The organism is Mycobacterium sp. E1747, from assembly GCF_001667775.1.
GTDB lineage: Bacteria > Actinomycetota > Actinomycetes > Mycobacteriales > Mycobacteriaceae > Mycobacterium.
This window is the reverse complement of sequence record NZ_LZJI01000203.1, coordinates 57672-173014: the sequence shown is the minus strand read 5'-3', so window position 1 is coordinate 173014 and position 115343 is coordinate 57672. Positions and strand designations below refer to the sequence as shown.

The 115343-nt window shown below is 64.1% G+C and carries 111 protein-coding genes, 4 tRNA genes and 1 pseudogene (2 of these 116 cut by a window edge); 55 read left to right on the top strand and 61 right to left on the bottom strand.

Translation table 11 applies throughout. The features are described 5' to 3' along the window. On the top strand, positions 1-177 hold the 3' portion of the coding sequence (locus A5695_RS21590) for a DUF4286 family protein (protein WP_068087101.1). Its footprint begins 138 nt before the window's first position; only the last 177 of its 315 coding nucleotides appear in the window; its start codon lies beyond the left edge, outside the window; its stop codon occupies positions 175-177. Positions 178-279: 102 nt separating this feature from the next. Here A5695_RS21590 and A5695_RS21585 read toward each other — a convergent pair whose 3' ends face one another. Both A5695_RS21585 and A5695_RS21580 read right to left on the bottom strand, forming a co-directional pair. Then, positions 280-1173, bottom strand: coding sequence for an LLM class flavin-dependent oxidoreductase (locus A5695_RS21585; protein ID WP_068087098.1), 894 nt, complete (start codon positions 1171-1173; stop codon positions 280-282). An 8-nt stretch (positions 1174-1181) separates the two neighbouring features. Continuing rightward, entirely contained in the window at positions 1182-2075 is an 894-nt protein-coding gene (locus tag A5695_RS21580; protein WP_068086936.1) for an SDR family oxidoreductase, read from the bottom strand. Positions 2076-2240: 165 nt separating this feature from the next. Between A5695_RS21580 and A5695_RS21575 the strand changes: the two genes are divergently transcribed. Continuing rightward, the gene (locus tag A5695_RS21575) at positions 2241-3143 is read left to right on the top strand and encodes a LysR family transcriptional regulator (RefSeq protein WP_068086930.1); all 903 of its coding nucleotides are present in this window, start codon (positions 2241-2243) and stop codon (positions 3141-3143) included. A gap of 41 nt (positions 3144-3184) precedes the next feature. Here A5695_RS21575 and A5695_RS28760 read toward each other — a convergent pair. The 4 genes and pseudogenes from A5695_RS28760 to A5695_RS21555 form a co-directional block, all read right to left on the bottom strand. Next, positions 3185-3331: pseudogene (locus tag A5695_RS28760) on the bottom strand (CoA transferase); the annotation flags it as partial. A gap of 139 nt (positions 3332-3470) precedes the next feature. Next, positions 3471-4283 (bottom strand): class I SAM-dependent methyltransferase, encoded by an 813-nt coding sequence (locus A5695_RS21565; protein WP_068086926.1) that lies wholly within the window; start codon positions 4281-4283, stop codon positions 3471-3473. Positions 4284-4338: 55 nt separating this feature from the next. Further along, positions 4339-5031: a M15 family metallopeptidase gene (locus A5695_RS21560; RefSeq protein WP_068086924.1), complete on the bottom strand. Its 693-nt coding sequence runs from the start codon at positions 5029-5031 to the stop codon at positions 4339-4341. Between the two features lie 42 nt (positions 5032-5073). Beyond that, entirely contained in the window at positions 5074-5673 is a 600-nt protein-coding gene (locus A5695_RS21555) for a TetR family transcriptional regulator (RefSeq protein ID WP_068086922.1), read from the bottom strand. 60 nt (positions 5674-5733) lie between these two features. Here A5695_RS21555 and A5695_RS21550 point away from each other — a divergent pair, with 60 nt between their 5' ends. The 4 genes from A5695_RS21550 to A5695_RS21535 all read left to right on the top strand — a co-directional run bounded on the left by A5695_RS21550 (position 5734) and on the right by A5695_RS21535 (position 12128). Next, a complete protein-coding gene (locus A5695_RS21550) occupies positions 5734-7443 on the top strand; it encodes a CocE/NonD family hydrolase (protein ID WP_068086920.1) in 1710 nt (569 codons plus the stop codon). 423 nt (positions 7444-7866) lie between these two features. Continuing rightward, the gene (locus A5695_RS21545; RefSeq protein WP_068086919.1) at positions 7867-8511 is read left to right on the top strand and encodes a hypothetical protein; all 645 of its coding nucleotides are present in this window, start codon (positions 7867-7869) and stop codon (positions 8509-8511) included. Between the two features lie 522 nt (positions 8512-9033). Continuing rightward, a complete protein-coding gene (locus tag A5695_RS21540) occupies positions 9034-11193 on the top strand; it encodes a molybdopterin-dependent oxidoreductase (RefSeq protein ID WP_082946237.1) in 2160 nt (719 codons plus the stop codon). Positions 11194-11342: 149 nt separating this feature from the next. After that, the gene (locus tag A5695_RS21535; protein ID WP_068086911.1) at positions 11343-12128 is read left to right on the top strand and encodes an SDR family NAD(P)-dependent oxidoreductase; all 786 of its coding nucleotides are present in this window, start codon (positions 11343-11345) and stop codon (positions 12126-12128) included. Positions 12129-12334: 206 nt separating this feature from the next. Here A5695_RS21535 and A5695_RS21530 read toward each other — a convergent pair whose 3' ends face one another. Together A5695_RS21530 and A5695_RS21525 are read right to left on the bottom strand one after the other, a co-directional pair. After that, the gene (locus tag A5695_RS21530; protein WP_068086909.1) at positions 12335-13477 is read right to left on the bottom strand and encodes a Rieske 2Fe-2S domain-containing protein; all 1143 of its coding nucleotides are present in this window, start codon (positions 13475-13477) and stop codon (positions 12335-12337) included. A 55-nt stretch (positions 13478-13532) separates the two neighbouring features. Continuing rightward, positions 13533-14690 (bottom strand): Rieske (2Fe-2S) protein, encoded by a 1158-nt coding sequence (locus A5695_RS21525; RefSeq protein WP_082946236.1) that lies wholly within the window; start codon positions 14688-14690, stop codon positions 13533-13535. Positions 14691-14920: 230 nt separating this feature from the next. On the opposite strand from A5695_RS21525, the gene A5695_RS21520 reads away from it, so the two are divergent. The 5 genes from A5695_RS21520 to A5695_RS27925 all read left to right on the top strand — a co-directional run bounded on the left by A5695_RS21520 (position 14921) and on the right by A5695_RS27925 (position 20937). Then, positions 14921-17560, top strand: a complete 2640-nt coding sequence (locus A5695_RS21520; protein WP_197515579.1) for a LuxR family transcriptional regulator — start codon at positions 14921-14923, stop codon at positions 17558-17560. Positions 17561-17811: 251 nt separating this feature from the next. Then, positions 17812-18450, top strand: coding sequence for a hypothetical protein (locus A5695_RS21515; RefSeq protein WP_156749790.1), 639 nt, complete (start codon positions 17812-17814; stop codon positions 18448-18450). A gap of 201 nt (positions 18451-18651) precedes the next feature. Further along, positions 18652-19647 (top strand): trans-acting enoyl reductase family protein, encoded by a 996-nt coding sequence (locus A5695_RS21510; protein WP_068086902.1) that lies wholly within the window; start codon positions 18652-18654, stop codon positions 19645-19647. 43 nt (positions 19648-19690) lie between these two features. After that, positions 19691-20467: a tyrosine-protein phosphatase gene (locus A5695_RS21505; protein ID WP_197515578.1), complete on the top strand. Its 777-nt coding sequence runs from the start codon at positions 19691-19693 to the stop codon at positions 20465-20467. Positions 20468-20592: 125 nt separating this feature from the next. After that, positions 20593-20937, top strand: a complete 345-nt coding sequence (locus tag A5695_RS27925) for a helix-turn-helix transcriptional regulator (protein ID WP_082946234.1) — start codon at positions 20593-20595, stop codon at positions 20935-20937. A gap of 53 nt (positions 20938-20990) precedes the next feature. Here A5695_RS27925 and A5695_RS21500 read toward each other — a convergent pair whose 3' ends face one another. The 13 genes from A5695_RS21500 to A5695_RS21440 all read right to left on the bottom strand — a co-directional run bounded on the left by A5695_RS21500 (position 20991) and on the right by A5695_RS21440 (position 35821). Continuing rightward, a complete protein-coding gene (locus A5695_RS21500; RefSeq protein WP_082946233.1) occupies positions 20991-22166 on the bottom strand; it encodes an LLM class flavin-dependent oxidoreductase in 1176 nt (391 codons plus the stop codon). A 28-nt stretch (positions 22167-22194) separates the two neighbouring features. After that, positions 22195-23262: an LLM class flavin-dependent oxidoreductase gene (locus A5695_RS21495; protein ID WP_068086895.1), complete on the bottom strand. Its 1068-nt coding sequence runs from the start codon at positions 23260-23262 to the stop codon at positions 22195-22197. Positions 23263-23305: 43 nt separating this feature from the next. Then, the gene (locus tag A5695_RS21490) at positions 23306-24406 is read right to left on the bottom strand and encodes a phosphotransferase family protein (RefSeq protein ID WP_082946231.1); all 1101 of its coding nucleotides are present in this window, start codon (positions 24404-24406) and stop codon (positions 23306-23308) included. Between the two features lie 61 nt (positions 24407-24467). After that, complete coding sequence (locus A5695_RS21485; RefSeq protein WP_156749789.1) at positions 24468-25496, bottom strand: hypothetical protein; 1029 nt, start codon at positions 25494-25496, stop codon at positions 24468-24470. A 378-nt stretch (positions 25497-25874) separates the two neighbouring features. Continuing rightward, positions 25875-26597: a hypothetical protein gene (locus tag A5695_RS21480; RefSeq protein WP_068086890.1), complete on the bottom strand. Its 723-nt coding sequence runs from the start codon at positions 26595-26597 to the stop codon at positions 25875-25877. Positions 26598-26655: 58 nt separating this feature from the next. Then, positions 26656-27588 (bottom strand): oxidoreductase, encoded by a 933-nt coding sequence (locus A5695_RS21475; RefSeq protein ID WP_068086888.1) that lies wholly within the window; start codon positions 27586-27588, stop codon positions 26656-26658. Between the two features lie 27 nt (positions 27589-27615). After that, positions 27616-28590, bottom strand: a complete 975-nt coding sequence (locus tag A5695_RS21470; RefSeq protein ID WP_197515577.1) for a phosphotransferase — start codon at positions 28588-28590, stop codon at positions 27616-27618. Between the two features lie 95 nt (positions 28591-28685). Further along, positions 28686-29792: a TIGR03857 family LLM class F420-dependent oxidoreductase gene (locus A5695_RS21465; protein WP_068086882.1), complete on the bottom strand. Its 1107-nt coding sequence runs from the start codon at positions 29790-29792 to the stop codon at positions 28686-28688. 74 nt (positions 29793-29866) lie between these two features. Then, positions 29867-31243, bottom strand: coding sequence for an acyl-CoA reductase (locus A5695_RS21460; RefSeq protein ID WP_068086879.1), 1377 nt, complete (start codon positions 31241-31243; stop codon positions 29867-29869). Positions 31244-31253: 10 nt separating this feature from the next. Then, positions 31254-32618 carry a hypothetical protein gene (locus A5695_RS21455; protein WP_068086872.1) on the bottom strand — a complete coding sequence of 455 codons (1365 nt, stop codon included), beginning with the start codon at positions 32616-32618 and terminating at the stop codon, positions 31254-31256. A 269-nt stretch (positions 32619-32887) separates the two neighbouring features. After that, positions 32888-33700, bottom strand: a complete 813-nt coding sequence (locus A5695_RS21450) for a mycofactocin-coupled SDR family oxidoreductase (RefSeq protein WP_068086869.1) — start codon at positions 33698-33700, stop codon at positions 32888-32890. Between the two features lie 19 nt (positions 33701-33719). Continuing rightward, positions 33720-34688: an acyl-CoA dehydrogenase family protein gene (locus A5695_RS21445; RefSeq protein ID WP_068086859.1), complete on the bottom strand. Its 969-nt coding sequence runs from the start codon at positions 34686-34688 to the stop codon at positions 33720-33722. After that, a complete protein-coding gene (locus A5695_RS21440; RefSeq protein ID WP_068086856.1) occupies positions 34685-35821 on the bottom strand; it encodes an acyl-CoA dehydrogenase family protein in 1137 nt (378 codons plus the stop codon). Before A5695_RS21440 ends, A5695_RS21445 begins: the two co-directional genes overlap by 4 nt. Positions 35822-35930: 109 nt before the next feature. Here A5695_RS21440 and A5695_RS21435 point away from each other — a divergent pair, with 109 nt between their 5' ends. The 14 genes from A5695_RS21435 to A5695_RS21370 all read left to right on the top strand — a co-directional run bounded on the left by A5695_RS21435 (position 35931) and on the right by A5695_RS21370 (position 50772). Then, the gene (locus A5695_RS21435; RefSeq protein ID WP_068086853.1) at positions 35931-37148 is read left to right on the top strand and encodes an amidohydrolase family protein; all 1218 of its coding nucleotides are present in this window, start codon (positions 35931-35933) and stop codon (positions 37146-37148) included. Positions 37149-37247: 99 nt separating this feature from the next. Next, positions 37248-38072 (top strand): SDR family NAD(P)-dependent oxidoreductase, encoded by an 825-nt coding sequence (locus tag A5695_RS21430; protein ID WP_068086850.1) that lies wholly within the window; start codon positions 37248-37250, stop codon positions 38070-38072. Positions 38073-38097: 25 nt separating this feature from the next. Further along, on the top strand, positions 38098-38928 hold the full coding sequence (locus tag A5695_RS21425; RefSeq protein ID WP_231974927.1) for a MaoC/PaaZ C-terminal domain-containing protein: 831 nt from the start codon (positions 38098-38100) through the stop codon (positions 38926-38928). A 70-nt stretch (positions 38929-38998) separates the two neighbouring features. Continuing rightward, positions 38999-40132, top strand: a complete 1134-nt coding sequence (locus tag A5695_RS21420; protein WP_231974926.1) for a CaiB/BaiF CoA-transferase family protein — start codon at positions 38999-39001, stop codon at positions 40130-40132. Positions 40133-40226: 94 nt separating this feature from the next. Beyond that, the gene (locus A5695_RS21415) at positions 40227-41054 is read left to right on the top strand and encodes an acyl-CoA thioesterase II (RefSeq protein WP_068086844.1); all 828 of its coding nucleotides are present in this window, start codon (positions 40227-40229) and stop codon (positions 41052-41054) included. 124 nt (positions 41055-41178) lie between these two features. Beyond that, positions 41179-41943, top strand: coding sequence for an SDR family NAD(P)-dependent oxidoreductase (locus tag A5695_RS21410; RefSeq protein ID WP_068086841.1), 765 nt, complete (start codon positions 41179-41181; stop codon positions 41941-41943). Positions 41944-42020: 77 nt separating this feature from the next. After that, the gene (locus tag A5695_RS21405) at positions 42021-43625 is read left to right on the top strand and encodes a FadD3 family acyl-CoA ligase (protein ID WP_068086838.1); all 1605 of its coding nucleotides are present in this window, start codon (positions 42021-42023) and stop codon (positions 43623-43625) included. A 199-nt stretch (positions 43626-43824) separates the two neighbouring features. Beyond that, positions 43825-44688: a VOC family protein gene (locus A5695_RS21400; RefSeq protein ID WP_068086835.1), complete on the top strand. Its 864-nt coding sequence runs from the start codon at positions 43825-43827 to the stop codon at positions 44686-44688. Positions 44689-44731: 43 nt separating this feature from the next. Then, on the top strand, positions 44732-45505 hold the full coding sequence (locus tag A5695_RS21395; protein WP_068086832.1) for an enoyl-CoA hydratase/isomerase family protein: 774 nt from the start codon (positions 44732-44734) through the stop codon (positions 45503-45505). After that, positions 45502-46263: an enoyl-CoA hydratase/isomerase family protein gene (locus A5695_RS21390; protein WP_068086824.1), complete on the top strand. Its 762-nt coding sequence runs from the start codon at positions 45502-45504 to the stop codon at positions 46261-46263. The genes A5695_RS21395 and A5695_RS21390 overlap by 4 nt, the downstream gene beginning before the upstream one ends. A gap of 62 nt (positions 46264-46325) precedes the next feature. Further along, on the top strand, positions 46326-47858 hold the full coding sequence (locus tag A5695_RS21385; protein WP_068086822.1) for a class I adenylate-forming enzyme family protein: 1533 nt from the start codon (positions 46326-46328) through the stop codon (positions 47856-47858). A 44-nt stretch (positions 47859-47902) separates the two neighbouring features. Further along, positions 47903-48823, top strand: a complete 921-nt coding sequence (locus tag A5695_RS21380) for an enoyl-CoA hydratase (protein ID WP_068086820.1) — start codon at positions 47903-47905, stop codon at positions 48821-48823. A gap of 99 nt (positions 48824-48922) precedes the next feature. After that, positions 48923-49486: a MarR family winged helix-turn-helix transcriptional regulator gene (locus tag A5695_RS21375; RefSeq protein ID WP_156749788.1), complete on the top strand. Its 564-nt coding sequence runs from the start codon at positions 48923-48925 to the stop codon at positions 49484-49486. 131 nt (positions 49487-49617) lie between these two features. Further along, positions 49618-50772: an acyl-CoA dehydrogenase family protein gene (locus A5695_RS21370; RefSeq protein WP_068086817.1), complete on the top strand. Its 1155-nt coding sequence runs from the start codon at positions 49618-49620 to the stop codon at positions 50770-50772. A 97-nt stretch (positions 50773-50869) separates the two neighbouring features. Here the strand turns inward: A5695_RS21370 and A5695_RS21365 are convergent, their stop codons facing one another. The 4 genes from A5695_RS21365 to A5695_RS21350 all read right to left on the bottom strand — a co-directional run bounded on the left by A5695_RS21365 (position 50870) and on the right by A5695_RS21350 (position 54195). Continuing rightward, positions 50870-52072, bottom strand: a complete 1203-nt coding sequence (locus A5695_RS21365; RefSeq protein ID WP_068086813.1) for a thiolase family protein — start codon at positions 52070-52072, stop codon at positions 50870-50872. Positions 52073-52126: 54 nt separating this feature from the next. Next, positions 52127-52522: a Zn-ribbon domain-containing OB-fold protein gene (locus A5695_RS21360; protein WP_068086812.1), complete on the bottom strand. Its 396-nt coding sequence runs from the start codon at positions 52520-52522 to the stop codon at positions 52127-52129. Positions 52523-52730: 208 nt separating this feature from the next. Then, entirely contained in the window at positions 52731-53507 is a 777-nt protein-coding gene (locus A5695_RS21355) for a hypothetical protein (protein WP_068086810.1), read from the bottom strand. Between the two features lie 37 nt (positions 53508-53544). Continuing rightward, positions 53545-54195: a flavin reductase family protein gene (locus A5695_RS21350; protein WP_304442351.1), complete on the bottom strand. Its 651-nt coding sequence runs from the start codon at positions 54193-54195 to the stop codon at positions 53545-53547. A gap of 260 nt (positions 54196-54455) precedes the next feature. On the opposite strand from A5695_RS21350, the gene A5695_RS21345 reads away from it, so the two are divergent. Next, entirely contained in the window at positions 54456-55637 is a 1182-nt protein-coding gene (locus tag A5695_RS21345) for an acyl-CoA dehydrogenase family protein (RefSeq protein WP_068086809.1), read from the top strand. Here A5695_RS21345 and A5695_RS21340 read toward each other — a convergent pair. The 3 genes from A5695_RS21340 to A5695_RS21330 all read right to left on the bottom strand — a co-directional run bounded on the left by A5695_RS21340 (position 55627) and on the right by A5695_RS21330 (position 59216). After that, entirely contained in the window at positions 55627-56847 is a 1221-nt protein-coding gene (locus A5695_RS21340) for a helix-turn-helix transcriptional regulator (protein WP_068087084.1), read from the bottom strand. The two genes, A5695_RS21345 and A5695_RS21340, sit on opposite strands and share 11 nt — an antisense overlap. Next, positions 56844-57668 (bottom strand): LuxR C-terminal-related transcriptional regulator, encoded by an 825-nt coding sequence (locus A5695_RS29820; protein WP_156749787.1) that lies wholly within the window; start codon positions 57666-57668, stop codon positions 56844-56846. Before A5695_RS29820 ends, A5695_RS21340 begins: the two co-directional genes overlap by 4 nt. A gap of 543 nt (positions 57669-58211) precedes the next feature. After that, on the bottom strand, positions 58212-59216 hold the full coding sequence (locus A5695_RS21330; protein WP_156749786.1) for an SDR family NAD(P)-dependent oxidoreductase: 1005 nt from the start codon (positions 59214-59216) through the stop codon (positions 58212-58214). A 487-nt stretch (positions 59217-59703) separates the two neighbouring features. Here A5695_RS21330 and A5695_RS29215 point away from each other — a divergent pair, with 487 nt between their 5' ends. From A5695_RS29215 to A5695_RS21315, 3 genes are all read left to right on the top strand, one after another. After that, entirely contained in the window at positions 59704-60948 is a 1245-nt protein-coding gene (locus A5695_RS29215) for a hypothetical protein (protein ID WP_068086791.1), read from the top strand. Between the two features lie 34 nt (positions 60949-60982). After that, a complete protein-coding gene (locus A5695_RS21320) occupies positions 60983-61918 on the top strand; it encodes a TIGR03619 family F420-dependent LLM class oxidoreductase (protein ID WP_068086789.1) in 936 nt (311 codons plus the stop codon). A 102-nt stretch (positions 61919-62020) separates the two neighbouring features. After that, positions 62021-63151 (top strand): sulfotransferase, encoded by a 1131-nt coding sequence (locus A5695_RS21315; protein WP_068086787.1) that lies wholly within the window; start codon positions 62021-62023, stop codon positions 63149-63151. A 42-nt stretch (positions 63152-63193) separates the two neighbouring features. On the opposite strand, the gene A5695_RS27915 is transcribed toward A5695_RS21315, so the two are convergent. From A5695_RS27915 to A5695_RS21295, 4 genes are all read right to left on the bottom strand, one after another. Further along, positions 63194-64384 (bottom strand): LuxR C-terminal-related transcriptional regulator, encoded by a 1191-nt coding sequence (locus tag A5695_RS27915; protein WP_082946223.1) that lies wholly within the window; start codon positions 64382-64384, stop codon positions 63194-63196. Further along, positions 64384-65460, bottom strand: coding sequence for a LuxR C-terminal-related transcriptional regulator (locus A5695_RS29815; RefSeq protein ID WP_082946222.1), 1077 nt, complete (start codon positions 65458-65460; stop codon positions 64384-64386). The genes A5695_RS27915 and A5695_RS29815 overlap by 1 nt, the downstream gene beginning before the upstream one ends. 516 nt (positions 65461-65976) lie before the next feature. Continuing rightward, positions 65977-66252, bottom strand: a complete 276-nt coding sequence (locus tag A5695_RS21300; RefSeq protein ID WP_082946221.1) for a cytochrome C oxidase subunit IV family protein — start codon at positions 66250-66252, stop codon at positions 65977-65979. 2 nt (positions 66253-66254) lie between these two features. Beyond that, positions 66255-66869 carry a cytochrome c oxidase subunit 3 gene (locus tag A5695_RS21295; RefSeq protein WP_068086777.1) on the bottom strand — a complete coding sequence of 205 codons (615 nt, stop codon included), beginning with the start codon at positions 66867-66869 and terminating at the stop codon, positions 66255-66257. A gap of 202 nt (positions 66870-67071) precedes the next feature. On the opposite strand from A5695_RS21295, the gene A5695_RS30385 reads away from it, so the two are divergent. From A5695_RS30385 to A5695_RS21285, 4 genes are all read left to right on the top strand, one after another. After that, entirely contained in the window at positions 67072-67263 is a 192-nt protein-coding gene (locus A5695_RS30385; protein ID WP_369830223.1) for a CoA transferase, read from the top strand. Then, complete coding sequence (locus A5695_RS30380; RefSeq protein WP_369830222.1) at positions 67260-67748, top strand: CoA transferase; 489 nt, start codon at positions 67260-67262, stop codon at positions 67746-67748. The genes A5695_RS30385 and A5695_RS30380 overlap by 4 nt, the downstream gene beginning before the upstream one ends. Before the next feature lie 192 nt (positions 67749-67940). Next, positions 67941-68183: a CoA transferase gene (locus A5695_RS30375; protein WP_231974925.1), complete on the top strand. Its 243-nt coding sequence runs from the start codon at positions 67941-67943 to the stop codon at positions 68181-68183. Positions 68184-68798: 615 nt separating this feature from the next. Continuing rightward, complete coding sequence (locus A5695_RS21285; RefSeq protein ID WP_156749785.1) at positions 68799-69116, top strand: hypothetical protein; 318 nt, start codon at positions 68799-68801, stop codon at positions 69114-69116. Between the two features lie 277 nt (positions 69117-69393). Here the strand turns inward: A5695_RS21285 and A5695_RS21280 are convergent, their stop codons facing one another. Beyond that, positions 69394-69918 carry a hypothetical protein gene (locus A5695_RS21280; protein ID WP_068087079.1) on the bottom strand — a complete coding sequence of 175 codons (525 nt, stop codon included), beginning with the start codon at positions 69916-69918 and terminating at the stop codon, positions 69394-69396. Positions 69919-70004: 86 nt separating this feature from the next. Further along, positions 70005-70631, bottom strand: a complete 627-nt coding sequence (locus A5695_RS21275) for a hypothetical protein (protein WP_369830225.1) — start codon at positions 70629-70631, stop codon at positions 70005-70007. Positions 70632-71273: 642 nt separating this feature from the next. Here A5695_RS21275 and A5695_RS21270 point away from each other — a divergent pair. Next, positions 71274-72449, top strand: coding sequence for a phosphotransferase (locus tag A5695_RS21270; protein WP_068086770.1), 1176 nt, complete (start codon positions 71274-71276; stop codon positions 72447-72449). A 29-nt stretch (positions 72450-72478) separates the two neighbouring features. Here A5695_RS21270 and A5695_RS21265 read toward each other — a convergent pair whose 3' ends face one another. From A5695_RS21265 to A5695_RS21215, 11 genes are all read right to left on the bottom strand, one after another. Then, the gene (locus A5695_RS21265) at positions 72479-73189 is read right to left on the bottom strand and encodes an esterase (protein WP_068086768.1); all 711 of its coding nucleotides are present in this window, start codon (positions 73187-73189) and stop codon (positions 72479-72481) included. 149 nt (positions 73190-73338) lie between these two features. Next, entirely contained in the window at positions 73339-73887 is a 549-nt protein-coding gene (locus tag A5695_RS21260; RefSeq protein ID WP_156749784.1) for a hypothetical protein, read from the bottom strand. Between the two features lie 21 nt (positions 73888-73908). Further along, entirely contained in the window at positions 73909-74592 is a 684-nt protein-coding gene (locus A5695_RS21255) for a hypothetical protein (protein WP_082946220.1), read from the bottom strand. A gap of 10 nt (positions 74593-74602) precedes the next feature. Further along, entirely contained in the window at positions 74603-75568 is a 966-nt protein-coding gene (locus A5695_RS21250; protein ID WP_068086763.1) for an MlaD family protein, read from the bottom strand. Beyond that, positions 75565-76569, bottom strand: a complete 1005-nt coding sequence (locus tag A5695_RS21245; protein WP_082946219.1) for an MlaD family protein — start codon at positions 76567-76569, stop codon at positions 75565-75567. Before A5695_RS21245 ends, A5695_RS21250 begins: the two co-directional genes overlap by 4 nt. Further along, complete coding sequence (locus tag A5695_RS21240; protein ID WP_231974923.1) at positions 76566-77666, bottom strand: MlaD family protein; 1101 nt, start codon at positions 77664-77666, stop codon at positions 76566-76568. Before A5695_RS21240 ends, A5695_RS21245 begins: the two co-directional genes overlap by 4 nt. Beyond that, the gene (locus A5695_RS21235) at positions 77660-78634 is read right to left on the bottom strand and encodes an MlaD family protein (protein ID WP_197515583.1); all 975 of its coding nucleotides are present in this window, start codon (positions 78632-78634) and stop codon (positions 77660-77662) included. The genes A5695_RS21240 and A5695_RS21235 overlap by 7 nt, the downstream gene beginning before the upstream one ends. After that, the gene (locus A5695_RS21230) at positions 78622-79635 is read right to left on the bottom strand and encodes an MlaD family protein (protein WP_068086757.1); all 1014 of its coding nucleotides are present in this window, start codon (positions 79633-79635) and stop codon (positions 78622-78624) included. The genes A5695_RS21235 and A5695_RS21230 overlap by 13 nt, the downstream gene beginning before the upstream one ends. Beyond that, positions 79632-80780: an MlaD family protein gene (locus A5695_RS21225; RefSeq protein WP_068086755.1), complete on the bottom strand. Its 1149-nt coding sequence runs from the start codon at positions 80778-80780 to the stop codon at positions 79632-79634. The genes A5695_RS21230 and A5695_RS21225 overlap by 4 nt, the downstream gene beginning before the upstream one ends. 3 nt (positions 80781-80783) lie before the next feature. Next, positions 80784-81644 carry an MlaE family ABC transporter permease gene (locus A5695_RS21220; protein ID WP_369830221.1) on the bottom strand — a complete coding sequence of 287 codons (861 nt, stop codon included), beginning with the start codon at positions 81642-81644 and terminating at the stop codon, positions 80784-80786. A gap of 16 nt (positions 81645-81660) precedes the next feature. Further along, on the bottom strand, positions 81661-82629 hold the full coding sequence (locus tag A5695_RS21215) for an ABC transporter permease (protein WP_082946218.1): 969 nt from the start codon (positions 82627-82629) through the stop codon (positions 81661-81663). Between the two features lie 1195 nt (positions 82630-83824). On the opposite strand from A5695_RS21215, the gene A5695_RS21210 reads away from it, so the two are divergent. Then, entirely contained in the window at positions 83825-84184 is a 360-nt protein-coding gene (locus A5695_RS21210; RefSeq protein WP_156749783.1) for a DUF732 domain-containing protein, read from the top strand. A 1261-nt stretch (positions 84185-85445) separates the two neighbouring features. After that, the gene (locus tag A5695_RS21205; protein WP_068086750.1) at positions 85446-85946 is read left to right on the top strand and encodes a nitroreductase family deazaflavin-dependent oxidoreductase; all 501 of its coding nucleotides are present in this window, start codon (positions 85446-85448) and stop codon (positions 85944-85946) included. Between the two features lie 67 nt (positions 85947-86013). Here A5695_RS21205 and A5695_RS21200 read toward each other — a convergent pair whose 3' ends face one another. The 5 genes from A5695_RS21200 to A5695_RS21185 form a co-directional block, all read right to left on the bottom strand. Then, positions 86014-86853 carry an SDR family NAD(P)-dependent oxidoreductase gene (locus A5695_RS21200; protein WP_068086747.1) on the bottom strand — a complete coding sequence of 280 codons (840 nt, stop codon included), beginning with the start codon at positions 86851-86853 and terminating at the stop codon, positions 86014-86016. Between the two features lie 463 nt (positions 86854-87316). After that, positions 87317-87475: a hypothetical protein gene (locus A5695_RS28755; protein ID WP_156749782.1), complete on the bottom strand. Its 159-nt coding sequence runs from the start codon at positions 87473-87475 to the stop codon at positions 87317-87319. A 113-nt stretch (positions 87476-87588) separates the two neighbouring features. After that, positions 87589-87665 (bottom strand) — tRNA-Phe (locus A5695_RS21195). A 26-nt stretch (positions 87666-87691) separates the two neighbouring features. After that, positions 87692-87768 (bottom strand) — tRNA-Asp (locus A5695_RS21190). A 29-nt stretch (positions 87769-87797) separates the two neighbouring features. Beyond that, a tRNA-Glu gene (locus tag A5695_RS21185) sits at positions 87798-87870 on the bottom strand. Between the two features lie 124 nt (positions 87871-87994). On the opposite strand from A5695_RS21185, the gene A5695_RS21180 reads away from it, so the two are divergent. Then, positions 87995-88070, top strand: a tRNA-Lys gene (locus A5695_RS21180). Between the two features lie 23 nt (positions 88071-88093). Here the strand turns inward: A5695_RS21180 and A5695_RS21175 are convergent. Further along, a complete protein-coding gene (locus A5695_RS21175) occupies positions 88094-88990 on the bottom strand; it encodes an SAM-dependent methyltransferase (protein ID WP_068086744.1) in 897 nt (298 codons plus the stop codon). An 85-nt stretch (positions 88991-89075) separates the two neighbouring features. On the opposite strand from A5695_RS21175, the gene A5695_RS21170 reads away from it, so the two are divergent. Genes A5695_RS21170 through A5695_RS27905 form a run of 3 tightly spaced genes read left to right on the top strand, consistent with a single transcriptional unit; the run spans position 89076 to position 90268 of the window. Continuing rightward, positions 89076-89576: a nucleoside deaminase gene (locus A5695_RS21170; protein WP_068086739.1), complete on the top strand. Its 501-nt coding sequence runs from the start codon at positions 89076-89078 to the stop codon at positions 89574-89576. 45 nt (positions 89577-89621) lie between these two features. After that, entirely contained in the window at positions 89622-90032 is a 411-nt protein-coding gene (locus tag A5695_RS21165; protein WP_068086736.1) for a metalloregulator ArsR/SmtB family transcription factor, read from the top strand. Positions 90033-90064: 32 nt separating this feature from the next. Continuing rightward, on the top strand, positions 90065-90268 hold the full coding sequence (locus tag A5695_RS27905) for a zinc transporter Slc39a7 (RefSeq protein WP_082946217.1): 204 nt from the start codon (positions 90065-90067) through the stop codon (positions 90266-90268). A 14-nt stretch (positions 90269-90282) separates the two neighbouring features. On the opposite strand, the gene A5695_RS21155 is transcribed toward A5695_RS27905, so the two are convergent. Beyond that, positions 90283-91302: an oxygenase MpaB family protein gene (locus A5695_RS21155; RefSeq protein WP_068086728.1), complete on the bottom strand. Its 1020-nt coding sequence runs from the start codon at positions 91300-91302 to the stop codon at positions 90283-90285. A gap of 66 nt (positions 91303-91368) precedes the next feature. Here A5695_RS21155 and A5695_RS21150 point away from each other — a divergent pair, with 66 nt between their 5' ends. The 5 genes from A5695_RS21150 to phoU all read left to right on the top strand — a co-directional run bounded on the left by A5695_RS21150 (position 91369) and on the right by phoU (position 97282). Beyond that, on the top strand, positions 91369-91974 hold the full coding sequence (locus A5695_RS21150) for a TetR/AcrR family transcriptional regulator (protein ID WP_068086726.1): 606 nt from the start codon (positions 91369-91371) through the stop codon (positions 91972-91974). Between the two features lie 172 nt (positions 91975-92146). Further along, a complete protein-coding gene (locus A5695_RS21145) occupies positions 92147-93169 on the top strand; it encodes an acyl-ACP desaturase (protein ID WP_068086724.1) in 1023 nt (340 codons plus the stop codon). 7 nt (positions 93170-93176) lie between these two features. Then, positions 93177-94310, top strand: coding sequence for a tRNA dihydrouridine synthase DusB (gene dusB, locus A5695_RS21140; RefSeq protein WP_068086722.1), 1134 nt, complete (start codon positions 93177-93179; stop codon positions 94308-94310). 222 nt (positions 94311-94532) lie between these two features. Then, on the top strand, positions 94533-96557 hold the full coding sequence (locus tag A5695_RS21135) for an LCP family protein (RefSeq protein ID WP_068086719.1): 2025 nt from the start codon (positions 94533-94535) through the stop codon (positions 96555-96557). A gap of 56 nt (positions 96558-96613) precedes the next feature. Then, a complete protein-coding gene (gene phoU, locus A5695_RS21130) occupies positions 96614-97282 on the top strand; it encodes a phosphate signaling complex protein PhoU (protein WP_068086716.1) in 669 nt (222 codons plus the stop codon). A 9-nt stretch (positions 97283-97291) separates the two neighbouring features. Here phoU and pstB read toward each other — a convergent pair whose 3' ends face one another. The 6 genes from pstB to A5695_RS21100 form a co-directional block, all read right to left on the bottom strand. Then, positions 97292-98068, bottom strand: a complete 777-nt coding sequence (gene pstB / locus A5695_RS21125; protein WP_068086713.1) for a phosphate ABC transporter ATP-binding protein PstB — start codon at positions 98066-98068, stop codon at positions 97292-97294. 13 nt (positions 98069-98081) lie between these two features. After that, positions 98082-98996, bottom strand: a complete 915-nt coding sequence (pstA, locus tag A5695_RS21120) for a phosphate ABC transporter permease PstA (protein ID WP_068087059.1) — start codon at positions 98994-98996, stop codon at positions 98082-98084. Beyond that, positions 98993-100024 carry a phosphate ABC transporter permease subunit PstC gene (gene pstC / locus A5695_RS21115; protein ID WP_369830220.1) on the bottom strand — a complete coding sequence of 344 codons (1032 nt, stop codon included), beginning with the start codon at positions 100022-100024 and terminating at the stop codon, positions 98993-98995. Before pstC ends, pstA begins: the two co-directional genes overlap by 4 nt. A 48-nt stretch (positions 100025-100072) precedes the next feature. Then, positions 100073-101200: a phosphate ABC transporter substrate-binding protein PstS gene (pstS, locus tag A5695_RS21110; RefSeq protein WP_068086707.1), complete on the bottom strand. Its 1128-nt coding sequence runs from the start codon at positions 101198-101200 to the stop codon at positions 100073-100075. Between the two features lie 160 nt (positions 101201-101360). Continuing rightward, positions 101361-102278 carry a mycothiol synthase gene (gene mshD, locus A5695_RS21105; protein ID WP_068086704.1) on the bottom strand — a complete coding sequence of 306 codons (918 nt, stop codon included), beginning with the start codon at positions 102276-102278 and terminating at the stop codon, positions 101361-101363. Further along, entirely contained in the window at positions 102275-103051 is a 777-nt protein-coding gene (locus A5695_RS21100) for a response regulator transcription factor (RefSeq protein WP_067752184.1), read from the bottom strand. The genes mshD and A5695_RS21100 overlap by 4 nt, the downstream gene beginning before the upstream one ends. Positions 103052-103226: 175 nt before the next feature. Here A5695_RS21100 and lmeA point away from each other — a divergent pair, with 175 nt between their 5' ends. From lmeA to A5695_RS21065, 8 genes are all read left to right on the top strand, one after another. After that, complete coding sequence (lmeA, locus tag A5695_RS21095) at positions 103227-104039, top strand: mannan chain length control protein LmeA (protein ID WP_068086701.1); 813 nt, start codon at positions 103227-103229, stop codon at positions 104037-104039. Between the two features lie 25 nt (positions 104040-104064). Beyond that, the gene (locus A5695_RS30370; protein WP_369830219.1) at positions 104065-104211 is read left to right on the top strand and encodes an Ms5788A family Cys-rich leader peptide; all 147 of its coding nucleotides are present in this window, start codon (positions 104065-104067) and stop codon (positions 104209-104211) included. Positions 104212-104319: 108 nt separating this feature from the next. Continuing rightward, the gene (locus tag A5695_RS21090) at positions 104320-104790 is read left to right on the top strand and encodes a DUF4395 domain-containing protein (RefSeq protein ID WP_068086699.1); all 471 of its coding nucleotides are present in this window, start codon (positions 104320-104322) and stop codon (positions 104788-104790) included. A 34-nt stretch (positions 104791-104824) separates the two neighbouring features. Continuing rightward, the gene (locus A5695_RS21085; protein ID WP_068086698.1) at positions 104825-105658 is read left to right on the top strand and encodes a sulfurtransferase; all 834 of its coding nucleotides are present in this window, start codon (positions 104825-104827) and stop codon (positions 105656-105658) included. Position 105659: 1 nt separating this feature from the next. Beyond that, a complete protein-coding gene (locus A5695_RS21080; RefSeq protein WP_067269500.1) occupies positions 105660-105962 on the top strand; it encodes a DUF1416 domain-containing protein in 303 nt (100 codons plus the stop codon). 236 nt (positions 105963-106198) lie between these two features. Then, on the top strand, positions 106199-106837 hold the full coding sequence (locus tag A5695_RS21075) for an FABP family protein (protein ID WP_068087058.1): 639 nt from the start codon (positions 106199-106201) through the stop codon (positions 106835-106837). Between the two features lie 129 nt (positions 106838-106966). Continuing rightward, on the top strand, positions 106967-109342 hold the full coding sequence (locus A5695_RS21070) for a hypothetical protein (protein WP_068086695.1): 2376 nt from the start codon (positions 106967-106969) through the stop codon (positions 109340-109342). 118 nt (positions 109343-109460) lie between these two features. Continuing rightward, positions 109461-110978: a sensor domain-containing protein gene (locus A5695_RS21065; protein WP_068086692.1), complete on the top strand. Its 1518-nt coding sequence runs from the start codon at positions 109461-109463 to the stop codon at positions 110976-110978. A 241-nt stretch (positions 110979-111219) separates the two neighbouring features. Here A5695_RS21065 and A5695_RS21060 read toward each other — a convergent pair whose 3' ends face one another. Beyond that, positions 111220-112080 (bottom strand): aminodeoxychorismate lyase, encoded by an 861-nt coding sequence (locus A5695_RS21060; RefSeq protein ID WP_156749793.1) that lies wholly within the window; start codon positions 112078-112080, stop codon positions 111220-111222. 126 nt (positions 112081-112206) lie between these two features. Here A5695_RS21060 and A5695_RS21055 point away from each other — a divergent pair, with 126 nt between their 5' ends. Together A5695_RS21055 and A5695_RS21050 are read left to right on the top strand one after the other, a co-directional pair. Continuing rightward, positions 112207-113289, top strand: coding sequence for a folate-binding protein YgfZ (locus A5695_RS21055; protein WP_068086680.1), 1083 nt, complete (start codon positions 112207-112209; stop codon positions 113287-113289). Positions 113290-113433: 144 nt separating this feature from the next. After that, a complete protein-coding gene (locus tag A5695_RS21050; RefSeq protein WP_068086675.1) occupies positions 113434-113619 on the top strand; it encodes a DUF3073 domain-containing protein in 186 nt (61 codons plus the stop codon). A 56-nt stretch (positions 113620-113675) separates the two neighbouring features. Here A5695_RS21050 and purM read toward each other — a convergent pair whose 3' ends face one another. Both purM and purF read right to left on the bottom strand, forming a co-directional pair. Next, on the bottom strand, positions 113676-114770 hold the full coding sequence (purM, locus tag A5695_RS21045; protein ID WP_068086673.1) for a phosphoribosylformylglycinamidine cyclo-ligase: 1095 nt from the start codon (positions 114768-114770) through the stop codon (positions 113676-113678). 71 nt (positions 114771-114841) lie between these two features. Further along, a protein-coding gene (purF, locus tag A5695_RS21040; protein ID WP_068086672.1) for an amidophosphoribosyltransferase crosses the window boundary here: on the bottom strand, positions 114842-115343 show its 3' end. It continues 1025 nt past the right edge of the window; only the last 502 of its 1527 coding nucleotides appear in the window; its start codon lies off the right edge, out of view; it ends in the stop codon at positions 114842-114844.

Here is a 115343-nt window from a genome sequence, read left to right as displayed (position 1 = left end):
CCGATCGACGGGCAGGGCCCGTATGTCGCCATTTACGAACTCGAAGGCGATGATCTGCAGGCCATCTTGGACAACATGATCGCCAACGCCGAGCAGCTGAACATGTCCGATGCATTGCTGTTGGATCCCGCGCCCATCCCTCGATTGCTCGAGACGACGAGCGAGCGGAACCGCTGAGCCTGATGAACGTCGGCGACAAGGGCGTCGACCAGTGGATGTACCAGGGCAGGTCGCAGGGTGGTCGTGTCGGCCGTGGTGCCCGCCGGTGACCCCTCGCAGCTAGAGTTCGGCCAGCGCGGGGCCCAACTGTTCGAGTTGCTCGACGCTCGCGGCGAATTCGCCGCCGATGGGCGGCAGCAGCGTGACGTGGTCCGCCCCGGCGGCCAGGTGTTCGGCCACCTTGGCCGCGATATCCGCCGAATCACCGTGCGCGGCAATCGCATTGACGAGTCGGTCGCTCACCTCGCCGATATCGCCGGCCGAGAACCCCAACTCCGCCAGCCGGGCCGAGTAGGACGCAACGGTGAGCCGCGTGGACACCGCCTCGCGCGCCGCCTGGATGTCGCGGACCACCGAGAGTCCGACGACCAGGAGCTTGTCCGGGCCCAGAAGAAGTCGTGCCTGGGCGGTGAACTCCGGTGGCAGCCCGGCCGGGAACGCCCCGTCCGCGAGATCGCGTGCCAGCGCCAGCATTTTCGGCCCGTTGGCAGCGACGATCCGGGCATACGCCGCGTCGGGTGCCGGCGGCCAGGTCGGGTCGTCCATCAGGTCCAGGTAGTCGCGCATCGTCGCCAGCGGGCTGCCGAATTCCCGACCGACACTGGCCGCCTGCTCCGGGTAACCGACACCGAGGCCGAGCACGATCCGGCCCGGATATGCTTGCGCCAGTTGGGCTGCCGCGGCATGCATGGTTTGCGCCGGGCGGGCCCAGATGTTGGCGATGCAGGTTCCGAACACCAGTTGCTCGCTGTGGCCGAGCAGCATGGCGAGTTGCACCAGGGCGTCTTTGCCGATGACCTCATTGGTCCATGCGCCGCGATAACCTGCCCTTTCCAGCCGGACCACCGCCTGCCGCTGCTGGCGCGCCGACGGTGGAGCTGTGAAGGAGACGGGCAGGCATACTCCCACCCGCCCCAGCGCCTCCCGGGCCGCTTCAACCGCGGCACCGGCCATGGTGCCGTTCACTCGCCGAAGTAATGGCCGGCGTCGAGATCCTCGAGCAGGCCGGCCCGTTCGGGATTCCAGTCGAGTTCTTTCTTGGTCAGCGCGTTCGATGTCGGATTGTCCAACGCCGCAAAGAGCGCCAGGAAGCCAAAATGGCCGGCCTCGTCCACGGGAATTCCGCGTACCGGCACTTCGAGGTGGCGGCCAATGACGGTGGCGATGTCACGGAACGGCACGCCCTCGTCGGCGACCCCGTGCAAACGGGTTCCCGGCGGCGCCTTTTCGAGCGCCAGCAGATACAGGCGCGCGGCGTCCAGCGTGTGCACAGCGGGCCAGCGGTTCGCGCCGTCGCCGAGGTAGGCGGAGACGCCTGTCGAGCGGGCGGTGCCGATCAGATGCGACATGAAACCGTGGTGATCCAGGTTGCTGTGCACCAAGGGCGACAACCGGATAACCGACGATCGCACCCCCCGTTCGGCCAACGCGATGACGGCGTTCTCCGAATCGACCCGAGGCCCGCCGGGCAGCGTGTCGTGCTCGGTTCCCAGTCCGCCCTGACCCAAGAGCGAAAGCAGGAGGGTTCCCGAGGTGCTGACGAAGGGCCGGCCGGAGCCGACGAGCGCCTCCCCGATGGCGTTGACGGCCCGCAAATCCGATTCGGCCGCGGCCACGAAGTTGTCGAAATCGTGTTTGAAAGCCAGGTGGATGACACCGTCGGACGCGGCGGCGGCGGACTGCAACCCGTCGAGGTCGTCGAGGTCGCCTCGGTGCACACTCACACCCTTCGCCGCCAGCGCGGCGGCCGACGCGTCGGAGCGGGCCAGGCCGGTGACGTGATGCCCCGCCCGCGTGAGCTCGTCGACGACGGCCGAACCGATGTGTCCGCTCGCGCCCGTGACAAAGACATGCATGGAATTCCCTTTCGCTTAGGCGGTATTCGCGGGTTCCAGTCAATGACCCGGGCGGGCCGGTTGTCCAAGGCCCGTTTCAGATGGCGCGATACTGAATCGACATCACCGCACGTCATTCAGCTTTAGGCACAGGCAAGCTGATGCACGTGCCGTTACACTAACCGCATGACCGATTCGGCGTTGCCCGTGATCGACCTCGATCTGCGGTTGGTCGGATACTTCGTCGCGGTGGCTGAGCACCGGCACTTCGGCCGCGCCGCGACCGCGCTGCGGGTAGCGCAGCCGTCGTTGAGCCGGCAGATCCGCCGGCTCGAGCAACAGCTGGGCGCTCGACTGCTGGATCGCACGCCGCAAGGCACCCGGCTGACGGAGGCGGGGGAGGTCTTCCTGCCGCGGGCGAAAGCGCTGCTGCGTTCGGCCACGCAAGCGGCGGCCCAGGCCCGGGCCGCCGCACAGCCCAGCCGGATCACCATCGGATACACGACTGGGATGATCATCACCCCCGCGGTGCGCGAGATGCGCCGCGAACACCCGGACGCCGAAGTGCAAGTCACGCATCTGCATTGGGGCCAGGCTCTGGACGCGTTGCTCGGACATCGGGTGGACGCGGTGGTGACCCGGCTGCCGTTCCCGACCGACGGCCTGCACGTAACCATCCTCTACGACGAGCCTCGGGTGCTGGCGATGTCGGTCGACCATCGCCTCGCGGGCCGAGATTTCGTCACGCTGGATGACATCGCCGACGAACCGATGCCCCGGGTCCGTGACTCCGATCCGGCGTGGAGTGCCTTCTGGCGCATCGATCCGCGGCCCGACGGTCGCCGCGCGCCCGATGGACCGTTCATCGACGCGCTCGAGGACAAATTCGAAGTCATCGCCTCCGGGCAGGCGGTGGCCATCGCTGCTGGGTTCCATGGCAACGCCCTGCGGCCCGACATCACCACCGTCCCGCTGCAAGGCGTCGAGCCCTGTCACGTGGTGTTGGCGACGCGCGCCGGGGACCGCAGTCGGTTGGTGGCGGCCTTCCGCAAGCTCGCCGAGGCGCACCTCAGGGGGCCGGCGTCCTGACGCCGAATGTGAAACTACCGTCACGCTCGCGGCGGTGGGCGCTACGCCTCGGGCAGCTCGGGCGGCGGGCGGTAGTCGGGGTCGTAGCCCGAGACGTGGATCGGGCTACCGACGAGCCGGAAATCGCCGGCGGTGATGATGATCTCGGGCGTCGCTTCGAGCGCTTCGGGCAGCGAACGGACGGCGGTGCCCACCATGCAGGCAGCGGCGATGCGCCGCGGGGACGCGGCGGGCGCGGCAGGATTGCAGCCTTCGGCCTCCGAAGCGGTCTTCCGGCCGCGCACCGGCCGATGCTACAAACCGTCGCGGTCGCCCGCAGCCGATGAGCTACCCCCGGCAGAGGACTTCGCCGTGTGGAATGGCGATCCAGCCGTCGGGGGCGGCCGCCCAGGCGCGCCACGCGGCGGAGATCTCCTCGAGCTGCGCGGTCGTGGCCAGACCCAGATCCAGCAGGTCGCTTGCGATCCGCGAGTGCAGGATCCGGTCGGCCCACATGCCGCCCCACCATTCGCGCATTGACGGCGTCGCGTAGCACCACACACTTCCCGATGGCGTGATGTCGGCGAAACCCGCCTGCCGTGCCCAGGACAACAGGCGCCGGCCCGCGTCCGGCTCGCCGCCGTTGGCACGAGCGGCCCGCTCGTAGAGATCGCGCCACAGGTCGAGCGCCGGCAATTGCGGGAACCAGATGAACCCCGCGTAGTCGGCGTCGCGCGCGGCCACGACACCGCCGGGCGCGCAGACCCGTTTCATCTCCCGTAGGGCCCCCACCGGATCGGCGACGTGCTGCAGCACCTGGTGCGCGTGCACAACGTCGAATGTGCCGTCGGCAAAGTCGAGCCGGTGCGCGTCGGCGGTGGCGAAGGAAACATTCGACAGGCCGCGTCGCTCGACCTCGGCACGGGCCACGCCAAGCACGTCGGCCACCTGGTCGACGGCTGTGACGGGCCCGGGCGCGACGAGGTCGCCGAGATCGGCGGTGATCGTCCCGGGTCCGCAGCCGATGTCCAGCACGGACAAGCCGGGCTTCAGGCGGGGCAGCAAATAGGCGGCCGAGTCCTGGACGGTGCGCCGCTGGTGGCTGCGGAGCACCGACTCGTGGTGGCCGTGGGTGTACGTGACTCCGCGCTCGTCGCTCATTCTCCGAGCGTACCGGTCAATTCATATTATGAAACCATCATCTCAACATATGAGATTAATCGACGGGCACGTTCAGGATCGGCCGGTCGACAGCGGCGCCCGGGCCGTCGAAGTGCCACCACTCCCCGGAGTACGGCGCCAAACCCCCGTACTTCATGGCGTTTCGCAGCGCGGCCCGGTTCGCTTGGGCGTCGGCGCTGACGCCCTCGGTAGCGAAGGCGTTTGCGCGCGAAGAGAAGTCGTCGAAGTCGGTGCCCATGTCCGCCAGGCAGAGCCCCTCCGCGTGCAGCCCGGATGCGCACGGCTGCTGCGCGGTCGTGAACGTCATGTCCACCGAGCGCCCCGACTCGTGGCTGTGCGCGTACTGGCCGGGACGCGCGACCCAAGCCGGATTGGGGACAACGTTGAACATCTGGACCTGCACATCGTGAGGCCGATAGCAGTCCCAGAACACCAGGAGGTGTCCCTGGGGCCGTAGTGCCGTCGCCGCCGTCGCCAGTCCGGACGCCATCGACTGGTGCACCAGGCAACGGGCGTCGGCGGGATACAGCTGCGTGTGCGTGAAGTTGTTGGTCGTGGCGTAGCGCAGGTCGATGACGGCGTCGGGGACCACACTTCGGACGTCGACGAATCCGGCCGCGTGGGCCGCCTCGCTCACCGGCGGTACGTCGGGACTGGCCTGGGCGGTCCCGACACCCACCAGACCTGCGGCGACCGCCAGTGCAAGGTTGGGGCGCAAAAGACGCATCCGGTCATTGTCGCCGTTGCTCGGGCTCAGTCGCGTTAGCTCCTAGGAGATGTCGCCTTCGACGTAGCGCTGCAGGTTCGGTGCCACCGCCGCCACCACCTGATCCTCGGGCATGGATGCGATCGGCTCGATCTTCCAGACGTAGCGCAACAACGCGAAGCCGATCAACTGGGTGGCGATCAGCCCGCTGCGCCGCAGTCGTTCGTCCTCGTCGGCGCCGAGGGTGGAACCGCCGATGAGGCCGCGCTCAACGATGAGCCGCAGCTTCTCTCGGGTCTTGTCCTCGTGGGCGGCCGTCAGCACCACGGCGCGCAGGATGGGACCGACCTCCTCGTCGGTCCAGGTGTCCAAGACGGTGCGGATCAATTGCCGACCCAGGTCGGCTTTGGGCGTCGCCCAGGTCGCCGCCACCGCGTCGAGCCACTTCTGCGGTGGCGTGGTGGCGGCGTCGAGCAGGCCCTCCTTCGAGCCGAAGTAGTGATAAATCAGCGCCGGATCCACGTCCGCCGCCCGGGCGACGGCACGAATCGCCGTGCCGGCCCAGCCATGTTGGGCGAACTCGTCGCGAGCGGCGGCCAGAATGCGCGCCGCCAGCACGCCGCGCTCGTCGCGCGGACCGGGGGTGCTCGATCGCTTGGGCACGACGCCACCCTACCGAAGTCTCATCTTGCGTTGAAACTATTCTCAACGTAGCGTGAAACTGTGACGACGCTCAACGGCCCCCAGACCACGGGCCGCGAATACCGGAACCTCAGTGAGCCGCGGTACCCGGCGCGCACCGACGTCAACACCGCGATCGGGGTGCGGGACGGCACAACGCTTTTGGCTGACGTTCACCGGCCGGACGCCGAAGGCCGCTTCCCGGCGCTGCTGGCCGCGTCGCCGTATCCGCGCCAGATGCAGGACCTGGGCGCACCGGCGGGGTTCATCGAGGCCGGCAGGACGGACTTCTGGGTGCCGCGCGGCTACGCGCACGTCATCGCCAACCTGCGCGGTACCTGTGGCTCCGAGGGCACGTTCAACTTCTTCGACGCGCAGGAGCGCCGCGATGTGCACGACCTCGTCGAGTGGGTCGCGGCCCAGCCGTGGTGCGACGGCAACGTCGGCATGATCGGCATCAGCTACTTCGCCATGACCCAACTCGAGGCGGCCGTCGAGCGACCGCCGCACCTCAAAGCGATCTTTCCCCTTGCCGTGACGAGCGACCTCTACGAGGGTGCCAGCCACCACGGGCTGCTGAGTTCGTCATTCATCACCCCGTTTCTCGCGATGATGGGCCTGACGTCCGACCGCAGCGACAAGCTGTGGCGCAGCAAGCCGATCGGTTTGGCGCGGCGCGTATTGAACAGTCCGGGTGTGCACAAGAGATTCGAGACCATGAATGGCGAGGCGGCGGTCACCATGCTGCGCCAGCTGCTCAGGCTGCCACACAATCCCCAGCCGTGGGACGAACTATGGCAGGAGGCGGCGGTCAAGCACCCCACGCGCGACGAATGGTGGGAGGAGCGAAACCTGTTGCCGTTGCTTGAGAAAATCGACATCCCGGTCTACCTGGGGTGCGACTGGCAGAACGTGCCGTTGCACCTGCCCTCGACGTTCGCCACGTGGAACGGGCTGTCGCACAACGCACACGTGCGGATGGGCATGCTTGGCGAGTTCGGGCTGACCTGGCCCTGGGAAAGCATGCACACCGAGGCGCTGGCCTGGTACGACCATTGGCTGAAAGGCCGCGACACCGGCGTGATCGAGGGGCCCCCGATCCGCTACTTCTTGCCCGGCGCCGACGAGTGGCGAACCGCCGACTGCTGGCCGCCGTCAGCGGCCACGCATCGCGAACTGGCCCTCCGCGCCGACGGCGGGTTGGACACCGACGAGGGTGAGCCCGGCGGACGCGAATTCATGGTGCTGGGCTCGGGCCTGGGCCGCGTCAAGGCTAGCCCGCTCGACCCGCCGTCGATGCTGGCCTGGACCAGCGTGCCGCTGACCCGGGACGTCGACGTGGTCGGAGACATCGAGCTGCGGCTGGTCGCCTCGGCAACGGCGATCGATACCGCATGGATGGCGATGCTGCATGACGTGGCCCCCGACGGGGCGACGACCGCCGTCACCGCGGGCTGGTTGCGCGCCAGCTTGCGCGAGGTCGACGAAGCTGCCAGCCTCCCCGGCGCGCCGGTGCTGCCTTGCCGTCGGCCGGAAGCGGTACCGCCGGGCGAGGACGTCGAATATCGAATACCCCTGGTTCCCAATGCCCGCCGGTTCGCGGCGGGCCACCGCATTCGCCTGACCATCACCAGCGACGACCAGGACCTGTCGACGCCGGCGATCATGAACTTCCGGCACGCCGGCGTCGGCACCTCGAGCCTGAACACCGTGCGGTCGTCGTCGCGCTTGTTGCTGCCGGTGCTCGGGTAACGGTTAGCCGTAAGACCCATAAGGAATTGAGTAACCGAGTCAATGGCGAGCAACCCACCCAGATGGGCGCAAGTCGCTAAGTAACGAACCGACGCCGCCGAGCCATGGCGGTGGCTTTCGTCATCAGGACCGTTTCACTTTGGTCACCCCGGGACACGGATTGCTAAGAGCTACGACTGTGTCTTGAGCTGGGTTTCGCCTCACTGGCCTCGCCGACCAGGGGCACGACTCAAGCCCGCGGCGAGGCAGGCAATCCATCTCGGGACTGAATAGGCCGCGGTTTCAAGGGTCTTTGGACTCCTCGTCACGGTCCGCATTGTCTATGCGCCGGAGCCTTACGCCCCTCGTCGGTGATCGTGCCGAACTGAAAACATCTCAACCACCTGCTGAACTATCCGCCGGGTTAATCAAAGGAGTCGTTTCATGGCCATCACCAGCGATCGCCCGGGGCGGATGAACACGTGCCCGCAGCAAGGCGCCGGCGCACCGGACAAGATCGCGAGATTCCAACACTGCGACCTCATCGCCGCTGCGGCCGGTGCCGCTTTGTTGGTGGTCATTGGGGTGCTGTCCGGGTGGGCCCATTACAGCTTGTCGACGGCGCACCGGGCCTCACCGAACACCGCTGCCCCACCGGCGAGCACTTCGCAGCCGCCCGTCACACCCCAGCGCATGAGCGCGCAGCTGCGCGCTTGGCTCGCCGAGGCCCAGCCCTCAATTGAGGCGCTTGTCGCCGCACGACACGAAATCGCCTCTGCCGCCGCTGATGACGATCTGGCCCGTACGGGTGCGACCTGCCAGAACGCCGACGGCGCAGTCACAAGCTTGGAGCGATATCTGCCGAGCCCCGACCCGGCGCTCAACACCGTTTTGCAACAGGCCACAAACAGCTACCACGTCGGGCTGCGCTACTGCATCTCGGGAGTCCAAAAATACGACGGCAACGACATCATGCAGGCGGTGACTTATATCAATCAGGGAACCGCCGACTTGCAGAGAGCAACAGACACGCTCCAACACGACCCCGCCAATCTCGAACCGCACGACCCGAATGTGATGACCGTATAGCTCAAGCCGGATTTCGCGTCACTGCCGACCAACGTGCTTCCCTTTCGGCCAGGGCGTTGCTAAATCGATCGCCGCCGGCTCGGCGACGCGGCTGTCGTACCGCAGCTTCAGCAGAACGCAGCCACGAACCACTCTGACGCCTCTGCGACAACCGTGCTCGAATCCCCCCGAGGCCACCATGCGCCGCGTCGCAACAGAGGCCTTCCTGACCGTCGTCCGTTTATCCCGTGTACGAGTTCCTAGGACGGGCTCATCGCGACGTCTCCACGGCCACGCCACGGTTAAGAACGCAAGGTCCGGTCTCCGCCCTGAGCGTCGGCCACGACCCTGCTTCGCGCCAAGACGACCGGTTCGCGGTTGGTTCTCCCCCGCCCCGCGGCAATACATCCCAATCCGGTTAGGGGTCGTGAAATCGCACCACTGAGATCGCATTTCGATTCTCGCTGATCGGGCCCACTACCGACGTGTACTACGCAATACTGTATGACAAACAACAAATATCCCCTTCCGGCCTAGAGGGAAGTGACCTTGACGAGCAAGACAGTGCGGTCCGTCTGCCGAATCTGCTTTGGGCTCTGTGGCGTAGTGGTCGAGGTCGATGACGATGACCGCATCGCGGGCATCCGAGGAGATCGGGACCATGTGCTCAGCCAGGGCTACACCTGCCTCAAGGGTCGCCAAGCAGCGGAGCAAGCCAACAGCTCCAGTCGCCTGCTTCATCCGCTGAAACGGCAACCCGACGGGACGTTCATCCAGATCCCGTTAACCCAGGCGCTGGACGAGATCGCCGAACGAATGCGCCACGTCCGCGACCGTCACGGCCCGAGCGCCATCGCCGGCTACCGGGGCACGGCCATGGCGATCGCAACCACAAACGGGCCATTCATCTCGGATTGGCTGACGTCGCTGGGGTCGGGCTCGTTCTACACCACGAACACAATTGACCAAGTCGCGAAGTTCATTATGCCCGACATCCTTGGCCGCTGGGAAGCCGGTCGACCGCACATGTACGACGCGGACGCGATGCTGCTGGCGGGAGTCAATCCCATCGTATCGGCAACCGCGGTGGGATTCGTTACGTTTCATCCCGTCCACCGAATACGAGAAGCCCGGCAACGGGGTATGAAGCTCATCGTGGTCGATCCGCGCCGCACAGAAACGGCTCAGTACGCAGATGTCCACCTGCAGCCGTATCCCGGCGAGGATCCCACAGTCGCGGCCGGGCTGATTCGCGAAATCCTGCTCAACGGGTGGGAAGACGCAACCTTCTGTGCCGATCACGTCGAGCAGTCGCAGTTCGCATCCCTCAAAGACGCGGTTCAGCCATTCACCCCACAAATGGTCGAACGCCGCGCTGGCGTACCAGCCGATGACTTGAGAGCGGCGGCCCAGATCTGGGGTTCCGCAGACCGCCCCATCGCGCTGACCGGGACCGGTTCGAGCATGGCTTACCGGAGCAATTTGTCCGAGTTGCTCTACCAGGTGCTCGAGGTGTTGCGCGGGTCGGTGTTGCGGGAGGGAGAATCGATTACCAACCCCGGTGTCATCACACCCTCGATACCCATGCGCGCCCAGGTGATTCCACCCACCCGGCCCTGGGACGACTTGCCGCCCGGACGAATTCGTGGTGCAAGCAGCGTCATCGGCGAGAAGCCTTCCGGCACACTGGCGGACGAAATACTCACCCCGGGAGAGGGGCAGGTGCGCGCATTCTTCTGCTTTGGCGGCAATCCCGCTGCCACCTTCCCGGATCGTAAGAAGATCAACAAGGCGCTCAAATCGCTGGACTTACTGGTGGTGGTCGACCCGTTCCTCACCGATACGGCGCGACTAGCGGATTATGTGCTGCCGCCGGCTATCCCGTACGAGCGACCAGACATGCTGGCGCCCGACTGGCTCGAACGCATACTGATTCCAGGCCCGTTTCAGCAGTACGTTCCCGCGGTAACGACACCCGCACCCGGATCGGATGTCTTAGAGGACTGGCGCATCATGTGGGAATTGGCCCGGCGCCTCGGGGTCCAGGTGACGTTCCAGGGCGTGGCACTCGACATGGAAACCCCTCCTACCTCGGACGCGCTCATCGAAGTCGTCACACGTCACGGGCAGGTGCCGCTCGAGGTAATCAAGAACTCCCCTGGCGGCGCCTTCTTCCCGATCGAGCAAATCGTCGCGCCCCCCGACCCCGAGGCGGCGGGACGGTTCCATGTGATGCCTGACGACTTTGCCACCGAACTACAGAATGTTGCTGCTGAACCTGCAGAGCCCCAGAATCATTGGCGCGATGGCCAACCCTACAAGTTCACGCTTGCGTCACGACGCCTACGCGAGGTGTACAACACCTACGGGTTCCAGATATCGGAGCTTCACCGGCGCCGGCCGTACAACCCGGCATATTTGCACCCCGACGACCTTGCCGAACTAGGTCTCAGCCCGGGCGACTACGTGACGGTCGAATCTCAGCACGGCAACATCATCGCAATCGTCGACAGCGATCCAGCCGTCAAGCGCGGCGTCGTCTCGATGTCACACGGCTGGGGCCACAACTCAGATACACCAAACGACGTGCGGCAGTATGGATCTAGCACCGGGCTGCTAATCGCCGACGACCGCCTGTACGACTCGATCCACTGCCATCCTCGGATGTCCGGTATCCCAGTCAACGTCGTTGCAATGAGCTGAGCTCAAACCATAGCTCGGCTTGCCGCTCCGAAGTCACCGATGGGCGATCGGCATCAAGCAATCGACCACTGAATCAGGCAGACCAGCACCACCTCGACCCGCTGACCTCGAGATCGCCCCCGAAGCGACACGGATGCAAAGGCCCAATCATGACTGTGCCCAACGAGTTCCCGCTACCACGCGACTCCGTGGATCTGACTGGACAGGTTGCGATGGTGACGGGTGCCACCGCGGGACTTGGCCGGAGATTCGCGATGGTGCTCGCGGAGGCCGGAGCATCGGTCCTGGTCACAGGCCGCAGGGTAGAACTTCTCGATGAGCTGGCCCAGGAAATCGTCGACCGCGGACACCGATGTTCAGCAGTACCGATGGACGTCTCGCAGGCAGCAGACCTGCCCGAAGTGCTCGATCGGGCAGAGACTCCTTACGGAACCATCACGATCTTGGTCAACAACGCCGGGACGCCGGACGCACAGCGGGCCCACCGAATGTCGCTCGAAGTGATCAACAAAGTCATCGACACCAACCTACGTGGACCGTTCGTACTCGCCTGTGAAGTGGCGCGTCGCCTCATCGCCAAAAAGCAACCGGGACGGATCATCAACCTGTCATCGATGGCGGCCTACCATTACGAGGGTGACGCGGCCGCGCTCTACTCGATCACGAAGGCAGCGATCAGCAGGATGACCGAGGTTCTCGCCGTAGAGTGGGTCCGCTATGGAATCAACGTCAACGCGATCGCACCTGGAGCATTCCTCTCGGAGATGGTGCAACACCATATCGAACGGGCAGGAGACTTCACCGATCGATTGCCGCGCAAGCGGATTGGAGACCCCGACCGCCTCGACAGCACTCTGCTCTACCTCGCCGCACCAGCGTCGGAATACGTCACCGGAACGATTATCAAAGTCGACGACGGCCAATACCCGCGCTGAAGCAGCAGCTCGGCACATTCGCCGACCAGCCCAAAGTCACCACACCGGGGTCTTGCGAGGGTCGGCTGCACGTGCAGCGTTCCACTGCGAGATGCCGCGCGCTTTCGCGATCTTCTTCGACCGTAGCGCTACGTCGCGAACACGCCAGCGGCGATACCGAAGGTAACCGACACCCAACGCGAGCAATGCGCCGAACCTGACGGGGGTCATACCGGAGCCTCGACATCGGTATGTTCGGCGCCGACGTGACGGTGCGTCCATTTGATTCCAGCACGACGGCCGTTGGAGTGTAGGTTGTCGCCAGCTTCGAGTGTTCGATCGGGCAGTCGGCGGTCCCAAAACTTGCGGTAGGCGACGAGAGCGCGGTCCAGACGGTTGTAGCGCGGTCCCTCCGGTTCGTCACGGTGCACCATCACCGGGTAGTCCTGCCGGATCGCCACCCAGCCGCGCGCCCGAGCCCCCGCTGCCACGAGACCGTCGAGCAGACCGCCGATCACGGGCACATCGAATCGCGGGGTGAAGGTGATGAGCATGATCAGCAGCGTGTCCACATCAACTGGTGCCAATCCGTTGATTTGGCGAGTCGCCTGCACTGCCTTGCCAATCGGCCCCGTGAGGCTGAATCTAGGCGCATCGACGTCCGGCGGCTCCACCCACAGGTTGCTGATTCCACTGCCGTAGACCTCGAATACGACATCGCCGGAAAACTCGATGATATCCGTGAGGTCGTCACGTCTGTAGAGGCGGGCGAATTCCTTTGGTGTCAAGCCTCTTTTGCCATATATCCGGCCGGTCACACTCATCGCCGACTCGGTTTCGTCGGTGACCCAGCAGTCACCCCAGTCGCCCGTATTGTGCAGAAACGCGAAATGCGCCATGTCTGGCTCGTTTTCGATCAGCCACTTCACCGGGTAGGGCAACATGAAGCGCGAGTAGCTGATCTTGACGTCGTCCTCGGTCAGTCCCATCTGCCCGAGGATGTCAGGTAGATCGTGATCCGCAGGAAGCTCGCCGCTCCAGACGAAGACGCCGCCGTAACGCTCTTTGACGAGATATTCTTGGGCGCCGTCGAAGGCATCGGCGTGGTTCTCGCAGACCGCGACGCCGTCCCTCTCGCTCCAGCGATCCCCGATTCGGCCTAGACGCTGAGTGCATGCGTGGTCCTGACAGTGCAGCGTGCCGTCGGCGTCGCGCCATAAGACCAGATCGCGTTCTAGGCGCCGCATCGGAACAGCTTCGCCGGCGCGAACGTCCTTGGAGAACGCGATCAGCCAATATGACGCGGGGTACTTGCCATTGAGGACACCAAGCCGACCAGACCGGCTGTCAGGTGATGTGTCGGTTTTCATGACTGGCTCCTATCGGGATCAGTAGCGCAGGCCGGGAAAAGGCGGGTGGTGGACGTCATCCGAGCGCTTCGGAAGTCGGTTCGCGCCCCAACAGCGGCACCCACTCGTCGGGGAGGTTGATATCGGTCGCCGGCGAAACCTGCACTACCAATCGCGCGGTGTCCAGCGCTGTGGCGAGGCGCCTGAGCCGACGTCCGACCAGACCCATCAACACCGCGTCGGCGGCGGGGACAGCCCATCGTGCGGATCGGCGGGAGGGATAGACGCCAACGCAGGTCACTGCGAGGGTCTGATCGTTGATCTGGGTGATAGAGCACAGCAACCTGCTCGCCCCCAGGGTTCGTCGAATCATCCGCTCATGCCGGCGGCGGGGCTTGCTGTTCGTCAGCGCCGGCGGGCGGACGTGGATGCGCGCGACCTGGACGCCACCGCCGATCGTGCAGCTCTCTAAAGTCGGATCAGTAACCACTTGGAGGAACTGAACCGTCGGTGCAGCACTGTGAGTTCCGTTGACCGCCGACAAAGGACCGGCACACCCTTCCACTCGGGCGGTCGGCTGAATCGACGTCCATCGAGGGTCCGAGGTCGCGATGACGCGCTCTCCCGCGCGGCCGCTCAGCAGCCACTCGAAGACTGCCCGACTGTTCGGCCAAGACCATCCATCGGAACCGGGGTCGGCGACTAGGTTCTTGGACGTAGGTAGTGTCAGGGCCCACCGTAGGGGCCTGCCCGTTACGATCTCCCCTTCGCGCGCTTCGCCGTCGCCGACCATTTCTCGCAGCGTCGAGCAAAAGGCCTGCGCCCGAGTGCCTTCCACGTTTCTGTCGGCGGACAGGAATACCAAACCGTGAACTTCGGCGACCCCGTAACTCGGAAGGCAGATGTTCGACCGCCGCGACGGATCTGCTTCGATGCCCGGCTGGTCGACATTGTTGCCGTCAGCATCGTAGGCCCAGCCGTGGAACGGGCACACGAGCCGATTCTCGACGACCTCACCGCCGTAGCCGAGGTGGGCGCCCAAGTGTCGGCACACTCCGTCTAGACATCTCAGCGCGCCGGACTGCTCTCGCCAGATAACCAGGTGCCGGCCCCCGACAGTGGTAGGCAGGACCTTGCCCGGCTTGAGTTCGTCACTCTTGCCCCACAAGACCCAGCGGCCGTCGGCCGGACCAGCGTCCGGATCAGCGCCATTGGTTGCCGACTGCCGCACCATACACTTCGCTCCACTTCGCTGGGGTTCCCACTGCCGCGTCGAGGCCGACGGGCGGAAGGCCTGAAAAAAGCGAATCACAAGGCCTTTCCGCCGTAAAGGCACGCCACTACCCGAATCCCTCGCCGCCACTACGCGCCGCCGAAGATGGCACCACACGGTCCGCGTCACCGGTGCGCATCAAGCGTTCGAAAACCAACCTGCGAGACAGTGTGGTGAGATACTTTCCTTGGGTGGAGGATGAGTGGCCACTGGTCGAGCGGGCCGCTGAACTCGACGAACTGTGGAGTTCGCTGGGCGGCGAAGACACGGCGGTCGTCCTCGTCGGCGCGCCAGGGGTCGGCAAGACCCGGCTCGCACGCGAATGCCTCCGCAGCGCTCGGCGTCAAGGCTTCGGTACCGCCAGCGCCACGGCCACGCACTCGTCCCGCAGTATCCCATTCGGAGCAGTTGCCGGGTTGCCGTCGTCCATCCACCAAACTGGTCCGCCCGTCGAGGATATGGCTGGGTGGATCAGGAGGTCGCTCTCGGCCATTGCCGAGCAGCAGGCCCGAGGGCACCGGTTCCTTTTGGTGGTAGACGACGCGCACCTGCTCGACGATGAATCGGCAAGCCTGGTACACCACATCGTGACCGCCGGAGTCGCGGCCGTACTCGTCACACTGCACGACGGCGAGCCGGCGCCAGAGGCGATCGTCGCACTGTGGAAAGACCGGGTGGCAAAGCGGCAAGACCTGGCAAAGCTGGGCACGGACGCGGTCGGCAGACTGCTGTGCTCGGCCCTGGGCAACCCGGTCGACCCCGCCGCCGTGGCCGATTTGGCGCGACGCTGCGACGGCAACATTCTGTTCCTGCGCGAACTGGTTCTGGGCGGGATCGCCGACGGCGAGCTACGCGACGACGGTGGGATCTGGCGCCTCATGGGCGAACTCACGCCATCGACCAGGCTCGTCGAACTGATCGAGACCCGATTGGCCCACCTTCAGCCCGCCGAACGCGAACTGTTGGAGCTAGTGGCGTATGGCGAGCCCGTGTCTTCGGCCGAGCTGGATGTCGTAGGCGTGCTGGATCTAGCGGTGCAGCTCGAGCGGAAGAAGCTGTTGACCAGTCGGCTCATTGACCACCGGCTGGAAGTACGGCTGACCAATCCGCTTGACGCGGAAGTGCTTCGGGCGCGCCTACCTGCGCTCCGCAGAGGAACGATCGCCCGCACACTCATCGCTGCTTCAGAAGCCGTCGGCACGAGAGGCAGTGGCCACACCCTGCGCCTGGCGACCTGGAGTCTGGACGCATGCCAGAGCTCTCCCGACCTGTTTCTGGCCGGCGCCGCCGCAGCGCGCTGGGACTATGATTTCCTCCTCGCCGAACGGCTCGCCCGAGCCGCCGTCGATACCGGGGCCGGGTTCGAAGCCGCGCTCATGGCCGCTCAATTGGCTCGTCTCAATGGACGGGCTGAGCAGGCCGCCGCCGAACTCGCCGACCTGGCGGTGCAGGCGGTCGATGACACCCAACGTGGTCGGGTGGCCGCCACCCGCCTCGGCCACCTTGGCTTCTTCCTGGGCGAGGCGGGCGAGGCGCAGCGGCTGGCCGACGAGGCCGAGGCTGCGATCGCCGACCCCGTATGGCGCGCCGACATACTTGCCCGGCGTTCGGCCCTGCTCCTCGGCAGAGACGGGCCGAGAGCGGCCGCCGACGCCGCGTTGCCGCTGTTGGAATACGTGAAAGGGCCCGCCTACGTATGGGCTTCTCAGGTTGCTTCGCTCTCGTTGGGCCGGTTGGGACGGGTGCGCGCTGCGCTCGACATAGCGGAGCGGGGCTACCTTGCCCACACCGCACTGGATGAACCGGTGGAGTCCTACCCATGGGCACATATCTTCATGCGATGTGAGGCGCTCGCTTGGTCCGGACAGCTCGGCGAAGCCGAGCGAATCGCCGTGGAGCAGTACCAGCAGTCCCTCGCTGACCGGTCGCCGGAAGCGCAAGCGTGGTTCGCCTGGCATCTGGCCAAGTTCGCCGGCGAGCGCGGAAACTTGCGCATGGCAGAGGTACACGGCCGAGAAGCGGTGGCCCTGTTCCGGCAGCTGAGCGAACCGCAGTTCGTGTGCTGGTGCCTGATCGATCTGGCTTTGATTCTTGCCCTGTCCGGTAATGCCGAGGGTGCCGCTGACGCGCTAGCGACAGTGGACGGTCTAGGCGTGCAACCAGGGTATTTCATGGGAGTCGACCCGTTGCATGCGCGCGGATGGCGCGCGGTAGCGGAGAACAATCTCGTTGAGGCACAACGTATGTTCGAGGAGGCCGCCGATGTCGGATCGGCGATCGGTGACGCCATGGGCGAGGCGTCCGCCCTGCACGCGCAGGCCCGTCTCGGCGGTGCGGCGGTTGTCTCCTCCCGGTTGTCGGTGCTTGCCACACAGACGGAAAGCGAGCTCGTAGCAGTACGGGCACGGCACACCACCGCGCTGATCCGCAACGACGCTCGTTCGCTGGCATCAGCTTCCGTTGAATTCGAAACCATGGGCGCCACTCTGCTGGCCGCCGAGGCATCTGCTGATGCGGTGGCTGCGTGGCTCGATAGTGATCGGCCGCAGGAGGCTGCCGACGAGGCCCGGCGGGCCCGCACTCTGGTAGCGCTCACCGAGGGCGCCCGTACGCCGGCGTTGAGTCGGCTCGAAGAGCCCGTCCGGTTGACCCCTGCCGAGCGAGAAGCCGCGGTACTCGCCGCCAACGGCGAATCCAACAAGGAAATCGCGGACAAGCTCGGCGTCTCGGTGCGTACCGTCGAAGGCCGCCTACAGCGCGTTTACAACAAACTTGGCATCGAGAAGAGATCTCAGCTGGCAGTTGGAGTGGATCCTCTCGTGGCCACCTGACGGGAGTCGCCGGGACCCTGCGCATCTCCGCGGGGCGCTCGAGTCTCGCTGAATGTTGTATGCTCCTGAACAGTGTGCTTGTGAAGTAAGGAGCGATGTGATGGTCATCGTTCCCATCCGTCGCGCTATCCCGCCCCTTCGGGCCGACAGTCAGGCTCGGCGGCGACCACAGTGTCGCCCAATCGGGCTGGCTGCAACGTCCACTTGTGGGCGCCCAAACCAGCGATTAGGGGAGCAGGGAACTAAAGAACATGCGAACCAGCGCAATCGCGGTAAAGACCGACATGGTGGACCGACGCGTGCCATCGGCTGACGGCAGCGCGGCGCGCGATTCCCCTGCCCCGCATGCACCTCATGTCGCAGTCTGGATCGACCGATCCGGTCCAGGGAGCACGACGGCGAACTGGACCATCGTGTCAGATCCAATTGCCTCGAGCCCCAGCATGGTCCGCATACAAGCCATCGATCTGCGAGAGGCACAACGCAAGACGGCGAAGACACGCGCCGAAGTGGCCGCACGCGGAGGCGACGCAACGTCTGTGATGGTGCTTGTCGACGTCGATGTGATGATCGCGTCTGACCCGCGCACGGCGCACACAGAGTGGAGTCGACTCGCTGGAGACACGAACCACCCCACCGACTCGTTGGTATATGTCGGCACGGCAAAAGGGCTCGCTGGATTGATCGCCGACATCCACGCAGCCCAGGTGGCCGACGGCGTCACGCTCGTGCCCCGCACTCCCGACGTACTGGACCGGATCCTTGACGAGGGGTTGGCTCACCTCGAGGAGGCAGGCCTCGAAGTATCACAGTCACAACTAGCGTTCGTCTCCCGATGCCGCGACAACACGCGAACTGTCAACAGATCGACAGAAGACCACCTCGGCTGAGTGGCGTGCGCCGAAGGCGTACCGGCAGGGTGTCGAACGACCCGGCGCGCCGCAACCGTGGCGAGATCGCCACCGCCGCATTACCCGCAGTTCGCCAAAACCACACTCACCAATGCCATTCGGCGCCAACCTGTTGTATGGCCAGATACTGTCTTGATATAAACTTGTTGAAGCGACGAAGCAGAGGCGGAGTACGAGGCGATGGGCGCACACAAGTCCCTCATGATCTACGGTGCCACCGGCTACACTGGCAAGCTCTTGTCAGCGGAGGCTGTCCGGCGCGGACTCGTTCCCATCCTCGCGGGACGAGACAACGTCCGCCTGCAGGAGGTGGCGAACAGCTTGGGCCTCAAAGAGACTCGCGCCTTCGCACTGGACGACCCGACAGCGGTACGCCGAGGGTTGGACGGCATCGACTGCGTTCTTCACGCGGCCGGCCCATTTGCCACCACTGCGCGGCCGATGATGGAGGCGTGCCTCGACACGTCCACGCACTATCTGGACATCACGGGCGAATTGTCAACCTTCGAACTTGCCGAGGCACTTGACGAAAGGGCCGTAGCGGCAGGCATCATGCTGATGCCGGGCGTCGGCTGGGACGTCATTCCAAGTGACGCCATCGGGTTTCACACCGCCCAGCGCGTGCAACGGCCGCAGTCCGTGAAATTCTTCCTCAAGCACTTTGGAGGTGTCTCCCGCGGATCCATCAAGAGCAGCGGATACATCTTCGCCGAGGGAGCCAAGGTCCGCCGGGCCGGCGAAATCGTTCTCAATGACGACCCGCAGTTGCTCAAGGTCGACTTCGGCGCGGGCCCGGAGACGATGGCGCCGATGGCGATGGGCGACCTCGTCACCGCCTGGAAGTCCTTCGGCGTCCCCGATATCGACGTTTTCTTGGTCGCACCGGACGGGGACCTGGCCGCCGTCAATATCGACGACTTACCCGAAGGGCCGTCCGCCGATGAGCGTGACGCCGGAACGGCGAAGGTCATCGCCGAGGTGACCGGGGCCGACGGGAGCGTCGCGCGCTCGATGATCGAGACACCGTCGGCTTACTCGTACACCAGCAAGTCCGGCATCGAAGTCGCCGCGCGCGTACTTGCCGGCGATCTCAAAACCGGGTTTCAGTCACCCGTCTCGGCATACGGGCCGGATCTCGCGCTGAGTGTCGCCAATTCCACCATCGTCGATTTGTAGTTTGGGGGCTGCGTCCGGAATGTCCGGTTACGGCGAGTGCGCGATGGCGCCAGGTGTATGGAACTTTCGAGATGCGGCGGCGGGCGCTGCACTGCGACCGGGGTTGTTCTTCCGCTCCAGCGAGTTGAACCGCTTGGACGAAGCCGGCTGGGAGAGCATCCAGCGGCTTGGCGTTGCCGACATCGCCGACCTGCGATCGCAGCGGGAGATCGAGCGTGCCGGCAGCTGCCTCTTACCTGTCGGTGTCGCCGTTCACCATCTGCCCTTTCCGGCCACGGCCGTCAACGGCGGCGAGGCTCCACACGAGGCGTCTTTTCAGCGTGTGATGCAAGAATCCAACGGCGACGACGTCGCCCTCCTGGCCCAGCGATTCATGACCGAGGAGTACCAGCGGTTCGCGACGTTGCCAGGCGCGCGACGCGCGGTGCGACAAGTGATCTCGCTATTGGCTGACGAGCGACCGGTGATCGTCCACTGTTTCGCGGGCAAGGACCGTACCGGGTTCGTCGTGGCGCTGGTGTTGGAGACGGCTGGGGTAGATCCCGAGGCGATCGTCGCCGACTTCATGCGCAGCAACGACTCGTTGACCGAGTTGCGTGGGCACGTCCTGGAATCGGTGCGTGAGCGGGCCGCTGACTATCCCGAGCTTGCCGACTCGGCGACGTGGCTCAGTGAGGACATCCTCGGAGTGCGTGAGGAGTATCTCGACGCTGCCAGGCGCGCCGTCGACAGCCACTACGGGTCGCTGGACAAGTTTCTGGCCGCCGCGGACGTAACTCCCGACGACATCGAGCGCCTGCGCGCAGCCCTGCTCCGATAGGGATCCTTTCCGATTCGATCGGAGGCCGCCGATCCCGAAACTTGCGGTAAGCGAGCAGGCCCCGCCGCTGAGCCTCGCAGACACTGTCCGCACTTGACGATCTCGGCTTGAGTCCTGGCCACTTCATGGGCGATCGACCCGCGACAAGCTCGGGCCTGGACCGCAGTAGCGGCTGGCGACTCCGACACTGTTGCCCACAAGAGGCAGCCGATGAGGCTCGGCGAGCGCACAGTCTGGCGGCCCGCTGCGGTGGGGCTCAGACTCCCGCGCTGCGCCGGCTGGGCGATCAGGTCGGTCTCACCTCCGCTGAACATGAAGCCGCGCGACTGGCAACCAGTGGCCGATCCAACAAGGAAATCGCCGAGAATCTCTGCGTTTCCGTGCGTAGCGTTGAAGGCCGCCTACAACGCGTCTGCACGAAACTCGGAATCTCGAAACGCTCCCAATTGGTCGTCGGGGTTGATCCCTAGCCTCTTCGCTTCGATTCGTGCTCTGTTTGACAGTGCAACCGCCGCAAGGCGACTCAGCTGTCGGCGCGCAGGCCCGCGCTACGCATCATCGGCAGCACCTGCTTGTCGAATCGGTCGAGGGCGTCGTCATAATCGATCATTGCCACCGTTACACCGTTGATTCCAGCGTCCGACAACTTTTGATATTTCTCGACGACCTGTTCGACGGATCCGACGATCGGAACGGCGTTGCCTGTCCTGAGGACGCTCAGCAGCATCTGGTTCTGTTTGAAATCGGCGAAGCTTCGCACGTCGCCGCCGCCGAGCGTCTTGACCATGGTGGCCGCGGAGTCGAAGTCGCCCTTCTCTTCCCAGACGTACTTGGCGTAGTCGAGCGCCTCCTTCTCGGTGTCGCGACAGATGACGTGCGTCATCGTCCACAGCGCCAGATCCTCACGCCCGGCGCGGTCGGCGTCTGCCCGCAGCTCGGAGGTGACCGCGGCGGCGTCGTCGACATCCTGGACGCCGAGGAACAGCAGATCGGCGTGCTCGAAGGCAAAGTGGCGACCAGCAGGACTGGTACCCGCGCTCATGATGACCGGGTAGGGACTTTGCACCGGCTTGGGAGCCGATTCTGCTCCCGCCAGCTTGTAGTATTCGCCGTCGAAGTCGAACTCGTACTCATCCTCTTCGGTCCACAGCCGTTTCAGGATACGAATCCATTCGTCGGCAACCAGGTAGCGTTCGTCGTGCTCGCGAAGCGGCGTCCCAAACATCGCGTGCTCGGTCGGATGGTAGCCGGCGACGATGTTCAACCCCATCCGCCCGCCACTGATGTGGTCGACGGTCGCCATCAGTTTGGCCGCCAACACGGGGTGGTAGAACGGCACGTGAGTGGTCGAGAAAATCTGGATCCGTTCGGTGGCCTCAGCCAGTCCCGCTGCCCACGTGAACGTCTCGTATAGCCGGTCCCAGTGGCGCCCCGGCCCGGCGACCCCTTTCCAGCGAGCGATCGGGATGAACGCCTCGATCCCCAGGCTATCTGCCTTTTTCGCGATGTCGCGGACTTCGGACCAGTGGCCCAGTTGAATCTGGTTCTCCGCAAACGTCATCGAACCGTTTCCGCCAGAGGCGTTCGCTCCGAAGATGCCGAGCTTCAACTTGTTCGGACCCGACAGGACCGGGCGCTGGCTACGCTCGACGGTGTGATCAGCGGTGACGCGGTGATCAAAGTAATGGTCAGTGCTCATGGTCGAATCTCCTTCAGGGCAGCGGTCATCAGGCCACGAGACCTGCTTTCTGGTCTTCGGACTTCACACGACCGATGAAGGACTTCATGGGTTCGAGGAAGGCGGGCAGCACGATGTGGCCCGTGATGTCCAACTCGCTGCGGAGGTCGTTGAGGTGCGCCACCATGTCGTCTTCGGTGCCGACGAGGAAGTACGGGCTCTGCATCATCTCCTCGACAGACAGGGTGAAGCCGATTTCGGGTCCATAGGATCCGCGGTACATGGCATCCATCTGCTGCAGCGCGATGCGCGCACCCTCTTCGCGGCTGTCCGCCGGGACAAACAGGAATGAGGCAGTACTGAAGCTGATCTGACTGGCTCGGTCCCCCGCAGTCTCCTTGACGAATTCGATCTTCTTGGCGACGCGTTCGCGGGTGAATTCTTGCGGATCCTTGGGCAGGCTCTGCGAATTCAACCCGGCGGTCATGACGTCCACGATGTCGGCGAACTCGGCGGCAATACTCATCATCCGCTTGGCGCCGCCGCCGATGCGGAAGGGAATGTGCTCTTGGGCCGGCCGTGGTAGACCCAGCAAACCATCGACCTCGTAGTACTCACCCTTGAAGGTCACCGGCTCGGCGGTGTCCAGCAGGGGCCGGATGATCTGGAGCGCTTCGCGCAGGCGCGCGGCCCGCACGGCAGGTGGCTCGAAATGGTAGCCCGCCTGCCGGTACTCGTTGGGGTTGAAGCCGGCGCCGATACCCATTTCGGCCCGGCCACCGCTGAACAGGTCGATCGACGCGATCATCTTGGCTGTCAGTGCCGGATTCCGGAAGTCGTTGACCAACACCGCCTGGGTCACCGTGATGCGTTTGGTTGCCGCCGCGCAGGCCATGGAGTCGATCAAGGCATCCGGCGAGTCGTAGAAGTGGTCGCCGGTGCTGAAACCGTCGAGACCATACTCCTCTGCCCTGCGCGGAGGGTCGAGCAATGCATTCGCGCGAGCTTCAGGAGTCTCCTTCTCCTCTAGATGGCGCGTGGTGCCCCAGGTATCTCCGGGAACCGTGATGTCGCGCTGCAGGACGAAGTTGAACGGCTTCGTCTGTCCCGCTACCACTATGTGCCTCCAAATACTTCGGTTCGTTGATGTTTTGACGGGACTATGACTGCGTCACCGGGAGCTCAAAGGGTTCCGGAAGCAGCTTGAGCAGATAGCGGTTGTAGTAGTTCATGGCCGGTGTCGGATCAGTGAGCAGGTCTTGCCGCTCCGAACGAGCGAAACTGACTACACCGCAGGCCATTTGGAAAGCGGCTTTTGTGACGAAGTAGTTCAGATTCTCGAGGGCGACCCCGCAAGCCTCCTGGTACCAGGCCGCACGCTGCTCGATAGAGGGCAGTGCGATGTCCAGACCACTGAAGAAGCGGGCAGAGACATCGTCCAAGACGTGCTGCCACGCCAGATCGCTCTCGCGCGCGCCGATACGCGAGAACTCGAAGTCGAGAATGCCGACGAGGTCGTCATCGCCCCACAACACATTGCTGCTCTGAAAGTCACCGTGGATGAGCACTGGCTGCGGACAGGCGGGGGCGTTCTCATGAAGCCAACGTCGCACCCGATCGTAGAGCGGCACCAATTCGGGCGACGGCACGACCATTTCGAACCACTCGTCGACCTCGTCTTCGATCGGGCGGCAGTCATCGATTCGTTTGGCCAGAGAGGGGACGTCGCGGGGATCGGTCTTGGCGTGGAAGGCTGCCAGGTGGCCGACCATCGTGCGAAGACGAGCGAACCGGGTCTGGTCATCGAGATCGGCCAGCGACCCCCCGGGCCCGAAGTAGGCCGCCGTCGACGCCCGGCCGGGAACAAAGTCCATGACGTAGCCGGGCCGGCCGAGCCACTCGCCGTGGGCGTCGATCCACAGCGCGTTGGGGACCGGCAGCCCGACGCTGTGCAAGTAGCGCTGGATTTCGAACTGTTGCGGTAGGTCGTACCGGACGAAGAAGGGCGTCTCGGGCATCAGCCGTGCGACGTAGCGCGATACCGGAGCGGCGGGATCGTCGGCCGCACGGGCCGAAAACAAGATGCTCGTCGACGACGAGCCCGCGTCTGGGCGGATGACGTCGCTGACCACCGCCGGCGTGCCCTGACTGGCCAGCAGCGCACCGAGTCGCTGCTCCCAGTCGGCCTCGGTGTAGGTGGTGTGGCCGGCGCGAATGCCGCCGACCATTTCGTCGAGTCGATCGTCACTGTGTGTACTCATGGCTCCGCAGTATGTCGTTGTTGGCGAGGGGGTGTCGCGATTTCGGGCAGAAGTGGATGATTCAGGAACCGGGCCGCCGGCTCAGTCCTTGACCGACGTAGGCGCGCAGGGCACTCAGTGCGCGCTCTTCGCCCCCGTGTGGGTTGTTGGCGGTCTGGATGTCGATGACGACGCGGCGGCCGTCGAATGTCCCCATCGTGGGGCTGACGGTCGCCATCCACGGGCCCTGTTCGATGATCGAGCCGTCCCACGTCGGTTCGGTCTCGAATTCGATGATCTGCCCGTCGCCCAGCTCGGCCCAGCCCTTGCCGCTGGTCCACGACAACCCGTCCATATCGATGCTGACCGAGACGTCGAAGTTCTTCGCCACCAGCAATTCCCCATCGCGGTGAATCCAGCCGTGGCGCATTGCGACACCCTTTTGGGTGGCGGCAAATGACAGACAAAACGACAGGTCGGTCCCGTTGGTGCCGACAACCCAGCGGCATGAGCGGGTGGTGCTCAGGTCACGGATGCCGCCCCAGGAGTGATCGCGAAACCCGAGCCCGTTGACCGCGTAGCGCTGGCCACCGACGGTGACCTCACCGGTCACCCGGCAGCCAGCCTCGACGTGTCCGGCGTAGAGCAGATCGCTTTCGAAGATCGTCGCCTCGGATTCGTCTCCCCGAGACAAACCGGCGGTCTCCGCCGAGATCGCCGCAGATATCGCCACGACTTTCGCGGCATGCACCGGTTCGTGAACGTCCTCGAAGCGAAGTTCAGCACTGCAGTCGTCGTTCTGGTACGACATCAACTTGGCTCCGTCGTCGAACCGGAACTGCAGTCCTTCGACACGCCAGCTGTCGTCGGTGCGGTGCGCGTTCTGCGCGTAGGACACGCTTGCGGAGCGCCGAAATCGGGTGCCTTCGTGGGTCAGCACGTGGCTGTGAATCTCGGCGACGTCGTTGTTGGGCATCTGGCCTATGCGCTGCCACCCGGAGATGCCCGCGGCTTCGTCGTACCACCACACCAACATCGACTCATTCCAGAGGCGAGCGTCCCCGATTGGAATGGGCGTCAAGGGTTCGACCAGGGCTTGAGATTTCGACACTTAGCTCCTCTTCAAGATGAGCGCCGTCCGCATGTCATAGTCAGACCGGGGCGCACGCCGCCGAGTGTGACGTACTTGCACCGATTCATGGTTTGTGTGTCACATCACTGTATGCCACAGTACAAACTTTTACCAGCCCTTCGATCGACCGTCAACATCCTTCCGGTCGCTCGCATTTCGATGCCGATGTCGCTCGGCACAGGCCAGCATTCCCTAACTGCAGGGGCATAGGGCCGCGGCGCTCACGCCTCGCCGCAAGGCGAGGGGGCCGGCGACCACGAGTGCTCGCCTCACCCGGCCGCGGGCCGAAACATTCATATTTGTATGCAGAACTACAATTCCCTTGCCCGCTCGGCGTGACCTCATCTGCGGCGCCGCCTATCCCGCTACCGGTTCCCTGGACTTCTCGGACTCCTCGCGGGCCTGGTTGTTGATCGCGCGCAGGAGAAGCCAGCTGAACATTAACAAGAAGGTGCCGAAGAACGTGATGGGTAGCCAGAACACCACCAAACCGTTCCACGCGAACGGACCGTGCTTGATGAAGACCGCGGTGTTGGCCGGAAAGAAGATCACAGCCAACCAAATGCAGTAATAACCGGCCCACCGCGGAAAGACCGGTCGTTCGCGGGTATCCGAGAGGATCGCCCAGCCGATCGTCAACACCCAGGGAATTCCGGTGTAGACATTCATCACGAACGGGAGCCAACCGAGGTCGTTGAGCAGCCAGATCAGCCCGGGGTCGCGTTCGGGTCGGTATGCGGCCACTTCCCAGAAGAACATCGGCATGATGAAGACCAGGCACGAGATCGCCGCTAGCGCCAATTGCGCATAGGCAAGCACCGGATTGGAGCCCTCGATCCGGCGCATCTGCGCCGCGATCGCAGCAGCCCAGATGGTCAAGAACCCGATCGCGGTCATGCCGATCAGCTGCCCGGAACGGATGGCCGTGGTGTGTTGGATGTAGAGATCGGCAATCTGCTGGGCCGAAGCATTGGGATCCGGTGGCGGCATCCATTTGGCCACCCCCCAGAATCCGACAAAAAACACGATGCAGAGGACCGGCCCCGTCCAGGCGCAGATCCGTTGGTTGCGAATGTTCATGCCGCCTCCTACGGTCGTGCCCGCGGTTTGACAGGCCTTGCCGAGACGTTCGGCGAAGTCATGACGCGGAGGCCGGGCCACCGAAGGCACTCGCCACTCCGGTCAGTTGTTCGCTTACGCGCCATAATTCTGCGGCCTTGGCGATGTCGCGAGATGCCGGACTCGCCGTGGCAATCACCGGATGGCCCCAGCCGACAAGATGAGGCCCGTACAGCTGGCCGCCCCGGGCGGTGGGGTCCGTGGCGGCCCGTAGCGTCGGCAGCGCACCGCGCCGCGGCGACTGGCCGAACAGTGGCATGAGCCATTTGGTGCCTCGGTTGACCAGTCCACTCCCCTCGGCTCCGAGGTCGGTGTTGCCCCACCCAGGGTGGGCGGCCAACGCCAGACTCGTACTTGCCGTCGCACGCAACCGACGATCCAGTTCGGAGACGAACAGCAAGTTGGCAAGCTTGCTCTGGAAGTAGGCCGACCAGCGCGAGTAGGGCCGACGCTCGAACATGAGGTCGGCGAGGTCCAGGCGACCCGCCCAGTGCCCAATACTGGTCACCGTCACCACCCGCGCTCCGGATGTCGCGGTGACGACGGGCAGCAGCCCCATGGTCAACGCGAAGTGGCCAAGGTGATTGACGCCCATGTGGACTTCGAAACCATCCGTCGTGCGTCCCTCGTCAACCGCCATCAGACCCGCGTTGTTCACCAAAATGTCGACCTGTCCGTACTTCGCCGCGATCAAGTCGGCGCACGCCCGCACCGATGCGAGGTCACCCAAGTCCAGCGCAACGATGTCGGGCGGCGGGCGGCGTATGCGCAGCGCGATACGGTTCGCGGCGGCGTGAGCCTTGTCCTGGTTCCGGCATGCCATCACCACCGTGGCGCCCCGGGCCGCGAGCATACTTGCAGTCTGTTCGCCCAGACCGGAGTTCGCCCCGGTGACGACCGCGACCTTGCCGTCCAACTCCGGGATGTCGCGTTCAGTCCAGATAGCCGACACGCCGCACCGCTTCGTCCAGCCGCCAGGTCATCGATTGCCGACCTCGAGCGCGTGTCGCACGGCTCGGCTGAGGATCGCGTCAGCCAAGGCCTCACCGCGCTCGGACTTGATCGCGACCGTGCCAATCATCACCAGCATCAGCAGCATTGCGCACGTGACGTGCTCTCGGTACTGAGCCAGGCAGTCGTCCCAGCTGTAGTCGGTGACGCCATGTCGCGTCAGCGCGGTGTGATAGCGGCGCAGAAGCTCTTGCCAATTGGCGCTCTGAATATCGGCTTCGACGCTGCCGGTGATGAGATACGCGACATCATGCACACCACGCATGCGGGCGCAGGTCTGCCAGTCGCTCAGGCAGGGCGCGCCGTCGGGACCGAACATCCAGTTGTCTGCACGCGTATCGAAATGAATGAGTGTATGCGGCCCCGCGGCGCAACCCGCCAGAATGTTCGGGAAGTCAGCCGCGCCGGCAACCACGACGTCGAGCGCGTCGGCCGGCAATCGGCCGGTATAGCGCGCGAGGAACGGGTCCAAGGACGCAGCGACCACCCCCTCGAGTCCGGCGCTGAATTCGGGATGGCTGGGTGTCAGCAGCCACTCGAACTCTGGACCGTCCAGGCGAGGGTCACCCCAGTACGTGGCGTGCAATTCCGCCAGAGAATCAACGAGCGCTTGCGTCTGTTCCAGGGTGAAACCGGCGACCTGGTCGCCGGCCGTCATCGCGGTGAGATCCTCCAAGAGCAGCGGCCGCTGGGCGGCGTCACCGTCGCCGGGATTGAAGCAGCCGGGCACTCGAAGCGGAACCGCCTGAGCCAGCTGGGCATAGAACGAGCGCTCCCGCTCGTAGAGCCCCACCGCGACGGAGGCCGCCCGCACTCCGGGATCAGCCTTGGGAATCTTGGCCACCACGCTGGCCGGGCCCGCCGCATTCGGAGGATCGTATTCCAAGGTCAACTTGGCCAGGTCGCACACGCCGCCTTGAACCGGCAACGCCTCGGCGGTCACCGAAACCACCTTGAAAGGCGGCGTGTGCTCGGACGAGAGCATCTCGGTCATGTCGGCGGCTGTCAGACCCGCCAGGGCCGGCGCTACAGCGTCGGTCATCGTAGGTCTCGCCAGATGTTGATCAACTCGCCGTTCTGGCTCGGCGTTGATCCGTACAGGATGGTGTGTTGCGCTCCCAGACCGCGGAACGAGGCAATCTGCTTGGCGCAATGCTCTGCGGTGCCCACACCGCATGTCTCGTCGATATAGCTTTCGGGGATCAGCTTGGCGACATCCAGCAACTCGATTCGGTGGAAGGCCTGGTCGGCGGGCTTCGCGGCGCCGAGCGACTGCAACTGAGGATGGTTGCGCAGCTTGTTGATCACGTCGGTGCCCCAGCCGTTGGCTTTCGCGATCGCCTCGCCGAACTTCGGCCAAGCCAAGTAGGTGACCAGGCGGGCGTGGCAGATAGCTCTGGTCTCGACGTCATCTAGATCCGGCGCAGTGGTGATGCAGTGCGAGATCTCCAGCGTCGACGGGTCGCGCCCCTGGATTTCGCATTCGCGATGGATTCGTCCGATCGCTCTCTCGACGGCCTCGTGGGTGAGGAATGGGTAGAGCACCACGCCGTCCCACACGGGATCGGCCGCCGCCTTGGCTGCCAACGGGCCCCCACCGATGACGAAGTACCACAGTTTCGGCGGAGGGACATCACCCAGTTGGTCATCCATCCGCAGGTTGGTGCACGAGCCGGCCGGGCCGTCGTAGGTGACGGTTTCTCCAGCCCACAGCCGCCGCAGAATCCGGGCGTAGTCGACGAAGCCGTCGAATCCCATCAGGCCGCCGCCCTGCCACAGGGCATCCCCCCGCCCCAGCCCGATATTCAGACGCGGCCCGTTGAGTGCCTGCATGGTGGCGCCGAAGCCGGCGAGCACGATCTCCCGGCGCGCCCGCGCCGAGGTGGCACCGGTGCCCACCTCCAGACGGGTCGTGCGAGCGGCCACCCCACCGAGCACCGCCCCCGCGTCCTTGAGCGAGTGCCGTTCCGAGAGGAACACGCCTCGAAACCCCAGCCGTTCGGCATCCGCGGCGTCATCCCAGAGCCGGCTGATAGAGGTGTAGCCCCGGCCGACTTCACGCTCAGGCTTGACCCGTCCCGGCAAGATATACACGCTCATGTCGTCGACAACGGGCGCCAAATCTGTTGGTGGGGCGAAACTCATCGATCCTCCTGTGGGTGGTTCGTACTAATGCAATTGAACTGTCGGTGCCAGTACCGGCGAGTTCGGTTGCGCCGTCATCCCTCGTCGTTGACCCAACGGACGAATCGGTGCAATGGGATGAAGCCATCGTGCGGAAAGCCTGCCGGCGGGTCGCCGGCACGGCCCAGGGTGACGACGCGCTGTACGCCTCCAGATGCCAGCTGATCGCGGAGCGCGGCCTTGCGTTCGGCGGGGTAGACGCCCACCGTCTGCGTGGCGACGTTGACGAATCGCACTGCCTCGCTGAGACTTTCCACGGGTACGACGTTGACGACCTTACCGCTGGGGTGGAAGTCGACCGGCTCGCTGGAACGCACCACCATGCCGCTGCCGTCGGGACGTCCCCAGACGCGGTACAGCGAGGTCAGCTGTCCCAGCGCCTGCAGTTCCTCACGCAGCTCCGCGGGCACGGCGGCGCCTCGGGCCGAACTCAGCGGACGCTCCACGCCAAGTCTGCGCACGAGCTGCTCGCAGAATCGGTCGACATCGTCGGTACCGCCCTCAACGAACTGGAAGCGGGCAGCCACGCACGCTTCCTGGTTGTACACCGCTGCGTCGGTAGCGGCGGCGTCGGCAGCGGCTTCGAGTGCGTCGACACTGGCGAATGCTTCGGAGCCGATCAGTGAGATGGAGCTCTTGGGGTCGAACGAGACCAGTTCGAAACCGGGTCCGATGTAGCTCAACGCGCTGCGGATCGCGCCCTCGCCGCCCCAGGCGACGAGCTTGTCGAAGAACTGTGGACGGAAAAGTACCCGCTCGATCGAGGCGTCTCCACCGCGCCAGTAGACCGCGGTGAATGATCGCACCACGGGGTGGTCGGGTGCCACGTCGGCCATCGTGCGCAGCACTGCTGGGGTAGTGAAGAGATCGTTCGACGCCAGTTTGAGCAGGTGCACCCCTTTAGTCAGGGCGCCACGGGCCACGGTGGCTGCGCCCAGATGCGGCGCGTTGCCCGCCAGCACGTGGACCAGTCGTGGCGGGAATGCCCGTACCCTGGTGACACGGCCGTCGTATCCGACCGTCGGCACCCAACCGTCTAGAACGTCGAGGCTGCCCAGTTCGTTACGGGCCTCGAATTCGAGTCGTGCGCGGTTGAACAACTGCGGAATCGCCGCATAGGAGCGCTCTAGCAGCGGCCGCGGGTGTTGTCCGGCCGCCGCCAGGCCGTCGAGCGCCTCGGCAAGATAACCGGCGCGATCCTCGGCCAAGGCGGCACCGGTTTCGACCAGCAGATCGATGATTTCGCGAATCGGGATGTCCAGCGCGGGTACCGGTTCCGCGCGTGACCAAGCCATTGCCCCGACGTTGATCTCGGGTGTGGCGAACCCGTGGTAGCCACGCTGGTGGCCACGCTCGGCCCGGCCACGGGTGATATGCCAGATCTGGATGGGATGTTCTGTCGTAGTGGTCATTTCGGCCTCACTACGCAACGATGCCGCGGATGTACTGCTCAATGGTGCCGCCACAGGTCAGCTTGTCGTCGCCGCCGGGCGTGTTCTCTCCGTAACGGGTGATCGTTCCGGCGATCACTGTGCCCGAGCGCCCGCAGCTGCAGGTGGCACGGTAATTGGCACGGATCTTGTCGCCCGTGATGATGCCACCCCACCGGCCGTTCCAGATCGGGTCGTAGAAGGCGGCGCGGCCGATGGTCCAGCCGTCGCCGTCCTCAGGCTGCAGGTGTTCGCCGGTCTCGTCGAGCACCAGCAGCGTGAGCCATGGGGGAACGTGGTAGTTGCCGAACTCGCACATCGGGCAGTCGGTAGAGAGCTCGGACATGCCGTACACGGTGGGCTGTCGCGCATTGCCCAGGAAGGCAGACATCTGCTCCTGGTAGTCGGCAGGCAATGAAAGTCCTTTGAGGCCGCCGCCGATGAACGCGACGGATTCGGGGTGAAACATCGCATCGGGCAGCCCTCGCTCACGCGCCGCGGTGAGCACTCGCCACCACGTTGCCCAATACCCAAGTACCACCTGCGGCTCGTGGCGGTAGCCGAACATCAAGTCGGCGAGTTCGTCAATGGCCGCTTCGGCCTGGTTCCGGCGGGTGTGCTCGTCGGCCTCTGCGGCCGCCAGGTCGTTAGGGGTGACGGTGCCATCGGCCATCGCCCGACGCAACGCCGCGGTGCGCAGCATGTCGGCGACCCGCAGCGGTTCACCACCGAGGGTGTGTATGGCGCCGGCACGGCCATATTCTGCGGCGTAGGTCTCGAAGCGATACCAGTACCGCATGGGCGCTGGGCCGGGCCCGAGCATCAGACACGGGCGAGCGTGATCAGGCTGCACCTGGTGGGGAAACGCGAAGGTGCCGACGGCCGCGCGGTGGATGGCGTTGACATCTTCATCGGTCATCAGCAGGAAGGAGTTCTTGCCACTCGTGCCGCTGGAGACCACCAGGTGGTAGCCGGCTTCGCGTAAACGCGCGATCCAATCATCGATGTCGTTGACGCCGGCCAGGTCGACGTGACCGACCGAGGACGCCGACACCGTATCCAGCCACAACAGCAGGCGATCCCAACGCCCCTTAGTGACAAACGATTCGGGGTAACTCTTGTACGTGGCATGACTGAACAGCAGGTGCACCAGGTGCTCCCGCGACTTCACCGCATCGATGCCGACCTCGGTGCAACGCTGGTCGAGGGCCGGCAGGTTCGGGCGTTGCTCAGCGAGGCGTTCGTTGGCGGCCGCAATCCGCAACTCCTCTAGTTCGGCGGCTGAGGCGGCCACACTGAAACCGGAAGAGTCGATCATGGAGAGCAACCGGGCGCAGGCCGATGAGGCGTCGGTCATTCCGGCCACCTTCCGCCCCAGGCATGAATCCTCCAATGGCACAAGGTGATTCCTTCCAGCGACTGGTGGCACTCGAGATGGTGAAGCCCACCGCATCACCGATCCCATGTGCGCGCACCGCATAGGAATTAGTACTGTTAGATACAGTATCGAATAGCCTCATATGTGTCCAGCGCCACTTTTTGATGTCACGCTCGGCCCAGTGGACGTTGCCGATTCCCCCGACACGCAGGAGCCGACGCTGATCCGCCGTCGTCACGGAATGCCGATCAGCGCTTGTTGAGGAATCCCGCGTCGACGCGCAGCTGCATGCCGGTGATGTAACGCGCTTCGTCGGAAGCCAGCCACAGCACCGCATTCGAGACGTCCTCGGGTTCCACAAGGTCAACGGCGAGCGCGTTGGACATGTCGCCCAGGTTCGGTTGGGTCGCAAACCATCGACCGATCGACTCCGCCATCCCCATCGGCGTGCGCACGCCAGTGGGTAGTACGGCGTTCACCCTGATGTTGTGCGGGGCGAGATTGTTTGCATAGCAACGCATCAGGCCGATGACACCGTGTTTGGACGCGGCATAGGCTAGGCCGCCGCGAGTGGTTCCGCTGACACCACGCACGCCCGCGGTGGAGCTGGTCAGCACGATCGATCCACCGGCGCCGCGGGCAATCAGGTCGGGCAGTATCGTCTCGACCGTGTTCAACGTCCCGGTCAGATTGGTCTCGATGGTGTCCTGCCACGCCGTGGGCACCTCGTGGTCGTCGTAAGGCGCAATGCCGGCGTTGGAGACGACTATGCTGACCGGGCCCACCTCCGCGGTGCCGGCGGCATACGCCGCGGCCAAGGCGTCGGCATCACGAACATCGGCCTTCTGCAACGAGATTCGGCGCCCCAGGTTCTCGACAGCCTTGCCCGTCTCGGCCAGGTCGTCCTCGGTCGCCAGCGGGTACGGCGCACCGGGGATCTGCGCACAGATGTCGACAGCGATGATGTCGGCGCCGGCCTCGGCGAGTCGGACCGCGTGACTGCGCCCCTGGCCGCGCGCGGCACCGGTGATGAAGACAACCTTTCCCTCAAGTGCGCCCATGAAGAGTCTCCTTTGATCTCTAGAACGTGTGGGTGGATGGAGCGAGAACAGCGCGGTTTGCGTCCCGCTGAGATCCGAGAGCGTGTTCCAACAGCAGCGCGCGCTTGAGGTACATGTGCGCGTCTTGCTCCCATGTGAAAGCGATCCCGCCGAGATTCTGAATGTTGTCGACAGTGGCGGACTTCGCCGCACGAGTGGCCAGCACGTAGGCCACCGCCGCGTGAAAGCCGCCGTCGGGGGCTCCGTCGTCGACCAGCAAAGCCGCCATGAAGATCTCCCCGACGATCGAGTACGCACTGATCGCCATGTCCGCGCACCGGTGCTTGACCGCTTGGAAACTGCCGATCGCCTTGCCGAACTGAATGCGCGTCTTCGCATACTGCGCTGACATGTCGCGGACGGCTTCGACGATGCCCAATTGTTCTGCTGCGAACAGGACCCGTGCGCGGTCGAGGATCGGCGTGGCCGGGACGCGGGCGACCCTGGCTCCGGTGGTGATCCGGCTTGACCTCGTTCCGGGGTCGATGCCGCCGATCGGCTCGGCGTCGGCGACCTCATACAGCTCCGCGTCCGCGGCGCCGAGCACCAATACCAGGTCGCCTGGCCGTGCGTCGATCGCTATGGCGCCCACGGCCAGCCCGGCTCGCCGGGCGCCCCCCGCGATGCTCTGGGCCAGCTGTTGTTCTCCTGCCTGTGCGGCAACATGGCCTGCGAGCACGGTCGACCTGAACGGCCCCGGAGTCAGGTGTCGGCCGAGTTCACGGAACAACAGCGCCTCTTCGACCAGCCGCAAGTCCAATCCTCCGTCGTCGGCGGACAGACCCAGGGCAAGCCACCCCAAGTCGGCACATTGCTGCCACGAACGATCGTCGATCGCGTCATCCTCCTGGTGGAGCTCGCGCACTCGCGCGATCGGCAACTCGCGGACGAGAAACTCATCGACCGACTTCGCGATCAGTTCCTCGTCGTCGGTCAGTTCGAGATTCATCGAGGTAGTCCCAACACTCGCTCGCCAATGATGTTCTTGTGAATGTCCTTGGTACCGCCACCGATTGGAGCTCGGAAGTCCCGCAACCACCGTCGGGTCCACGGTGTCCACTCCAGGGCCTCCACGCCCAGCAGATCGATGGCTAGCCGCGAGGTCAGCAATTCGACCTGCACGGAAAACGTCCGAATCGCCGTGGTTTCCGGGCCCGGCGTCACGCCGGGACGCAGCCGGGACACCTGGTAGTACGCCATCGAGCGACACGCCGCGGCCATCGCACGGGCCTCGGCGAGCCTGTCGGCCAGTGCGTCATCCTTGATCTTGCCCGATTCACGGGCGTAGTCGATCATTTCGTCGACGAAAACAATGAGTTCGAGTCGCTCGTCGAGAAATCCCGGGCCCCGTTCGGCGGCCAGGGTGGACAGCGCGACGCTCCAGCCGTTGTCGATGGCATCGACCACATTGGTCAACGGGATGCGTACGTCGTCAAAGAACACCTCGCAGTTGTGCGGGTAGCCGTCGATGGCCGCTATGGGCCGCACGTCGATGCCCGGCGCACTCATGTCCATGATCACCCAGGTGATACCCCGGTGCTTTTCCACATCAGGGTTGGTGCGGACCAGCAGCTCGCCGAAGTCACAGAGCTCGGCGTGACTGGTCCAGATCTTCGACCCGTTCACCACCAGGTGGTCGCCATCGACGACGGCGCGCGTCCGCAGCGACGCCAGATCGGAGCCCGCTTGAGGTTCCGAGAAGCCCTGGCACCACGGCGTCTCCCCGCGAAGGATCCGGGGCAGGTAGTAGCTCTTCTGATCCTCGTTACCGCGCAACATGATGGTGGGACCTGCATGGCCGAACGCCACACCGAAAATCCCTCGGCCGGGAGCCTTTGCGCGGACAAGTTCCTCATACCAGATGATCTGCTTGATCAGCGGCAGTCCGCGGCCGCCGTATTCGCTGGGCCAGTCGATGCCGGCCCACCCTCCCTCGTACTGCGCCGCGTGCCACGCCGCGTCGAATTCACGGGTTTCCGGGCCGGCGTTGGCTGGGCGCGGCGAACGTGGGACATTCTCTGCCAACCACGTGCGCGCCTCTTCCCGAAAGTCCTTCAGATCAGCAGTTACAGCGAGTTCCACTCGCTCCTCCATCGTCGTCGTCGCGCTCCGTCGCAGGCCCTTGCCTCGGGCGTAACTGTATGCTTACATACAGTAATCCTTGAAAGCAACCATGTAGGAGCCTAGGCAAATGCCCCCCGCTGATCACTACACGATCATTTCCGCAGACACGCATGCCGGCGGTAGCCACCAGCAATATCGGGAATACCTCGATCCGGCGTTCCGTGAAGAGTTCGACGCCTGGCGCGGCAAGTACAAGAATCCGTACAAAGACCTCAAGGACACCGACCTGCGGGTGCGTAACTGGGACAGCGAGCGCCGCTGGGCCGAAGAGGAGCGTGACGGCGTAGTGGGGGAGGTTATCTTTCCCAACACCATCCCGCCGTTCTTCCCAAGCTTTGTGTTGCACGCGCAGCCCCCGTCGGACGAAGACTATCCCCGCCGGCTGGCAGGCATCCGCGCCCATAACCGATGGATGGCAGACTTCGTCGCCGAATATCCCGACCGCCGCGCCGGCATCGGACAGATCTTCCTCAACAACCTCGACGATGCACTCGAGGATGTCCGGTGGATCAAGGAGCATGGGCTGCGGGGCGGCGTTCTGGTGCCGAACATTCCCCCGGACGTGAAGTGGATCAAACCCCTGCACCATCCGGACTACGAGCCGTTGTGGACACTGTGCGAGGAACTCGACGTCCCGGTTACCAGCCACGCTGGCCCCGGCGCACCGGAGTATGCGCAAACCGCGACGTCACCGTTGTTGATGTTGGTCGAGAACCCGTTCTACTCACAACGACCGTTCACTCAGCTGATGATTTCCGGTGTGTTCGAACGTCATCCCAACATCAAGTTCGTGATGACCGAGATGGGTTGTTCCTGGATCCCCGCCCAGCTGGAGTGGTTGGATCACGTGTTTGCGACGGTGCGGGCCCGTGGCGGCTACGGTGAGCTGCGCTTCAGTTCCGATCTGGTGCTGCCCAAGTCGGCGACCGAGTACTTCCGGCAAAGCTGCTGGGTCGGCGTCAGCCAGCCCACGCCTGAGGACGTCGCGGCCAGGGACATCATCGGAGTGGATCGCTTCATGTGGGGCAGTGACTACCCGCACGAGGAGGGCACCTACCCGTTCACGAGGGAACACCTGCGTCAGGTTTTCCCCGACTTCCCCGAAGACGAACTTCGCCAGATCCTCGGTGGTAACGCGGCCGAGTTGTACGGCTTCGACCTCGCCAAGCTGGCTCCGGTCGCCGAGCGAGTCGGCCCGACGGTGGAAGAGCTGCGTGCACCGCTGACGGAGCTGCCGGACAACGCAAACGAGGTTCTGCTTCGCGCCGCGGGAGTGCTCGTCTAAATCATCACGTGGAGCCTTGGGACCGCTGCACCCTGAATACCCGGCGGTGCAGCGGTTTTCCACGCCAACAGGCACGAGGCACAAGAGTAAGGAGTCCTGATGGGATTGTTCGAGGATAAGACCGTGCTGGTGAGCGGTTCGGGTCGAGGCATCGGCCGCGCTGTGGCGTTACGGTTCGCCGTCGAAGGAGCCAACGTCGTGGTCAACGACCTCGACGCCGACGTGGCCGGCGAAACGGCTGCCGAAGTCGAGCGCCTGGGCGGCAAAGCGGCCGTGGTCGCCGGCAGCGTGACCGATAAGGAATTCGCCGATCGGTTCGTAAACACGGCGCTCGACCGGTTCCAGGGCATCGACGTCGTCGTCAACAACGCCGGCTACACCTGGGACAACGTCATCCAGAAAATGGGCGACGACCAGTGGGAAGCCATGCTCGACGTGCACCTGACCGCTCCATTCCGCATTCTGCGGGCCGCCGGTGAATACTTTCGTGCCACCGCCAAGGAGGAACAGGCCGCCGGCCGCGAGGTCTTCCGCAAGGTCGTGAACGTCTCGTCCGTGTCCGGCGTCTTCGGCAAGGCCGGGCAAACCAACTATGCCGCCGCCAAGATGGGCGTCGTGGGATTCACCAAGTCGCTGGCCAAGGAGTGGGGCCGCTACAAGGTGAATGTGAACAGCGTGGCGTTCGGTCTGGTCACCACTCGCCTGACCCGCGCCACCGACGACCCCGACGCCAGCATCGACGTCGCGGGGCGCAACATCCGCGTTGGCATTCGCCCCGAGCGTCTTGACGAGATCTCCAAGGCCATCCCCCTCGGCCGCCCCGCCGAGCCCGAGGAAGGCGCCGGCGCCATCTACATGTTGTGCACCCCGGACGCCAACTACGTGACCGGCCAACTACTGGTCGTCGACGGCGGGCAGCGGTGATCCGGTGCCACTAGACATTGACGCAGTGGGCCGTAAGGGTGCCATTGTCGAACAGGCCTGGACATCCAAGGACGCTATCCTCTACGCGCTCGGCGTGGGAGCCGGCCAACGAGATCCCCTTAGCGAACTTGCGTTCACCACGGAGAACACCGACGGCGTGGTCCAACAGGTACTCCCGACCTTTGCCGTGGTCCTTCTTCAGTCTCCGGGCGCCGCAGTTCCGCTGGGCGACTTCGATCGCAGCAAGCTGGTCCACGCCGAGCAACGCCTAACACTGTTCGAGCCGCTGCCGGTGGAGGGAACGTTGCTCGCGCAGTCCGAGGTCGTCGAGGTGTGGGACAAGGGATCGGCCGCACTTGTGGTCACCGAAACCCGCGGATGGCTCCCGGACAGTTCTCCTGAACAACCGATCGCAACGACCCGGTCGTCGGTATTCATCAAGGGACAGGGCGGATTTGGCCGCAAGCAGCCCCCCGTGGAGTGGACCGAGCCGCAGGGGCCGCCCACTACGGTCTTGAGCGTGGCGACACGCACCGACCAGGCGCTGCTCTACCGTCTGAGCGGGGACCGCAACCCGCTGCATTCCGATCCCGGGTTCGCCGCGAGGGGCGGCTTCGATCGACCAATCCTGCACGGGCTCTGCACTTACGGCTCTGTCGCACGCGTTCTCCTTGGCGCGCTGACAGACGGCGACGTGAAGCGCTTCCGCGGGATGAACGGCCGGTTCAGTAAGCCTGTCATGCCGGGCGAGGAACTGACGGTGCAGGTGTGGCCTCGCGCGGACGGAGCGACATTCCGCGTCCTCGACAGTGCCGGAGACGCCGTGCTGCAACGCGGTTCGTTCGACTTGCGATGACCCGCCCGAGCCGAGGCGGCGACCCGCACACCGTCCGATCGCGCGTCGCGCCGATGCGGGCGAACTGCTAGTGCAGCTCCTGGACGGATTGCTCGTCGTCGCGATCGAGCAGGCGGTTTCCGCGCCGTACTGTACGCGCCAGCTCTCCGACCTCGGCGCGCGTGTCATCAAGGTCGAGTCTGCCGGGGGCGACTTCGCCCGCCACTATGACGACGCGGTGCATGGCACCTCTGCGCACTTCGCCTGGGCCAATCGAGGCAAAGAATCGATCGTGCTGGATCTTAAGCATTCGGATGACACGCAACTTCTCGACCGGATACTGGCGCGTGCGGATGTGTTGATCCAGAACCTCGCACCAGGAGCCGCCGGCCGGCTCGGATTCGATGCCCGCTCAGCGTGCGCTCGACACACCCACCTGGTGGCCGTCGACATCAGCGGGTTCGGGGAAGGCGGCCCTCGCGCCAACGGCCGTGCCTACGACCTGTTGATCCAAGCCGAGGCCGGCTCGTGCGCCATCACCGGAAGTCGCACCGAACCCGCGAAGCCAGGAATTCCAATAGCGGACATCGGAACGGGCGCCACGGCAGCCAACGCGATTCTCGCCGCGCTGCTGGCCCGTCATCGAACCGGACGGGGATCTGCCATCTCGGTGGGCATGTTCGATGTCGTCACCGATTGGATGGGGTGGGCGCTGCTGCAGGCGCGCGGCACCGGGGTGGAGCCCGACCGGGTGGGAATGGGCAGCCCGATGGTGGCTCCCTATGGCGCCTACCCCACCATCGATGATCAGACCATCGTGTTCGGCACCACGAATAACGGTGAATGGCAACGCCTCGCAAGACAATTGCTGAAACGGCCAGATCTCGCATCGGACGACCGATACGCCACCAACGCTGACAGGGTGCGCCACCGCGCCGACCTTGACGAGGTGATCGCCGGCTGGACCCGTCAACGCACCTTCGCCGAGGCCGCGGAGGCCGCGGAGGCCGCCTCGCTCGGATGGGCACGGTATAACACGCCGCTCGAGGTATTGGAACATCCACAGTTGCAGCAACGCGATCGCTGGGTCTCGGTGGGCAGCCCGGGTGGCAGCTTTTGCAGCCTGCGGCCGGCCATCGACGTTGACGGCGCATCGTGGACGGCAGGAGCGGTGCCGGCACTCGGCGAGCACACCGCCGCCATCCTCCGCGAATTCGGTGCCTGATGGCCATTCGAGTCACGCCGACGCGTGGCCGTGGGCAGCGGCCAGCGACACTAACCCATCGGACGACTTTGGCTCTGCCCCGAATGGAGCGACGATGCAGCTGAGGGACCTCGTCACATCCCTGACCCCGCACCGCATCGGTGACCGGGTATTTGAGGCTGATCCCTACGACCGCGGCGCGGGAGTGGTCGACGCTGGCACCGTCGCGGGACTGATCGTCGCGGCCGCCGGTGATGACGGGGCGCCGATTCGCTCGATGCACGCGACCTTCTTCCGCAGTGCGGTTCCCACGGGTGGCCTCACACTCACGGTGGACGACATTCACGCTGGCCGGACCCTTGGCGTGCGTTCGGTTTCAGTCGCGCAGGGCCGCCAGATCGCCGTCGCGCACGTCGTCGTCGGACCCGCCGGCGACTCGGCGCTCGAACACGCCACTGGCCCCGACATGCTGCCGCCAGTGCCCAACGCCCCAACGCCGCAAGCGTTTTCCCCCCATCCGGGTTTTGCGACCGTCGTCGGCGACGTCAATCCGTTCGATGCCGACGGCGAATGGCCCCCGACGTGGCAGGTGTGGGTCGACTGCGACGGTGTTCCGCCCGGAACGTCGCGCACCGCATTCGTGGCGTTTCACGCCAACGAATACCTCGTCAGCGCAGCGGTGTTGCCGCATCGCGGGTTCGGGATGGGCGAAGCGCACCGCGGCATGCTCACCGTGATCACGTCGAGCGACGTCGTCTTCCACGACCTCTCGAGTATCGAGCGATGGTTACTCTTCGAGCAGACGAGCACGTTCGCGGGGGCTGGATGGGTGTATGGCCGCGGCGCGGCGTATACCGAGTCAGGGCTGCTTGTCGCCTCGTTCTCACAGCAAGCGATTCTGCGACCCACCGCCGGTCAGCATCCCAGCCTGCGGTCGAAGTGAACGCAGTCGATACCGGCCGAATCTGGCGTCATCGACGGATCGAGAACCGGACCTTGACGGGAACATTCAGCCGTATCTAGTATCCCACAATACAATATCTCGGGCCGAATCTTAAAGGAGAGACATGCTTCTTGAAGGCAAGCGAGCGATCGTCACCGGCTCGGCGAGCGGTATCGGGGCCGCAGCGCTCGAACGCTTCGTGCGGGAAGGCGCATCGGTGGTGTCGTTCGACATCGACCCGGCCGGCGAGAAGGTGGCCGAGCAAGCCTCTCTGGAAGGGCCAGGACGCGCGATATTCAAGCAGGTTGACCTGCGTGACCGCGACGAGACCTTCGCTGCCGTCGATTGGGCGGTCAAGGAGCTCGGCGGGCTCGACAACTTCACCATGTGCGCCGGCATCGTCATCACCAAGGCGCCCGAGGACTTCACTGACGAGGATCTGCGCGACGAGTTCGCGATCCACGCCTTCGGCACCATCCAGGCCAATCAGGCCGTGTTCCCGCACTTGAAGGACGCGGGCGGGAGCATCACCAACACCGCGAGCTACGCTGCGGTCGAGGGTTGGCCGGGCACCGCCGCGTACGGCGCAGCCAAGGGCGCGGTCGTCGGGTGGTCGCGCACCTGCGCACGTGACTGGGCGCAGTACAACATTCGCGTCAACATGGTCAACCCCTTGGCCTTCACCCCCATCATGGAGCAATTCGGCGCCGGCTACACCGAGGAACAGATGGCCGAAGTCGAGAACTGGATGATGCAGCACGTAGCGATGAAGCGCTTCGGAACCGTCGAAGAATGCGCCGGCGCCTACACGTTCCTCGCCAGCGACTTGTCGGCGTTCTCCACCGGCCAGCTGATCGGCGTCGACGGGGGCTTGACGGTAACTCGCTGACCCGAGATCGCACGATCAGGGTCTGCAGACACCGCCGGCAACGGGAGCCGGTGGCATGGCGAATGGAGTGTGCGTAAATGTCGGCGAGCGTACCGGTTCCGTGGCGTTCGATCGCCGAACTCGCTGCATCGGCGGCCGAAATCCACGGCGAGCGGCTCGCCATCTCCGACCGTGACACTCAGTTGACCTACGCCGAGCTATTTGAGCGAGCACGAACCTGCGCGGCAGCGTTCGTCGAGTCCGGAGTGCGGCCCGGTGACCGTGTCGCAATCTGGGCGTTCAACAGTGCAGAGTGGGTCATCGCCTACCTCGGATTGATCCTGGCCGGAGCGACGCTGGTTCCCATCAACACTCGGTTCAAGGGCCGCGAAGCCGCCGATATCCTGCTACGCAGCCGCGCCCGGGTGTTGTGCACCGTCGCCGGGTTCCTCGGCACCGACTACGTCGAGCTACTGCGCTCGACCGCCATTGACCTGCCCGATCTGCAGACCATCGTCGTCCTGCACGGCCAGACCACCCCCGGGGCGGTCTCGTGGTCGGAATTCCTTGCGCGACAAACCGACCCGGCTCTACATGAGGTGGATCTCCGGCGCATCAAGGTCGCATCGGACGACATCGCCGACATCCTATTCACCTCGGGAACGACCGGAATCCCCAAGGGCGTGATGATGACCCACGCCCAGACCCTGCACGTTGCGTGTGACTACGTGAATCAAACTGATCTACGAAGCGATGACCGCTATCTGATGGTCAACCCATATTTCCACATGTTTGGACTTAAGGCGGGAATCCTCGCCGCGCTGGCGTCCGGAGCCGCGATGTTCCCCGAGCCAGTCTTCGATGTGGGACAAGTACTTTCGCACGTGCAAGGCCATCGCATCAGCGTGATGCCGGGGCCGCCCACTCTTTTCCAGGGCATCCTGGACCATCCCGACCGGTCCCGCACGGACCTCTCGAGCCTGCGCATGGCCGTCACCGGCGCGACCGATCTGCCGGTGGAGGTCATGGACCGGATCTTCGATGCCATGCCCTCGATCAAGATCCTCAACGGATACGGCCTGACCGAGGCCGGCACCGTGGCCGGCACCAGTCCCAGCGACGACGCGGACACAATCGTGAACTCCTCCGGCCACCCCCGGCCCGGTGTCGATATCCGGATCGTGGATGAGGCTGGATCGGATCTGCCGCTCGAATCCCCCGGCGAGATCTGGCTGCGGAGCCCGGGTGTGATGCTGGGCTACTTGGATGACCCCAGCGGGACCGCTGCCACCATCACTCCCGACGGATGGCTTAAGACCGGCGATCTCGGGGTTCTTGATGCCGAGCGCCGCCTGCACATCGTCGGCCGGCTGAAGGACATGTTCATCGTCGGCGGCTTCAATGCTTACCCCGCCGAAATCGAGAACCTGCTTTTGCGCCATCCCCTCATCGCCGAGGCAGCCGTGATCGGCGTGCCCGACGAGCGACTTGGCGAGGTCGGATTCGCCTACATCCGGCCGCGACCGGGCGTCCAGGTCGAGCCCGAGGAGATCGTGGAATGGGCGCGCGGCGAGATGGCGAACTACAAGGTGCCGCGGGCAGTTGAGCTAGTCGACGCGCTCCCGATCAACGCCACCGGCAAGGTCCAAAAGACCGTGCTCCGAGAGTGGGCCGCGGATCGACGTCGCGGCTCGATGGCTTGAGCGTGATCGTGATGAGGCTTTCGCACCAATTGATCGACATTGCGCAACCGCGGTGCCCAATCAGTTTATATGAATATAGTACTCTGAGATACAGAATCGTGTGCAAGTGTGGTGCCGGATTACGGAGCGCGCGCTCAATTGATGAGCGACGCTGGCCTACTACGCACGTCACCGACCATGACCAAAGAGAGGACCTGTCATGACACTGGAACTCGACACCATCCAACACCTCAACTTCGTGGTGGAAGACTACGCCGGCGCCCAGCAGCACTTCACCGAAAACATCGGCGCAGTGCTGAACTGGGAACTACTGCCCCCTAACCGCCCCGATGATGTGAGCGCATCCCTCATCACTCTCGGCCCAACCCTATTCGAAATCTTTGGTCCCGAACCCGACTCGACAAACGGTGTCGCGCAGATCCTCCGCGACAAGGGACCCGGCTTCATCGGCATCGAGTGGGGCGTGACCGATCTGCAAGCGGCCAAGGACGCACTCAAGGAGCACGGCGTTGGCATCCGCTACGAGCCGAAGAAGAAGTACTACCCCGGCATGTGGTTCGTCAGCGAACCCGACGATCTGTTCGGCCTAGCCCTGGAGTGCTACATCGGGACTTGGTACACCTCGGAACTGCCCCCCGGCATGAAGGGCGTCACCCCGCAGCCTTACTGGCGCGACGAGCATCCGCTTGGTATCCACGGAGTGCGCAACTTCACCGTCGCGGTCGACGACACCGACCTCGCAGCAAAGCGCTGGCAAGGTCTCACCGGGGCCACCGAAGTGACCTGTGGGCCCAGCGCCGACAACGGTGTGCGCTACTTCACGGCTGCTAACACCATCATGGGACTGGTCAGCGGAGCGACGGACTCGGCCGCAGGCGAATACGTGGACCGGCGTGGTGAATCGATCTACAGTGTGACCTTCGCTGTCGAGGACCCAGCTCGCGTTGTCAAGCACCTAACCGCCAATTCGGTTATCGCCGAACAGGTTAGCGATGCCGTGGTGGTGGTCCCCGCCGCCACGAATTACGGAGTGCGTCTCGAATTCGTCACCGCTGGCGCGTAAGTCGTCGAAAGCCCATCACCGACACGAGAGAGTAGCTTCGCCAGTGAGTGTTAAAGACAACGACGACGTCGTGGTCAGCGGTACTGGGCCGGTGCGATTGGTCACGTTGAATCGTCCAGAACACCTCAACGCCGCGAACCCGACGATTCATTACGCCCTCGCCAACATTTGGCGATCGTTGGCCGCTGACACAGATATTCACGTCGTCGTCCTCACCGGAGCCGGACGCGCGTTCTCTGCCGGCGGAGACTTTGACGTGATCGAACGGGCCGCCCGTGACGCCGATTATCGGTACGGGCTGCTCGCCGAGGCGCGGCAGATCGTCCGAGAGATGGTCGCTTTCCCGGTGCCGATCATCGCGGCCGTCAATGGCCCCGCGGTAGGACTGGGTTGCAGCATCGCAGTACTGTGCGACCTCGTTCTGATGAGCGATAAAGCATATTTCGCCGATCCGCACGTGTCTTTGGGGCTGGTCGCAGCGGACGGCGGAGTGCTGGCCTGGCCCGCCTTCATGAGCATGTCCCGCGTGAAGCAGTACCTCTATACGGGTGACCGCGTCGACGCCGTCACCGCCGAGCGGATCGGGTTGGCAAACGAGGTCGTCCCCGCCGAGCAGCTCATGGAGCGTGCCTTCGCGTTGGCGGACAGGCTTGCCGCACAACCACGGCAAGCGCTCCAGGACACCAAGCGCGTCCTCAACATCCACTTAGAACGCATGGTGTCCAGCGTGATCGACTTCGCGTTCGCCGCCGAGAGCGAAACGTTCGCTCTGCCCAGCTTCGCCGATAGCCTGACCAAACTCCGGCACGGCCGATGAGCACTGTTCTGGTGGGACGCTGCGAAGGTGTGGTTCAGCTGACGCTGCGACGGCCAGAAGTGCGGAATGCCCTGAACACCGCGATGCTCCAGGAGCTGCTGACGGCGCTCGATGAGGCCAACACGCGCGAGGCGGACCGCGTGGTGGTGATCACGGGCTCAGGCGGAGCATTCTGCGGAGGCGCCGACCTCAGCGAGGCCAAGTCCGACGAGCAACGGCTCACACGGTTGCAGTTGATGAATGACGTGATCCTGCGGCTGCGCGACCTCCCAAAACCGGTGATCGCCAAAGTCGATGGGCCGGCGGTGGGTGGCGGTTGGAGCCTCGCGCTAGCCTGCGATCTCATCGTTGCCAGCGAACGGTCGGTCTTCAGCGCCGTTTTCGCGCAGCGGGGGCTATCGATGGATATGGGCATCTCGTGGCAACTCTGCCGGTCCGTCGGCGCTTATCGAGCCCGGGAGATCGCCTTCTTCGGGGACCTGCTCAGTGCCGCGGACGCCGGGGCGCTGGGGTTGGTCAACCGGGTGGTGCCCGTCGACGAACTCGATGACGTCGCCGACGGCTGGGCGCGGCGGCTCGCACGCGGTGCACGGTCGGCTCTGAGCTCAAACAAGCAGCTGCTGGATCACGTTGCGGAATTGGATCTGCCCAAGGCTTTGGCCTTGGAAATGCGTCATCAGACCGTGAACGTCTCTTCTCCTGACGCCCACGAAGCTCGGAGTGCCTATCGCGAACGGCGCCCGCCGTCCTTCAATTAGCTAGCCGTCACCTCATCACGACGATTCACAAGTTCGAAGATCCTGGCGAAAAGGAAGGCCAAGTGCACAACGTCGGGCAGACCATCAACGCTGCAATCGCACGCTATGGTCCGGCTGTCGCCTTCGCGGACGGCCGGTCGTCATATACCTTCACCGAATTAGGGGACGTCACCGGGCGGATCGTCGGCCTGTACCGACAACTGGGCCTGCGCCCCGGAGACCGGATCGTTATCCTGCAACGCAACAGCATGAACTTTGTGCTGTGCGAGATCGCGATGTACCGGGCTGGAATCGCTCGCGTCGCGGTCAACGCCCGCCTCAGCCCCGAAGAGTATGCCTACATTCTCGAGGACTGTGGAGCCAGCGCCTGCATTTACGACCCCGAGTTCGAGCCGGGAATCCAGAGCATCAAGGCGCGGGTTTCGTGTCCCATCTGGCTGCTGAGCACCGAGATCGTTGAGCAGTCACGAAGTATTGCGCCGGCTGACGAGGACGCCGCAGCGATACCGTCCACGATCCCGGCGCTCATCCAGTACACCTCGGGCACAACGGGCAAACCCAAGGGTGCCGTCATCACCCAAAGGTCCAAGGTGGAAATCGACCGAAATACCCTGATCGAGTTACCGGATCTGGGCACCCAGGACGTGATGCTGCACGTCACGCCCTTGACCCACGCCAGCGGAGCCATGGTGCTGCCTTGCCTGCTCCGCGGCGTGCGACAGATACCTCTCGAATTCTCCGGGGCCGAGACTTTCGTCAACTGGGTCCAGGAATGGAATGTGACAGCCAGCTTTCTGGTGCCCACCATTATCAAGATGATCACCGAACACGCCGCCGGCCAACCACTAGCGCAGTTCGCGAATCTCAAAGCGGTGTTCTATGCAGGCTCGCCGATCTCGACCGAGAACATCTCTAACGCGCTAGCCGTATTCGGCGATCGACTGCTGCAATTCTACGGACTGAGCGAAGCGCAGTTTCCCGTAGCGACACTGCGGCGTGAGGACCATCGACCCGGGTCGGCGCGACTGGGGTCGGCGGGCAGACCGGTCCCACACGTCGAGGTCGCGATCCGCAACGAGGACGGCGAAGCTATCTCTCACGGCCAAGTCGGTGAGATCACCACACGCGGCGCCCATGTGATGGCCGGCTATTGGAACAACGATGTGGCGACCGCGAAAGTGCTCGGCGCCGACGGATGGTTTCGCACCGGTGACGTTGGCTATCTGGACGAAGACGGCTTTCTGCATCTCGTTGACCGCAAGAACGACATGATCATTTCGGGTGGCTTCAATGTGTATCCACTCGAGGTCGAACATGCGTTGGCGCGTCACCCGAGCGTGACCGATGCCGCCGTGTTCGGCGTTCCGGACGACAAGTGGGGCGAAGCTGTCGCTGCCGCAGTCGTCGTGCGCCCCGGAGCGACGGTGACCGAGGCGGACTTGCGGACACACTGCAAAGCACTACTGGCCGGGTTCAAGTGCCCGCAGAAGTTCGACTTCCTGGACGAGCTGCCGAGAAATTCCGCGGGCAAGTTGCTGCGCCGCAAGCTTCGCCAGCCCTACTGGGTCGACGGCGAACGGCAGATCCAGGGCTAGCACCGCAACGACATTCATGACCAAATCAACCGCTGGAGGACATTGTGGCTGAGGCCAAATACATCACTTACGAGGAATTCGACGACGGTCGCATCGTGCGCATCACGCTCAACCGCGTGCGCTCGCGCAACGCACAGAACCGGGGCCTGCTCGTCGAGCTCGACCAAGCGTTTCTACGCGCGGAGGCCGACGACGCAGTCCGGGTTATCGTCCTGGCCGGCGCTGGACCAATGTTCTCCTCCGGCCACGACCTCGGCTCCCGCGAGCATCTCGCGGAGATGACTCCCGGCAGCCCCGATTTCCATCCGAGTTACGCGATCAACGGTGGCACCAGGGTGGGCACCGAGGCACGGATGCTGCAGGAGTGGCATTACTTCTACCAGAACACGTGGCGCTGGCGTAACCTGCGAAAAGTTACGATCGCCCAGGTACACGGGCCGGTGTTCGCAGCCGGTCTGATGCTGATGTGGGCATGCGATTTCATAGTCGCGGCCGAAGACACCACCTTCGCCGACGTAGTCGGCACCCGACTTGGCATGTGTGGGCTTGAGTACTTCGCTCACCCATGGGAGTTCGGTCCGCGCAAGGCCAAAGAACTCCTCATGACCGGCGACTCACTCGACGCCGAGGAGGCCTACCGCCTCGGCATGGTGTCCAAGGTCTTCCCGGTCGCCGCCCTACCCGACTCGACCATGGCCTTTGCGCGGCGGATCGCGGCACTGCCGTCGATGACCTCGCTGCTGATCAAGGAATCCGTCAACCAAGCAGTCGAGAACATGGGCTTCTACAACGCGTTGCAAGCAGGATTCTCACTGCATCAACTGAATCATTCGCACTGGGCGGAAATCCATGACGACGGGTACGTGGGAGCGAAACCCGAGGACGGGATACCGGACTGGCGTGACGCACCCCCTATCGTCCCCGCGGTGAAGGACGCCGTCCGCGCCGATGGCCCTCCTCGGTAACACCCTGCCTCGCCGCTGAACAGTATCGGGCGATAGTATCGTGTCCGAGGCACGCCGATCAGCAAAGTATCACGCCGCAGCGGTGATCATGACCAATAAGTGGGTGACGTGAACGCGAAAAAGCCGCAACCAGCCATAAAGCGATTACGCAAGGTCGAAAACGTGCCCGGTGACAGCTTCAGCGAAATCGGAGCGCCGAACGACGAGCTAATCTTAGAGCAGTATCGCAGCTCTCGCTTCGAAACGGCCCTAATGCGCACCTCGCGGCGAATTCGCCGCGTTTATGACGCAGGCCTCCGCGAGGTCGACCTCAATCTTACCGAGGTCAACCTGTTAGTGATGGTGTACGAGCACGGCCCGATGTCGCAGACAAAACTAGCCGAGAACTACGGCATCGGTAGAGCCCGGGCCGGCGCGGTGGTGGACAAACTCGAAAGCCGAGGTTTGCTTAAGCGTGTCCCCGACGAACTCGATCGGCGGGTGTGGCTGGTCGAATCGACGCCTTTGGCAACGGAGTTGGTCTCCAAGATCAACTCCATCGATGCATCAATCCGAGCGGATCTGCGCGACGGCATGAGCCGTACAGACCGTATCGCCTTCGCGCGACTTCTCAGATCGCTGTCGGACAACCTGTCCTACCTCGAAGAACGCCTGGGCGAATAGATTGCGTTTCAGGGCAATCGGTCGGCAAGACTGCCGGGCAATTTTGTAGTGTATGATACTGTTTCGTGATAGCGCTTTACGGAGGCGCCGGCCACGTCTGCCGATCCGGAGCAAGCGAAGGTGTCAGCTGAATGCGCCGTACCCTATTCGACGCGGACCATGAACGATTTCGCGAGACCGTACGCGAGTTCGTAGCGCGAGAAGTTGTGCCTAACCTCGAGAAGTGGGAGGACGACCGGCTAATCGGGCGCGATACATGGCAAGCAGCTGCGAAACACGGGCTATTCGGCATCGCAGTACCTGAGCGCTTTGGCGGCGGCGGGACCACTGATTACCGCTTTCGGTGCGTGATCATCGAGGAATTTCTGCGTGCCAATGCAGCGGCCTTGGCCAACAGCTTCACGCTCCAAGACGATGTCGTACTGCCCTATCTACTTCAATTCGGCAATGACGACCAGCACCAACGGTGGCTACCCGGCATGACCACGGGCGACATCATCGGAGCGATCGCCATGACCGAGCCCGGAGCCGGCAGCGACCTTCAGGGCATTCGCTCGACAGCGGTGCGTGACGGCGACGACTGGATACTCAACGGCGCGAAGACATTTATTTCCAACGGCATCAACGCCGATCTGGTCATCGTGTTATGCCGGACCAACGATGGGCGCGGCAGCGCTGCGCTCAGTCTGCTTGTGGTGGAGCGGGGCATGGAGGGCTTCGAGAGAGGTCGCAAGCTAAGGAAGCTGGGCCTGAACGCACAGGACACAGCTGAGTTATCGTTCACCGACGTCCGAGTGCCTGCGGCCAATCTACTTGGGCAGGAAGGGAAAGGGTTTGGTTACCTTATGACCAACCTCCCCCTTGAGCGGCTGTCTGTGGCCTACCAGTCCCTCGCCGCATCCCGGGCCGCGATCGCGTGGACGCTCGGGTACATCACGGACCGCAAGGCATTCGGAAAGAGCCTGAGCTCCTTCCAGAACACCCAATTCGAACTCGCGGACATGGTCACCGAACTCGACATCTTCGAGGCCTACATGGATAAGTCCGTGCAAATGCTAAACGAGGGCGAACTGTCCCCCGTCGATGCCGCCAAAGGCAAGTACTGGGGCAGCGAGCTGCAGAAGCGCATAGTTGACCGGTGCTTGCAGTTGTTCGGGGGATACGGATACATGCTGGAGTATCCAATTGCCCGCGCATACGCTGACGCACGCGTGCAGACAATTTATGGGGGGACGTCGGAGATCATGAAAACCATCATCGGACGTGATGTGACCGGGAGCCGCTGACCCGTATCAGCGCAACAGCGAAGTTCGCGCCATCCGTTCACGCCATCGTGACACGGCAGGGCGTTGCAGCATGGTCACCGCCATGCGCGGCGTCTGCTCACGCCGCGGCCTTCTCTAAAATGTGCACACCGCACGCCGAACCTAGTCCGATGACGTGTGCGAGTCCTACTCGTGCACCTGCGATTTGACGGTCCCCGGCTTCACCGCGAAGGTGGTGACAGATCTCCCAGATGTTGGCGATGCCAGTCGCGGCGATCGGGTGTCCCTTCGATTCGAGGCCGCCGGACACGTTCACCGGAATGCGCCCGTCCCTCCAAGTGGCGCCACTGTTGAAGAAATCGGCCGCGCCGCCCTCCTCGCAAAGTCCGAGGTTGTCATAGTGCACCAACTCAGCGGTTGCGAAGCAGTCGTGCAATTCGACGAGATCGAGGTCGGTCGGTCCCAACCCCGCCGCTTCGTAAGCAGCGTTGGCAGCAATCCTGGTCAGAGTGTTCACATCTGGCAAGATCTGGCATCCCTCTTGCCAAGGGTCCGAAGTTAGGATGGATGCGGAGACTTTGACCGCGCGCCTGCGCTGTTCGAGCGACAAGGTCTTGAGTTTCGAATCGGAGACCACCACTGCGGCCGCAGCGCCGTCACAGTTGGCCGAGCACATTGACCGCGTGTTGGGGTAGGCGATCATGACGTCATTCATGATCTGCTCCAGCGTGAACCGTTTCGTATACGCCGCCAACGGATTCAGCGTCGAATGCGCATGATTCTTCTCCGCGATACGCGCGAAGAGTTCGAACGACGTACCGCCGTACTTGTGGCCGTACTCCATGCCCACTTGGGCGAACACGCCAGGCATGGTTTCGGTTCCAACGAGTCCGTCAAGTGACGTCACTTCGCCGTACCTGCCGTTCGGGGTCCATTCGTCGCGTTGCGTGGTCCCGACGTTGCCGGTCAGCAGCCCTGCGCCGGCCAGCTTTTCCGCGCCGACGGCCATCGCCAGGTCCGCTTCGCCGGCCTTGATGGACATGATCGCCAGGCGGAGGGCCGTCGCGCCGGTCGCGCATGCGTTGGTGACGTTGAAGGTCGGGATTCCCGTCTGACCGATCTGCTTCTGTAAGCGCTGGCCCATTGAGCTCAGCGGTCCGCGTAGGTTGCCGGCAGCGAGCAACTGGATGTCTTTCATCGACACACCGCCGTCGGCTAGTGCGCCCAGGGCGGCCTCCGCGGCAAGGTCAACGACGTCGTCGTTGTGGCGCTTGCCGAATCGCGTCATCCGGATCCCCAGAATCCACACGTCCTCGGTCATCGGTCTCTCCTGTCCATCAAATTTTCTTGGTGCGAACCGGGACGGCTCATCGAACTACTGCGCCGGCTCGGGTTCGAAGCCATACCCAATGGCCTCCACTCCGCTCTTGGTCCCGAGCGAGTAGGTCGCCAGACGCACCGGCATGCCGAGCGATACATGTTCCGGGTCGGGGGCGGTGTTGATGATGTTGGCCCTCACCGACGTTCCGCCGCAATCGACCACGCCAGCGACGAAAGGTGTCGCGATGCCGGGCGCAGCGTGGTGGACGATCGTGAAGGACTTGAGGATTCCGCTGGAGGGAACGTCGGCGGATCCGAACGCATCGCCACCGCAGGCGGCGCAGGCGTTTCGGCGGTCGAAATATTTCGCGCCGCAGTTGATGCACTCATGAGCACGCAGATGTGGTCGTGGTTCGAGCACCAGGTAGTCAACGACCGGAATTCTGCTCATACTGTGTTCCTTCGATCAGCCGCACGGATCGGATGGTGCCGCAGGGCAGCCTCAACCGGTATGCCGCCGCGGTCATCATTGGTATTTAACAATACAATATTGGGTTCGCCGAATCCGGTCGGGGTGGCCGGTGGTGGCGGGCGTGTAGCTTGGTCGGGCACGTTGAGGCCGCCGACCGCCCGGCCGTTCTGTGCTGCGGTTTGGCGGCCTAGGTACCAAGGATCTCCGACGCCGGGGTGACAGTCTTTCCTTGAGCGCTTGTATCGTGCGCGGCTTCGGCCGCAAGAGCGTCGGCCAGCTGCAGTTTCAGACTCTTGAACATCAGTGGGCACATCACCATGAGCCAGATGCCGAAGAAGACCAGCGGCAGCCAGTACACCAGCAACCCATTCCAGGCGAGCGGCCCGCTGTGAAAATTGAACGACGTTGCGCCGACTTCGAACACCAATGCCGTCCACGCCGTGAAGTAACCGAGCCAGCGCGGAAACGGTGAGTGCGGCGCCGGCTGTGGAAGGAAACAGATGACAGCGACGGCGGCCCAGCAGAACGGCGAAATCTGGTCAGTGGTAACGAAGCTCAGAAGACCCAACTGATGAACGACCGCGGTGATCTCTGGGCTGCGCTGAGGCTCGAAGGCAGCCACGCCCCAACAGATCGGCGACATCATGATGAAGAGCGTCATCATTGTCCCGGCGGCAGCCGCCAGCAGGGTCCAGATCTTGTGGCCCTGTTCTTGACGCGACACCTGGATAGCGACCACCGCCCAGAATGGCAACATAAACGCGGCGGTCAGCCCCGAGATGGTGGCGCCGATCCGAATTGGCGTTTGCCGCTCGGTGTACCACCGTGCGACCTGGTTGGCGGTGTCCGTGGCTGGCGGCGGCGGAACCATACGCAACAAGAACAGCATGGCCAGCGAGTAGAGAATCATGAAGGCGATCGACCACCACAAGATGATGATCTGGCTGCGTATGGAAATGACCATCGTTGTCAACCTCCGAGTGTGCTGGGCTGATAAATAATCAGGCGCCGTCGGGCAGTTCTCGCGCAGTCGTCGAGGCCAGGGCCGGGCGCGGCGCAGGAGTGCTGTAGCGCCCTTGGTGAAACAGCAGAGGCGTTAGCTCGCTCTGGTAGCCCAGTCCGAGGACGCGTCCCACCACGATCAGGTGGTCGCCCCCGTCGTGTTCGTCCCTGAGTTCGCACTCGATCCAGGCACACGCACTGGCCAGCACCGGCGCGCCTGACTGCGTCGGTGTCCAAGACACCCCGCGAAACTTGTCCCCGCCTGAGCGGGCGAAGGCATTGCTCAGTTCTTCGTGAGTCTCGGACAGGACGTTGACCACGAAGCGCGGTTGCTGTCGGATCCGTGGCCAACTCTGCGACGTGCGCGCAATATTTAGGCTGATCAGGGGCGGATCAAGGGACAGAGACGAGAACGACTGGCACGTCAGTCCCAACAAGCCGTCCGACGCCCGAGCCGCAACGATCACGACTCCGGTGCAGAAGTGACCCATCACCGTGCGCATGCTCTGTGCCGTCACCTCCAACGGCGCCACGGTGGAGGCATCGGGTCCTGGACCCACGTCCGCAGGCGCGTTGTAGGTGGCCGGCTGCCGCGTAGGGGCCGCAGCTGCCGAGGCGGCGGCCGATGTCACATCGATTTTCCGCTCCATTCACACCTCTGCGTCGCCGGTTGTGCTGTCGACGGTAGGACGTTGTGAACCGCGCACGCCTCGTCCTTCTGGGCGATCCAACCCTACCGCTTCGGGTGAATCTTTCTTGTGGGGCCGCAGGGTCCTCGGCCCATATTCACTCCGCCGGAGGGTGCAATCAATCACAACGAACGGTTCCCGAACACGCGTTTGCGAATAGTGTTGCTGGCTGTCACTGCAGACGATGAGGAGACATTGCGTTGGGCAAGCACGTCATTGAAATGACCGAGGCAGAGCAGGCCAAGGTCTTGGACACCGCGCGGGAACTCGCCAAGGAGTTCGCCGAGTTCGGTCCCGTGGGCGACGCGGAGAACCGTTTTCCGTTGGAGCTCGTTCCGCGCTATAAGGAAAGCGGTCTTGCCGCGCTGGCGGTCCCGAAAAAGTACGGCGGGCTCGGCGGCGACATCTGGACCACGACGCAAGTCTCGCGTGAACTGGCTAAGGGTGATCCGGCGATCGCTCTGGCATTCAACATGCACCAGACGATGGTCGGCGTGCTGCGCGGGCTGCTCGACGAGGAGGCCCGCAAGTCGCTGTTCGGTCGGGTTGCCGGCGAAAACGCCCTCGTATGCGGCTGCTTCAGCGAAGACCGTGCCGGACTGATGGGTCTTGCTGACACCCTGGCCGTGCCGGCCGATGACGGCTGGCTGATCTCGGGAACCAAAACCTGGGCCACCATGTGCCAGGGCGCAGACATCGTCACGTTCAACGCCACCATCACCGACGCCGACGGAAAGCTGCCCGAGGACGTCGGTGAGCGCGCCACCCGCGAGGGCGTCTTCGTGTTACCGATGGACGGCGACGGGGTCAAAATCAAGGAGACCTGGGACACGCTGGGCATGCGCGCCACCGGCACACAAACGGTGATCTTCGACAACGCGCCGGCCCCGGTTGAGTCCTACGGCGGCACGTTCCGCCTAAAGTTCTTCGCCGAATTCGAATGGGCAGCAATGAGCTTCGCGGGTGTCTATTGCGGAATGGCGGAGAAAATCTACGCCGTGACGCGCGACATCATCAAGACGAAGAACCTGGGCGCCACGCTTGAAGGCGCGAACACTGCCCTGAAGGACATCGGGCATGTCCCGCACGACCTCGGACGGATGTGCTTTGAAACCGAGGTTGCCGTACGCACGTTGGAGGCGACGGCCCGAATCTTGCTCGATGGTCGCGACGAAGAATGGGGTCCCTTCGCGCGCGCGCCGTTCATCGACGTGACCAAGGTAGCGTCCACGGAAACCGCGATCCGGGTGGCCGACGCGGCGTTGCGCCTGGTCGGTGGGTCGGCGTTTCGCCGGGGGCATGTCCTCGAACGGCTCTACCGCGACGCCCGCAGTGGGCCGTTCCACCCACTGACTACCGACCAGTTGTACACCCAGCTGGGGCAGTTCGAGCTCATCCAGTAACGGGGTTCGCCCGGATGGCTGCGAATCGACTCGGAAACTGACCGGCCAGCGAACCGGCGATGACCTGCGACCTGTTCGCTGCACCCAGCTTGCGCAGGATCTGTTTGACGTGTGATTTCACGGTGTCTTCTGAGATCACCAGTTCTTCGGCAATCGCGCTGTTGGTTGCACCCGTCACCAGCAGCGCGAATACGTCCGACTCTCGCGTCGACAGTTCGCTGGCCGGATCGGGCGCAGGAGTCGGAATCTGGTCGTCGACGACCATGGACGGCCACAGCGCGCGATCAAAGTCGAGACCGAGATCGAGCCGATCGTCCATGCCCCGGCAGGCATCGGTCAGCACGGCCCGAATGCGTTCGCGGTGGCCCCGCAGGCGCTCGACGAGCATGAAACGCTCGAATAGTCGGCTAAGGCCGTCCGCGAACGTCGCGCACACTTCTCCGTCGATATCGTCGACCTGGCGGCTGGAGGGAAAATGGTCGGCGTGCAGTAATGCGACCACAGTTTTCTCGTGCACGATAGGGGCAACGACGTAGGAACGCAGCGCCGCGTCGACAGCGATGGGGCGATAAACGGCCGCAGTCGCCGCGTCGCGAACGACCACCGGCCCATGGTTGCTCACGACGGCGGTTTCCGGTGTCGATTCACCGAGCGGAATGGGTCGGTCGACCCAGTTCGACCACCATGAATCAGTTGCTTTACCGGTAGTGAAGTAGCTCATTCTCGGTTTCCAGAACCCGGACTCGACATGCGATATCCCGGCGCGCCCGAAGTCGCCGGTGCCTACGAGTTCGGAGCAGGCTTGCTCGAGTAGGTCGCCCGAACTCGGCAATGCCCCCAACCGCCGAAGGCCGGCGGCGCAGTCTCTGAGCCGGCGTTCGCGGCGGGTCAACTCTTGTTGACACAGAGCAAGATTCAGCTCGTAAAGGTCGAACACCAACTCGCAGAGTTGCAGTGATTGCGGACTGGTCGGATCCCCGCACCCCGCAAGTCGGGATACGCACTCTTCAGCCAGAGCGGTCACGCTGCACAGCGTCTCGGCTGGTTCGGCGCCCGGCCGTGCAGGCTCGCCGAGCAGTCTGCGCACCTGATCGCACGCCTGAGCGACATGCTCGGTCAGCTCGCGTTCCCGCCGCCGCCGTTCGCGATCTCCGGCCAATGCTGACGTAGGCGACCATGCGGCCTGGTCCTGATTGCCCACGGCAGTCATCGCGGCCATTCCTGCATCTCACGGACCGACTCAAGGTATTTCGCGACGGCACCTGCCCGATTCGGTACCTGCAGCTTGCGCAGGATGTGTTTCACATGGGACTTGACGGTGGTCTCCGAGACGGTCAGGCGGCTGGCGATTTCGGCATTCGTCACACCGCCGGCCAACAGGCGCAGTACGTCGAACTCGCGTGGCGTCAGCCCGTGTGTGGTGACCGGCGGACATCGATCACTTGCCACCGCCCGCCGCTCCACCCTCCACTGCGCGCGCCAATCCGGCTCATCGGCGGTCGCGGACAGATCGGACACGAGCTGGCGGACGCGGAGGTCGTGCGCCTCTAGCTGTTGCTGGGCGAGCGAGGTCTCGACGAGCAGGCCCAGCGCGCTGGCGAAGCTGTGCAAGCGATCGCGGTCCAGCACGCTCAGGGGCCGCCCAGAAGTGTGACAGTCGGCGTGTAGCAATCCCACGACCGCGTTGGCCACCTGGACGGGTACCGCGACGTACTCCCGCGTGCCAGTGCGCTCGACCAGTAGCCGGTGCAGCCGCGGATCATGCTGGGCGTTGGATACCAACGCCGGCGTCCGGCGGCGGATGATCTCGGCTTCCGGCAACGGGGGGGCTAGCCGGATCTCCGCGCCAAGGAACGGGTCATCGTGGTGCTCGTCGATCGTCGTTGCTTGCGATGCGACATAGGCAGTGACGGGATACCAGCGCGATCCACGCACCCGCGATATCAGCGCGCGATCAAACCCACACGCCCGGCACGCCGCCCGTGGGGCCCCGGCGAGCACATCGCTGGGCTGACTATGGCGCTCCAGCATCGCGAGCTCGTGGCGTATGCGCGCTAGCGAATCCAGTTGCACCCCCAACACCCCGGCATTCACCGCGGATTGAGCTGCACCGACGCGTGTCAACGCCTCGACCACACGATCAGGGCGCCGCGACGTGAAACCGTCGATGACAGCGGCCGAATCAGCGTCGTCGATACACGACGGGATCCCTGCCGACTGTGCGACAGCTCGCAGGCCGGCGACGAGGTCATCACGGCGGCGTTGCAAACGCTCGGCCTCAAGTAATGGCCCAGCCCGCACAGGTGGACCTCCCCTCGTGCTCGCCGCAGGTTTTGCCGGGCTCACGAATCTGACGCTATGTGGCGGGGATCACTGCGTCAAGCTGCCAACAATACCGAGTTAGTATCGTTGCAAACAATATTTCACATTTAGGTCTCGCGGCGTCGCGGGGCTCGGCCGGGATGGTGGTTTGACATTAATCCGTCGTCCGGGCGAACCCTCGTCAGGGCGAGCGGGTGACGCCCCTAGACCGAGACGCAAGGATCGGACGCAAGCCTCGGATGACTGGTGACGTCAGCTGCCGATCTGCCCGCCCGCTGCACTGTTGAGCATTGCCGAGGTCAGCGAGCCGGCTGACCACGCTCTATCGATGGCGATAGTGGCGCCAGTGATCTCGCGGGCGTCGTCACTGCACAGCAAGACGACTGAGCGCGCAACTGCATCCGGGTCTTGCAGGAGAGCTTTGTTCGCCCTCCTCACTTCGTCCATGTCCGGAGTCCAGTCCGGCCCGTGGACTGTTCGGCCCATTTCGACCAGCGCGGTGTCGCTCATTTCACTGGCGACCCCACCCATGATGACCGCGTTCGCTCTAATCCCGTAGGAAAGATTCTCGATTGCAAGGACCCTGGTGAAGCTCAACACTCCGGCTTTGGCCACCGAGTAGGCAGCCTCACGCTCAACCCCTTGTACTGCAGTGATCGAGGCGATCGAGATGATCGTGCCGTCGCGCTGCTCCTGCATAGCAGGCAATACTGCACGGCTCATCTTCATCACTCCGTCTAATGTGACGTCGAGGATGGTCCGCCAGTCGGTGTCCGACATTTCTTCGACCCTGCGAAAAGGCAGCATCAACGCGGCATTGTTGATCAATGCGTCGACTCGTCCGTGTTTGTCGATCGCGGCCGAGATAGTCCGCTCGCAATCTTCGGTCTTGGATACGTCCGCCGGGATGAAGGTGAAGCCGCCGCCACGCTTGGAGATCTCCTTCTCCAGCGCGTAGCCCGGATCGGGCCGTCGGCCGTTACCCACCACCGACGCCCCCTTGTCGACGAGCACGGTCGTCAGCGAACGCCCGATACCAGCCGATGCCCCCGTGACGACCACGCTTTTCCCACCGAGTTGAACAGTCATCGATTTCTCCGCCTTTCGGGTCGAAAGATTCGGCGGACAGGCGACGCGGCTGAGCCATTGCCCGGCCTCGTCCTCGCTCGGACGCCTCAGCAGCTTGCCGCCGCAGCCGATTACGGTCGCGGTAGCTGCGAAGCCGAGGGTAGAACTGGCCGCATCACCGAGCCTCACCCCGGAGAGGCATTCACCCCTCTCCTTCGGGTGAACGCGCGAAGACTCGACGATCGATTAGATGTTCGGTGAGCAGCTGCGGACGTCTCCCGTCGCCGCTGCAGATTTGAACGCCCATTCGGCGGCAGCTTCGACATGACAACGGCGAGCACGATGATCAAGGTAGCGAGCGCCTCCCGCTCTGGTCACCGCTCGCATTATCGGAGCGTGTGGGTCGCGGCTGGCTGGGGGTAGGTGGCACCACCAGCATCAGGTATCACCCGATCGGTAGGTGCAACTGCTCCACAGGGAAGAGGCGGTAGTAAGCCGACTCCTTCTACTCTCGTGACGCGACCAACCCGGGCGGTCACTTCGGCCGCATCGCCGAAACGCGCGCGACCAGGAGGACTCCCGTGCACGAATTGCGACGACTGTGCGGCGATCGTGCCCAGCACATTTCGGACATCGAGTCGCCAGAGCGACCGATATCGCAACAGGAGAACAAGCAATGAGTGACGATGAATTCGCGACGGCCCTCGCTCATGAGATCGGCGACTCGTTCGGCGAGTTGATGAACGGCGTCATTGCCAAGAACGAGAATGCAAACTCACCGTTGGACTTGGCGGAAGGGCTTCGCTACCTCACTCGAGCGTTCGCCTGGGGAGCGTTGGTGGGCGAGACGGAGAACTACCACTACCCCAAGTTCGTTCCCGCAGCGTCCCTTTGGTTGCAGATGGGATTTGCCAACCCCGACGGCGGCTATTGGTACACGACGGTGCACGGGGACTACGTGTACCGCGTCTTCGGCCGACGTGGGACGGCGCGAATCTTCGACGTCGAAAGCTGGTCGGGCTCCATGTCAGACGTCGAGCACATGCATCACTGCGGCGGCGCCCGGCACATACACCTCGATGCACATGCGCCCATTGCGTCGACATCGGACTTCGAGGTCGGTCCAAACGGGGAGTTCGAGGTGATCCTGAGCAAGGATCCGCAACCAGGGAACTGGGTGCCGATCGCTGATGGCCTGGGATGGGTCCTGATGCGCGAGTTCTTCTACGACTGGATGAACGAGGAGCGCGGCCAGTTCTACATCGAGCGCGTTGGTGCCACCTATCCGCCACCTCCGACGACGACAGGCGACCTACAGAAGGCGCTCACCCGCATTCTCGAATTCATGAACCTCAACGTGCGCCATCTGGCGAAGGGGGTCGAGGCTCAGCACTACAGCGTCGCGCCGAACGCAATGCACATTCAGCCCATGCACGGTGGGCAGGAGGAACGCGGTCAGGAAGATCAGATCGCGTTGCGCGACATCTACTTTCAACAAGGCCGATACGACTGCGGCCCCGATGACGCCGTGATCTTGGAGGTACCAGAACCCGAGAGCGATTACTGGCTGTATTACTTGTTGACGCATAACTGGGAATGCATCGACTTCCACACCTTTCAGAACACGATCAACGGTCATCACGCTCACATCGACGACGACGGGGCCTTCCGTGCCGTGATCTCCCAGAAGGATCCCGGCGTGCTGAATTGGCTGGATCCGGCCGGCCACCAGACCGGTCTGATCGTCGGCCGCGTGTTCAAACCGCGCGCAGAGATGGTCACTCCTCAACTACGTGTCGTTCCGTTCGACGAACTTCGACAACATCTCCCCGCCGAAACCAAGTGGGTTACTGCCGAGGAGCGCTCAGAAGCACTGCGCGAGCGCATGCACTCGGTCCGGCGCCGCCGTTGTGAGATCTGAACGGCGACATGAAGCAACCAGTTACGGGGCCACGGTGAGCGATTCGCCCTACCTCAATGCGGTCGTTCCGCATTCCGAGATCGGCACGGACGTGGGTGCGCTCATCGCATACGCACAGGCAGCCGAGGATCTTGGATTCAAGTACCTCGTCGCATACGACCACGTCGTCGGAGCAGATCCCGCGAGTTATCCAGACCGAACACTGTGGCATACCAAGGACGACCTGTTCCAAGAGCCGCTCACCCTGTTCAGCTTCCTTGCCGGCCAGACGAGTCGGCTGGGATTCTCCACTGGCGTGGTGATTCTGCCGCAGCGGCAGACCGTCCTCTTCGCCAAGCAGGCAGCCAATGTCGACCACTATTGCGCTGGTCGCCTGAGGATCGGAGTCGGCACTGGGTGGAATCAGATCGAGTACGAGGCCCTCGGCGAGAACTTCGAGAATCGCGGCGAGCGGTTCGATGAACAGATCAATGTTCTGCGTCAGCTGTGGAGTGAACCGGTGGTCCACATCGAGACCGAACATCACACGATCAAGCACGCAGGTGTGAATCCGCTGCCCCTACAGCCGGTTCTTCCCATCTGGATGGGCGGCAGCACCAGGGTGGCGCGTCGCAGGGCGGCGGCGCTCGGCGACGGCTGGATGCCCAACGTGGGTGTCTTTCCCGGATCAGACAACGGGCTGCTCACGAGATCGCAGGTCGTCGAGCTCGTCGAGGCTTATCAGCAAGACCTTCGAGCGGCGGGACGCCCCCTCGACGCGGGTGGAGTCGAAACGATGACCTTCCTCGACAGAGCTGCCGCTTCGGAGGATTGGAGCTGGCTGAAGACGTGCGATGTCGTAGCGGAACGCATGACCACGCTGAAGGGCATCAGTGGCTTCCGCGGCGTCACCCTGGATACCCACTTCCGTGCACCAGCGCCGGTTGACGTGCACATCGACGCACTCGCACGGATCAGCTCGCAAGTCTGAGATACCAACGTCTCACACGTAATTCGATAAACCATGAACGGAACGGCAGGCATGAACACAACTGATGCAACAGTCGATCGGCCCCCATCGGTATCGGAGATAATGGACTTGGCCTGCAAGGTTGCCGGCCTCGACGACTACGGCGACGACATGTCGTTCGTCGAGCCGATGGGGAAGTTCCTCGAGTCCGTCCTCCGAGAAGCGAGGCTCATCGATCCGAATTCCTTCATCGAGTCCAACTTCATTCGGCCTCTGGTCAACCGGCTCCGATTCGAAAACGACAAGAAGCTACATCCGGAGATTCTCGACGAAGAGATACTGCCCCCATTGATCATCACGGGGATGCCGCGGACGGGAACGAGCAAGCTGCAGCGGATGCTCGCCAGCGCACCGGACGCACACCGCCTTTATTTGTGGAGAATGCTGAATCCGGCGCCGTTCCCCGGATGGCAGCCGGGAGCCCCCGACGAGCGGGTTCAGGCATGCGACCAGGTGGAAGCAGGGTTGAAGGAGGCGGCGCCCAAATTCCTTGTCGGACATCCGATCACCGCGTGGGAGGTGGACGAGGACTGCTGGATGATGGATTTCACCTTCGAGTCCATGCTGCCCGCGTACATGAATCACGTCCCGTCCTACTACGCCTGGTTGGGGGCGCGTCCACTCGCAACCCCCTACGCATATGAGCGCAGCCTCCTGCAATACCTGCAGTGGCAGGATGGCGGCGGTCAGGGCCGCACCTGGGTGATGAAGTCGACCCTTCACCTCGGTTGGTTGAAGAACGTGCTGGACACCTACCCGGGCGCGACAATCATCGCCTGTCATCGGCACCCGAAGGTCTCGGTGCCCTCCCTCGCCGCCCTGGCCGACTCGTATCAGTCGGCTAGCGCCCATTCCGTGGACCGTCCGGGCTTGGGCCGCGACATGATGAACATGCTCGTCGAGACACTGGCCAGGTTCGACGAACAACGAGCGAAGGAGCCGGCGGAGCAATTCATCGATGTCTCATACTCGCGGATCTGCGACGACGCGATGGGAGTCATCGAAGACATCTATGGATGCGCCGGTCGAGAGCTGACACCCGAGGCGAAGGATGCGATGCACAAGTGGGAGCTCGATCATCCTCAGCACGCAGGCGGGAAGTTCGAGTATTCGCTCGAGCAGTACGGTCTGACCGAGGACATGATCAACACCGCCTTCAAGGACTACATCGATCGATACATCACCGAGGTCTAGCCGCGAGCGCAAGTGCCGCCGCTGGCGGGCATTGCGGTCCAGTCAGGACGCTTGTCCGCCCGGCGTGGCCTTGTGGCGCGCCCGTAGCGACGCGGCGACTACTTGCGATCTGTTGGCCAAGCCCAGCTTGCGCAGGATGTGCTTGACATGCGACTTCACGGTGTCTTCGCTGATGACGAGTTGCGCCGCGATCGTCCCGTTCGTAGCTCCCGCCGCCATCAACCCATAGACTTCCAGTTCACGCACGGACAACTCGCTGATCGGCGCCGCAGCCAAGGGCCGCCCCGCGGGAGCTGCGTTGAGGTCCGTCCACCAAGAGCGCCCCGTCATCAGTTCTCCCGCCGCGGGAGTCGTTGACGCGACCGCGTCAGCCAAGATCTTCTGAACCTCGTTGCGATCTTGCTGTAATCGCTCGAGGAGGTTGGTTCGCTCCAGCAGCAGGCCGAACCCGTCGGCGAACGCCGCCAGGATCTCGCCGTCGACATCGTCGGCAGGTTGATCGAATGGCCAATGGTCGGCGTGTAGGAAACCGATGATATCGGCGTCTCGAACCACAGGTGCCACGACATAGGACGTGGGATGGGTCCTGTCGATGGTCACAGCTGGATCCCGTACGACAACCGTCCGGCGGCCGGCCCGGGACTCAAACTCCGGGGTTGATTCAGCGATGGGAATGCGCCGGTCGAGGAAGTGGTGTGGTCGAGGTGCGGAGTTGTCGGATTGGTAGGACGCCAACGGTTGCCAGTATGCGGCGTCGATACGCGATATCACGGCACGACTGAAGCCGCAGGCGGCGACGAGTTCTTGGCAGGCTTGTCGCTGCAGACCTACCGATGTGGGCACTACTCGTAACCGTCGCAATGCATTCGAACAGTCCGCCATTCGACGCTCGAGGTAAGACTTGTCGCGCTGGCATATCGCGACGCCGAGCTCATACAGATCGAGGGCAAGTCCCCACAACTGGGTAGTCGACGGACCAGTAGTGCCAGTGCTCGTCAAGACCTTAAGGCACTCCTCGGCCAGCAACGTCACGCTCTGCCAAGACGTGGTGGCGCCGCCAAGTTGGGCGGCCTCGGTGTTAATCGGTGAAAGCTCGGCGAGTGCGGAACGTACTTGCGCGCATAATGATTCAGCCCACAATGCCAATTCGCGTTCGTTACGCAGCCGGTCGCGTTGGTGGGTCGCTGTCGGGAAGATGGAGCGTACGCTTAGCGGATCCGTCGATGGTGACATCAAGACGCCTCGCGACCGCGCACGACAGATACGTACCTGGCGATGGCCTCGGTTCGATTCGCAGCTCCGAGCTTTCTCAGGATCTGCCGCATGTGAGACTTCACCGTCCCCTCACTGACCGTGAGCTGCGCAGCGATCTCGACGTTGGTGCAACCACCGATCAGGAGGCGCATCACCTCACGCTCACGTGGCGTCAAGCAGTCGGTAAGCGCCGAGTTGTTGTCGCGCACGCGTTCCGCCGGCCGCGGACTCAGCCACGGATCAGCGCTTTTTTCCATCACCGCGCGGGCTTCCGACAGCGCCTGTTCCACGCGCTCGTACTGCAGATGCACCTGCTCGATGCCGATCGCTCGCTCCATCACTAAGCCCAGGCCATCCGCGAAATTCTGCAAGCGGTCGCAGTCCGACATGGTCAGTGGCCGCCGGGTGCTATGGCAGTCCGCGTGGACGAACCCGATGACGCGACCGTTGACCAGTAGCGGGGCGGCTACGTACTCATGACTGGCCGGTATCTCGATCACCAACTGTGCCACCGGCACGTCCGCCGGCGCAGCGGTGACCAGCACGGGAGACCTCCGACGAACCAACTCAGCCTCTGGCATTGAGGAGGTCAGTGGAATAATTCGGCCCCGCACGACGTCGGTCGGCGGCGCATGGTGCCGATCGGAACGGTCCGTCTCGACGAACATCGCGACAGGTAGCCAGGTCGATTCGCGCACACTCGACAACAGGGCACGATCGAACCCGCACGCACGGCAGACCGCTGCCGGAGCAGAGTCGAGAACGTCAGCGGCGGATGTGATCTCACGTAGCAACATCAACTCGCGACGTGCGCGTGCCCAAACAGCACTTTGTGCGCGGAGCAGGCGCGCACAACGTTTTTCTTGGGCGACCTGTAAGCTGGCCAGCAAATCGGCTGCCCGCGCAGGCCCACCGCTAATCGTCCGGTCGATCTCGTCGATCCAGTCGTATGCGGTATCGCGATCGTCGTCCAAGCCCGAACCGGCGAAACCCTCGAAGAGGTCACGCTCGCGATTGGCAATCCGTTCGGCGCGCGCCCACAACTCCGCGGTCACCCAGCACCGACCTCCTGCCCGACGACGTTATCGGCCGGAGCCTGCGCCCCAAGCGAGAGCGCAACTCGAAAACCGAATTTAGCAGACTGGACAGGCGAAATGCCGGTGATCCGGTGAGATCAGTAGAGCGCACCGGCTACGGGCCCGCACCCGCCTGTACCCCCCACGACGAGCGAGCGGCATCACTCACATGCCAGCCCAATAGGCCCATGAATGGATCGACCAGCAATTCGAAATCCACGATGAGTTCACCAGGACCGTGACTGCTCTGCCTCACGGGATCCCGACCTCTTCCCTGTGGCGTGTCGGTAGGCTCAGTCTCGCCGCGAAAGCGCGACCGGCGTCGCACGTCGAACGTAACAGTCTGCGGCGCAGTGCATCTCGACGCTACCCGCTATCGAAGCAGCGTCCACCGCCACGAGGCGACTGCCTGACGCCGACAACTTTTGGTGCTCACTGCTCACCCAAGGAGGGCTGACGGGCGCGATGGCACGCGGCACCAATCTCTCCTACAAATCAGCCGATCGCATACATGCCGATTAACACGCCCAAGAGCACGACGCAGTAGCCCTCGAAGAGGCCGCGCAGCGGAAGCGGCGCCGTCCGAAGCTCCATGAAATACAGCCCTACTAGCCGCACCTTGAACACGGCGACGACAAAGATCGCAATGCTTGCGGGCACGTGGCCGGCTCCGCCTAAGGCGTGCTGGGTACCCAGCGCCCACGAACTGATCGTCAGCACGGTCAATATCAGCCATGCGACGGTGGCATTGCTACGGACGACGGTCTGCATGGTCACCGGACCAAGAAGAGTAGGGGGAATATGACGATCCACAGCAGGTCCACCATGTGCCAAAAGCACGCGCCGCCTTCGATGATGGCGATGCGCGTGCTCGATGGCGACTCATGCCGCACGATCCGCGATAAGACGAATAACACGATCAGTCCGATCACGACGTGGACCAGGTGCAAGCCGGTAAGAATGAAGTAATACATGAAAAAGTCGTTTGTGTTCGGCGTAATACCGGCGGTGATCTTGTCGTGGTATTCAATACCTTTGATCACGAGGAAACAACAGCCTACCGCGAATCCCGCCAGCATCAGACGGGATGCCAACGGGCGTGATGCCTCCGATCTCACCGCGCGTAGAGCCCATGCCACGAGCAAGGAACTAGTCAGCAGCACCAGGGTGTTGATGGCACCGAAGTTGCGGTTCAGGGCGTTCTGGGATTCGGCGAACAACTCTCGATGTTCAGCGCGCCGATTGAGGTAGATACCGAACAAGGTCCCGAACACCAGCATGTCGCCGAACAGGAGCAGCCACACGCCCGGTTCGCCGGGCACATGCCCCGATCGCCGGAACACAGCATCGCCGGATCGCGACGGTTGCAACACCTCGGGCGCCGGCATTGTGCGGTAGCCTCCTGAAGACTTTGGGTTTGTGCTGCCAAATACAGCATTGTTTCATACAGTAAGTGCGAGCTGACCCACCGTCAACGAGCGATGGTCTGGTTGTCGTCTTCCTATGAATTTTCCTATGAATGGGTGCAGCCGAACGCTTTTCGAATTCGACGACCGTGCGAAGCGAATGTCCAGCCAACGAGGTCCAGGTATGAGTGGGCGCGGCGGACCACCGGCGGGCACCAAAGTTGTCGAGCTCGCCGGCATCGGTTCGGGGCCGCATGCGGCGATGCTGCTCGCCGACATAGGCGCCTACGTCGTGCGGGCGGAACGACCAGACGTCACCGACCATCCAGTTCCACCAGAGCTCGACGTTCTGCGGCGCAGTCACCGACCATCATGATCGACCTTCGTCGTCCGGCGGGAGTGGCCGCCGTGTTGGCCATGGTCGCACAAGCTGACGTCCTCATCGAAGGTTACCGGCCAGGAGTATCCGAGCGACTCGGTGTGGGCCCTCGAGTTTGCGCCACCGTGAATCCCCGGCTCGTGTACGGGCGGATGGCGGGATGGGGGCAGACAGGCCCTTGGCGCAGACTGCCGGTCACGACATCGCTATATCGCGCGACCGGTTCACTTGGCGCGATCGGACACGCCGGTGACGCGCCCAGCCCGCCGGTCAACCTCGTCGGTGACTTCAGTGGCGGGTCTACGCTCCTTGTCATTGGCGTCCTGGCTGCACGGCTGGAAAGAACGCGGTCCGGGCAGGGCCAGGTAATCGACGCCGCTATCGTCGACGGGGCGCTGACAGCGCTGCTGCACGGCACGCTGGCCGCTAGCCGGTGGTCGGAGCTCCGAGGAGAGAATCCGTTGGACACCGGCGGACCGTAGTACGCCACCTACGAGACGGCCGACGGCCAATTGGACGGCTGTTGGGGCCCTCGAACCGAAGTTCTATGCCGACTTCACCGCTCGGCTCGGAGGGCGCGACGAAATCGCTGGGCGGCGCGATGACCCCGCCTCCTGAAAGAGCTTCGCAAGGCCATCGCCGACGCCTTCGTGGGCCGCACCCGATACGAGTGGATGGCAGTATTCGACGGCTCTGACGCTTGCGTTGCCCCGGTGTTATCGCTGACTGAAGCCCCGCAACATCCGCACATCGCCGCGCGGCAGACATTTGTCGACGTGGGTGGTGTCGTGCAGCCCGCCCCGGCACCACGATTCAGCCGGACACCCTCCCCGCGCCCCACACCCCACCAGCGCCCGGTGCTGACGCGCAGGACATTCTGGCCGATTGGCCATCGAGGGTGCCGAAACCCTTCTTGATAACGGCGTCGTCCGGACGCCGTAAGTGTTCACGAACCGTGGTCGCACCACGGTGGTTGCGCCCTCCTATAAACCGGCATAAGAACCCGGCGAGGTGCCGTGGTCGACCACGCGGCCGACGAGAAGACACCGACCGGCAGTCATCCGGCCTCATGCTGGGATCGATGAAAACGAGCATGCTGACCGCACGGCCAGGATTTCCATCCTGCCGCAGAAACGTTGCAGCACTTGGGAACCAATCTCCGGGCCGCTGTCCATGCGCAGCACCTTTGGTGGCCCAGCGCGGGAGGCGAACACCTTCTTCAGTTCCTCACCAGGCGCTCGCCGGTGATCGAGCGCTGCACCAGGTTCAGCAGCGATCGCGGGTGTGTTCGTCGATCATGGAGGCGATCTTGATGGCATGGCCGTCGGTGGGAATCGAACTGGAAATCGATCGCCCACATCACGTTCGGGGAATACGCCACACCGATCGGCGAAATTACCCGCCCTCTATCATGCCTTGGTACGCAAGCGAAGCGGTAATGTGTGGCAAGAGGGGAACCACTCCCGAGCAAGGGGTCGACAATGGCGAGAACTAGCCGCATTCAGTGGTCATTTGGTTCCATAGTGGTCGGTTTGGCTGCGACCACGAACCTACTGGGTATCGGGGTTGCCAGCGCGGTACCTTATCCGCTTCCGCCGGGTTACCTGGCCTCCTATGACCAGGGATATGCCACGATGACGCGGGACTCGGGCTCCAAATATGTGCTGAAGCCGTCGACCGAGCTTTATTCGGTCTGTTACGACGAACTCAGGACCGCACAAGCCAAGGATTCACCGGCGAACGAACAGGGTTTCGTGGCGGGCTGCGTAGACGCGGCGCGGCACTCGATGGGCATCTACTACCCTTGCGACCGCAACGGGGACGATCCCGTATGTCCACGTCGTCCGTAATGATCTTCCGGTGAGTTCAGGCTTGACTGGCTGGGTCCCTGGCGTGCATGCCGGTGGCCCAAAGTTTTGCCATTGAACACGAAACATCCTGTACGGCAATCATTTCGACGCTAGCGCCCGCCGCCCGGCCTGCCATTCGCCCTGTGTCAGACCTTCGGCCGGCCGTCCGCCAGCGGCTCGGGTCAACCGCGTCGACCCCTTCGCGCGCTGTTCGTTTTGGCATCGGAATGTTGCCACTGGGATCTGCCAGCTCTGTGTCTTTGGTTGCGCACCATGGCTACTCGACTTTGTCGAGGCGGAAGGGCATCACAATCACCAGGGCCTTGAACCGCCCACAAGCGCCGAGCGCGCCAACCGTCTTGTCACGGCCTTCAAGATAGGGCGACCCGATCTTGGTCACCCCGTGTTCGTCGGAGGGCGAAAAGGAGAACGTCTGGTGTCCGGTGAAGGCAGTTCCGTCAGGGCACACCTGCCAATTCGGCACGTCCCGATCGACCGACCACACATTGCCCATACGCATGTGTAGCGGGGCTTTCCATCCCTGATCACTCGACACCTCACCGGTGCACTCGACGTCACTTGTGCACGTTGACGAGATGGTCCATCTGCTCGTCACCGACTCCTCCGCGTGAAATGAATAGTCGCTGGTAGCGAACTGACCGTCCGACGCCGCGGTGAAAACTCCGTTGATCGCAACGCGGTCAAACGAGGCGTACGCCGATGGTGATGCGCACGTCATACCAGCCAAAGCCGTGACCATCACCGCTGCACTGGTCCATCTGCCAGTCGCGTTCGTACGCATCGAGCCCCCTTCAACCATCGAGTCTTCGCCCCCGACGATCTGCGATCCGCGTCACGATCAGCCAGCCTCGTCGTGCGCCGCACCTATCAAGAATCGCAGACATGCGACCGCTGAATCCTTGATCCCCAGTGCTTGAATCGCTGAACCGAGGGCCCATTCACCCACGCAGTGTTGCGTGCTCTGATTCCGACACCCACGTTCGAGAGGTGTTGCCACAGGCGATAGAACGACTCGCCCTCATAAATCGGAAAGTAGTTATCACCGGCGTAGTCCGTCGTCTGGGTCAACGACTGTGCCCGTGGCGCTAGGAAGTCGGTCGCCTGATCGATGTTGGCTGCGACGGCGTCCGCCTGAGCCTGGATCAGTCCGACGGTCCAATCGTTGTTGGCCTGCAAGAGGTTGTAGTCGAAGTTATCGATTCGACGGGACAGCTCCTTGTAATTGACCTTGTACCACTGACACATTTCTCCCATCGCGGTGATATCCGCGTCGGTCACGCTTTTGCGGGTGGAGTCGTACGGATAGGGGAATTTCGGCGTCCAGCTGTTCGGCTGCGCATTGACTTCCGGGAGGGGTGGAACCGGAGGATCCGACGGGTCGGCGCGGGACTGCCCATTCGCCAACGCCAAGCTAACCAACACCAGCGAAATCACCAACAGCGCAATGCGCGTGATGCGAACAGCGATACTACGGTCGACTGCACCGCTAGTCATGTTGCGCATCCGTCAACTCCCATGAGTCGGGGCATCCGAGCACGGCCATGCGCTTGCCTCGGGTCCGAGGCGCGTGCCGTTGGCCATGCCGGCTGCGGCAGATTTTGTCTCACGAAACCCTTCGCAATCGGCCCTCATGACTTTGTTGCATACCGAGTCCCCTCTCTGGAGACCCATGCCCCCGGCGAACGGCTACCACCCATAGTCGTGGTGACTCAATACTATATTGTTATATACAAATATCTAGAGTCAGAGTCGAACTCCGCTGCTTCGAAGCCATCGGCATCATCGCGCATTCTTGTATAGTCACACACTATATGGACAAAAACTACCCCGAACCTCAGAGCTGTCTGGAAGACGGTGGTGGATACGATCATGACCCGATTCGATGGGCGTCGTCGGCGCAGCTGCTGCAGCGAGCGCGACGAAGATCAGGATCCTATGACGGCTCTCGTCGGTGCCGAGGTGTTGACTGCTTGCAATTCTCCACGGCCCGCATCGAGCCGAGTCGGCGCGACCACATCGAGGGATTTGCCGCCGAAAGCCGAGCGAACATGATTGACCGATAGCACAGAACACGATGCCCATTCGCTTTGGTGGGCGAAAACCGAGATGGACATCGAATAGGACGGGAGTGCGGGGATGGGTCTACAGGACCAGTTGATCTTTGCCAACTCGCTGGCACGCGTTGGGGTTAAGGTCGCGAGAGAGAAACTTAGACCCGCCAGCTCAGGTGGGGACTCTGTACCGCTGAAGGTTGAGGGGCTAACCGAGGAATGGCTGACCGAGGCCTTGTGTCGAGATCACCCTGCCGCGCAGGTGACAGGGTTCGAGTTGCTCGCCGGATCGGAGGGCACGACCACTCGCCGCTCACTACGCATCGAATACAACGAGGCAGGTGTTGACGCGGCTCTTCCTACGGCTGTCTTCTCAAAGTCCGCTCCCAGATTCCTTTCTCGGGTGCTGGTTGGGATAACCGGCATCGGCGCCGGAGAAGCGTTGTTCTACGAGACGATTCGACGTCATCTCGAAATTGGTGCTCCCGCCGGCTACTTCGGTCGTTGGGACGAACTCGCATGGCGCTATCTGGTGCTGACTGAGGATGTGTCCGTGACGCGGGGAGCAACTTTTCCTCGCGAGGGGATTCAGGTTGACCGAAGTGGTGCCGAGTGCATGATTCGCGAGATGGCGCATTATCACGGAGCCTTTTGGGAGGATCCACGATTGGACGAGTGGACCGTACTTGCCGATCCATACGTATGGCAACTAGCGCTCAATCGAAGAGCTGGCTGTGACCTGGGGGCGATCGCAGCATTTCGATGGCTGACCGCCGAGATTCCACACCAATTGCGCTCGCGCAAATCTGAGATTCGCGGGGCTCTGATGCGATCGCTGGCTGTCAATGTCCGGGGACCGAAGACTCTGCTACATCAAGACACCCATCCCCGAAATTGGTTCAAGGTGCCCGATGGGTCGGTATACCTGTACGACTGGCAAGCGATAGCGAAGGGTAACTGGGCGTTGGACGTCAGTTACGCGCTCAGTTCTGTTCTCGACACCGCCGATCGCCGCTCGTGGGAACGAGAACTACTGGAACTTTATCTGGACGAATTGGGCTCTGCCGGGGGGAATCCGCCGAGTTTTGCCGAGGCATGGCTTGCCTACCGACAACAAATGATCCATGGGTTTGTGTTCTGGGCATACACTTCGGCCGTAAACCGTGTAAGGGAAGTGCATCCCGAGGATGTCACTCGAACGATTGTCGCCCGTACGGCCCAGGCGATGGTGGACCTCGAGACCCTGGACGCAATCGACTAAAGCCAGCGACGGCGCCCGGTCAAGAATCTCTAGATCTGCAGCGGCGGAAGCACACCGCGCGGAACCGCGACCTGGAGTACCCCGACTTTGTCCGAAGCAAGCTGCCCCTGGTCGAAGAAGAAGGTCACGTTGTCATCGGTGACCGCGAAATTCTGATAGAGATTTGGATCCTTGCCAACCTCGGGCTTCAATGTGAAATGCCAAGCAAGTAGCTGCTTTTCGAGGTCGGCTTTCACCATGGGATAGATCGAATCGATCGGGTTGCCGCCGGGAGCGAACAGATTGTCGAATGTGACACTCCGGCTCTGATCGTGGTCATAAGTGAAGGACTTGACCTTCACACGTACCGGAAGACCTTCGATGTCCCGGAAGACTTGCAGTACCAACGACTCGGTTCCGTGCCGCGGCCGCCCATATTCGCTGACGATCCTTTGCGGCTGGCCCGAGCTGAACGACTGGGAACTGACATAGACCTCGTAGGGAAGAAACGGGGCATTCGGTGCCGACGCCCTGCTGACGAGGTCGTCGCGCACTCCGCTGAGATAAGCCGCAACGGCAGCACCATCGGGATATTCGGTCCCGAAGCGCATGTCGAGTGTGTAGGTCGGAGTGGTTGTCAACACGTGGCACACCGTGCCGGACTGCAGGTCCCCCTTGAGATCGGTGCACGCAGACTCCGCGGTAGCGACAGCCGCGTCGACCAACCCAGCCGACAGCAACGCCGCAACCAATGCCGCCATTCTCTTCGCTCTGGCTCTCACGCTCACGCCATGACCCCGACCGCGTAACCGATCCTTCGTAGCAGCAGAGGGCGCGACCACAACCGAGCTTTCTCGCAAGCCAGTCTTTTTCCTTGGGGTGCAGGACGCACGGTGGCGAGCACGTTCAGTCAATCGCTGGACAGGACGACCGACGTCACCACGAAACTCCGTGGAATCGTTGAAGGCCAACCTTCTTCACCTCCGTCGCCCATGATGCTCAGCCCGTATTTCGTGTAGGTGCAATTCTCGAACACTTGGTATGCTCTCCCCTGCACGATCGTTGCCTGAATTGCCTTGGATTGGTCATCTCCGGGACCACCGGTCCGATAGTCGCCGTATCCGGTGACCAATCGAGAATGCACGGGCGTGAACCCCCTCGCCTGCAGGGCACTCGCAACGGTCTTGTCTTCCATCGGCAGGAAGCGCCCCTTGTGCTTTATCCAATTGACCATCTGATTCACGGCGTCGTTACTGACCGAGGCCAGGAGGTCATCTAGGCGTAGCGGCGGACAGCCTGCCGCCGCGCGGGCCGTGTCGAATTGCGACTTCAGCTCGGAATACGCGTCTCCCGCAGCTGCGGTCGGTGCGCTGAGCGTCATGGCGGCTACCCCCGCACAAACAAAGGCAAGTGACGACACAACTCGCCCCGGGCGCCCCCGCTGTCTGAATTCGGTCATCAGCACAGTCTGTCCACCACGTTATTTCTGACCGACGACGGGGCCCGGCCCCCCAACGTCGCTGATGTTCCAGTCGTGGCTGGGATCTATCGTCACGGTGTACGTGGCCGTGGAGTGCAATCCATCGCGAGACTGTTTGGTCTTGGTGTCCACCCCGATGAAGGCATCGACAACGTACACGTTGTTGTCGTGGGATCGGACCTTTGCCGCTATCGGAGTCGCGGTGGACTTCCACTCAAGGGGCACGAGGATTTGTTCCATCGAGCCGGCGGCATTGTTGAGCTTGTCTTTGAGTTCCGGCGACGTACCCTTGACCAGTTCGGCCTTCCATGCGTCCAGTTTCTGGAAGTCGATGGCCGCAGCGTGCACAGAATAGTCGAGAGCGATCTTTTCGGCGCGACGGTCGTTCGCGGCTTGCGCGGCTTCCTTGCCGAGATCTCCCTTGGCGCCCAGGTAGAGCCAGAGCACGATTCCGAACGATGTCGCCCAGCCGACGACGAGCAGCACGAGCACGAGCGAACGGACCGAAATCGATAACGTCCGCCCCTTCGATGTGTCTTTGGCTTTCGGGGCTTCACTCTTCGTATCGGCGGCGGCCTCGGGTGTTTCCTCAACAGCGTCGGCCGCTTTTGGGTCCTCGGCGCCGTCGTCGGGCTCGGCCACTCGACCGTTCACTGTCTTCTCGTTCTCCGTCGTCTTAAGCATGACGATATACCTATCCCTTCGGAACTTGTACGTGCAGATCGATGACTCCGTCCGCAGGCACTGTCGCGAGGAGACGCGACATGAGCTGGTTGCCATCGAGATTGGTGAGGGCGTCCGCGATGAGATTCATGTTTTCCGACGTCGCTTCACCGAGGACTCTCAGGTCGGGGCCCCGATCATCGAGGAATTTCTGTATGCGATCCAACAGGCCGCCGAACTGCAGGAAATCCATCGGGAGGAGCGAGTATCCGAAGAGCCAGACGTCGTCCATCGGCGGCCCACCAAGCGATGGGCCAAGCGCTCTCAGAGGATCAATCGTGGCAGCCAGCGCAGGCCCGACGAAGCCAGCGTTCCGGAGCAGCACCTGCGCGTTGTCGACGACCTCGCGTCCCTGGCCATGAAAGTCCAGAGTGATGTTGCGCAGCAGCAAGTTTGTGCGCGACCAGTTCGGCAGCACCGACTTCGGATCCGCGAGCGCGGTGTCCGCCTGGCCGACGATGCGGCTCAGCTGATCGGGGTCGAGCTGATTGAGCACCCGTGTCACGCTGGCCGCCAGCTCCGATATCGACGGCGGTTGCTTCAGCGATTCGGAGGCAATGCGTTGCCCGTTTTGATAACTCGGACCGCCGGAGCTCCTCGGCTCGACCTCGATATATGCCTCGCCAAGGGCCGACAGGTTGTCGAAGCGGATGTCGCTGTCGACGGGAACCTTGTACTGCCCGTCCACGTAGAAATTGATCGTGGCCGCCTTCGTCGACGCCTCGATCCCCGTCACGTGTCCGATCGGGACGCCTCGAAACAACACGTTCGAACCGACCACCAGGTTGCTGATGTCCGGCGCCACGATTGACAGCTCCGTGCGATTTTTTGGCTTTCCCGGGCGTACTCCGAGAGACAGGCAGTACACGATGAAGACTGCGATCATGGCGATGAAGACGATGACCGACGTCAGCGCAGCAACGGATTTGGAGTTCATCCTTTCGCACCGATCATGCCAAGGACCTGGTCGACGTTTCCGATGAGTTCGTTTCCGCCGGGCCCCACGATCGACACGATATTGATCGCAGGATATTTCTGTTCTGGCAACAACTGATCAGTTACCAGGTGCTCCCATCGGTGCACTTCGGATTCGAAAGCCCACTTCGAGTGCTGAACGGTCTGGAAGGCGTTCGCCAGCGAGGACAGAAACGGGTCCAGCCAGTAACCGTTCCAGTAGATGCTGCCGATCGTGGGAAGAAGAGGCGCGAAGAAATGCGACCACGAGAACGAGTGATGAAATGCCGTCAGGCCCGCTGACGAGAACCAATACTTAAAGTCGGCGGCGTGGTTCGCCATCACCTGCCCGCTCTGCGCGAGCCCATCGAGCCATCTGTCCACGACGTCGATGTTGTTGGCCAAGTCGGATAGATCGGTCGCGACCCGCGCCGATATCGCCCTCACCTCAGGGCGCGGTGGAGTGACGCGGTTGATTCCGATGATCGAATTCTGAGCGCGTTGGATCGATCCGCTTCCAATGAAGTTCGCCAGGTTTGCCATGGTGTCTTCAATTTGCGGCGGAGAAGTGGTCTGCGCCAACGGAATTCTTCCACCGTTGCCGATGATCGTGGACGAGCGAGGTTCGTTGGCTGGCAACTCAAGTGCCACGTAGGTGTCCCCCAGCACCGTCGCCTGCTGGATGACCGCATGGATGTTCGACGGAATCGACACCGCACCATCGACCCGCACGGTCACGTCGACTCCGCGCGTGCTCAGGGAAATGTCCTTTAGCACCCCTACTCTCCTACCGTCCATCAGCACCTTCGCGCGGTCCGGTAGGTTGAGGACGTTGGCGAACTCGACGACAACGTCATACCCGTCTCGGTAGCTGCTCCCCGGCAACGGAATGGCATTGACGCTGAACGCATTCATTGCTGAACACCCCGACAACATCGACGCGCAAACGGCCGCCAGCAACGCGACCAGGATCCGGCTCCTCATCGGTGCTGAGCCTCCATCAAGACGTACTGCAGGAGTGCGACATCCACGGCATACGGCTGGCCATTCACATCCGCGCAGCTTCCCGGCACCGATGAATTCATGTAGCCGCACAACGCCAGTCCATTCGGAGTCGCCACCCGGAACAACGGTGGCCGCCAGCGGATCATGTTTAGGTCGTTGTTGTTGGCCCACGCGCTGATCGTGTTGATGAATCTCGGAACGGGATTGAGGATGTTGGCAATGCCCTTGTAGTGCGGTGAGAGATGGCGCATCGCATCGGACACTGTGTCTAGCAACAACGTAATGTTGTCGCCAAGGTTCTGCTCGATATCGGCAACCATCCTGACTAGTGGGTCGATGACCTCGGACAACCCACTGATGCCGCCGAGCGAGTTCACCACGTCCGGCACCACCAAAGGCGTATTGTTGATGACTTCCTTCAGCGGGGGCCGGTTGTCCTTCAGCATGGTCGTCAGCTTGGCGACGTTCCTGACCACCGCGGCGAGATCACCAAGGGGCTGCTCGGGGTTGTCCAGCAGCGCTGAGGAGGTCGTCAACAGGTGTCTCGCCGCTTCTCCGTTGCCGTTCACGGCCGCATCGACACCATGCAGAGCATCCTGAATATTTTGCGAGCCACTGGGATTGATTCCGTTGACGAAGTTCGTCGCCGAGCCAATGACCTGCGAAATGCTCATCGGCGTGAACGAGTGGTCGCGCGCGATGCACGCGTTCGATGACAGTTTCGCTCCGGATTTGTAGTTGCCTACTAGCTCCAGGGACCGATCCGCGAGGATGGAGATGGACCGGGTAACCGCCTTGACCTGCCTCGGTAGCGGACGGTCTGATTCGACGGCGAAGTGAACCTCCACGTCGCGGTCGCGCGGAACGATCGACTCAACTGTTCCGATCCGGTACCCCATCTGGGTCACCGCGTTACCCGGGTACAAGCCGATGCTGTCGGCCATGATCGCGCAATACTTCGCCGCTTTCGGCGCGGACTGGACCCCGCAGGCGGTTCCGCTGATCGCGATGATGAAGGCGCACGCCGTTCCCGCCAGGACGGTGCCGGCTCGGAAATTGAGGGGGGGTCTCAACACGGGCTCCCGTGGATAGGAATGCAGATGTCGGTGGCCAACAATTCAGGTCGGGTGAATTGGTTCTGCTTATCCAGGGCGACCTCCATCCGGTTGTGGATGCGGTTGAGGACCCGGACCACAAGGCCAGTGCGACCGGCGATCGTTCGCGACTCGGTCAGCAGATGATTGACCCGGTCCAGGAAGTCGGTGCGGTGCGAGAAGTAGAAGTTTGTAACGGGCATCAGCGCGGCTCCGATCGTCCCGATCCCGTCCATACTCGCGGCGAATTCCTTGCCGTACAGCGTGAGAATCTGCTCGAGAATTGCCACCTTCTTGATGTAATACGTGAGCTGGCCATCGTATTGCGCCATCTTGTCCAAGTATTCGTCGGAGATGTCCAAGATCTTGGTGAGATCGCCACGCTGACGGTCCAAAGAGTCAACCACGGCGTTACCGGCGTGGAGCAACGCCGACAGGGACTGGGTGTTGGTGCCGGTCAACCCTTGCTGCACTTGGTCGAGCGTCTCGCGGATGGGTCGACTGTCCACTCGGTCGGTGATCTTGGTGGAGTCCACAAGCGTCTGCATCAAGCTGTAGGGCATCGTAACTCGGTCCTTGGGTATCGCCCGGTTTCCCAACGGCGTCCGTCCCGCGGGAATCACGGTGACGTAGTAGCCGCCCACGATGGTGAGCATCCGAACCTGAACTTGAGATCGGTCGCCGATGAAGGCGTCGCGCCTCACACTGGCGCGCACCCGCACCTGATCGGGCTCGATCGACAGGTCTTTGACTTCGCCCACGATGATGCCGGCGATGCGGACCGTGTCGCCGGGTCGAAGTGTTGCGGCATCGTCGGTGTAAAAGGAGATCAGCTTCTGATCGGGCGGGTTGATATAGAGGATCGAAACCACCAGAGCGATGACCAGCGCCGCAACCAGCGTCGAGATTCCCCAGAACCATTGGTTTCCGAAAATTTTCACTTTTTGCATAACACCACTCGCTGACCGTTGAGAAGGACATCCACGGTTTCGGGCAGTTGAGCCCGTCCCTTTGAGCACGGCACCGGGGTGCCCTCATCCGGCGGCTCAGGAATGTTCTCCCAGAACACCGGGGTTTTCTTGAAGATGTCGAGGAAGTCGTACGAGTTGGTAATGGCGGTGTCGAACGCACGGTTGATATTGATGCCCGGCCGGATACCTGCGGCCGCAAGCAGACGCAGCACAGTGTGGGTGAAGTCGGTGCCGGCGACCTGGGCCTTTCGGAACTCGTCAGTCATCGACACAGCTTGGTCGAGGGGCAGCTGGATCTCATCGAAGATCTTGAACAAGTAGTCCGACCGGGCATGGACCCCATCTGACAGGGTCGCCAAATTTTGAACCAGGGTCTGGACAACCTGCTGGCGATTCGCCACGTATCCAGTGAGGGTGCGGATGCTGTCCAGCATCGGACCCAGCCCGCGTTCATCGCCTTGCAGGAATAGGTTGGCGTTCTCGGTGAAGGTATTGATCTCGTCTGGGCTCAGCGTTGCGAGAACCGGCTGGAGCCCGTTGAACAAGACCGTGATGTCAAACGATGGATGCGTCATCGACGTCGACACGTTCTTCATGCTGCCCGCAACGTTTCGCGTCTCGCCTGGGTGCTCCACGTCAACGTAGCGCAGGCCCGTGAGCGCCTGAAATTTCACTGCGAGTCGGCTCTCGGGAACGAGGGTGTAGCGGTTGTCCATGGTGAAGGCGACTTGAGCGACACTGCTGCCGTCCTCGGTGTGCTTCAGGTCGATCGAATTGACCTTGCCGACGCGCACGCCGCGCACCCGCACGTCCGCGCCGTCGCTCAGACCCGACACGTCGGTGAACTCGGCGGTGAATTTTGATGTGCCTGCAGCTGTGTCGACGGGCTGTCTGACCGCGTTCGTGATCACGACCACCAGGACAGTGCTGAAGGTAGCGGCGATAAGGAAGCGCCACAGGGCTGCGCGCGGCTTGATCATGGTGCCCCAACCCCGTACCCGAGCGCGCTTTCCACACCCGGGACCCTGTCGAGGACTATCCGTACCGGCAGCGCATGCAAATCGCCCGAACTGGCGTACATACGCTCGAACCGAGTCCTCAGCTCTGTGATCGTTGCACCGAACACATCGGGATCAAAGATCTTAGGTGCTGTGTCGGTAAGACCTCTGAGGCTCTCGATGAGCGGAAAGAGATCATTGACATGCGAGTACTCAAGCGCGCCGACCTTGGCGAACAGATCGCTCTTTGCCTTGTCCATTATGACGTCCCAGACTCTGACGTTGTAGTTGTCGTTGTCCATGTTGGCGAACCATTTTTGCTGGTTCGTCTCGTACTGCTTGCGGTGCGCTTCATCCATTGCCGGCCAGAATTTCATCTTGCTTCGCAGCAGTTCGGCGTTCTCCGGCTTGCTCTTATCGCCGAAGTAGTTGTGGATGAAGTCATTTCCGACCCCAATGAGTGCGTCGGCCGTGCCGGGGAACGCGACGCTGATGCCCGTCGCGTTTCTCAGCAGCCGCTCGGTGCTCACCGTTTGGACGTCCGTAACCGTGGTCGACACGATCAGCGCCGTCTCGATCAGTGGCCGGAAGGCGTCGACGTACTGAGTTCCCCGATTCATCACACTAATCAGCCGGTCATCGAGCACGCCGTGAGTGATTTCCCCCAGCCGGTACAGCAGTGCCTGCAGACTGTAATTCCCCTGCGGCGCAATCGTTAATTGCATGCCGTTACGGAGGCGTTGACCCCCCTGCCCCGGCTGGACATTGATTCCAGTGACGCCGAAGTAGTTCGACGGCCGGTAGTCAATCTGTAGGGAGTCGGTGAGGTCCCGGACCGAGTTCGCCTGCAACTTCAGGTCGAACTGAACGCCTCCGCCCGCGAGGCTCGACACGGACGAGACCTCACCGATCTTCACGCCGTGCATGATCACCGGCGTCTCCGGTTCGACACCCTGACCCGAGTACGGAACACGCAAGCGCACCGACACCACATTCGTTGCGGGCGGTGCGAACTGCTTGACCGCGAGGTAGATGACGAGGATCACCACAAGCGACAGAAGCAAGATCGTGCCGAGCCTGGTAAGGAGCGTCGCCTCGGATTCTTCCGATCTTTCCAGCAGGGTCATCGTTCAGCCTTTGAACAAGAAGGTGGGCTTGAGGCCCCACATGACGACGGTTAGGGCCAGGTCCAGAGTCATGACTGCGACCAGACTGGCTCGGACAGCTCTCCCCGAAGCCTGTCCGACGCCAACCGGGCCGCCTGAGGCGAAATATCCGTAGTAGCAATGGATGACGATCACCGCGGCGGCGAAAATCGTGGCTTTCGCAGTCGAGTAAACGAGGTCGCCAACCGACAGGAATTGAATGAAGTAGTGGTTGTAGGTCCCCTCCGGGGAGTCATAGGCGCCGCTGATCATCAGTGTGGAGATATAGAAGCTTAGGAGCAGGGTGATGACATAACCGGGCACGATGCACAGCAGGCCACCAATAACACGCGTGCCGACGACGAAGGGGACTGGGCGAAGTCCCATGACCTGTATCGCGTCGATCTCTTCGGCGATCCGCATCGACCCGATTTCGGCGGTGATTCTGCAACCGCACTGTGCAGCGAACGCCACGCCGGCAACCAAAGGGACCATCTCTCGGACGTTCACTAAACCGCCAATGATTCCAGAGAGCGCACCGAAGCCCATGATGTTGAGCGTTGCCCAGGCCTCGATCGCGACCATCGTCCCGATGGCGATACCCAAGACCAGCAATACGCTGATCACACCACCGTCAACCAGCAACGATCCTCGGCCCCAAGCCAAGTCGACCATCCGCGCCATCACCTCTCGGCGGTGCTTGCGCACGGTCACCGGCAGGAGCCATATGACCTGAGCGATGAACAGCACCCATTGGCCAACGGACTTCGCCTGGCGGACATACAAATTCGAAGCTCGCCGCCACACCGCGTGATAGGCGGAAGGCGCTGCCACTGATTGAGTCACCCTTGCACTTCCTCGGTCACGCGACTCGCATCGGGAAGAACATGGTCTGAATCTGGGTGATCGCCAAGTTGGCGAAGAAGATGCCGACGACGTTGACCACCACGGCTGCATTGACGGCGTCGGCGACTCCTCGTGGGCCACCCTTCGCTTCGATTCCTCTGAGCGAGGAGACGATGCCGACGATCGCCGCAAACACGACCGCTTTGATGAACGCAAACCAGACATCCGGCATCTTGGCGAAGGCACCGAACGAAAGCCAATACGTTCCTGGCGCGACGTCACTCACATAGAGAGACAAGAAGAATGACGCGACAACCGCCGAGGCGATGATGATCGCGCACAGCACCGGCGCCAGGATGACGAGTGCAAGGACCCGCGGGACGACGAGACGGCGAACGGGAGATATCCCCAATACGCGCATCGCGTCAAGTTCTTCGCGAATCGCTCGCGCGCCCAAGTCGGACGCGATAGCCGATGCGGCGGCGCCGCCCATCAGCAGCCCGGCGGTGATGGGTGCCCCTTGCCGGACGATTCCCACGCCGGCGGCCGCGCCGACAAGTGAGTTGGCTCCCACCTGGTTGATGAGTCCGGAGATCTGGACGGCCACCATCGCCCCGAACGGAACGGCCATCAAAATAGCCGGAATGGCCGTCACCTTATAGAGCATCCATGCTTGCGTGATCAGCTCCCCACCGGGCAGCTTCCCGGTCAAGGTATCCGTTACCGAGTAGCGGGCGACCTCGAGGCTCAGTTGGGCGGCACGTCCAACACTGCCGATGGCTTTCAGGGGTCTCCTGGCGAGCCCGGCGAGCGGTTCGGGAAGTCTGACGACCCTATTCCCCTTGGAACTAAGCGGTTTCGGCAGGATGACAGCCTGGCCACCGTTTGCGGGATCCTCTGACGTCGGCGGGTAGTCGAGTTCTGCATGTGTGGGGGCCACTATGCCGCCCTCCCTCGTGCCGCGATAGAACCGGTCGGCACGCATGGGGCAAACTTTGCGGTGCCGGTTATGGCCATGAGGTGCCCTCCGTTGGTACCCGATGTCGGATGGTCGTAGTTGCTGGTCGAACAGCAAAAAGGTGGTTATCGCAGAAACGCCTGCGACGTCTCGTCCCAGGTCGGCCACTTTGAGGTCAGCGTGAAAATCGAATCCTTTTAGATAAATTGAGCACTGGCTACTCACCGGGCGTTCCACCTGGCGACATGTCCCCTCCCCTGCAACCTCACGTCCACATCGTGTCGCGCAACCACCCAACGGCTGCGCAGCTTCGCTACGGCACCCGGTGCCGATGTCCAGACCACATCACAGGTCCCCGAGCGCCACTCATTTGCGAGGATCTACCAACTGTTGATTGAGCTTGCGGCTGTGTCCTGCAAGCGTGCATCGCTGGCAGGCGAACAAATCCGATGCCGACCGGCAGTTGATCCCCTGTCGGGCTGAGTGTAGAGTGTGTCACTTCCAAGGGCCTTCTGTCATGTACGTCACAGTATGGAAGCATACAATATTTGCGATTGCAAGGGGCTTAGACCTGGGATCGCTTCGCGGCTTAGTTGAGCCTTTGAAACGTTGCTCAACCAAGCACTACCGAGTTCTAGCCAGCTCCGCGCCCGCTGTGAGAGGTTAACCAACCCGCGCGTTGATTGTGAGTGTTTTGGCTGTCGCGATACAGCTCACGGGGTGAGGCGGCTTGGCTGGCGTGGTCGCCGCCGTCGCCCGCTCGCTGCTCCGAAGAATCGATCGTCCTCGACGGCGGTCACCGGAAGGTCACCTACACGCCACGGCGCAAAGGAGCTCGCAAGACCGACCTCGCTCACCCCTGGCTAAGTCGGAATGTGGACTGTCGGAGTGACGCTGTGGCGGGCTGGCCCCAACGCGTGAGCGAGTTGACGCCGCACAATCCGAATTGTTCTTGCCCGCGGGGCGTTTTGGGCACGCACCACAACGGGGCGCTGCCGGGTGGAGGCGCCCGCCGCAGCTGTCGGGGCAATCATTGCTGGCACGGATCGCCAACCGGGTGGGTCAACCCCCTCTGTCCCGGCCAAAAAGATGGTTCTTCCTGATGATGTCGCTAGATGCCTAAGAACATCTAGAACCCCCGGACAGCACTGCTCCCGTAATTTGTGGTTATTCAGGAGGATTGCTACGTGTGAGAACACGTCGAGGGTGCTACGGTGCTGCGGTGGCTGCCATACCGTCCCGAAATGCCGCTGCCGCCGTTGTGCTCGTCTCGGCCGGGTTGCTGATGACGGCGCCGCAGTCGCATGCAGAACCCAGCACCGACCCCAGCACCGAGTTCCTCGCCATGTTGGCTAAGCAAGGTTTTGACATTGGTACGTCGGGCTCCGATACGGAACTCACGCTGAGCGCTGGAGAACGGGTTTGCCACTTTCTCCACTATGACTACTCGCCCGAAGACGCAGCCATGAATCTTCGGTTCAGGTTCCCGAATGCCACTCCGGAACAAATCTCCGGGTTCGTTCAGGCCGCGCAGGCAACACTGTGTGGTCCCGCCTACGCGCCGGTCGAACAGGAACCGTGACGTCTGCGCTCGCCGTGAGCGCGCCACCTCCCCGGCTGCGACCAAGCTGATGACCGGGTAGCTGATATGTTCAGTCCCCGACCTCCATCGGCAGCACCGATCCGGTCAGCGCGAACATCGACCGCAGGCAGCCCAGCGGTCGACCGGGTCAGCCCACCGCGGTGAGGCCGCGACCGCAACGATCTGCTCGCCGAGACGATCCCCTGGCCGCAATGGCAGTCAAGACGGCCTATTCGATGCTTGCCCACCCGAATACACTCGGCCTTGGCGCAGCAGCAGTTTGAACAGTCGATGCGCGTCAGATCCGCCAGGAGTCCTCACGACCCCGTAGGAAATCCGGGCTGCCCCCAACTCGCGCTCGGGGCGCGCAGGGAAAGTGACCGCGGTGATTTCACCCGGGTCGCAGCAACCGCGTCAGATGCGCGGCGTTGCGCGCATCGGTCTCGTTCCCAACGACGAACGCAACCCTTGAAGCGACCATGGGTCGCAGGGGACCGGTGCGCGGCCGGTAACTGCGGCGCCCCGCGCCGCACATCGACCGTCGGTCGTGCTAGTTAGTATTCCTGAATACAGTCTAATAGCGGTCTGGTGCGCTCTTGCATTCGCGTCAACGCCGGCGAGAGCGAATTCGGCGCTGACAACATTGCTGCGTTGGCACCGGTGTTGCGGCGAATCGACGCCCTCATCCTTCCAATGAGCGACGGGGCCGCGTTGGTGCGCACAGTGGACGAGATGCTCGGCCATCGTGTCCTTCGCGGCGGCCGAATCAGACGGGTTGGCTCTCTTACCGCTTATCGAATCGGCACAGGGTATCGCCCGGCACGAGGAGATCGCGGGTTCGTCGGATCGTATCCGCGGACGCGGGCCTCACCCGCACCTTGGATGGCCCCTACGTCGACCTCGAGGACCACACCGGACTGCGACTGACGGCACGCCAGGCTCGACGTTTCGGCTCCGGTGGAATGCAGGTCATCCACCCAGCCAACTGGCGGCGGTGGCCGCCGGGCTGCCACCCACCGATGGATATCGCATGGGCACGCAACGTAGTCGGCGCTTTTCAAGCGGCCGAGACATCGGGCATTTCGTCGATCCGGCCGATGATGGAGTCTTCGTGGACCATCCGGTAGCCCAGAGGGCCGGGGCGCTCCTTCACGCGGCGTCGTCGGAGCCCGCCAGCTGACCCGCGCCGGACCGAGGCGCTTTGCGTCCGGAAAGCGCTATACCACTGTGTACAGACCCCGACCTCGGGTTGAATACCGCTATGCCAGCAGGTTCTTTCGACGACGCCAACGTGTTTTATCGCGCGATGCGCGCCGTGGCCGTCACCAAGGCGGGCCGCGTGGTCTTCCGGCCGACGGCACACCACCTGGATCAGATCGTCAGCAAGCTCACCGGCGGCAAGCGCAGCTTCGCCGGTATCGCGGCCGGTCTGCCGACGGTCATCCTGACCACCACTGGCGCGAAGTCCGGCAAGCCCCGCACCGTAGCGCTTTTAGGCATTCCGCATCCTGAGGGCGTAGCGGTCGTCGCGAGCAACTATGGCGCTGCTAAACACCCGAGCTGGTATCACAACCTCAAGGCCGACCCGGCGGCCAAGGTGACGATCGACGGGGATACCTGGGACGCTACCGCCCGCCTCGCCACACCCCGTGAGCGCGAAGAGATCTGGGCGAAAGGCATCGAAATCTTCCCCGGCCTCACCAAGGAGCAGACGTGGGCCGGCGACCGCCACATCGAGGCCTTTGTTCTCCAGCGACCCTGAAGAACGCGGGGCTGCCCACGCGCCTCGCAAACCGCAGGGGTGCGCGACGCCGTGGGTTGTTTCGCCATTAGATGTCTGGTGCGTCGGCTTGGCTGCTCGGATGTTTGTGCCAGTCGCAGCCGGTCAGTTTGGCGGAAAGTTCCCACAGCCGGCCGGCCATCGCCGGGTCCCGAGCGTTCTTGCGGGGCTGGATCAGCTTAGGTTCGCCCCACTGGTTGAAGCGGGGCGCGAGGTAGGTTCCGCTGGGTAAGGCCGTCGTGACCGCCTGGATAGTGGCGCGCGCGGCGTTGGCCGGGCTCTGTCCGAGATGCCCGAGCAGGTGCTCACCCAGCCAGTGCAAGCCGCCGGTGCTGTCTCGGGTGATGTCGCTTGCCGCCATTCCCGGATCGGACGCGTAGGCGCGGACGCCGCGCCGGGCCAACTCGTTGATGAAGAGCATGTTGGCCAGCTTGGATTGCGCATAGGCAGCCCACATCGAGTACTTGCGGGTGCGCCAGTTCAGGTCCTCGAGATGGATGTGGCCCAAGACATAGAGGGCGCTGCTCACTGAGACCACCCGGTCGGTGATCTTGTCGCCGAGATGGCAGGTCAATGCGAAGTGGCCAAGGTGATTAGTTCCCATGTGCGCCTCGAAGCCATCGGCGGTGCGGGCGAGCGGCAGACCCAGCACGCCCGCGTTGTTCACCAAAACATCAACGCTTTCCACCGAGTCGGCGAAAGCACGCACACTTCTCAGGTCGGCCAAATCGAGATGGCGCACCTCAATGTCACCTGACATCTCGGCGGCGGCGCGTTCGCCCTTTGCGATGGTTCTACAGGCAATCACCACGCAGTGACCGGCGGTGGCCAGCGCGGCGGCGGTCGCTTTACCGACGCCGCTGTTGCCGCCGGTCACGATGATCCTCATGAGACCCACCTCTCGCGTCGCGCTCGACTATCCCACCTCGTCAGGTCAGCGGCGCGAGTGTTCGACTACTCGATTAGGCGGCTACCAAGGTTCGCACGGGGTGCCCATTGAACTTCCGCACACAACACCGCGATCAAGGCGAGATCTACCAGACTGCGATGTGGGCGTGAGCGTATTCGGCAGCCTCGTATTCGGCGGGCGGGACGGAGTCGAGCACGCCGCGCAGGCGGCGGTTTTGTATCAGTCGACCCATTCCATCGTCGCGTAGTCGACGTCATCGAGGGTCACTGGTGGCCCGAATCGGATCGGGCTGTCCGATCTGATCGCTTCGGTCTTGAACAGCCCGACCGTTCTCCGCGAGCGCGTTGTCGTAGGCATAGACGACGGTGCCGATCGATTCCGCAATCCCTTCCAGGACAAGGGTTTCTCCGAATGTGATGGACGTTTATCGCGAGCCTGCATCCTAGTGGTGGTGAATCAACCCAGCCTCGACCGTTCGGCGATGGTGGTCACGGCGCCACAACGCCATCTTCAACGTGGTGGTGGCTATCGCGGGGTCCTTGGTTCTGGCGACCTGCCAGCCCACGATCGCTCGGGAGAAGCGGTCAATCACCGCCCGCATCTGACGCAGAGTTGGCAGCGACGGCACCTCATTTTTGGCCCCATCGCCAAGTCCGAATCGGAACGACGAGTGCGTAGACAGCGCGAATAGGGACGCCGAACTGCACAGATACTTGGTGGCCAGGGGCGGGATCGAACCGCCGACCTTCCGCTTTTCAGGCGGACGCTCGTACCGACTGAGCTACCTGGCCGGAAGGCATGAAGTGCCTCGCCGAGTTGGCGACCCTGACGGGACTCGAACCCGCGACCTCCGCCGTGACAGGGCGGCGCGCTAACCAACTGCGCCACAGGGCCTTGCTGCTGCTCCGCGTCACCGCGTCGCGTACCCCCAACGGGATTCGAACCCGTGCTACCGCCGTGAAAGGGCGGCGTCCTAGGCCACTAGACGATGGGGGCCAGAACCGAATCACTCCGGGGTACTCGCAACGAGGTTTCGTTAGGAGCCACGTCAGCTTAGGTCACCGCGGGCCCAATCCTCAAACGAGCCCCGTTTGGGGCCCAAGTATCCTGAATCTCCGCGGCCCCTATAGCTCAGTTGGTAGAGCTACGGACTTTTAATCCGCAGGTCCTAGGTTCGAGTCCTAGTGGGGGCACCAAGGCGTCAGTGGCGCGGCGCTCATCATCCGAGCACCGCGCTGCTGTAGGTCACATCCGCGAAGGCCTGGGCGACCTCGTCGTCGGCATAGGCGAAGCCGTTGGCCACGTGCAATTCGGCGGCCGTCCGCGACGATGCCCGCCAGCCGCGCTGGCTCAGGTGATCGATGATGTGGCTGCGCTCGCCGTGATAGACCAGGTCGTTGAAGTCGACCTCCAACCCGAGCTCGCTCATCCGGTCGTGGTGCGCCCGCCACCGCGGGTGGGCGAAAATCGCGGTGTCGGGGACGAAGTCGAAGGCCAGGCGGCTGCCCGGAGCACTCAAGGCGGTGATGTTGTCGAACAGCGCGCCCTGGGCGGCCTCGGGCAGATACACCAAGAGGCCCTCGGCACTCCACACCGACGGCGCCTGCGGATCGAAGCCGGCGCCGAGCAGCGCTGCCTCCCAGTCGTCGCGCAGGTCGACGGCCACCGCCCGCCGCTCGGCGGTCGGCTCGGCGCCCAAGTCTTCGAGGGTCAGCGTCTTGAACTCGATCACCTCCGGCATGTCGACCTCGTAGACGACGGTGCCCGCCGGCCAGGGCAGCCGGTAGGCGCGCGTGTCCAGGCCCGACGCCAGAATCACGACTTGACCGATGCCAGTCCGCGTCGTTTCCAGGAAGAAGTCGTCGTAAACCCTTGTGCGATAGGCCATCCCCCGCGCCATTCGCTGGGGGTCGAATTCGGAAGCCCCGCCGGTCGGGATGTCGCCGTTCACCAGGCGGACGTACACGTCGATACCGACGGCGCGCACCAGCGGCGCCGCGTACGGGTCATCGATCAGCCTCGCGTCAGACGACAGGGCCCGCTGCGCCGCGACCATCGTCGCCGTCGCGCCCACGCTGGTCGCCAAATCCCAACGATCACGATCGGTGCGCGCCATGGTGCTCCCTCGTCCAACCGAATTAGATAGACAATCTAGTCAGCATGGCAAGGCCGATTCCACCCGCTGCACTACCCTGCGACCTGTGACCGACTTCGCCCGACGGACGATCGATCTGGCCCGCCGAAACGTCGTGGAGGGCGGCCGTCCGTTCGCCACCGTGATCGTCCAGGACGGCGAGGTGCTCGCCGAGAGCGCCAACAAAGTCGCGCAGACGAACGACCCGACCGCCCACGCCGAGATCCTGGCCATCCGCGAGGCGTGCATAAAGTTGGGCACCGAGCACTTGGTCGACAGCACGATCTACGTCATGGCGCATCCGTGCCCGATGTGCCTGGGGTCTCTGTACTACTGCTCACCCAAGGAAGTGGTCTTTCTGATCACCCGCGAGGCGTACGAGGAGTACTACCTCGACGACCGCAAGTACTTCGAGGTGTCCACCTTCTACGACGAATTCGCCAAGAGCTGGGATCAGCGACGCCTGCCCATGCGCTACCAGCCCCACGCGGCGGCGGTGGACGTCTACCGGTTCTGGAACCAGCGCAACGGCGGTCAGCGCAGGTCCACGGTGGTTCCCTCGCCCTGACCCGTCGAGGTTGGCAGCGGGGCCTATGTTGATTAATATTTGCGTATGCATGCAGATAGTAGTGCAGGCCGCTTGCCCGACGATCAGACCAGTCTGGTGGTCGAGATCTTCCGGATGCTGGCCGACGCCACCCGCGTGCAGGTGCTGTGGGCACTGACCGAGCGCGAGATGTCGGTCAACGAGCTCGCAGAACACGTGGGCAAGCCGGCGCCGTCGGTCTCCCAGCACCTGGCGAAGCTGCGGATGGCGCGGCTGGTCCGCACCCGCCGCGAGGGAACGACGATCTTCTACAGCCTCGAGAACGACCACGTCCGGCAGCTCGTCATGGACGCCGTCTTCAACGCCGAGCACGCCGGGCCCGGCGTGCCCGGTCATCACCGCGGGGACGGCGGCCTGAAGGCAGTCGGCGCAGCAGTGCAACCGCCGACTCGGCGGCCTAGCGGCACCAAAAAGTGATTACGCAACCAATCAAATAAGGAGAATTACCGATGGCCGAGCAGCACACCCACGACCAGCCTCACGCGCACGAACATGACCATGGCGGCGTGACCCACGCGCATGCGCACACCGCGCACGAGCATGACCACGTCCAGCACGAGCACCACCACAGCCACGCCGACGGCACCGAGCACAGCCATCAGCACGTGCACCAAGCCGGCGTTGAGGACGTTCACGGCCACACCCACGCATAACGCGGGCGGCTCGTTCAGGAGATCACTGGGCAGTAATGCTTCGGGTCGCCGCGCTCATCCACGGGCGGGAGGTTGCGTGCCGGCGTCTGGGGCAGCGGCGCGTCGGCAGGGATGCGCCCGGATGCGCGGTCGAGGCCGGCCCGGGCCCGCGGGTGCTTGCGATACCGAGGCGGCACAAACGCGAAGACCAGCCGCACGAGATTGCCGAAGCGACGGTGCAGCCACTCGTCGCGGCCGGACCACTGGAAGCCCAACCGTTCGCGAACGGCCGGGTGATAGAAGCCGACCGTGAGCCAGACGAAGAACGGCCGCGAGAGCCTCGTCAGGCCGCCCCACAGCCAATCCGGGAGCCAGGGAGCGATCGGCAGCTTGTCATAGATGGTCAGATCGAGCACCGCCCGAGTCGCGTAATTGTCCTCTAATACGTTGCGGCACATGTGATCCCAGTAGGCCTGGAACTCTTCCCAGGTCTTGGGCACCGGGCGCATGCTCATGCCGTACATCCGGTACCACTGAATGTGTTCGTCGAAGAGTTGGCGCTTGTCCGCCTCCGTTAGACCGCCGCCGAACCGTTCGGCCACCAGGATTGTGCCCATGAAGAACGTGGAGTGTGCCCAATAAAAGACGTCGGGATTCAGTGCGTGGTACCGACGTCCCTGGTCATCCACGCCCTTGATGTCGGTGTGGTAGTCGCGGACCTCGGCACCCGTCGTCGGAGCGCGGTCTCCGTCGAAGACCACCCCGCCGATCGGGTACAGCGACCGCATCACCCGCGGCAAGGGTTCGGTGAAGAACGTCGAGTGTTGCTCCACCGCGGCGCCCAACTGCGGGTGCATGTTCTGCATCGATCCCGCGAACGGGCCCTGCAGCATGCCGCGCCAATCACCGAAGTACCGCCACGTCAGCGAGTCGGGCCCGAGCGGGAGCGGTGGCGCCTCGTAACCCGGGGGCGATACCGGGCAGCCGGTGGCCACCGTGGACGGACCCGATTCGTCGCTGGTCAGCGGCCGGGGTCCGGACGTATGTTGGGTCACTATTGGATTCCTGTAGGTATCTGCAAAACTGACTACACGCGTTGTCAGTTCTAGCTTAGGAGCGATGTGCAGTCCGGTCAACGACGGGGCCGGTGGACCGGCGTCCCCCTGGGGGATCGCCTGACCCTCCGTCGCGACAACCTCATCGCCGCCGGCGTGCAATTGCTCGGCAGCGGCAGCCGGCCCGCGCTGACCGTGCGCGCGGTATGCCGCAAGGCCGCCCTGACCGAGCGGTACTTCTACGAAAGCTTCTCGGACCGCGACGAGTTCGTGCGCGCGGTCTACGACGACGTGTGTACGCGGGCGATGAACACGCTCACTTCGGCGAATACCCCGCGGGACGCAGTCGAAAAGTTTGTCGAGCTGATGGTCGACGATCCGGTCCGGGGGCGCGTGCTGTTGCTGGCGCCTGCGGTCGAACCGATCCTGACCCGGTCGGGCGCGGAGTGGATGCCCAACTTCATCGAACTGCTGCAGCGCAAGCTGTCGCGGATCGGCGACCCGGTGCTGGAGAAGATGATCGCCACCAGCCTGATCGGCGGCCTGTCGAGCCTATTCACCGCGTACCTCAACGGGCAGCTCGGCGCGACACGCAACCAATTCATCGACTACTGCGTCAACATGCTGTACATCACGGCCGCGCCGTACGTGCCCGCCCCCGACCTGGGCTAGCGCGATCGCCCGTTTATCGACTGCGCCCCTGCGGCAACCCTTACGACCGGAGCCCACCGCCCCAAATGTGGCATCTAACCGTTACGCGGCGCGCGGCAAGGCGCCTTGATGCTACTGGGATACACAGATATATTGACTGCTACCCGTCGACACAGATAACTGGAGGGCCTTCATGTCAGCCGAGCTGACAAACCTACAGCTGCTGCACGAGCTCGAACCGGTGGTCGAGAAGTGCCTCAACCGGCACGAGAGCATGCACAAGAACTGGAACCCGCACGACTACATCCCGTGGTCGGACGGAAAGAACTTCTACGCGCTGGGCGGGCGGGACTGGCACCCCGAGGAAAGCCAGCTCTCTGACCTCGCCCAGGTGGCGATGGTGCAGAACCTGATGACGGAAGACAACCTGCCGTCATACCACCGCGAGATCGCGATGAACTTCGGCCTCGACGGCGCCTGGGGCCAGTGGGTCAACCGTTGGACCGCCGAGGAAAACCGACACGGGATCGCGCTGCGCGACTATCTAGTAGTGACCCGTGCGGTGGATCCCGTCGAGCTGGAGAAACTGCGCATCGAGGTGGTGAACCGCGGTTTCAGCCCCGGCCAGAACCAGCAGGTCCGCGCCGACCTGTTCGCCGAGAGCCTGTTCGACTCCGTCATCTACGTGACCTTCCAGGAGCTGGCGACCCGCATTTCGCACCGCAATACCGGCAAGGCCTGCAACGAGACCATCGCCGACCAGTTGCTGGCGAAGATCTCCGCCGACGAGAACCTGCACATGATCTTCTACCGCGACGTCAGCGACGCCGGGTTCTCCGCCTCCCCCAACCAGGCGATGAAGTCGTTGCATAAGGTGCTGCGGAATTTCCAGATGCCCGGTTACCAGGTGCCCGAGTTCCGGCGCAAGGCCGTCTTCATCGCCGTCGGCGGGGTGTACGACCCCCGCATTCACCTCGACGACGTCGTCATGCCGGTCCTGAAGAAATGGCGCATCTTCGAGCGCGAGGACTTCACCGGTGAGGCGGCGGCGATGCGCGACGACCTCGCCCTGCTGATCAAGGAACTCGAGCAGGCCTGCGACAAGTTCGAGATCTCGAAGCAGCGCCAGCTCGAGCGTGAGGCCCGCACCGGCAAGAAGACCACCGCATTCGAGTTGCACCAAACCGCCGGCAAGCTGGCTATGAGCCGCCGGTAACCCAACGTTGCGCATCGGTCCCATCACGCTTGCCAGCCCGGTGGTGCTGGCCCCGATGGCGGGCGTGACCAACGTCGCATTCCGGACGCTGTGTCGTGAGCTGGAACGGTCGAAGGTCGGCACCGTCAGCGGGCTCTACGTCTGCGAAATGGTGACGGCGCGCGCTCTCGTCGAGCGCCACCCGGTCACCATGCACATGACCACGTTCGCCCCCGACGAGTCGCCGCGCTCGCTGCAGCTCTACACGGTCGATCCGGCGACGACGTACGACGCCGCCAAAATGATCGTCGACGAGGGCCTGGCCGACCACATCGACATGAATTTCGGCTGCCCGGTGCCCAAGGTCACCAAGCGCGGCGGCGGCGCCGCGCTGCCCTACAAGCGGCGCCTTTTCGGCCAGATCGTCGCGGCGGCCGTCCGCGCCACCGAGGGCTCCGCAGTGCCGGTGACCGTCAAGTTCCGCGTCGGCATCGACGATGAGCACCACACGCACCTCGACGCCGGTCGCATTGCTGAAACCGAGGGAGCCGCCGCGGTCGCGCTGCATGCCCGCACCGCGGCGCAGCGTTACTCCGGTACCGCCGACTGGGAACAAATCGCGCTGCTCAAGCAACACGTGACGACGATTCCGGTGCTGGGTAACGGCGACATCTACGACGCCAGTGACGCGCTGGCGATGATGGCCAAGACCGGCTGCGACGGCGTCGTCATCGGCCGCGGGTGCCTGGGCCGGCCCTGGCTTTTCGCCGAACTCTCAGCCGCGTTCACCGGCAGTCCGGCCCCCACCCCGCCCACGCTGGGCGAAGTCGCCGACATCGTCCGCCGGCACGGGCGGTTGCTGGCCGCGCATTTCGGTGAGGACAAGGGCATGCGCGACATCCGCAAGCACATTGGCTGGTACCTGCACGGTTTTCCGGCCGGTTCGGAACTGCGCCGCGCGCTGGCGATGGTCAAGACGCTGGACGAACTCGATGCTCTGCTAAGCCAATTGGACGGCGCGGTGCCCTTCCCCGACGCGGCCGGCGGCCCCCGGGGCCGGCAGGGGTCAGCTGCCCGGGTTGCGCTGCCCGAAGGCTGGCTGACGGACCCCGACGACTGCGCCGTGCCGGCCGGCGCCGACGTGATGCACTCCGGCGGCTGAACGACCGCTCGAAATCGCGTCCGGAGCGATAACTCAGTACGATGTGGGCCTTGCTGCATTGCGCGTTCTGCGGCGGCCGGTAACGCGCCGCCGCGCGAGCGCGACAAAGGAGTGCGACCCCAGGGTGGTACGAGCCGCAGCGCCGCCAACGCCCGAGCGCTGGGACGGCATTGCGCACGGCCACGCTGAGATCCGCATCAGAGCTTCGGAGGCCGGTAGGACATGAGTGACGCCGAGGACGACGCCACTCGCGGCGCTCAGCGCGCCGCGCTGGGCGCCGCCCCGTGGGAGCGGTTCTCGGAGCCCCCGTCCGACTACAGCGTGCACCTATGGCAGACCGATTCCGCCGTCGAGACCCTCCAGCCCTCAGCAGCCGACGACGAGGGATCCGGGTCCCACACCGGCGGCGGGGTCAGCGTCGCCGACCTGATCGCCAAGCTCGGCGCCCCATCGACCGGTCGGTCCACGCACCGCCGCGCCGAACCGGAGCCCGATGCAGCCGAGGCTGAATCGGACCTGCCGGTCGAGTTGCAGCAGACCCAGGTGATCGAGGACCTGGCCTACTCGCTCGGCGCGGTCTCGGAACTTCCGGACCTTGAGGCCGGCGACCGCCGAAACGGCGACGGGCCGGCAGCCGAGGAGACTCCCGACGCGCACGCGCGTAGACCGCGCCGCCGCTACCGCCCGATGCTGCTGGCCGCCCGCTCAGTGGCGGCACTGTTCGCCGTGCTGGCCGTGGCGTTGACCGGCGGGGCGTGGCAGTGGAGCACGTCCAAGAACGCCCGGCTCAACACCATCAGCGCCCTCGACCAGGGATCGGATGACATTCGCGACCGCAGCGGGCAATACGGTGACGAAGACTTCTTGATCGTCGGCATGGACTCGCGCGCGGGCGACAACGCCAACATGGGCGCCGGTGATACCGAAGACGCGGGCGGCGCGCGATCGGACACGGTGATGCTGGTCAACATCCCGGCCAACCGCAAGCGGGTGGTGGCGGTCTCGTTCCCCCGCGACCTGGCGATCACCCCGATACAGTGCGAGGCATGGAACCCGGACACCGGTAAGTACGGGCCCCTCTACGACGCGAAGACCAAGACATGGGGCTCCAAGATGGTCTATACGGAGACCAAACTGAACTCGGCGTTCGCCTTCGGCGGCCCGAAGTGTCTGGTCAAGGAGATCCAGAAACTGTCCGGGTTGAGCATCAACCGCTTCATCGCCGTCGACTTCGCCGGGTTCGCCAAGATGGTCGACGCTCTGGGCGGCGTCGAGGTGTGCTCGAAATCCGCGCTGCACGACTATGAGCTGGGCACAGTGCTCGAGCACGGCGGCCGCCAAGTGCTCGACGGCCCGACCGCCCTTAATTACGTCCGGGCCCGCCAGGTCACCACCGAAACCAACGGGGACTACGGCCGGATCAAACGCCAGCAGCTGTTCCTGTCGTCGCTGCTGCGCTCGCTGATCTCCGAGGACACGTTGCTCGACCTGAACAAGCTCAACAACGTCGTCAACATGTTCATCAGCGACACCGTCGTCGACAACGTGCAGTCGAAGGACCTGATCCAGCTCGGCCAGTCGTTGCAGGGGATGGCGGCCGGGCACGTCACCTTCGTCACGGTGCCGACCGGCGTGACCGACCAGAACGGCGACGAACCGCCGCGCATGGCCGACATGCGGGCACTGTTCGACGCCATCATCAACGACGATCCGCTGCCCGAGGAAAACGACCAGAACGCAAAGAATTTGGGGGCGTCCGACAAATCGGGTCAGACGAAGGCGCCCGCCACCAAGCCATCGCCGGCCCCCACCGCGGCCCCGGAGGCCCGACACGAGCAGGTGACCACCACCACGCCGGGCGATGTCACGGTGCGGGTGTCCAACGCGACGACGCAGAGCGGCCTGGCCACCACGGCGACCAGCCAGCTCAAGCGCAACGGCTTCAACGTGATGACGCCGGACGACTATCCGAGCCCGGTCAACACGACGACGGTGTTGTTCTCGGCGGGCAACGAGCAGGCCGCGGCGACCGTCGCGTCCTCTTTCGTTAATGCGAAGGTTCAGCGGATTTCCGGCTACGGACAGGTGGTTCAGGTGGTGCTCGGACCCGACTTCAAATCCGTCGCCACCCCACAGCCGAGCGGTTCGTCGATCAGCCTGCAGATCGAACGCGGGTCGGGCAGCGCGCCGGCCAAGCTCCCCGAGGACCTGACCGTCACCAACGCTGCCGATACCACCTGCGAGTAGGCGCTTTTGGGCGCTCCGCCACCCGTTTTCGGCGCCGAGAACGTAGGCTTGGCGATATGCGGACCGCCTACCATGAGCAGCTCTCGGAGTTATCCGCGCAGCTCGGCGAGATGTGCGGGCTGGCGGGTATCGCCATGGAGCGGGCCACCCAAGCCCTGTTGCAGGCCGATCTCGTGCTGGCCGAGCAAGTGATTTCCGACCACGAAAAGATCGCCACGCTCAGCGCCCGCGCCGAGGAGAGCGCCTTCGTGCTGCTCGCTTTGCAGGCACCGGTCGCCGGTGATCTGCGGTCCATAGTGAGCGCGATCCAGATGGTGGCCGATATCGACCGGATGGGCGCGCTGGCCCTGCACGTCGCGAAGATCGCGCGCCGCAGGCATCCCCAGCACGCGCTCCCCGAAGAGGTCAATGGCTATTTCGCCGAAATGGGCCGTGTCGCAGTCGAATTGGGTAACAGTGCGCAAGAGGTGGTGATGTCCCGCGATCCGGAGAAGGCCGCCCGGATTCGCGAAGAGGACGACGCGATGGACGATCTGCACCGCCACCTGTTCTCGGTGTTGATGGACCGCGAATGGAAGTATGGGGTGGCGGCCGCGGTCGACGTCACCCTGCTCGGCCGGTTCTACGAGCGCTTCGCCGACCATGCCGTCGAAGTGGCCAGGCGCGTCATCTTCCAGGCGACCGGAAAGCTCCCCGAAGAGGAATCGAAACCGGCACCCCAGTAGGCGACCGGGTCAGCCGAAGCGGCCAGAGATGTAATCCTCCGTCGCCTTCTGGCTGGGGTTGGAAAATATCTTTTCGGTGTCGTCGACCTCGATCAACCGCCCCGGCTTGCCGACGGCCTCCAGGTTGAAGAACGCGGTGTAGTCGCTGACCCGGGCCGCCTGCTGCATGTTGTGGGTGACGATGACGATGGTGTAGTCCTGCTTGAGCTCGCTGATCAGTTCCTCGATGGCCATCGTCGAGATCGGGTCCAGCGCGGAACACGGCTCGTCCATGAGCAGCACATCGGGCTGCACGGCGATCGCGCGCGCGATACACAAGCGCTGTTGCTGACCGCCGGACAACCCACCGCCCGGCCTGTCCAACCGGTCCTTGACCTCATCCCACAGGTTCGCCCCGCGCAGCGAGTACTCGGCCGTCTCGTCGAGCACCTTGCGATTGCGCACCCCCTGCAGCTTCAAACCGGCCACCACGTTGTCGCGAATCGACATGGCGGGGAACGGGTTCGGCCGCTGGAACACCATCCCGATCGCACGGCGCACACCGACCGGGTCAACTCCGGCGCCGTAGATGTCCTCGTCGTCGAGCAGCACGCTGCCCTCAACCCGTCCGCCGGGGACCACCTCATGCATCCGGTTGAGCGTGCGCAGCACCGTCGTCTTGCCACAACCTGACGGGCCGATGAATGCCGTGACGCTGCGCGGCAGGATCGACAACGTCACATCCGCGACCGCGTGAAACGCACCGTAGTAGATGTTGACGGCTTTGAGGTCCAACCGTTTGGCCACTTACTGCTCCTGCCTATGACTTTTTGGCGCCAAGGGATCTGGTTATCACTCGGGCCCCGACATTGATTGTGGCGATCACCAGGATGAGGGTCAGGGCGGCACCCCACAACCGATCCGTCGGGACCGGGCTCACGCCCGCGCCGGCGCTGGTCTGGTTGTACATCATGCCGGGAAGCGTCCCCATGAAGCCACTGAAGATGTCGAAGTTCATAGACTGCGCGTAGCCGACCAGGATCAGCAACGGGGCCGTCTCGCCCATCACCCGGGCCGTCGCCAGCAGGATGCCGGTGATGATGCCCGACAGCCCGGTGGGGATCACCACCCGCAGGATCGTCTTCCACTTCGGTACGCCCAGCGCGTAGCTGGCTTCGCGCAGATCAACCGGGACGATTCGAAGCATCTCCTCGGTCGCTCGCACGATTACCGGGAGCATCAACAGGACCAATGCCAGCGATACCGCAAACTCGGATCGGGGAAGGCCCAGCGTCGCCACGAACAGGGCGTAGATGAACAACGCCGCCACGATCGACGGCACCCCGCTCAGGATGTCGACCATGAACGAGGCCAGCCTGCCCAGTGCCGTGCCACCGCCGTATTCGGCCAGATAGATGGCGAGCATGACGCCGACCGGGATCGAGATGAGCGCGCACACCACTCCCTGCAACACCGTGCCCACGATCGCGTGATAGGCGCCCCCGCCGGCCACGAAGGCCGTCATGCCCGCTTGCGAGTGCGTCCACCACACGGTCGATGCGACCGCCTTGGCCCCCTTGGCGACCACCGAGTACAGCACCAACAGCAGGGGCGTCACCGCGATCACCATCGACAGCGAAACCAGCGCCAGCGCAACGTGATCCGCGGCCCGCCGGCGCCGGCTGGGCCGCGAGAACGTGCGCGGCTTCAGCGGGCGGTCCAGCATCGAGGTCATCGGCCGCCCCATCGGGTACCGGCGGCGGCGCCCCGCGCCAGAGCGTCGACCAGGAAGGTGAGCACGAAGAGCGCCAGCCCCGCGGCGATGTACGCGCCGGCCTTGTATCGGTCATCGAATTGGGCGGCGGTCCCCGCGATCTTGGTCGCGACGGTCGAGCCTCCATCGAACAGCGACCAGCCAAACATTGCCTGGGTGCCGCGCAGGATGATCAGCAGCGCGACGGCCTCCCCCAGGGCGCGGCCCAGCCCCAGCACCGCCGCGCTGATATAGCCCGACCGCCCGAACGGCAGCACGATCGTCTTCACCACTTCCCAACGGGTGGCGCCGAGCGCCAGCACGCCCTCGATCTGCTCCCGCGGTGTCTGGATGAACACTTCGCGGGTCACGGCGGTGATGATCGGCAGGATCATCACCGCCAGGACGATGCCGCCGGTGAAGATGGTGCCGCCGCCGGCCACCGAGGTGTTGCCGTGGGCGAACAGGAAACACCAGCCCAGCGATCGGTTCAGCCAGGTGGCCACCGGGCGCAGCTGCGGCTCCAGCACATAAAGGCCCCACGCACCGTAGATGATGGACGGAACCCCGGCCAGCAGATCAACGGCGTAGGCCAGCGGGCCGGCCGCGCGCCGCGACGAGTATTGCGTGATGAAGATGGCGACGCCCAGCGCGACCGGCATCGCCAGCAGTAACGCGAACGCCGACACGAATACGGTGACCTTCAGCAGATCAGAGATGCCGAAGTGCATCGCCGCGGTATCGGTGGTGACCCAGTTGCCGCCGTAGCTGAAGAAATTCTCTCGATTGCGCTGCAACGCCGGTATCGCACGCAACAGCAGGAATCCGCCGATTGCGCCGATCACGGCCACGATCAGCAAGCCCGAACCGTTGGCGAGCCAACGGAAAGCCCGATCCCCGACGTGCGGCCGGGCCTGTCCCCACGGGCTGATCGGTACCAGCGGGGCCTCGGGGAAGGGCGCGGCCACGGTGGCGCCCGAACCGGCGTCGGCGGGGTTTGGCGTGGTCACTGTGATCCCGGCACAGTTCTGTCGCTCCTTAAGGCCGGGGCCACTTGGTCACTGCAGGGCGTTTATCGCGGCGACCAGCCGCTCTTTGACCTTATCGGGCAGGGGAACGTAGCCGGCCGTCGGAAGGTCGGCCTGCCCGCTGCCGGCGGCCACCGTGAGAAACGATTTGATCGCACCGGCGGTGTCCGCGTCGGAGCTCTTCGAGCACACGATCTCGTAGGTCGCCAGGACCAACGGGTAGGACCGCGGGTCCTGGGAGCTGTACATCGAATTCAGGTCGAGCACCATGTCGTTGCCATCGCCGACGAAATTCGCCGCCCGCACGGCGTTTCCGGCGGTCTCGTTGGTGAGCGGGATGACGCCACCCTTGTTGGTGCCGATCTGGGCGTAGGGCAGGCCGGCCTGGTCCGCGAAGCCCTTCTCGACGTAGCCGACGGCGCCCGGGGTGGTCCGCACGGCCTGCACGACACCGGCCGACTTGGTGGCCCCTTCGCCGACCCCGCCCTGGAATTCGGTACCCACGCCCTTGGTCCAGCTCTGCGGCGCGGCGGCCGTCAGGAATTTCTGCACGTTGTCGGTGGTCCCCGACGAGTCCGTCCGGTAGATCGGCGTGATCTTGGTGTCGGGCAGCACGACGGCGGGATTGAGCGCCGCCAGGATCGGGTCATTCCAGACCGTGATCCGCCCGCTGAAGATCTTGGCCAGCGCGTCACTGCTGACCACCAGCGCAGGCACCCCTGCGAGGTTGTAGACCAGGGCGATCGGCCCGAACACCAGCGGCAGGTCCCACGCCGGGTTTCCGTCACAGCGTGCGGAGGCCGGACCGATCTGGTCCGCGGCCAGCGGGGAATCGGCACCCGCGAAGTCGACATGGCCGGCGATGAACTGCTCGCGCCCGGCGCCGGAACCGGTCGGGTTGTACGACACGCTCTTGCCCGGGCAGTACTGGCCCCAGACCTGGTTGAACAATGCCATCGCGTTCTGTTGAGCCGTAGAGCCCTCCGCCGTCAGCTTGTTCTTACCGCCGCATCCCGCCGTGCCCGTCGGCCCCGAGAGGGCCGCCGGCGACGCCCCGCGGCGGTTCTGGTCGCTGCCGCAGCCGGTGATTGTGCCGCTGCCGAGCGCCACAGCCACGACCAGCGCGGCCAGCGCTCTACCTCCCCTGTCGAGCCTCACCGATCTCGCTTCCTGACGCGTTGTCCTGCCCGCGTGCCGCCGGCCGTCTCCCAAGAGGTTGCCAGGTCGTCGCGAAAATATGCTCCGGCGCAGCCCACGGCACCCTCTCCCTAGCAAGCGCAGGTGAACGGCCGGGGTACGCGCCCCTGCCCGCGCATTGTCAGCCGGCCGAAGCGACCGCGTAGGCGGTGTCCACGCTGTGGGTGGTGAAGCCCAGGCGCTGGTAGGTGCGCACCGCTGCGCGGTTGTCGGACTCCACGTAGAGCAGCACGGTCGGTTCCGCCGAGCCGGCCAACCGATCCGCCAGCGACTCGATGCCGATGGCCGTCAGCATCTGCCCCATGCCCCGGCCCTGCGCGGCGGGGTCGACCCCCACGACGTAGACCTCCCCCAGGCCGGGCTGATCGGGATGCACCTTGGTCCAGTGGAAGCCCAGCAGCTTGCCCGCCTGACCGGTGTCGGAGTCGTCGAACGCCAGGAACAGACCGGCGGGGTCGAACCAGGATTCGTCCCGCCGCTCGGCCAGCTGGACTTCGGTCCAGCCGCCCTGTTCGGGGTGCCCGGCGAAGGCGGCGTTGTTGACGCGCAGCAGCTCGGCGTCGTCCGAGGTGCCCGCGTAGGTGCGGACCCGCACCCCGGGCACGGGGCGCACCAGGTCATGGGTGTCGCGCAGCGTGCGTCGCATCTGCAGCAGCTCGCGGACGGGAACCAGACCGAGCGCGGCGGCGGTGGCCCGGGCCGGTTCGAGCGTGCCGTGCGCCCAGAACCGGTTGCGCCCGGCGGTCTCGGCCAACGCCGCGCGCGCCAGCGCCGTCCCGAAACCACGCCGCCGGGCGCGGGGATGCACCACCAGTTCCGCCATCGCCGCGCCGGGGTCGCGCGACAGATTCAGGTAGCCGACGACGACTCCGTCGGTCCCGGGGCTGAGCAGGTGCCCGGTGCGGTCGTGCGGCAGCTCGCGCAGCACTTGTTCACCGACAGGCGCGACGCCATCGAATTCGGTTGCGGCCGTGATGAGTTCGCGCACCTGCCGTTGCTCGTCTGCGGTCAGCGTCGAGCGCCAGACGGGCGCGGTCACTGACTGCGCAACGGGTCGCCCAGCGGCTGTTGCAAATCCTCGGAGTCGGACTCGATGTCGTCGGCGGGCTCGTCCTCAGCCGAGTCCGCGATCGGCGCGCGTCCGCGTGCCGGCCGGACCGCCTTGTAGCCGACGTTGCGGACGGTGCCGATCAAGGCCTCGTATTCGGGGCCGAGTTTGGCGCGCAGGCGACGCACGTGCACGTCGACGGTGCGGGTGCCGCCGAAGAAGTCGTATCCCCACACCTCGTGCAACAGCTGCGCACGGGTGAAGACGCGACCGGCGTGCTGGGCCAGATATTTGAGCAGCTCGAACTCTTTGTAGGTCAGGTCGAGCGGGCGGCCCCGCAATCTCGCGGTGTAGGTGCCCTCGTCGATCACCAGCTCGCCCAGGCTCACCTTGCCGGCACTTTCCTGATCGGCCAGCCCGCCACGGCGGCCCACAACCAGTCGCAGCCGGGCGTCGATCTCGGCGGGCCCGGTGCTCGGCAACAGGATCTCGTCCAGCCCCCAGTCCGCGCTGACCGCCACCAACCCGCCTTCGCTCACAATGGCCAGGACCGGGACGGAACGGCCGGCGGTGCTCAGCAGGCGGCAAAGGCCGCGCGCCGACGACAAGTCGGTGCGCGCATCCACCAGTACCGCGTCCGCTGTCCCGGCCTCGAGCAACGAGGATGGTTCCGCCGGCGCCGTCCGGACGGCGTGGGGAAGCAGCGACAACGATGGCAGGACCGGGTCGGGATGCAGCTCCGAGGTCAGCAGTAATAGCTCCAACTAGCCCCTCCAGCTCGGGGAACGGCACCTTCACAACTCGCAACGCAACAACGCGTTAGTTGCCAGGTCATCTAACGATAACTTGCCACCTGCCACTCTGGTGCGGCGACGGCGCAGTGTGAGCGCCAACACCGGGGCGGTCGCCGACAGTTCGGGCGCAGGATTACGCGACAATATGCGGGTGCGCAAGGTGGCGGTGGCGGTGGCGGCGGCGGGGATCGCCGTGGCCGTGGTGGTGGCCGGCGCGGTCGCCATCGACTACGGGAGCAGCATCTACGCCGAATACCGGCTGTCGTGCAGCGTGCGTAAAGCGGCCAATTTGCGGTCCGACCCGTTCGTGGCGATCGTGGCGTTCCCCTTCATCCCCCAGGCGATGCGCGACCACTACAACCAGCTGGAGATCAAGGCCAACGCCGTCGACCACGCGACGGTCGGCAAGGCCACCCTCGAAGCCACGATGTACTCGGTCGACCTGAGCCACGCGTCGTGGCTGATCGGGCCGGAAGCCAAGCTGTCGGTGGGCAAGCTGGAAAGCCGCGTCATCATCGACTCGACGCACCTGGGCCGGTACATGGGCATCAGCGATCTGATGGTCGAGGCGCCGCCCAAGGAAACCAACACCGCCACCGGTGGCGTCACCGCGTCGGGCATCTCCGACAGCCACGGTGTGGTGTTCAGCGGCACCCCACACTCGGCCAACTTCGAACACCGGGTCAGCGTCTCCGTGGACCTCTCCATCGCCCCGGACGACCCGGCGACGCTGGTGATCACCCCGACCGGCGTCCTGACCGGGGCGGACACCGCGGACCAAACGGTTCCGGATGACAAGCGGGACGCGGTGCTGCGGGCATTCACGGCCCGGCTGGCCAACCAGCGGCTTCCATTCGGGGTGGCACCCAAGACCGAGGGGGCGCGCGGCTCCGACATCATCATCGAAGGCATCAGCTACGGGGTCACCGTCAACCTGGACGGCTTCAGGCAGTCGTGAGCCGGCCGGCGCCGCGGCCCGCGGTATGCGCGGCGATTGCCGTAAATTTGATCGCCGTCTCTCATTCGGTAAGCTTGCCGACGTGCTAGCCCGCCTTGAGCCTCTGCTCACCCAACGCCGCGCAGTCGACCTGTGCCGCACCGCGGGCTGTTGCTGTCGCTGTAGCTGCTGAGTCGCCGCGCGCTTTCGCGTAAGCACTCGGAGCAACCCCGGGACGTTACCGAGGCCCGTCTCCCGTCGTTCGTTCCCATAAGCAACAGGCGTATCCAGGAGTAGTACCGTGCCGAGCAGCAACACCACAACCCAGCCGGACATCGTCGACGTGCGTGGTCCCAGGTTCGCCGCCTGGGTGACGACCGCGGTCCTGGTCATCACCCTCGCCGTGTCCGCCGTCAGCCCGCTGGCGGCGGCCGTCGTTCTCGGCGTGCAGGCCATCATCTTCGCGATCGGCGCCGCCGGCGGCCCGCGCAGGCACCCGTACGGGCGCATATTCGCCCGCTTCGTGGCGCCCCGCCTCGGCCCTGTCGAGGAACGCGAACCGGTCGCACCGCTGAAGTTCGCCCAACTCGTCGGCCTGATCTTCGCGGTCGTCGGCGTCGTCGCGTTCGCCGCGGGTGCCTTTTTGGTCGGCGTCGTCGCCACCGCCGCGGCACTCACCGCCGCCTTCCTGAATGCGGCCTTCGGCATCTGCCTGGGCTGCCAGCTCTACCCGCTGGTCGCGCGCTTCCGAAGCGCCGCGCGCAACGCATGACCCGTTTTTAGAAAGCGATCGAAAGGATCACCGCATGGCACGCTCCGACGTCCTGGTCTCCGCGGACTGGGCCGAGAGCAATCTCGACGCCGCCGGTGTCGTCTTCGTGGAAGTCGACGAGGACACCAGCGCATACGACACCGGCCACATCCCCGGCGCGATCAGGCTGGACTGGCGCTCCGACCTGCAGGACCCGGTCAAGCGGGACTTCGTCGACGCGCAGCAATTCTCGAAACTGCTCAGCGAGCGAGGCGTCGCCAATGACGACACGGTGATCCTCTACGGCGGCAACAACAACTGGTTCGCCGCCTACGCCTACTGGTACTTCAAGCTGTACGGGCACGACAAGGTCAAGCTGCTCGACGGCGGCCGCAAAAAGTGGGAACTCGACGGGCGCGAACTGTCCAGCGACACCGTCAGCAGGCCGGCCACCTCGTACACCGCGGCCGCGCCGGACAACACCATCCGCGCGTTCCGCGACGAGGTCATCGCGGCCATCAACACCAAGAATCTCGTCGACGTGCGTTCGCCCGACGAGTTCTCGGGCAAGATCTTGGCGCCGGCGCACCTCCCGCAGGAGCAGAGCCAGCGGCCCGGCCACATTCCCGGGGCGATCAACGTGCCGTGGAGCAAGGCGGCCAACGAGGACGGCACGTTCAAGTCCGACGAGGATCTGGCCAAGCTGTACGCCGACGCCGGGTTGGACGGCTCCAAGGAAACGATCGCGTATTGCCGGATCGGTGAGCGGTCTTCGCATACCTGGTTCGTGCTCCGGGAATTACTCGGCCACGAGAACGTCAAGAACTACGACGGAAGTTGGACGGAATACGGCTCCCTGGTGGGTGCCCCGATCGAGTTGGGAAGCTGATATGTGCTCTGCCCCGAAACAAGGAGTGACGTTGCCCGCCAGCGTCGACTTGGAGAAGGAAACGGTGATCACAGGCCGCGTCGTCGACAGCGATGGCCAGGCGGTGGGCGGCGCGTTTGTCCGCCTGCTCGACTCGTCGGACGAGTTCACCGCCGAGGTCGTCGCGTCAGCCACGGGCGACTTCCGGTTCTTCGCGGCGCCGGGGTCCTGGACGCTGCGGGCGCTGTCGGCCTCCGGCAACGGGAACGCCGTGGTGAGCCCGTCGGGCGCCGGCATCCACGAGGTGGACGTCAAAATCGCCTGAGGCCCCGGCTGCCCTGACCGGGATCGCCCGGGGCGAACAGAGACGAATAGACTTGTCCCCGTGGTGCTCTTCTTCGAGATCATGCTGGTCGTGGCGGTCGTGGTGATCTCATGGTTCGCGCTGTACACGCTGTACCGGCTTATCACCGATGAATCGTGACCCGCGCCGGCGACGATCCAGCGGGGGTACCTCCCGCCAGCGATGGTGAGGAGTGGCGCACGGCTTCCGACGAACCACTGGGTTCTGCGAGCTCTGGCGACCGCGCGGTGGCCGCCGCCGCTGAGCGCGCCAAGCTGACCGCCGGCCGCAACATCCCCGCCTTCGACGATCTGCCGCTTCCCGCCGACACCGCCAACCTGCGTGAAGGCGCCAACCTGAACGACGCCTTGCTGGCGCTGCTGCCGCTGGTGGGTGTGTGGCGCGGGCACGGCGAGGGCCGCGGGCATGACGGGGATTACCGCTTCGGCCAGCAGATCGTGGTATCGCACGACGGCGGTGACTACCTGAATTGGGAATCCCGCTCGTGGCGGCTCAGCGAGGCGGGCGACTACCAGGAGCGCGGTTTGCGCGAGACCGGGTTCTGGCGTTTCGTCAGCGATCCCGACGACCCCAGCGAGTCGCAGGCGATCGAATTGCTGCTGGCCCATTCGGCCGGCTACGTGGAGCTGTTCTACGGACGGCCGCGCACTCAGTCGTCGTGGGAGTTGGTGACCGACGCACTGGCCCGCAGCCGATCGGGTGTCCTGGTCGGCGGCGCCAAACGGCTTTACGGCATCGTCGAGGGCGGCGACCTAGCCTATGTCGAGGAACGGGTGGACGCCGACGGCGGCCTGGTGCCGCACCTCTCCGCCCGGCTCTCCCGTTACGCCGGATAACCTCCGACCCGTTGCCCGCGTGGCCAACTCGGCTATGCGCGCGGCCCCGGAATCATTGCCTTCGGCCCATCTTTTGCGTGTACTGTTCGACGTCCGAACAGCCGATACCGCGCGAAGGGAGATCGGCGGATGCCCTCCACCAGGACACCCTCGCCCATCTTGCGCTGGGGCGTAACCGCCGTCGGCCTGCTCCTCATCGTCTATCTGGCCGTTTTGGACCTGCAGCCCGGCATCATCGACGCGCTGCCGCCGGCCCTCGCATGGTTCGGCCGGCCGGGATCGATGCCGACGCTGGCGATCGTGGTGACCGTGTTGATCGCCGCGTCGGTGCTGACCTTCCGCTCCGGCGGAAGCCATCGGATGGTGGGGGTTTCCTTCACCCTGATCGCAAGCCTGGTCCCGATGACGGCGGTCCTTGGCCTGACCTCCTACTGGGGTTGCCACGACGCCAACCATCCCGCCTTGTTCACCCCGCTGATGGCGACGGCCAGCCTGGTCAAGGGCGGCACCGGCGATTTTTCGGTGGGCGGCCGAACCTGTCCCAACCCCACGCCGGTCGGCCTGGAGCTGGCCCGCATCGCGGCGCTCTCGGCGATCTTCACCGGACTGGGCGGCGTCGTCGTCGGAGTCTTCCGATCTCAGGTGGATCGGGTGCGCGCCAACCTGGCCGATTCCGTCACGGCCATCGTCGGCGTCGACGCGGACACGCAGTCGATCGTCAGCGCGGTCGCGCGGACACTGGACCGGCGCGGCACGCTCGTCGTCATCACCGGCGCCAGCGACGACCGGGTGCAGCGGGCTCGCAGGCAGGGCGCGCGGGTGGTCCTGGTGGACTTCAACAACCCGTCCACGCTGGTGTCGTTGCGGCTGTGGCGCAACCTATCCCGGCTTTATCTGATGGCGCCCGACCCGGCGATCAACCTGCTGTGGCTGGACCTGATCAGCCGTCGACTCGACGAGGTCGCCCGCAAACGGCGGTTGCCGCTGATCGTGCGGATGGACGACCCGTGGCTGGCCCAGGCCTGGCGGGCCCAACAATTCGGCGGCTCGGACACCCGTTGGGCGGCGGACGTGGTCGGCAAGTACGAGGTGACCGCCGGCAGATTGCTCGACGGCATCATTGCGAGCGGGCGAACGAAGCGCGTATTCGTATGCGGCACATCACAATTGACGTTAGCGCTGTGCGCGGACCTGACGCAGCGGGCGCTGGAGCGCGACTTCTACACCCCGCCCGGCGCGGTGCCGTTACCCGCGCTGACGTTGGTCGAAAAGGACGCCGCGGAGTACTTGGCGGATCACGAGTTCTACCGGCAGCAGGCCGGATTCGCCTCGGAGGGCCCCGCGATCGATGCGACCGCGGAGGCACCGACCGTTCCCACCATGCTGAAGCTGATCGGCGACGCCGACCACGCCACCAGCGCCGTGATCTTTGTGGACTCCCACGCCGCAACGACCGCCGCCCGGCTGGCGGCCCGCTTTCCCGACATGCCCATCTACGCCTCCGACCTGAACACCAGCATCAGCGACGACTCGATCCAGGTGGTCGGGCGGCTGCAGTCCTACTCGTTGGTGCTGGACAGCCAGGAGGGCCAGGTGCAGGACGCCTGGGAGCGCGCGGCGAGGTTGATCCACGAGCGGTATGTCTCGACGATCGACCCGGACGCGCCGCGGTCGGCGGCCGCGATGCCCTGGGCCGAGCTCAACGAGTTCTACCGCGGATCCAACCGGCGGCAGGTGCGCAACGCGCTGTGGATGGTCGAGCAGATCGCGGGGCACACCTGGAACACCTGGGGCAGTCCCCCGGCACAGCTGTCGGGCCACGAGATGGCGGATCTCCCGCCCCTGGAACAGCTTGCCTTGATGGGCTTCGACCGCGATTCGGCAATGAGCATGGCCCGGGCCGAGCATGAGGATTGGTGCCGCTACTACCGCCGCAACGGCTGGAGATACGGTTCTGCGCGCGACGATTCGCGCAAGATCCACGACAAGCTGGTCGACTGGCCGGCGGTCGAGAACGATCCCACCTTACTCAACGCCGCCGTGCGCAGCCTGGCGGGGACGTTGTGGAGCCTGCGCCAGTTGGGCTTCCGGTCGCGGCCGCTGTGGCGATCCTTCACCCGGGTGGGGACGGTGGCCGCCGAACAACGAAGCGCCCCGTGGACATGGGCGTCGGATTCGGGGCACACGATGCGGGCTGACGCCGGTGACTGGGCCGTGCAGGAGGACGGCAAGGTGTGGTCGGTGCGCGACGACATCTTCCGGGACACGTATGAGCCCGCCGGCGACGGGCGTTGGCGACGAAAGGGGTGCGTCCAGGCTCGCCCCGCCTACCCGGGCGAGACCATAAACACTTTGGAAGGGCCCACGATCGCGGCGGAGGGCGACTGGGTGGTCCGCGGATCCACCGGCGAACAATGGCCGGTTCCCGGAGTCGAATTCGCCCGCCGCTATGCCGAATTCCACCCGCCCGAGGAGGCTTCCGCGTTGGACGGCGAGCGCGGCTGAGTGGAAATTTGCGCAGTCCGACCCGCCCGGACACTGATACGGTATCGGCGCATGCGTAATAGCCGCACGCACCGATACCGCCCCTTCGTTTGCTACGCCTCCCCGTAGGAGACCCGCAATGCCGCTGTTCATCAGCTACTCGAGCCAGGACAGGGCGACGGTCGACGCCCTGACGACCGCGCTTCGCCGCGCGCAACAACAGGTTTGGTTCGATCAAGAGCTCGGCGGCGGTGACTCCTGGTGGAACAAGATCCTCGAGCAGATCCGCTCGTGTGACGTGTTCATCGTGGCGCTGTCCAACAATTGGCTTCAGTCCAAGCCCAGTCAGGCCGAGTTGCGGTACGCGAGGGCGCTCAACCGGCCGATCCTTCCGGTTCGGATCGGCGACATCGACAGCATGCGGGTGAATCCCCTTGCCGCGTTGCAGATCATCGACTACCGCGAACCGACCGTCGATGCCGGGATTCAACTGGTCACCGCGGTACACGCGCTGCAAAGCAAGCCGGTGCCGTTGCCCGATCCGCTGCCCGAAGAGCCGCCGGTGCCGTTCGGGTACATCACCCGGTTGGGCAACACCCTGGCCGAAAAAGAGCTCAGCCCGCAGCAGCAGACCCAGCTGCTGATCGAGCTAAGGCAGGGATTCGACGAGGACGGGGATGACCCCAGCGCCCGCGGCGACATCGCCCAGCTGCTGCGCATGCTGCGCCTGCGCCACGATGTCACCTACCGGACCCGCACCGAAATCGACAACGTGCTGGCTGAGATCGAGTCCAAGGGCGGTTCGCCGGCGGCGGCGAACGCCGGCGAGGCGCAGGCACCGGCGCCGCCCGCGGCACAGCCGGCCGCCGGCATATCCGCCAGGGCCGCGGCGCCCGAGCCGGCAGGTGGATCCAACAAGCGGCTGCTCATCATCGGCGGCGCCGCCGCCGCGGTGATCGCGGTGATCGCAATCGTCGTCGTATTCACCACGCAGGGCGGCAAGACCAAGCCCACTCCGAAGGCCGGCAGCGGTGCGACGTCGGCTCAGACCGCCGTCAACCCGGCGCCGAACGAGCCCAATTCCGGGAACGCCTCGAAGCTGGACGCCTATCTCCTCGGCGCCGCCGAGGTCGGTGCCGTCGTGGGCGACCCGAATTTGGTGGTCTCCGATAAGGCCGCGCAGCTACGCAACTTCAAGCCGACGCTGTCCAATCCGGATTGCAAGGGCGAATTCGAACCCATCGAAGAATCGGCCTACACGGGGGCGGACGGCTACACCGGCGTAAGCGGCCAAGCCGTACACACCCCCGGTGAGAACCAGGCGCACCGCATCTACGAAGCGGTCGTGCAGTTTTCCTCGCCCGACAAGGCCACCGCGTTCGTGCAGGCATCGGCGGACAGATGGAAGACGTGCGCCGGGCAATCGATCACGCTGACCTATAACGGCAAGACCAGCGAATGGAAGTTCGGTGAGGTCACCGGGGCCGTGCCGAAGATCTTCCAGGAGCGGACGCAGGCGGACGGCGCCCGGATCTGCCACCACGCCCTGCACGCGGAGTCCAGTGTGGTCGTTGACCTGCTGCTGTGCGGCCCCGACGCCGAGACCGGTCAGGCCGGCAAGCTCGCCGGGCAGATAGCCGCGAAGGTGAGCCAGTAACCGCTCCAGACATGGAGCGGCCCCCGAGCATGGCTCCTGGTTGGACAGACCGGAAGCTCGGGGGCCGGGTGACTGCGGGGAATTCGCCAGCGCGCGTAATCGCCAGCTCTTCGCAAGCCACTGCTGCTAGCGCGCAGCCACCTCACATGTCCATGAAGCTATCAATTTCGCGGACCACCTCCCTTCTTGTGTACGGCCGACCGTACCCGCGATTCCGCAAGCCGACAACACAATTCAGCGCTTAGCGATCGCTGACGATCGCCGAGTCGACCAACGTGGCGAATTCGGCGGCCAACGAAGACCGAGGCAGTGGCTTACCGTCGAGCGTGTGCACGCGGGCGGCCAACGTCATACTCGACACCAACCAGATCCCTTGCGCGGCATGGAGATCGGCGGGTCGCAGCGCGCGATAGTCGCAGTCGTACCCCTTGGCCCTGGCCACCTCGAAAAGGGCCTGCTGCGTGGTGCCGCGCAAAATTGGGTACCACGGCGGCGGCGTCAGCAGGCACAAGTCGCCGCCGACCCCGGACGCGATCACCACGGTCGAGCGCGGGCCTTCCAGGATGTAGCCGTCCGAGCTGACGAAGATCACGTCGCCGGCGCCTTGCCGGGCAGCGTGACGCAGGGCGGCCATGTTGACCGCATACGACAGCGTCTTGGCGCCGGCGAGCAGCCAGGGCATCGCGTCCGCACCGGCCGCGGGCAGGCCGCGGTCCAGCGTCACGGCGGCCAACCCCTCGCGCCGCACTGCGGTCACCCGTTCGGGAACGGCGTTGACCATCACGTAGGTGGTCGGCGCCGCTCCGCCCTCCCGGCCACGGCTGTAGATCAGGCGCATCGCCCCTTCGTCGGCGGTCTCCGCCACCCACTGCCGGGTGGCCGCGTCGATCGCGGCGCGCCAGCTGGGCAGGTCCGGTGCGGGCAGGTCCATCAGCCTCGCCGAGTGGGTGAACCGCTGCAGATGCGACTCGACCAGACAGGGCCTGCCGTCGCGGACCAACAGCGTCTCGAAGATTCCGTCGCCGCGAACCGCTGCCAGGTCGTCGGCGTGCAGCAGCGGGGAATCCGGCGGATGCATCGCTCCGTCCAGCGTGACGATCACACCCGTCTGGCCTGCCATGGAGGTAAAGCCTAGCCGCGGGTGTGTGCGACTGGCCGCACGCTCGGCGGGTGTGCGGCCAGCCGCACACCCGCCGACGCGATCGCGACTAATCCGTAGAGTTGACGTGTGTCTGCAGTACCCGCACCCGACGCCGGCCCCGACGCGGGGGCCATCTGGCATTACGGCGATCCCTTGGGCGAACAACGCGCAGCCGAGACCGGCGCTGTGGTGGTGGACCGCTCGCACCGCGCGGTGCTGACGCTGACCGGCGGTGATCGCCAGAAGTGGCTCCACAGCATCTCGACCCAGCACGTCAGCGAGCTGCCCGAGGGCGCGAGCACGGAAAACCTCAGCCTCGACGGGCAGGGCCGCGTCGAAGACCACTGGATCCAAACCGAACTCGCCGACATCACCTACCTGGACACCGAGCCGTGGCGGGGCGAGCCGCTACTGAGCTATCTGCGCAAGATGGTCTTCTGGTCCGATGTGAGCCCGGCCGCCGCCGACATGGCGGTGCTCTCGCTGCTCGGACCGCGGCTGGGTGACCGGGCGGTGCTGGGCGTGCTCGGCCTGGACGCCCTGCCCGCCGAGCTGACGGCGGTCCCGGTCGCCGGTGGTGGTTTTGTGCGCCGGATGCGTGGCACGCCAGCCGACCAGATCGAACTGGACCTGCTGGTCCCGCGCGACGAGTCCGCGGACTGGCAGCGGCGTCTGGTGCAGGCCGGGCTCCGACCGGCGGGGGTTTGGGCCTACGAGGCCCACCGGGTGGCGGCGTTGCGCGCGCGACTGGGCGTCGACACCGATGAGCGCACGATTCCGCACGAGGTGGACTGGATCGGTCCTGCGGTCCACTTGGACAAGGGCTGCTACCGGGGGCAAGAAACCGTCGCGCGGGTGCACAACCTCGGGAAACCGCCCCGGATGCTGGTGCTGTTGCACCTCGACGGGTCGGTGGAGCGGCCTTCGACGGGAGACCCGGTGCTTGCCGGCGGCCGCACCGTCGGACGCCTGGGCACCGTGGTGGATCACGTCGACCTCGGTCCCATAGCCCTCGCGTTGCTCAAGCGGGGGGTGCCGGCCGAGACCGAACTGGCGACCGGCCCGCAGGCCTCGGTCGCTGCGGTGATCGACGCCGATTCGCTGCCGGCGACCGAACACATCGGTGCGGGACGGCTGGCCGTTGAACGGTTGCGAGGCGGTACGCGATAATCCTCGATGAAGTCCGCCACAGCGGCAGGGGGCACCGACGCCCGACCGTAAGGCACGGTAAACTGTCGGCAGGACAATAACGACACCAGGAGATCGGAGCCGCCTGATTCGGGCCGCTCCGTTATTGCGCGAGGGGGTTCCCCCATGGGCCGCGGCCGGGCTAAGGCAAAGCAGACCAAGGTTGCTCGAGAACTCAAATACAGTTCCCCGCAAACCGACTTCACGCGGCTTCAGCGCGAGTTGTCAGGAACGGGTGCCGACGATTCCACGGAGCTGGAGGAAGACGGCGTCGGCGACTCCTGGGAAGACGGCGACGACTGGCGCCGCTGAAAACTGACGTCGCTGTGCTGGTGTAATCCACTTCGGCATGGCGCCAGCTCGAACCCCTAAAACCGCGGGTGCTGCCCGACGAGCTTTGCCCGCGGACCCTCTTTACCGCCTTTGCAAACGGTGCCCAGGACCCAGCAGTCCAAGTGGCGGGCCGTCAGGATCGCCAAGGCCCGATCGGTGTCCTCGGCCGCGACGACGGCGACCATTCCCACGCCCATGTTGAACGTCTTCTCCATCTCTTCGCGCGTGACCCGGCCGCGCTGGGCGATCATGGCGAACACCGGTGCGGGCGTCCAGGTTCCGCGGTCGATCTCGGCGACCAGGCCATGCGGGATGACGCGTTGCAGGTTGCCGGCCAGCCCGCCACCAGTGACGTGGCAGAACGTGCGGACATGTGTTTCGGCGGTCAGCGCCAGGCAGTCTTTGGCGTAGATCCGGGTGGGTTCCAACAGCTCCTCACCCAGGGTGCGGCCGAACTCCTCGACATACCCGGCCAAGTTCATCCGGTCGATCTCGAGTAGCACGGTGCGGGCCAACGAGTACCCGTTCGAATGCAGGCCCGAAGAGCCCATCGCGATGATGGTGTCGCCGGGTTTGACGCGATCGGGCCCCAACACGTCGTCGGCCTCGACGACGCCCACGCCGGTCGCCGAGATGTCGTAGTGGTCCGGTTCCATCAGGCCGGGGTGTTCGGCGGTTTCGCCGCCGAGTAACGCGCAGCCGGCGCGCACGCACCCCTCGGCGATCCCCGCGACGATCGCGCTCAGGCGTTCCGGCACGGTCCGGCCGACGGCTATGTAGTCCTGCAGGAACAGCGGCTCGGCGCCGCAGACGACGAGGTCGTCCACGACCATCGCGACCAGGTCCAGGCCGACGGTGTCGTGCTTGTCCATCGCCTGGGCCACCGCCAGCTTGGTGCCCACGCCGTCGGTGGAGGCCGCGAGCAGCGGTTCGCGGTAGTCGTTGCGCAAAGCGAACAACCCCGCGAACCCGCCGAGTCCGCCCCGGACCTCGGGTCTGGTGGCCCGCGTCGCCAGCGGCTTGAACATCTCAACGGCGCGGTCACCGGCTTCAATGTCCACCCCGGCTGACGCGTAGGTAATGCCGTGGCTGCCCGGGTCTCGTCCGGGGCTTTTTCCGGGATCCGTCATCGCGATAAAGGCTACCGGGCGCTGCCGACCGCCGTTATCAAACGTCTCGGAAGGGCCGGATCGCAAGGCCGTCAGTGGACGATCGGCACTTCGTCGGGTGCGAGCTCGTCGAGCCCGGCCCCGCGCGCGGCGTTGGCGAGCATGTGCTCGATGACGTTCTTGCCCAGGGCCGTCTCCTCGGGCAGTTCGATCGGGTACCTGCCGTCGAAGCAGGCGGTGCAGAGCCGCGACGCGGGTTGTTCGGATGCCGCGACCAGGCCGCGCAGCGAGATGTAGCCGAGGCTGTCGGCGCCGATGGCGTGCCGGACCGCTTCGAGCATTTCCTCTTTGTCTTGCACGGCGTTGGCGATCAACTCCGCCGGGGAGGGGAAGTCGATGCCATAGAAGCAGGGCCATTTCACCGGCGGGGACGCGATCCGCACGTGCACTTCGACGGCACCGGCCTCGCGCAGCATGCGCAACAGCGCGCGCTGGGTGTTGCCGCGCACGATCGAGTCGTCGACGACGATGAGCCGCTTGCCGCGAATCACCTCGCGAAGTGGGTTGAGTTTCAGCCGGATACCGAGCTGGCGG

Excerpts from the sequence above, each read along its gene's own strand:
- A5695_RS21510 (WP_068086902.1), top strand. The coding sequence starts at position 18,652 with ATGGGCGCACACAAGTCCCTCATGATCTACGGTGCCACCGGCTACACT.
- A5695_RS21400 (WP_068086835.1), top strand. The coding sequence starts at position 43,825 with ATGACACTGGAACTCGACACCATCCAACACCTCAACTTCGTGGTGGAA.
- A5695_RS21535 (WP_068086911.1), top strand. The coding sequence starts at position 11,343 with ATGACTGTGCCCAACGAGTTCCCGCTACCACGCGACTCCGTGGATCTG.
- A5695_RS21365 (WP_068086813.1), bottom strand. The coding sequence starts at position 52,072 with ATGACCGAGGACGTGTGGATTCTGGGGATCCGGATGACGCGATTCGGC.
- A5695_RS27905 (WP_082946217.1), top strand. The coding sequence starts at position 90,065 with ATGGCCGAGCAGCACACCCACGACCAGCCTCACGCGCACGAACATGAC.
- pstA (WP_068087059.1), bottom strand. The coding sequence starts at position 98,996 with ATGACCTCGATGCTGGACCGCCCGCTGAAGCCGCGCACGTTCTCGCGG.
- A5695_RS21465 (WP_068086882.1), bottom strand. The coding sequence starts at position 29,792 with ATGAGTTTCGCCCCACCAACAGATTTGGCGCCCGTTGTCGACGACATG.
- A5695_RS21560 (WP_068086924.1), bottom strand. The coding sequence starts at position 5,031 with ATGCGTCTTTTGCGCCCCAACCTTGCACTGGCGGTCGCCGCAGGTCTG.
- A5695_RS21505 (WP_197515578.1), top strand. The coding sequence starts at position 19,691 with ATGGCGCCAGGTGTATGGAACTTTCGAGATGCGGCGGCGGGCGCTGCA.
- A5695_RS21135 (WP_068086719.1), top strand. The coding sequence starts at position 94,533 with ATGAGTGACGCCGAGGACGACGCCACTCGCGGCGCTCAGCGCGCCGCG.
- A5695_RS21450 (WP_068086869.1), bottom strand. The coding sequence starts at position 33,700 with ATGGGCGCACTTGAGGGAAAGGTTGTCTTCATCACCGGTGCCGCGCGC.
- A5695_RS21350 (WP_304442351.1), bottom strand. The coding sequence starts at position 54,195 with ATGGAGCGGAAAATCGATGTGACATCGGCCGCCGCCTCGGCAGCTGCG.
- A5695_RS21445 (WP_068086859.1), bottom strand. The coding sequence starts at position 34,688 with ATGAATCTCGAACTGACCGACGACGAGGAACTGATCGCGAAGTCGGTC.
- A5695_RS21370 (WP_068086817.1), top strand. The coding sequence starts at position 49,618 with ATGCGCCGTACCCTATTCGACGCGGACCATGAACGATTTCGCGAGACC.
- A5695_RS21410 (WP_068086841.1), top strand. The coding sequence starts at position 41,179 with ATGCTTCTTGAAGGCAAGCGAGCGATCGTCACCGGCTCGGCGAGCGGT.
- A5695_RS21430 (WP_068086850.1), top strand. The coding sequence starts at position 37,248 with ATGGGATTGTTCGAGGATAAGACCGTGCTGGTGAGCGGTTCGGGTCGA.
- A5695_RS27925 (WP_082946234.1), top strand. The coding sequence starts at position 20,593 with ATGGGCGATCGACCCGCGACAAGCTCGGGCCTGGACCGCAGTAGCGGC.
- A5695_RS21315 (WP_068086787.1), top strand. The coding sequence starts at position 62,021 with ATGGACTTGGCCTGCAAGGTTGCCGGCCTCGACGACTACGGCGACGAC.
- A5695_RS21245 (WP_082946219.1), bottom strand. The coding sequence starts at position 76,569 with ATGAGGAGCCGGATCCTGGTCGCGTTGCTGGCGGCCGTTTGCGCGTCG.
- A5695_RS21260 (WP_156749784.1), bottom strand. The coding sequence starts at position 73,887 with ATGACCGAATTCAGACAGCGGGGGCGCCCGGGGCGAGTTGTGTCGTCA.
- A5695_RS21295 (WP_068086777.1), bottom strand. The coding sequence starts at position 66,869 with ATGCCGGCGCCCGAGGTGTTGCAACCGTCGCGATCCGGCGATGCTGTG.
- A5695_RS21390 (WP_068086824.1), top strand. The coding sequence starts at position 45,502 with ATGAGCACTGTTCTGGTGGGACGCTGCGAAGGTGTGGTTCAGCTGACG.
- A5695_RS21215 (WP_082946218.1), bottom strand. The coding sequence starts at position 82,629 with ATGCGTGCCGACCGGTTCTATCGCGGCACGAGGGAGGGCGGCATAGTG.
- A5695_RS21280 (WP_068087079.1), bottom strand. The coding sequence starts at position 69,918 with ATGCGTACGAACGCGACTGGCAGATGGACCAGTGCAGCGGTGATGGTC.
- A5695_RS21515 (WP_156749790.1), top strand. The coding sequence starts at position 17,812 with ATGCGAACCAGCGCAATCGCGGTAAAGACCGACATGGTGGACCGACGC.
- A5695_RS29820 (WP_156749787.1), bottom strand. The coding sequence starts at position 57,668 with ATGCTGGAGCGCCATAGTCAGCCCAGCGATGTGCTCGCCGGGGCCCCA.
- A5695_RS21275 (WP_369830225.1), bottom strand. The coding sequence starts at position 70,631 with ATGACTAGCGGTGCAGTCGACCGTAGTATCGCTGTTCGCATCACGCGC.
- A5695_RS21405 (WP_068086838.1), top strand. The coding sequence starts at position 42,021 with ATGTCGGCGAGCGTACCGGTTCCGTGGCGTTCGATCGCCGAACTCGCT.
- A5695_RS21175 (WP_068086744.1), bottom strand. The coding sequence starts at position 88,990 with ATGGCGCGCACCGATCGTGATCGTTGGGATTTGGCGACCAGCGTGGGC.
- A5695_RS21435 (WP_068086853.1), top strand. The coding sequence starts at position 35,931 with ATGCCCCCCGCTGATCACTACACGATCATTTCCGCAGACACGCATGCC.
- purM (WP_068086673.1), bottom strand. The coding sequence starts at position 114,770 with ATGACGGATCCCGGAAAAAGCCCCGGACGAGACCCGGGCAGCCACGGC.
- A5695_RS21415 (WP_068086844.1), top strand. The coding sequence starts at position 40,227 with ATGCAGCTGAGGGACCTCGTCACATCCCTGACCCCGCACCGCATCGGT.
- A5695_RS21480 (WP_068086890.1), bottom strand. The coding sequence starts at position 26,597 with ATGAACATTCGCAACCAACGGATCTGCGCCTGGACGGGGCCGGTCCTC.
- A5695_RS21205 (WP_068086750.1), top strand. The coding sequence starts at position 85,446 with ATGCCAGCAGGTTCTTTCGACGACGCCAACGTGTTTTATCGCGCGATG.
- A5695_RS21235 (WP_197515583.1), bottom strand. The coding sequence starts at position 78,634 with ATGCAAAAAGTGAAAATTTTCGGAAACCAATGGTTCTGGGGAATCTCG.
- A5695_RS21565 (WP_068086926.1), bottom strand. The coding sequence starts at position 4,283 with ATGAGCGACGAGCGCGGAGTCACGTACACCCACGGCCACCACGAGTCG.
- A5695_RS21585 (WP_068087098.1), bottom strand. The coding sequence starts at position 1,173 with ATGGCCGGTGCCGCGGTTGAAGCGGCCCGGGAGGCGCTGGGGCGGGTG.
- A5695_RS21580 (WP_068086936.1), bottom strand. The coding sequence starts at position 2,075 with ATGCATGTCTTTGTCACGGGCGCGAGCGGACACATCGGTTCGGCCGTC.
- A5695_RS21270 (WP_068086770.1), top strand. The coding sequence starts at position 71,274 with ATGGGTCTACAGGACCAGTTGATCTTTGCCAACTCGCTGGCACGCGTT.
- A5695_RS21070 (WP_068086695.1), top strand. The coding sequence starts at position 106,967 with ATGCCCTCCACCAGGACACCCTCGCCCATCTTGCGCTGGGGCGTAACC.
- A5695_RS21455 (WP_068086872.1), bottom strand. The coding sequence starts at position 32,618 with ATGACCGACGCCTCATCGGCCTGCGCCCGGTTGCTCTCCATGATCGAC.
- A5695_RS21360 (WP_068086812.1), bottom strand. The coding sequence starts at position 52,522 with ATGAGCAGAATTCCGGTCGTTGACTACCTGGTGCTCGAACCACGACCA.
- A5695_RS21230 (WP_068086757.1), bottom strand. The coding sequence starts at position 79,635 with ATGATCAAGCCGCGCGCAGCCCTGTGGCGCTTCCTTATCGCCGCTACC.
- A5695_RS30370 (WP_369830219.1), top strand. The coding sequence starts at position 104,065 with ATGCGCGGCGATTGCCGTAAATTTGATCGCCGTCTCTCATTCGGTAAG.
- A5695_RS30385 (WP_369830223.1), top strand. The coding sequence starts at position 67,072 with ATGAGTGGGCGCGGCGGACCACCGGCGGGCACCAAAGTTGTCGAGCTC.
- A5695_RS21085 (WP_068086698.1), top strand. The coding sequence starts at position 104,825 with ATGGCACGCTCCGACGTCCTGGTCTCCGCGGACTGGGCCGAGAGCAAT.
- A5695_RS21200 (WP_068086747.1), bottom strand. The coding sequence starts at position 86,853 with ATGAGGATCATCGTGACCGGCGGCAACAGCGGCGTCGGTAAAGCGACC.
- A5695_RS21545 (WP_068086919.1), top strand. The coding sequence starts at position 7,867 with ATGGCCATCACCAGCGATCGCCCGGGGCGGATGAACACGTGCCCGCAG.
- A5695_RS29215 (WP_068086791.1), top strand. The coding sequence starts at position 59,704 with ATGAGTGACGATGAATTCGCGACGGCCCTCGCTCATGAGATCGGCGAC.
- A5695_RS21490 (WP_082946231.1), bottom strand. The coding sequence starts at position 24,406 with ATGAGTACACACAGTGACGATCGACTCGACGAAATGGTCGGCGGCATT.
- A5695_RS30375 (WP_231974925.1), top strand. The coding sequence starts at position 67,941 with ATGGCAGTATTCGACGGCTCTGACGCTTGCGTTGCCCCGGTGTTATCG.
- A5695_RS21355 (WP_068086810.1), bottom strand. The coding sequence starts at position 53,507 with ATGGTCATTTCCATACGCAGCCAGATCATCATCTTGTGGTGGTCGATC.
- A5695_RS21300 (WP_082946221.1), bottom strand. The coding sequence starts at position 66,252 with ATGCAGACCGTCGTCCGTAGCAATGCCACCGTCGCATGGCTGATATTG.
- A5695_RS21575 (WP_068086930.1), top strand. The coding sequence starts at position 2,241 with ATGACCGATTCGGCGTTGCCCGTGATCGACCTCGATCTGCGGTTGGTC.
- lmeA (WP_068086701.1), top strand. The coding sequence starts at position 103,227 with ATGCGGGTGCGCAAGGTGGCGGTGGCGGTGGCGGCGGCGGGGATCGCC.
- A5695_RS21065 (WP_068086692.1), top strand. The coding sequence starts at position 109,461 with ATGCCGCTGTTCATCAGCTACTCGAGCCAGGACAGGGCGACGGTCGAC.
- A5695_RS21500 (WP_082946233.1), bottom strand. The coding sequence starts at position 22,166 with ATGAGCACTGACCATTACTTTGATCACCGCGTCACCGCTGATCACACC.
- A5695_RS21525 (WP_082946236.1), bottom strand. The coding sequence starts at position 14,690 with ATGGTGCGGCAGTCGGCAACCAATGGCGCTGATCCGGACGCTGGTCCG.
- A5695_RS21050 (WP_068086675.1), top strand. The coding sequence starts at position 113,434 with ATGGGCCGCGGCCGGGCTAAGGCAAAGCAGACCAAGGTTGCTCGAGAA.
- phoU (WP_068086716.1), top strand. The coding sequence starts at position 96,614 with ATGCGGACCGCCTACCATGAGCAGCTCTCGGAGTTATCCGCGCAGCTC.
- A5695_RS21460 (WP_068086879.1), bottom strand. The coding sequence starts at position 31,243 with ATGACCACTACGACAGAACATCCCATCCAGATCTGGCATATCACCCGT.
- A5695_RS28755 (WP_156749782.1), bottom strand. The coding sequence starts at position 87,475 with ATGCGGGCGGTGATTGACCGCTTCTCCCGAGCGATCGTGGGCTGGCAG.
- A5695_RS21255 (WP_082946220.1), bottom strand. The coding sequence starts at position 74,592 with ATGCTTAAGACGACGGAGAACGAGAAGACAGTGAACGGTCGAGTGGCC.
- A5695_RS21225 (WP_068086755.1), bottom strand. The coding sequence starts at position 80,780 with ATGACCCTGCTGGAAAGATCGGAAGAATCCGAGGCGACGCTCCTTACC.
- A5695_RS21530 (WP_068086909.1), bottom strand. The coding sequence starts at position 13,477 with ATGAAAACCGACACATCACCTGACAGCCGGTCTGGTCGGCTTGGTGTC.
- A5695_RS21145 (WP_068086724.1), top strand. The coding sequence starts at position 92,147 with ATGTCAGCCGAGCTGACAAACCTACAGCTGCTGCACGAGCTCGAACCG.
- A5695_RS21340 (WP_068087084.1), bottom strand. The coding sequence starts at position 56,847 with ATGACTGCCGTGGGCAATCAGGACCAGGCCGCATGGTCGCCTACGTCA.
- A5695_RS21265 (WP_068086768.1), bottom strand. The coding sequence starts at position 73,189 with ATGGCGGCATTGGTTGCGGCGTTGCTGTCGGCTGGGTTGGTCGACGCG.
- A5695_RS21080 (WP_067269500.1), top strand. The coding sequence starts at position 105,660 with ATGTGCTCTGCCCCGAAACAAGGAGTGACGTTGCCCGCCAGCGTCGAC.
- A5695_RS21165 (WP_068086736.1), top strand. The coding sequence starts at position 89,622 with ATGCATGCAGATAGTAGTGCAGGCCGCTTGCCCGACGATCAGACCAGT.
- A5695_RS30380 (WP_369830222.1), top strand. The coding sequence starts at position 67,260 with ATGATCGACCTTCGTCGTCCGGCGGGAGTGGCCGCCGTGTTGGCCATG.
- A5695_RS21250 (WP_068086763.1), bottom strand. The coding sequence starts at position 75,568 with ATGAACTCCAAATCCGTTGCTGCGCTGACGTCGGTCATCGTCTTCATC.
- A5695_RS21345 (WP_068086809.1), top strand. The coding sequence starts at position 54,456 with ATGACCGAGGCAGAGCAGGCCAAGGTCTTGGACACCGCGCGGGAACTC.
- A5695_RS27915 (WP_082946223.1), bottom strand. The coding sequence starts at position 64,384 with ATGTCACCATCGACGGATCCGCTAAGCGTACGCTCCATCTTCCCGACA.